Origin of the sequence: Nonomuraea coxensis DSM 45129, from assembly GCF_019397265.1 — a bacterium.
Lineage (GTDB): Bacteria > Actinomycetota > Actinomycetes > Streptosporangiales > Streptosporangiaceae > Nonomuraea > Nonomuraea coxensis.
In genome coordinates this window covers 1,791,478-1,900,000 of the sequence record NZ_CP068985.1, presented here as the reverse complement: position 1 = coordinate 1,900,000, position 108,523 = coordinate 1,791,478, and the positions used below count along the sequence as shown (strand labels likewise).

Annotated in this window: 101 protein-coding genes and 1 pseudogene (1 of these 102 cut by a window edge); 39 read left to right on the top strand and 63 right to left on the bottom strand. The window is 71.2% G+C overall.

All coding sequences use genetic code 11. The features are described from left to right. The first annotated feature begins 110 nt into the window (after window positions 1-110). Entirely contained in the window at window positions 111-1,154 is a 1,044-nt protein-coding gene (locus tag Nocox_RS09230; protein WP_026214811.1) for an AI-2E family transporter, read from the top strand. A 94-nt stretch (window positions 1,155-1,248) separates the two neighbouring features. Here the strand turns inward: Nocox_RS09230 and Nocox_RS43930 are convergent. Continuing rightward, window positions 1,249-1,899, bottom strand: a pseudogene (locus Nocox_RS43930) (DUF6597 domain-containing transcriptional factor); the annotation flags it as partial. Window positions 1,900-1,935: 36 nt separating this feature from the next. Further along, window positions 1,936-2,793, bottom strand: a complete 858-nt coding sequence (locus Nocox_RS09225; protein ID WP_020545413.1) for a hypothetical protein — start codon at window positions 2,791-2,793, stop codon at window positions 1,936-1,938. Window positions 2,794-3,213: 420 nt separating this feature from the next. Between Nocox_RS09225 and erm the strand changes: the two genes are divergently transcribed. Beyond that, on the top strand, window positions 3,214-3,924 hold the full coding sequence (erm, locus tag Nocox_RS09220) for a 23S ribosomal RNA methyltransferase Erm (protein ID WP_063711675.1): 711 nt from the start codon (window positions 3,214-3,216) through the stop codon (window positions 3,922-3,924). On the opposite strand, the gene Nocox_RS09215 is transcribed toward erm, so the two are convergent. Beyond that, window positions 3,913-5,295, bottom strand: coding sequence for a hypothetical protein (locus Nocox_RS09215; protein WP_020545411.1), 1,383 nt, complete (start codon window positions 5,293-5,295; stop codon window positions 3,913-3,915). The genes erm and Nocox_RS09215 overlap by 12 nt on opposite strands. Window positions 5,296-5,412: 117 nt before the next feature. On the opposite strand from Nocox_RS09215, the gene Nocox_RS09210 reads away from it, so the two are divergent. Further along, window positions 5,413-6,996, top strand: coding sequence for a molybdopterin-dependent oxidoreductase (locus Nocox_RS09210; RefSeq protein ID WP_020545410.1), 1,584 nt, complete (start codon window positions 5,413-5,415; stop codon window positions 6,994-6,996). Here the strand turns inward: Nocox_RS09210 and Nocox_RS09205 are convergent. From Nocox_RS09205 to Nocox_RS09195, 3 genes are all read right to left on the bottom strand, one after another. After that, window positions 6,980-8,407 (bottom strand): carbohydrate-binding protein, encoded by a 1,428-nt coding sequence (locus tag Nocox_RS09205; RefSeq protein ID WP_020545409.1) that lies wholly within the window; start codon window positions 8,405-8,407, stop codon window positions 6,980-6,982. The genes Nocox_RS09210 and Nocox_RS09205 overlap by 17 nt on opposite strands. Further along, entirely contained in the window at window positions 8,404-9,981 is a 1,578-nt protein-coding gene (locus tag Nocox_RS09200; RefSeq protein WP_020545408.1) for a chitinase, read from the bottom strand. Before Nocox_RS09200 ends, Nocox_RS09205 begins: the two co-directional genes overlap by 4 nt. A gap of 249 nt (window positions 9,982-10,230) precedes the next feature. Further along, complete coding sequence (locus Nocox_RS09195) at window positions 10,231-12,060, bottom strand: M14 family metallopeptidase (RefSeq protein ID WP_020545407.1); 1,830 nt, start codon at window positions 12,058-12,060, stop codon at window positions 10,231-10,233. A 248-nt stretch (window positions 12,061-12,308) separates the two neighbouring features. On the opposite strand from Nocox_RS09195, the gene leuE reads away from it, so the two are divergent. Both leuE and Nocox_RS09185 read left to right on the top strand, forming a co-directional pair. Further along, window positions 12,309-12,971: a leucine efflux protein LeuE gene (gene leuE / locus Nocox_RS09190; RefSeq protein WP_020545406.1), complete on the top strand. Its 663-nt coding sequence runs from the start codon at window positions 12,309-12,311 to the stop codon at window positions 12,969-12,971. A gap of 233 nt (window positions 12,972-13,204) precedes the next feature. Then, on the top strand, window positions 13,205-13,831 hold the full coding sequence (locus tag Nocox_RS09185; RefSeq protein ID WP_020545405.1) for a VC0807 family protein: 627 nt from the start codon (window positions 13,205-13,207) through the stop codon (window positions 13,829-13,831). Window positions 13,832-13,841: 10 nt separating this feature from the next. Here the strand turns inward: Nocox_RS09185 and Nocox_RS09180 are convergent, their stop codons facing one another. Beyond that, window positions 13,842-14,978, bottom strand: coding sequence for a sensor histidine kinase (locus Nocox_RS09180; protein WP_157383279.1), 1,137 nt, complete (start codon window positions 14,976-14,978; stop codon window positions 13,842-13,844). A 392-nt stretch (window positions 14,979-15,370) separates the two neighbouring features. Between Nocox_RS09180 and Nocox_RS09175 the strand changes: the two genes are divergently transcribed. The 8 genes from Nocox_RS09175 (at window position 15,371) to Nocox_RS09140 (ending at window position 24,840) form a co-directional block, all read left to right on the top strand. Next, complete coding sequence (locus Nocox_RS09175) at window positions 15,371-15,988, top strand: DedA family protein (protein ID WP_020545403.1); 618 nt, start codon at window positions 15,371-15,373, stop codon at window positions 15,986-15,988. Between the two features lie 37 nt (window positions 15,989-16,025). After that, complete coding sequence (locus Nocox_RS09170; RefSeq protein ID WP_033410252.1) at window positions 16,026-16,838, top strand: DMT family transporter; 813 nt, start codon at window positions 16,026-16,028, stop codon at window positions 16,836-16,838. Between the two features lie 88 nt (window positions 16,839-16,926). Continuing rightward, entirely contained in the window at window positions 16,927-18,138 is a 1,212-nt protein-coding gene (locus tag Nocox_RS09165; RefSeq protein WP_020545401.1) for a glycosyltransferase, read from the top strand. Further along, entirely contained in the window at window positions 18,135-18,911 is a 777-nt protein-coding gene (locus tag Nocox_RS09160) for a DUF998 domain-containing protein (RefSeq protein ID WP_020545400.1), read from the top strand. Before Nocox_RS09165 ends, Nocox_RS09160 begins: the two co-directional genes overlap by 4 nt. Window positions 18,912-18,964: 53 nt before the next feature. Further along, entirely contained in the window at window positions 18,965-19,720 is a 756-nt protein-coding gene (locus Nocox_RS09155; protein ID WP_157383278.1) for a cytochrome P450 family protein, read from the top strand. Further along, a complete protein-coding gene (locus Nocox_RS09150) occupies window positions 19,717-20,463 on the top strand; it encodes an isocitrate lyase/PEP mutase family protein (RefSeq protein WP_020545398.1) in 747 nt (248 codons plus the stop codon). Before Nocox_RS09155 ends, Nocox_RS09150 begins: the two co-directional genes overlap by 4 nt. A gap of 7 nt (window positions 20,464-20,470) precedes the next feature. Beyond that, window positions 20,471-23,296: an AfsR/SARP family transcriptional regulator gene (locus Nocox_RS09145; protein ID WP_020545397.1), complete on the top strand. Its 2,826-nt coding sequence runs from the start codon at window positions 20,471-20,473 to the stop codon at window positions 23,294-23,296. Between the two features lie 35 nt (window positions 23,297-23,331). Then, complete coding sequence (locus Nocox_RS09140; protein ID WP_020545396.1) at window positions 23,332-24,840, top strand: MFS transporter; 1,509 nt, start codon at window positions 23,332-23,334, stop codon at window positions 24,838-24,840. A gap of 84 nt (window positions 24,841-24,924) precedes the next feature. On the opposite strand, the gene Nocox_RS09135 is transcribed toward Nocox_RS09140, so the two are convergent. The 7 genes from Nocox_RS09135 to Nocox_RS09105 are packed head-to-tail and all read right to left on the bottom strand — an operon-like array spanning window position 24,925 to window position 32,681. Next, the gene (locus Nocox_RS09135; protein ID WP_157383277.1) at window positions 24,925-25,839 is read right to left on the bottom strand and encodes a serine hydrolase; all 915 of its coding nucleotides are present in this window, start codon (window positions 25,837-25,839) and stop codon (window positions 24,925-24,927) included. A gap of 55 nt (window positions 25,840-25,894) precedes the next feature. Continuing rightward, complete coding sequence (locus tag Nocox_RS09130; RefSeq protein ID WP_020545394.1) at window positions 25,895-27,289, bottom strand: NAD(P)/FAD-dependent oxidoreductase; 1,395 nt, start codon at window positions 27,287-27,289, stop codon at window positions 25,895-25,897. Window positions 27,290-27,319: 30 nt separating this feature from the next. After that, window positions 27,320-28,105, bottom strand: coding sequence for an ABC transporter permease (locus tag Nocox_RS09125; RefSeq protein ID WP_157383276.1), 786 nt, complete (start codon window positions 28,103-28,105; stop codon window positions 27,320-27,322). Then, window positions 28,102-28,953, bottom strand: coding sequence for an ABC transporter permease (locus Nocox_RS09120; RefSeq protein ID WP_020545392.1), 852 nt, complete (start codon window positions 28,951-28,953; stop codon window positions 28,102-28,104). The genes Nocox_RS09125 and Nocox_RS09120 overlap by 4 nt, the downstream gene beginning before the upstream one ends. A gap of 3 nt (window positions 28,954-28,956) precedes the next feature. Next, the gene (locus Nocox_RS09115) at window positions 28,957-30,171 is read right to left on the bottom strand and encodes an ABC transporter substrate-binding protein (protein ID WP_020545391.1); all 1,215 of its coding nucleotides are present in this window, start codon (window positions 30,169-30,171) and stop codon (window positions 28,957-28,959) included. A 9-nt stretch (window positions 30,172-30,180) separates the two neighbouring features. Continuing rightward, on the bottom strand, window positions 30,181-31,242 hold the full coding sequence (locus Nocox_RS09110) for an ABC transporter ATP-binding protein (protein ID WP_020545390.1): 1,062 nt from the start codon (window positions 31,240-31,242) through the stop codon (window positions 30,181-30,183). A gap of 5 nt (window positions 31,243-31,247) precedes the next feature. Then, on the bottom strand, window positions 31,248-32,681 hold the full coding sequence (locus Nocox_RS09105; protein WP_020545389.1) for a gamma-aminobutyraldehyde dehydrogenase: 1,434 nt from the start codon (window positions 32,679-32,681) through the stop codon (window positions 31,248-31,250). Window positions 32,682-32,880: 199 nt separating this feature from the next. Between Nocox_RS09105 and Nocox_RS09100 the strand changes: the two genes are divergently transcribed. Beyond that, a complete protein-coding gene (locus Nocox_RS09100; RefSeq protein WP_020545388.1) occupies window positions 32,881-33,372 on the top strand; it encodes an Lrp/AsnC family transcriptional regulator in 492 nt (163 codons plus the stop codon). On the opposite strand, the gene Nocox_RS09095 is transcribed toward Nocox_RS09100, so the two are convergent. Genes Nocox_RS09095 through speB form a run of 3 tightly spaced genes read right to left on the bottom strand, consistent with a single transcriptional unit; the run spans window position 33,351 to window position 36,471 of the window. Beyond that, window positions 33,351-34,013 carry a cyclase family protein gene (locus tag Nocox_RS09095; protein ID WP_020545387.1) on the bottom strand — a complete coding sequence of 221 codons (663 nt, stop codon included), beginning with the start codon at window positions 34,011-34,013 and terminating at the stop codon, window positions 33,351-33,353. The genes Nocox_RS09100 and Nocox_RS09095 overlap by 22 nt on opposite strands. Beyond that, on the bottom strand, window positions 34,010-35,536 hold the full coding sequence (locus Nocox_RS09090; protein ID WP_020545386.1) for a purine-cytosine permease family protein: 1,527 nt from the start codon (window positions 35,534-35,536) through the stop codon (window positions 34,010-34,012). Before Nocox_RS09090 ends, Nocox_RS09095 begins: the two co-directional genes overlap by 4 nt. Next, window positions 35,533-36,471 (bottom strand): agmatinase, encoded by a 939-nt coding sequence (gene speB, locus Nocox_RS09085; protein WP_020545385.1) that lies wholly within the window; start codon window positions 36,469-36,471, stop codon window positions 35,533-35,535. The genes Nocox_RS09090 and speB overlap by 4 nt, the downstream gene beginning before the upstream one ends. A gap of 69 nt (window positions 36,472-36,540) precedes the next feature. On the opposite strand from speB, the gene Nocox_RS09080 reads away from it, so the two are divergent. Continuing rightward, window positions 36,541-38,025 carry a PucR family transcriptional regulator gene (locus tag Nocox_RS09080; protein ID WP_020545384.1) on the top strand — a complete coding sequence of 495 codons (1,485 nt, stop codon included), beginning with the start codon at window positions 36,541-36,543 and terminating at the stop codon, window positions 38,023-38,025. Here the strand turns inward: Nocox_RS09080 and Nocox_RS09075 are convergent. Genes Nocox_RS09075 through Nocox_RS09030 form a run of 10 tightly spaced genes read right to left on the bottom strand, consistent with a single transcriptional unit; the run spans window position 37,957 to window position 49,240 of the window. Continuing rightward, window positions 37,957-38,301: a hypothetical protein gene (locus tag Nocox_RS09075; RefSeq protein ID WP_020545383.1), complete on the bottom strand. Its 345-nt coding sequence runs from the start codon at window positions 38,299-38,301 to the stop codon at window positions 37,957-37,959. The genes Nocox_RS09080 and Nocox_RS09075 overlap by 69 nt on opposite strands. After that, window positions 38,294-39,148 (bottom strand): hypothetical protein, encoded by an 855-nt coding sequence (locus Nocox_RS09070; protein WP_157383275.1) that lies wholly within the window; start codon window positions 39,146-39,148, stop codon window positions 38,294-38,296. The genes Nocox_RS09075 and Nocox_RS09070 overlap by 8 nt, the downstream gene beginning before the upstream one ends. A gap of 35 nt (window positions 39,149-39,183) precedes the next feature. After that, window positions 39,184-41,934, bottom strand: a complete 2,751-nt coding sequence (locus tag Nocox_RS09065; protein ID WP_020545381.1) for a glycoside hydrolase family 38 N-terminal domain-containing protein — start codon at window positions 41,932-41,934, stop codon at window positions 39,184-39,186. After that, window positions 41,931-43,004: a Gfo/Idh/MocA family protein gene (locus Nocox_RS09060; protein WP_020545380.1), complete on the bottom strand. Its 1,074-nt coding sequence runs from the start codon at window positions 43,002-43,004 to the stop codon at window positions 41,931-41,933. Before Nocox_RS09060 ends, Nocox_RS09065 begins: the two co-directional genes overlap by 4 nt. Next, the gene (locus Nocox_RS09055) at window positions 43,001-43,891 is read right to left on the bottom strand and encodes a TIM barrel protein (protein WP_020545379.1); all 891 of its coding nucleotides are present in this window, start codon (window positions 43,889-43,891) and stop codon (window positions 43,001-43,003) included. The genes Nocox_RS09060 and Nocox_RS09055 overlap by 4 nt, the downstream gene beginning before the upstream one ends. Next, on the bottom strand, window positions 43,891-45,069 hold the full coding sequence (locus tag Nocox_RS09050) for a CehA/McbA family metallohydrolase (RefSeq protein ID WP_020545378.1): 1,179 nt from the start codon (window positions 45,067-45,069) through the stop codon (window positions 43,891-43,893). Before Nocox_RS09050 ends, Nocox_RS09055 begins: the two co-directional genes overlap by 1 nt. Further along, window positions 45,066-46,133, bottom strand: coding sequence for an ABC transporter ATP-binding protein (locus Nocox_RS09045; RefSeq protein WP_020545377.1), 1,068 nt, complete (start codon window positions 46,131-46,133; stop codon window positions 45,066-45,068). Before Nocox_RS09045 ends, Nocox_RS09050 begins: the two co-directional genes overlap by 4 nt. After that, window positions 46,133-46,954 carry a carbohydrate ABC transporter permease gene (locus tag Nocox_RS09040; RefSeq protein WP_020545376.1) on the bottom strand — a complete coding sequence of 274 codons (822 nt, stop codon included), beginning with the start codon at window positions 46,952-46,954 and terminating at the stop codon, window positions 46,133-46,135. Before Nocox_RS09040 ends, Nocox_RS09045 begins: the two co-directional genes overlap by 1 nt. Continuing rightward, on the bottom strand, window positions 46,951-47,886 hold the full coding sequence (locus Nocox_RS09035; protein ID WP_020545375.1) for a carbohydrate ABC transporter permease: 936 nt from the start codon (window positions 47,884-47,886) through the stop codon (window positions 46,951-46,953). Before Nocox_RS09035 ends, Nocox_RS09040 begins: the two co-directional genes overlap by 4 nt. Then, entirely contained in the window at window positions 47,861-49,240 is a 1,380-nt protein-coding gene (locus Nocox_RS09030; RefSeq protein ID WP_026214808.1) for an extracellular solute-binding protein, read from the bottom strand. The genes Nocox_RS09035 and Nocox_RS09030 overlap by 26 nt, the downstream gene beginning before the upstream one ends. Before the next feature lie 209 nt (window positions 49,241-49,449). Here Nocox_RS09030 and iolC point away from each other — a divergent pair, with 209 nt between their 5' ends. The 5 genes from iolC (at window position 49,450) to Nocox_RS09005 (ending at window position 55,147) form a co-directional block, all read left to right on the top strand. Next, the gene (gene iolC, locus Nocox_RS09025) at window positions 49,450-50,400 is read left to right on the top strand and encodes a 5-dehydro-2-deoxygluconokinase (protein WP_020545373.1); all 951 of its coding nucleotides are present in this window, start codon (window positions 49,450-49,452) and stop codon (window positions 50,398-50,400) included. Window positions 50,401-50,477: 77 nt separating this feature from the next. After that, the gene (locus tag Nocox_RS09020) at window positions 50,478-51,332 is read left to right on the top strand and encodes a Cgl0159 family (beta/alpha)8-fold protein (protein WP_157383282.1); all 855 of its coding nucleotides are present in this window, start codon (window positions 50,478-50,480) and stop codon (window positions 51,330-51,332) included. Then, window positions 51,329-52,168: a 5-deoxy-glucuronate isomerase gene (iolB, locus tag Nocox_RS09015; protein ID WP_020545371.1), complete on the top strand. Its 840-nt coding sequence runs from the start codon at window positions 51,329-51,331 to the stop codon at window positions 52,166-52,168. Before Nocox_RS09020 ends, iolB begins: the two co-directional genes overlap by 4 nt. Next, window positions 52,165-53,997 carry a 3D-(3,5/4)-trihydroxycyclohexane-1,2-dione acylhydrolase (decyclizing) gene (gene iolD, locus Nocox_RS09010; protein ID WP_033410248.1) on the top strand — a complete coding sequence of 611 codons (1,833 nt, stop codon included), beginning with the start codon at window positions 52,165-52,167 and terminating at the stop codon, window positions 53,995-53,997. Before iolB ends, iolD begins: the two co-directional genes overlap by 4 nt. Before the next feature lie 79 nt (window positions 53,998-54,076). After that, the gene (locus Nocox_RS09005; RefSeq protein ID WP_157383274.1) at window positions 54,077-55,147 is read left to right on the top strand and encodes an AI-2E family transporter; all 1,071 of its coding nucleotides are present in this window, start codon (window positions 54,077-54,079) and stop codon (window positions 55,145-55,147) included. Here Nocox_RS09005 and Nocox_RS09000 read toward each other — a convergent pair. Then, window positions 55,144-55,497, bottom strand: a complete 354-nt coding sequence (locus Nocox_RS09000; RefSeq protein ID WP_157383273.1) for a GNAT family N-acetyltransferase — start codon at window positions 55,495-55,497, stop codon at window positions 55,144-55,146. The genes Nocox_RS09005 and Nocox_RS09000 overlap by 4 nt on opposite strands. Before the next feature lie 19 nt (window positions 55,498-55,516). On the opposite strand from Nocox_RS09000, the gene Nocox_RS08995 reads away from it, so the two are divergent. Further along, entirely contained in the window at window positions 55,517-56,164 is a 648-nt protein-coding gene (locus Nocox_RS08995) for an HAD family hydrolase (protein WP_211212754.1), read from the top strand. Between the two features lie 3 nt (window positions 56,165-56,167). On the opposite strand, the gene Nocox_RS08990 is transcribed toward Nocox_RS08995, so the two are convergent. Further along, on the bottom strand, window positions 56,168-56,719 hold the full coding sequence (locus Nocox_RS08990; protein ID WP_157383272.1) for a DivIVA domain-containing protein: 552 nt from the start codon (window positions 56,717-56,719) through the stop codon (window positions 56,168-56,170). 90 nt (window positions 56,720-56,809) lie between these two features. On the opposite strand from Nocox_RS08990, the gene Nocox_RS08985 reads away from it, so the two are divergent. Both Nocox_RS08985 and Nocox_RS08980 read left to right on the top strand, forming a co-directional pair. Beyond that, window positions 56,810-57,547 carry an ABC transporter ATP-binding protein gene (locus Nocox_RS08985; protein WP_033410246.1) on the top strand — a complete coding sequence of 246 codons (738 nt, stop codon included), beginning with the start codon at window positions 56,810-56,812 and terminating at the stop codon, window positions 57,545-57,547. After that, a complete protein-coding gene (locus Nocox_RS08980; protein WP_020545364.1) occupies window positions 57,544-58,221 on the top strand; it encodes a hypothetical protein in 678 nt (225 codons plus the stop codon). Before Nocox_RS08985 ends, Nocox_RS08980 begins: the two co-directional genes overlap by 4 nt. A gap of 12 nt (window positions 58,222-58,233) precedes the next feature. On the opposite strand, the gene rlmN is transcribed toward Nocox_RS08980, so the two are convergent. Next, complete coding sequence (rlmN, locus tag Nocox_RS08975) at window positions 58,234-59,334, bottom strand: dual-specificity RNA methyltransferase RlmN (RefSeq protein ID WP_020545363.1); 1,101 nt, start codon at window positions 59,332-59,334, stop codon at window positions 58,234-58,236. Window positions 59,335-59,452: 118 nt separating this feature from the next. Here rlmN and Nocox_RS08970 point away from each other — a divergent pair, with 118 nt between their 5' ends. Further along, window positions 59,453-60,472, top strand: a complete 1,020-nt coding sequence (locus Nocox_RS08970) for a suppressor of fused domain protein (protein ID WP_051112679.1) — start codon at window positions 59,453-59,455, stop codon at window positions 60,470-60,472. A 52-nt stretch (window positions 60,473-60,524) separates the two neighbouring features. Here the strand turns inward: Nocox_RS08970 and Nocox_RS08965 are convergent, their stop codons facing one another. From Nocox_RS08965 to Nocox_RS08940, 6 genes are all read right to left on the bottom strand, one after another. Beyond that, window positions 60,525-61,364, bottom strand: a complete 840-nt coding sequence (locus Nocox_RS08965; RefSeq protein ID WP_026214804.1) for a phosphatidate cytidylyltransferase — start codon at window positions 61,362-61,364, stop codon at window positions 60,525-60,527. Window positions 61,365-61,497: 133 nt separating this feature from the next. Next, complete coding sequence (frr, locus tag Nocox_RS08960; protein ID WP_020545360.1) at window positions 61,498-62,055, bottom strand: ribosome recycling factor; 558 nt, start codon at window positions 62,053-62,055, stop codon at window positions 61,498-61,500. Between the two features lie 46 nt (window positions 62,056-62,101). Then, window positions 62,102-62,800, bottom strand: coding sequence for a UMP kinase (gene pyrH, locus Nocox_RS08955; protein WP_020545359.1), 699 nt, complete (start codon window positions 62,798-62,800; stop codon window positions 62,102-62,104). Window positions 62,801-62,966: 166 nt separating this feature from the next. Further along, complete coding sequence (gene tsf, locus Nocox_RS08950) at window positions 62,967-63,800, bottom strand: translation elongation factor Ts (RefSeq protein WP_020545358.1); 834 nt, start codon at window positions 63,798-63,800, stop codon at window positions 62,967-62,969. A gap of 608 nt (window positions 63,801-64,408) precedes the next feature. Continuing rightward, window positions 64,409-65,356 carry a 30S ribosomal protein S2 gene (rpsB, locus tag Nocox_RS08945; RefSeq protein ID WP_020545357.1) on the bottom strand — a complete coding sequence of 316 codons (948 nt, stop codon included), beginning with the start codon at window positions 65,354-65,356 and terminating at the stop codon, window positions 64,409-64,411. 377 nt (window positions 65,357-65,733) lie between these two features. Next, entirely contained in the window at window positions 65,734-66,414 is a 681-nt protein-coding gene (locus Nocox_RS08940) for an ArsR/SmtB family transcription factor (RefSeq protein WP_020545356.1), read from the bottom strand. A 69-nt stretch (window positions 66,415-66,483) separates the two neighbouring features. Between Nocox_RS08940 and Nocox_RS08935 the strand changes: the two genes are divergently transcribed. From Nocox_RS08935 to Nocox_RS08920, 4 genes are all read left to right on the top strand, one after another. Next, the gene (locus tag Nocox_RS08935; RefSeq protein WP_020545355.1) at window positions 66,484-67,839 is read left to right on the top strand and encodes an MFS transporter; all 1,356 of its coding nucleotides are present in this window, start codon (window positions 66,484-66,486) and stop codon (window positions 67,837-67,839) included. Window positions 67,840-68,113: 274 nt separating this feature from the next. Next, window positions 68,114-69,136, top strand: a complete 1,023-nt coding sequence (locus Nocox_RS08930; RefSeq protein ID WP_085996046.1) for a M23 family metallopeptidase — start codon at window positions 68,114-68,116, stop codon at window positions 69,134-69,136. 63 nt (window positions 69,137-69,199) lie between these two features. Beyond that, window positions 69,200-69,493 carry a transposase gene (locus Nocox_RS08925; protein WP_020545351.1) on the top strand — a complete coding sequence of 98 codons (294 nt, stop codon included), beginning with the start codon at window positions 69,200-69,202 and terminating at the stop codon, window positions 69,491-69,493. Between the two features lie 50 nt (window positions 69,494-69,543). Next, a complete protein-coding gene (locus Nocox_RS08920; RefSeq protein WP_020545350.1) occupies window positions 69,544-69,936 on the top strand; it encodes an IS3 family transposase in 393 nt (130 codons plus the stop codon). Here Nocox_RS08920 and Nocox_RS08915 read toward each other — a convergent pair. Then, complete coding sequence (locus Nocox_RS08915) at window positions 69,873-71,207, bottom strand: ISL3 family transposase (RefSeq protein ID WP_063711730.1); 1,335 nt, start codon at window positions 71,205-71,207, stop codon at window positions 69,873-69,875. The two genes, Nocox_RS08920 and Nocox_RS08915, sit on opposite strands and share 64 nt — an antisense overlap. Before the next feature lie 187 nt (window positions 71,208-71,394). On the opposite strand from Nocox_RS08915, the gene Nocox_RS08910 reads away from it, so the two are divergent. Next, window positions 71,395-71,883 carry an IS3 family transposase gene (locus Nocox_RS08910; RefSeq protein WP_246649754.1) on the top strand — a complete coding sequence of 163 codons (489 nt, stop codon included), beginning with the start codon at window positions 71,395-71,397 and terminating at the stop codon, window positions 71,881-71,883. A 388-nt stretch (window positions 71,884-72,271) separates the two neighbouring features. On the opposite strand, the gene Nocox_RS08905 is transcribed toward Nocox_RS08910, so the two are convergent. From Nocox_RS08905 to Nocox_RS08820, 18 genes are all read right to left on the bottom strand, one after another. Next, window positions 72,272-73,081: a tyrosine recombinase XerC gene (locus tag Nocox_RS08905; protein ID WP_281426318.1), complete on the bottom strand. Its 810-nt coding sequence runs from the start codon at window positions 73,079-73,081 to the stop codon at window positions 72,272-72,274. Window positions 73,082-73,998: 917 nt separating this feature from the next. Further along, complete coding sequence (gene dprA, locus Nocox_RS08900; RefSeq protein WP_020546526.1) at window positions 73,999-75,222, bottom strand: DNA-processing protein DprA; 1,224 nt, start codon at window positions 75,220-75,222, stop codon at window positions 73,999-74,001. A gap of 740 nt (window positions 75,223-75,962) precedes the next feature. Then, the gene (locus tag Nocox_RS08895) at window positions 75,963-77,501 is read right to left on the bottom strand and encodes a YifB family Mg chelatase-like AAA ATPase (RefSeq protein ID WP_020546528.1); all 1,539 of its coding nucleotides are present in this window, start codon (window positions 77,499-77,501) and stop codon (window positions 75,963-75,965) included. Then, window positions 77,501-77,854 carry a YraN family protein gene (locus Nocox_RS08890; protein ID WP_020546529.1) on the bottom strand — a complete coding sequence of 118 codons (354 nt, stop codon included), beginning with the start codon at window positions 77,852-77,854 and terminating at the stop codon, window positions 77,501-77,503. The genes Nocox_RS08895 and Nocox_RS08890 overlap by 1 nt, the downstream gene beginning before the upstream one ends. Window positions 77,855-78,939: 1,085 nt before the next feature. Continuing rightward, complete coding sequence (locus tag Nocox_RS08885) at window positions 78,940-79,263, bottom strand: DUF2469 domain-containing protein (protein ID WP_026215037.1); 324 nt, start codon at window positions 79,261-79,263, stop codon at window positions 78,940-78,942. A gap of 39 nt (window positions 79,264-79,302) precedes the next feature. Then, on the bottom strand, window positions 79,303-79,971 hold the full coding sequence (locus Nocox_RS08880) for a ribonuclease HII (RefSeq protein WP_020546531.1): 669 nt from the start codon (window positions 79,969-79,971) through the stop codon (window positions 79,303-79,305). Between the two features lie 51 nt (window positions 79,972-80,022). Continuing rightward, the gene (gene lepB, locus Nocox_RS08875) at window positions 80,023-80,616 is read right to left on the bottom strand and encodes a signal peptidase I (RefSeq protein WP_020546532.1); all 594 of its coding nucleotides are present in this window, start codon (window positions 80,614-80,616) and stop codon (window positions 80,023-80,025) included. After that, window positions 80,616-81,476, bottom strand: coding sequence for a signal peptidase I (lepB, locus tag Nocox_RS08870; protein ID WP_026215038.1), 861 nt, complete (start codon window positions 81,474-81,476; stop codon window positions 80,616-80,618). The genes lepB (Nocox_RS08875) and lepB (Nocox_RS08870) overlap by 1 nt, the downstream gene beginning before the upstream one ends. A 149-nt stretch (window positions 81,477-81,625) precedes the next feature. Next, window positions 81,626-81,988, bottom strand: coding sequence for a 50S ribosomal protein L19 (gene rplS / locus Nocox_RS08865; protein ID WP_020546534.1), 363 nt, complete (start codon window positions 81,986-81,988; stop codon window positions 81,626-81,628). Between the two features lie 152 nt (window positions 81,989-82,140). Further along, window positions 82,141-82,920 carry a tRNA (guanosine(37)-N1)-methyltransferase TrmD gene (gene trmD, locus Nocox_RS08860; protein ID WP_020546535.1) on the bottom strand — a complete coding sequence of 260 codons (780 nt, stop codon included), beginning with the start codon at window positions 82,918-82,920 and terminating at the stop codon, window positions 82,141-82,143. Further along, entirely contained in the window at window positions 82,920-83,420 is a 501-nt protein-coding gene (rimM, locus tag Nocox_RS08855; protein WP_020546536.1) for a ribosome maturation factor RimM, read from the bottom strand. The genes trmD and rimM overlap by 1 nt, the downstream gene beginning before the upstream one ends. A 68-nt stretch (window positions 83,421-83,488) precedes the next feature. Beyond that, window positions 83,489-83,734, bottom strand: coding sequence for an RNA-binding protein (locus tag Nocox_RS08850; RefSeq protein WP_020546537.1), 246 nt, complete (start codon window positions 83,732-83,734; stop codon window positions 83,489-83,491). A gap of 1 nt (window position 83,735) precedes the next feature. Continuing rightward, window positions 83,736-84,176, bottom strand: a complete 441-nt coding sequence (rpsP, locus tag Nocox_RS08845) for a 30S ribosomal protein S16 (protein WP_020546538.1) — start codon at window positions 84,174-84,176, stop codon at window positions 83,736-83,738. Between the two features lie 219 nt (window positions 84,177-84,395). Beyond that, window positions 84,396-85,949: a signal recognition particle protein gene (gene ffh / locus Nocox_RS08840; RefSeq protein ID WP_020546539.1), complete on the bottom strand. Its 1,554-nt coding sequence runs from the start codon at window positions 85,947-85,949 to the stop codon at window positions 84,396-84,398. A gap of 57 nt (window positions 85,950-86,006) precedes the next feature. Beyond that, window positions 86,007-86,567, bottom strand: coding sequence for a GTP-binding protein (locus tag Nocox_RS08835; RefSeq protein ID WP_219495644.1), 561 nt, complete (start codon window positions 86,565-86,567; stop codon window positions 86,007-86,009). A 7-nt stretch (window positions 86,568-86,574) separates the two neighbouring features. Beyond that, entirely contained in the window at window positions 86,575-86,994 is a 420-nt protein-coding gene (locus tag Nocox_RS08830) for a DUF742 domain-containing protein (RefSeq protein ID WP_246649753.1), read from the bottom strand. A gap of 4 nt (window positions 86,995-86,998) precedes the next feature. Continuing rightward, window positions 86,999-87,421, bottom strand: a complete 423-nt coding sequence (locus Nocox_RS08825) for a roadblock/LC7 domain-containing protein (RefSeq protein ID WP_020546542.1) — start codon at window positions 87,419-87,421, stop codon at window positions 86,999-87,001. After that, the gene (locus tag Nocox_RS08820; RefSeq protein WP_219495591.1) at window positions 87,418-90,315 is read right to left on the bottom strand and encodes a sensor histidine kinase; all 2,898 of its coding nucleotides are present in this window, start codon (window positions 90,313-90,315) and stop codon (window positions 87,418-87,420) included. Before Nocox_RS08820 ends, Nocox_RS08825 begins: the two co-directional genes overlap by 4 nt. Window positions 90,316-90,778: 463 nt before the next feature. Between Nocox_RS08820 and Nocox_RS08815 the strand changes: the two genes are divergently transcribed. From Nocox_RS08815 to Nocox_RS08800, 4 genes are read left to right on the top strand one after another with little or no spacing between them, the layout of a single operon-like run. Further along, entirely contained in the window at window positions 90,779-91,768 is a 990-nt protein-coding gene (locus Nocox_RS08815) for an ABC transporter substrate-binding protein (RefSeq protein ID WP_026215275.1), read from the top strand. Then, entirely contained in the window at window positions 91,765-92,538 is a 774-nt protein-coding gene (locus tag Nocox_RS08810) for an ABC transporter permease (RefSeq protein WP_020547728.1), read from the top strand. Before Nocox_RS08815 ends, Nocox_RS08810 begins: the two co-directional genes overlap by 4 nt. After that, window positions 92,535-93,317 (top strand): ABC transporter permease, encoded by a 783-nt coding sequence (locus Nocox_RS08805; protein ID WP_020547727.1) that lies wholly within the window; start codon window positions 92,535-92,537, stop codon window positions 93,315-93,317. Before Nocox_RS08810 ends, Nocox_RS08805 begins: the two co-directional genes overlap by 4 nt. Window positions 93,318-93,330: 13 nt before the next feature. Continuing rightward, on the top strand, window positions 93,331-94,335 hold the full coding sequence (locus Nocox_RS08800; RefSeq protein WP_020547726.1) for a methyltransferase: 1,005 nt from the start codon (window positions 93,331-93,333) through the stop codon (window positions 94,333-94,335). A gap of 87 nt (window positions 94,336-94,422) precedes the next feature. On the opposite strand, the gene Nocox_RS08795 is transcribed toward Nocox_RS08800, so the two are convergent. Genes Nocox_RS08795 through Nocox_RS08780 form a run of 4 tightly spaced genes read right to left on the bottom strand, consistent with a single transcriptional unit; the run spans window position 94,423 to window position 98,773 of the window. Continuing rightward, the gene (locus Nocox_RS08795; protein WP_219495589.1) at window positions 94,423-95,010 is read right to left on the bottom strand and encodes a GTP-binding protein; all 588 of its coding nucleotides are present in this window, start codon (window positions 95,008-95,010) and stop codon (window positions 94,423-94,425) included. After that, on the bottom strand, window positions 94,991-95,386 hold the full coding sequence (locus Nocox_RS08790; protein ID WP_020546541.1) for a DUF742 domain-containing protein: 396 nt from the start codon (window positions 95,384-95,386) through the stop codon (window positions 94,991-94,993). Before Nocox_RS08790 ends, Nocox_RS08795 begins: the two co-directional genes overlap by 20 nt. A gap of 37 nt (window positions 95,387-95,423) precedes the next feature. Then, window positions 95,424-95,846, bottom strand: coding sequence for a roadblock/LC7 domain-containing protein (locus tag Nocox_RS08785; RefSeq protein WP_188190775.1), 423 nt, complete (start codon window positions 95,844-95,846; stop codon window positions 95,424-95,426). Continuing rightward, the gene (locus Nocox_RS08780) at window positions 95,843-98,773 is read right to left on the bottom strand and encodes a nitrate- and nitrite sensing domain-containing protein (RefSeq protein WP_219495588.1); all 2,931 of its coding nucleotides are present in this window, start codon (window positions 98,771-98,773) and stop codon (window positions 95,843-95,845) included. Before Nocox_RS08780 ends, Nocox_RS08785 begins: the two co-directional genes overlap by 4 nt. A gap of 517 nt (window positions 98,774-99,290) precedes the next feature. On the opposite strand from Nocox_RS08780, the gene Nocox_RS08775 reads away from it, so the two are divergent. From Nocox_RS08775 to Nocox_RS08750, 6 genes are all read left to right on the top strand, one after another. Then, a complete protein-coding gene (locus tag Nocox_RS08775) occupies window positions 99,291-100,286 on the top strand; it encodes an ABC transporter substrate-binding protein (protein WP_026215039.1) in 996 nt (331 codons plus the stop codon). Next, window positions 100,283-101,104: an ABC transporter permease gene (locus Nocox_RS08770; protein WP_020546545.1), complete on the top strand. Its 822-nt coding sequence runs from the start codon at window positions 100,283-100,285 to the stop codon at window positions 101,102-101,104. The genes Nocox_RS08775 and Nocox_RS08770 overlap by 4 nt, the downstream gene beginning before the upstream one ends. After that, a complete protein-coding gene (locus Nocox_RS08765) occupies window positions 101,101-101,979 on the top strand; it encodes an ABC transporter permease (protein WP_020546546.1) in 879 nt (292 codons plus the stop codon). Before Nocox_RS08770 ends, Nocox_RS08765 begins: the two co-directional genes overlap by 4 nt. 19 nt (window positions 101,980-101,998) lie before the next feature. Then, on the top strand, window positions 101,999-103,234 hold the full coding sequence (locus Nocox_RS08760; RefSeq protein WP_020546547.1) for an FAD-dependent monooxygenase: 1,236 nt from the start codon (window positions 101,999-102,001) through the stop codon (window positions 103,232-103,234). A gap of 145 nt (window positions 103,235-103,379) precedes the next feature. After that, the gene (locus tag Nocox_RS08755; protein WP_026215042.1) at window positions 103,380-104,153 is read left to right on the top strand and encodes an ABC transporter ATP-binding protein; all 774 of its coding nucleotides are present in this window, start codon (window positions 103,380-103,382) and stop codon (window positions 104,151-104,153) included. Continuing rightward, a complete protein-coding gene (locus Nocox_RS08750; RefSeq protein WP_026215043.1) occupies window positions 104,153-104,530 on the top strand; it encodes a hypothetical protein in 378 nt (125 codons plus the stop codon). The genes Nocox_RS08755 and Nocox_RS08750 overlap by 1 nt, the downstream gene beginning before the upstream one ends. A 228-nt stretch (window positions 104,531-104,758) precedes the next feature. Here the strand turns inward: Nocox_RS08750 and Nocox_RS08745 are convergent, their stop codons facing one another. The 4 genes in view from Nocox_RS08745 to Nocox_RS08730 are tightly spaced (at most 23 nt apart) and all read right to left on the bottom strand, a layout consistent with a single transcriptional unit that may run on beyond the window. After that, window positions 104,759-105,337, bottom strand: coding sequence for a GTP-binding protein (locus Nocox_RS08745; protein WP_051112735.1), 579 nt, complete (start codon window positions 105,335-105,337; stop codon window positions 104,759-104,761). Beyond that, window positions 105,318-105,719, bottom strand: coding sequence for a DUF742 domain-containing protein (locus Nocox_RS08740; RefSeq protein ID WP_084685891.1), 402 nt, complete (start codon window positions 105,717-105,719; stop codon window positions 105,318-105,320). The genes Nocox_RS08745 and Nocox_RS08740 overlap by 20 nt, the downstream gene beginning before the upstream one ends. Before the next feature lie 23 nt (window positions 105,720-105,742). Continuing rightward, entirely contained in the window at window positions 105,743-106,165 is a 423-nt protein-coding gene (locus Nocox_RS08735) for a roadblock/LC7 domain-containing protein (RefSeq protein WP_020546551.1), read from the bottom strand. Next, a protein-coding gene (locus Nocox_RS08730; RefSeq protein WP_020546552.1) for a sensor histidine kinase crosses the window boundary here: on the bottom strand, window positions 106,162-108,523 show its 3' portion. It continues 920 nt past the right edge of the window; only the last 2,362 of its 3,282 coding nucleotides appear in the window; the start codon falls outside the window, past its right edge; the stop codon is at window positions 106,162-106,164. The genes Nocox_RS08735 and Nocox_RS08730 overlap by 4 nt, the downstream gene beginning before the upstream one ends.

Sequence of the window (108,523 nt, the reverse complement as noted above, 5' to 3'; positions counted from 1 at the left end):
AGGGAGTCCGGCGATCACCGCCGTCCTCTCGGGACTGGTGAACTCTATGTACGCTCCTCGCAACCGTCAAATCGGCGGCTCCTTCCGCCCGCGCGGGGTAGGAACCGGGAGTGCTAGATCAACCCCTGCCCAGGGCACTCGTCATCCTCGTGGGCATCGCCGGTGCGGTGGTCACCCTGTTCGGCCTGCGCGAGGTCAGCTCGATCGTGGGGCCCGTCGTGCTGGCCCTGGTCCTCGTCATCGCGGTCGCGCCCGTGCGCGGGTGGCTGGCCGCGAGGCGGGCGCCCGCCTGGCTGCAGGTCGCCGTGCCCTTCCTGATCGTGGTGATGGTGCTGCTGGGCATGGTGGGCATCCTGACCATCTCGGTCATGCAGCTCACCTCGCTGCTCCCCGGCTACACCAACCAGTTCCAGGAGCTGCTCGCGGACGCGCAGAAGCAGGCGAGCTCGTACGGGCTCAGCAACGAGGTGCTCAGCCGGGCGCTGCAGGCGTTCGATCCCAGCGCTCTGCTGGGAGTGGCGCAGACCCTGCTGGGGAGCCTGCTCGGCGTTCTGACAGCGTTGTTCCTCATCGTGGTGCTGTTGCTGGCGATGTGCCTGGACGCGCCGATGACGGCGAAGATCCTCACCGCCGGCAAACGCAACCGGGGGCAGCTGGTGACGGCGTTGGGGACGTTCGCGCACAAGACGCGGCGCTATCTGATCGTCTCCACGGTCTTCGGATTGCTGAACGCGGTGCTCGACGTCATCGCCCTGTCGATTCTGCAGGTGCCGCTTCCGCTGCTGTGGGGGGTGCTGGCGCTCATCACCAACTACATCCCGAACGTGGGGTTCGTGATCGGGCTGGTGCCGCCCGCGATGCTGGCGCTGCTGGACGGCGGGGTGAAGACGATGGTGCTGGTCATCGTCGCCTACATCGTCATCAACGTGGTCACGCAGTCGTTCATCCTGCCCAAGTTCCTGGGGGACGCGGTGGGGCTCTCGACGACCATGACGTTCATGTCGTTGTTGTTGTGGACGTTCGTGCTCGGGCCGCTGGGCGCGATTCTGGCCATTCCGTTGAGTCTGCTGGCGCGGGCGTTGCTGATCGACAGCGATCCGAGTGCCAAGTGGGCGGCGGCGCTCGTGTCAGGCAAGGTGCCGCGGGACGAGTGACGGCGGCGACGGCGGGGGCGGGACCAAAGTGCGCAGGGGGACGCCGCTCAGCCGTTTGACCTCGCGGGGAGAGGTGGGCCTGGTCGGCGTAGCCGGCTTCGGCGGCGACGGTGGCGAGCGGGACGCCGGCGCGGGCCAGGCGCAGGGCGCGCTGGAAGCGGACGACGCGCTGCAGGGTCTTCGGGGCGTAGCCGAAGGCGGTCAGGCTGCGGCGGTGGAGCTGGCGTTCGCTGAGGCCGAGGTCGCGGGCCACCGCTGACACCGGCCGGCCGACGCGCAGGGCGCGGGCGATGAACGGGGCGGCGGGGTCGGCCGGGCAGGAGGGGTCCCTTGGGCCCGCGGGAGTGGTCAGGCGGGTCAGCCAGGCGCGGGTCATGGTGGTCAGGGCGGTGTGCTTGGCGGCGAGGTCGGGGGCGGTGCTCGTGGCGGGGAAGGCGGGGTCGGTGGCGGCGGGGAGGTCGGACAGGGGGACGCGCTGGTCGCGGAGGGTGTGGAGGGGGACGCCGAAGAGATCGGACGCCGCGCCGGGGCGGAACCGGACGCCGACGAAGACGTCTCCTGCCGCCATCTCCTTCGGCATGGGGCCGGTGTCGGGACCGGCGACGAACAGGCCGCCGGGGCCCCAGATGAGGTCCACGCAGGCGTCGGGCACCACGAGCTGGGTGCTGTCCGTCTCGCTCACGTTGTGCCAGTGGCAGGCGACGCGGGCGGCGAGGCCGGGTGCCGGCGGCCGTTCCTCGTACATGCCTTCAACGTACGGGACGGCACCGACATCCAGCCGTCAGGAGGACGGGAGCCGGCCGTACGCGCGCAGGGTCCTGAGGGTGTGGACCGTGACATGACCGCCCCACTCGTGCTCGACCAGCGGTGTCCACATCGGCCAGTTGCCGTTCCAGCCGCCCTCGGCGGACTGGCGGGCGAGGAGGGCGTCGAGGTGGTGGTCCAGGACGTCCTGGTCGAAGAGCGGCAGCCGGAGCGGGGCGGGGGCGAAGTCCAGCGGGAAGTGGGCGTCGCCGGGCGTGTCGGGGTCGAGGGCGACCGTGGCGAGGATGGTCTCGCGCAGCCGCGCGAACTCGCGTTCCGCGCGGTCCCGTTCGGGGGTCAGGTCGAGGAAGGTCACGACGGCGCGGGCCTCGTACGGGTTCGGCTCCGTCATGGCGGCGATCGCGGACCAGCAGAACGCGGTCGCGGGGCCGAGCCACGGATGGCTGACGCCGTGCTTGTGGAGCAGCCCGGCGAGGGACGCCGTCGGCACGAGGCTGCCGGGCGGGTCGTCCGCGGTCTGCCACCAGGGGGCGCGCGGGTCGTTCCGCACGGAGGGCAGGACGAACGGCACCCCGCCGTCGGGCGTGGTCACGGCGGCGAGGTAGTCGCAGGCGGCGGGCACCATGGGCGAGTCGAAGGCGTCCAGCTCGTCGAGGATCCAGAAGGCCACCTCGACCGGTTCCGGCTGGCTGCCGGGGCCGCGCAGGTCGGGTTCGAGCGCGTGCCCGAAGCCGCCGTCGGGGTTCTGGTAGCAGCGCAGCGTCTCCAGCACCCGCCGGGGGTCGCCGCCGCGGAAGAGCGCGGCGAAGCGCAGGCGGTCGAGGAGCCTGGCGTTCAGGTGGAGGTAGGTCTCGGCGCGATCGAGCGCGTCCATGGTCGGCTGTCCCTTCGTGTGGGTCGGTCAGTGGGGACGCTACCCACGGACTCGCGCCGCGTTCTTGTCGGAATCGGACGCGGGCCGGGCCGACCGGCGGGAAATCGCGTTGCGGGGTCGTGCGGGGCGCTCCTAGGGTGGCGCCATGACCTCGATGTTCTCCTGCCAGGTTTTCATCCGCATCCGCCGCGGCCGGGCTCTGGCCCGCTAGCGGACGCGTCGAACACGAGCTGAGGCAGCGCGTCCGCACGCGTGCCCAGGGCCCTTCGAGACCTTTCACTCTCGAGGACCCGGAAGGGCAGTGCTGTGGCGCAGAATTTCGCACACGGAAACTATTCACACACTCAGAAGAAGGCCAGGAACAGCGGCGGCGGCCGTACGCCCCGGGATCGGGCGCGGCGCACGCTCTCGCAGAACTTCCTGGTGGACCGGCATGCCGTCGAGCTGGTCGTGAAGGCCGCCGCGCCGGAAAGGCTCGTGCTGGAGCCGGGGCCTGGCGAGGGGGCGCTCACCTTCGCGCTGGCGGAGGCGGGGGCCCGCGTCGTCGGCTACGAGCTCGATCCGCTGCTGGCGGGCCGGCTGGCCGCGCGCACCCGCTCCGATCCGCGGATCGACGTGGTCAGGGGCGACTTCACGGCGGCGCGGGCGCCGCGCGAGCCGTTCGCGGTCGTGGGCAACATCCCGTACGCGGCGACGTCGCGGATCGTGGACTGGTGCCTGCGGGCGCCGGGCCTGACGGGGGCGACGCTGCTCACGCAGCGTGAGTACGCCCGCAAGCGGACCGGCGACTACGGCCGCTGGAGCCTGGTCACGGTGGAGTCGTGGCCGTGGTTCGACTGGCGGCTCGGCGACCTGATCGGCAGGGAGAGCTTCCGTCCCGTGCCGTCGGTGGACTCGGCGATCCTGCTGATCCGGCGGCGGCCTGAGCCGCTGGTCCAGGGCCGCCGCTCCTGGCAGGAGCTGGTGGAGCTGGGCTTCGGCGGCGCGGGCGGGTCGGTGCGTGCCTCGCTGCGCGCCCGCTACGAGGGCGTGGACGCCGCGTTGCGGGCGGCGGGGGTGGACCGCGACGCCGTCGTGGGCCACGTCCACCCCGCCCAGTGGGTGACGTTGTGGGAGCGGCTATGCCGCTGAGATGACCTTGGCCTGCTCGGGTGAGCCGGCCGGGGAGGGGGCCGTCGCGTCGCGGCGGCCCCACGGCATGGCCAGCAGCAGGATCGGCAGCAGCACGATCGAGGCGCGCGACCACAGCGAGTGCAGGTGCCACCAGGTGTCGGTGTCGAACTGGGTCATGTAGAGGTAGCCGTAGCCGGCCCAGAAGGAGACGGCGATGATGGCCGGCCAGGCGAACCTGGTGGGCCTGGCGACCAGGAACGGCATGAACCACAGGAGATATTGGGCGCCGAGGCGCGGCGTGACCACCATGAAGATCAGCAGGATGGCGGTGGTCATGTCGATCGGGTCGGCCCGCCGCCAGACGAGGATGGCCGCGATCACGCAGACGTAGATGAGGTTGGTGCCGAACGAGGCCAGGTCGTCGCGGAGCGCCCAGTCGCCGCCGGTGAACCACGGCGTCCAGCCGTATTCGCCGACGATCGGCCGGATGGACCTGATGGTGTCGATGACCTTGGGGAGCTCGTCGATCGCGGTGCCGGCGAAGACCGGCAGAGTGACGAAGAAGAACAGCGGCACGGCGCCGGTGGTGAACAGGGCGGCGATGCGCGAGCGCAGGTTGGGCAGGAGCAGCAGCATGCCGGGGACCAGCCAGACGGGCCAGCTCTTGGCGCACAGCGCGAGGCCCATGAGCACGCCGGCCAGCGCCCCGCGCTTGAGGTGGGCGCGGTCGCCGGGGCCGGGCGTCAGGGCGCGGTGCAGCATGCCGCCGCGGCCGAGGACGCGCACGGCCGAGGTCTTGACGCCGTAGGCGGCCACGCCGGCCCGCACCCTGCCGACGACGTCGGTGGTGATGCCGGGCCGCTCGGGCTCGCCGGGGCCGCGGGCCACGACGAACGCGGCCACGCCGAACACCAGCGCCACCGGCTCGACCTGGCCGTGCACGCAGGCGACGAGCAGGGCGAGCGGGTTGAGCGCGTACTGGAGGGCGCGCAGGTTGGCCTTGGGGCCGCCGGCCAGCTTGGCGACCAGCGGGATGAGCGCGATGTCGGCGACGACGGTGACCAGGCGGCCGGCGTACTCCCAGGGGATGCCGAGCCAGAGCAGGATGCCGTAGACGTAGGGGATGGTCGGCAGGAAGTGCCAGCCGCCCTCGCTGGCCAGCACGGGGTCCTCGCCGCGGAGCACCGCCTCGCCCGCGGGCTTGAAGCTCTCGACGAAGTCGACGGGTTGCCAGGAGTCGATCGCCGACGTGTACATGATGAGCAGCCGCACGGCGATGCCGACCGCGAGGGCGACGGCGAGCGGTGGGCGCCAGTCGCGCCATTGCGCGACGAGAGCGAACAGGACACCGGCGACGAGGACGATCCCCGTGAGGACTGCGTAATCCATGGCGGGGTCTAGCCTGCCGCATCAATCCGGGTGCTGCCACCTGGCCTTCCGATTCTTATCCCCGACATGCCGACACGTATCGCGATACGACCTCACCCGATGTGTTCAACTTTTTGCATGGGGGGATCGCAGGTCAACCAGGCACTGGTCAGGCTCTACTTCGAGGTGAGGGATGGGCTGCACGACCCCGTCGCGGCGTGGGCGAAACTCACAGGCAACTCTCAGCAATACGTCGGGACGCGCGGCGAGCGGCGGGTTCCGCTCGACGACGGCACCGCCGCCGAGATCGTCGCGGCGGCCATCGTGCACACGGCGGCCGAGCACGGGCCCGAGCGGGTGGCGGCGCTGGCGGCCTCGCCGCTGGCGGCGCTGGTGGCCGGGCTGGGCGGGACCGTGCTGACCGAGCACCCGTGCGCGCCGGAGCAGGTGCTCGGGGGGCGGTTCGGGGGCGCGCCGCGGGCGGAGGAGTGGGCGCGGGCGGCGTACGTGCTGCTGTGGGGCGAGAACAACCGGCTGGCGCGGACGGCGGACACGCCCTGGGTGATCGCCGGGCGGTACAAGGGGCAGAAGGTGGTCGCGATCGGCACGCATCCGACCCGGCTGTCGGACGAGACGCTGGTGGTGCGGCCGGGCACGGACGGCGCGCTGGCGATGGCCATGGGGCACGTGCTGCTGAAGGAGTTCTTCCTGGACCGCGCGCCGTTCGGGGCGCACGCGGCGGACTCCACGGACCTGCCGTTCCTGGTGCGGCTGCGGGAGCGGGAGGGCGCGTACGTGCCGGGCGAGGCGACGGGGCAGGTGTGCGACCGGCTCAGCGTGTACGACGGCGAGGCGGTGGAGGTGCTGCTGCCGCGCTTCGACGACGGGCCGGGCGTGCTGCGGCGCGGGGTGCCGGTGCTGCGGGACGGGGACGAGCTGCTGACCACGGTGTTCGACCTGCTGCTCGCCGGTTACGGGGTGGCGAGGCCAGGTCTGCCGGGCCGGTGGCCGGACGGGTACGGCGACCGCGCGGAGCCGTACACGCCGGCCTGGCAGGAGGCGTGCACGGGCGTGCCCGCCTCGCGGGCGGTGAAGATCGCCCGTGAGCTGGGGGTGACGGCGGAGAAGACGGGAGGCCGGTGCGTGATCGTGCCGGGCCGGCTGGACACGCCGCACGCCGACACCGCCTACCGGGCGATGCTGGCGTTGCTGGTGCTGACGGGGTGCGGCGGCGGGTGGGCGCAGGCGGGCACGGCGGGGATCCCGCTGGTGCCGTACCTGTGCCTGCACGCCTGCGGGGAGGACCGCTCGGACGTGGGGGCGCTGAGCTGGGCGCTCGCCGAGGGGCTGTTCGCGCGCCGCACGTCGCGGTCGGTGCTGCTGGAGGCGGTGCGCGACGGCTGGCCGATGGCTCCGCCGCCGCGCGTGCTGGCGCTGCCCCGGCCGATCTATCCGCTGCCGCCTGAGGTGGACCTGCTGATCGGGCCGGACGACCACTGCGACCTGGCGCCGCCGAGCCCTGAGCTGGTGGGCGCGGCGGTCGCCAGGCTGGGCGGGCGCCCGCCGGCGGCCGGGCCCGCCGGCCGGGCCGCGGACGGGCGCCTGCGGTTGCTGGTGGACCACGCCTGGATGCGCGAGTACGGCGAGGCCCTGCCGGTCTACCGGCCGCCGGGTCTCGGCGTGCCGCTCAAGCCGACGCAGCTGGTCAGAAACCGGCGGTGATCCTGGTGAAGTCCCAGTCGGACTGGGCGATGCCGCTGCAGTTGGACGTCACGCCGCCGCCGGGGCAGCCGCGGTCGCGGTTGACGGACCAGTACGCGAGCCGCGTCAGGCCCTTGGACTTCGCCCAGTCGCGGATCTGCGTCCAGGCGGCGGTGGTGGTCAGCTCCTGCTGGTCGGACAGGCCGTTCATGCCGGAGATGCCCATGTGCGCGTACGCCTGGGCGTCGGTCCAGCCGTAGGCGTTCTTGAGCGCGTTCTTCAGGCCCTCGGAGGCGTTGACGGTGTCCTGGTAGATGTTGGAGCTGCCGAAGTCGAACGGCATGATGGTGAAGTTGTCGATCGGCACGCCGAGCGCCCTGGCCTGGTTGATCAGGCGGACGCCGTGCGCGTTGGGGCCGGTCGTGGTGGTGCCGAAGGTCACGACGGCCTTGACGTTCGGATTGTTCGCCTTGATGATCTTGATGCCGTTCAGGATGCGGTCCTGGACGGTGTAGTTCTCGAACTCGTCGAAGTTCTCGATGTCGAAGTCGACGACGGCCGGGCCGACGGCGTTGATCACCTGCTGGACGGCGCCGGCGAACGCCTCGGGACTGGCGCAGTTGGGGCCGAGCTTGTTCCCCTGCCAGCCGCCGAAGGAGATCTGGACGTTGCCGCCCTTCGACTTGATCGTGTTGATCGCCTGCTGGTCGGCGCCGCCGGTCAGCGGGCGGTTGCCGTCCCAGGCGGGGGTGCAGCCGCCGCTGGAGAGGATGAACGCCATCGTGAACGACTTCACGCCGGTCGCGTCCATGACGGTGGCCGGGTTGGGCGGGTTGCCCCAGCCCATGTAGAGGTAGGGGGCGCCGGCCATCTTCGCCGGGTTGCCGGTGCAGCCGCTGGTGGTGGCGGTGGCGTCACGGCCGGCCGACTCGCCCGCCGAGTTGTACGCCTTCACGGTGAAGGTGTGGGTCGTGCACGCGCCGAGGCCGGAGATCGTCGCGGACGTGCCGGTGACCTGCGCCTTCTGCGCCGAACCCTCGTAGACGCGGTAGCCGGTGACCGTGCCGGAGGAGGCGCCCCAGCTCAGCGAGACGCTGGAGCTGGTGACCGAGGCGCTGACCGTGCCGGGCTGGCCGGGCGCGCCGGTGTTGCCGCCTGTGGAGACCTTCCACAGGGCGGGGACGTTCGGCGGCTCCCAGCCGGGCTGGGAGGTGTGGCCCTGGAGACAGACGTAGTCGACGCCGTTGTAGGTGACGACCGCGCCGGTGGCGTAGGCGGTCCACGGGGCCCAGGCGGCGGCGAGCAGCCGGACGGTGCTCTGGGCGCTCCGGGTGCTCTGGCTGTCGGCCTGGGCGGCGGCCGGGAGGCCGGCGCCGGTCAGGGCGAGGACCGTGCAGGCGAACGATGCGGCGAGTCTGCTGCGAAATCTCATGGCATTCCCTGAAGGTGCGGCTTGACGGTCTTGCTGAAGGACCAGTTGGTGCTGGCGTCCCAGTTGATGGACCAGGTCATCGCGCCCCGGATGTCCGGGTACGCGCGAGGCGGCACGAAGGATCCGCAGTTGGTACGCCGGGCCAGGCAGTCGAGCGCCTGGTTGACGAGCGAGGGCGCGACCACGCCGCCGTTCGCCGCGCCCGGCCCGGCGGGCAGGCCCAGCGCCACCTGGTCGGGGCGCAGGCCGTTCTCCAGCTGGATGCAGGCCAGCGCGGTCATGAAGTTGACGGTCCCCTGCGCGTACGCCTGCGCCTGGTCGCAGCCCAGCATGGAACCGGAGTTGTAGAACTGCGTGTGGACGACCGTGAGGATGTCCTTGATCGACAGGGCGAGCTTGAAGTACTCCATCCCGGTCGACTGCATGTCGATGGTCTGCGGGGCCATCGTGATGATCAGGTCGGCGCCGGCCTTGGCGCGCAGCGACCGGAGCGCCTGGGCCATGTACGTGGCGTTGAGCCCGTTCTCCAGGTCGATGTCCACGCCGTCGAAGCCGTAGCTCTGCATGATCGCGTACACCGAGTCGGCGAAGCGGGTCGCGGCGGCGGAGTCGGCGACCTGCACGCGCCCGGCCTCGCCGCCGACGGACAGGATGACCTTCTTGCCCCGCTGGTGCAGGGCCTGGACGTCGGCCCTGAACTGGGCGTCGGTGTAGCCGCCGAGCGCGGTGGACAGACCGGCGTCCACGGCGAAGGCGACCTGGCCGGGGGTGGCCGTGGCCTCGCCGAACGCGACGGCGACGAGGTCGTACTCGGCGGGGACGGCCGAGAGCCTGAGCTCGGTCGCGGGGTTGACGAAGTTGTGCCAGTAGCCGGTGAGGAAGTGCTTGGGCAGGGTGCCGCCGCCGCCCGTGCAGCCGGCGGTGGTGGCGGTCACGGGGTCGCCGGCCGCCGACTCGCCCTCGCCGTTGTACGCCTTGACCGTGTAGGTGTGGCTCTCGCAGGCGCCGAGGCCGCCGATCGTGGCGGTCGTGCCGGTGACCGTGGCCTTGACCGTGGCGCCCTCGTGGACGCGGTAGCCGGTGACCGTGCCCGAGGAGGCTCCCCAGGTGAGGGTGATCGAGCCGGTCGTGCTGGTGGCGGAGGCGGCTCCCGGCCGGCCGGGCACCCCGGTTGACGGTCCGCCGCCGTCGCAGGGTGATCCGTTGAGCGTGCAGCCGGTGATGCCGGGGAAGCCGCCGGGGCTGCCGTTGAAGCCGAAGCTCGCGCTGCCGCCGGCGGGGAGCGTGGGGGCCCAGGTCGGGTTGGTGAAGGTGTAGTGCTGCCCGCTGCTCGTCATGACCGCGTCCCACGCGGACGGGATCGAGTAGCCGGCGGGGACGTCGAACTGGACGTTCCAGCCGTTCATGGCCGTGGTGGTGGCGTTGGTGACGGTGACCTTGCCCTCGAAGCCGGAGCCCCAGTCGGAGACCTTCGTGAAGGTCGCCGTCGCCGTGGCGGCGTGGGCGGGGGCCGGGGCGGCGAGGAGGGACAGGACGAGGGTCGCGAACGCCAGGAGGGTCGCGCGGTGTCTCACGGGCTCTTCCTTACGGGGGGTGACGTGCCGTACGGCTCGCGCCGGGGGGGGAGAGCGCTGGGCCGTACGGCACGAGCCACGCGGTTTTGCGGGGGCTGTAAGGTTTTGTCCGGTCGGGCATTTACTGTTAGTAAAGTTTCCTAAGAGTTGGGCCGATCGTAGCTTTGACACCTCCTCCTTACAAGGCCCAAAAAAGAAACTCCGCCGTACGGACCGCGGAGGTCCGTACGGCGGAGTGCGGGCCGGGGGTCAGGGCTGCTGGGTGATCCTCACGTCGTCGATGCCCGCCTCGACCAGGGAGGCGGTGCCCGCGTCCGCCGCGTCCACGACGATGCGGACGGTCTGGCCGGCGAAGGCGTTCAGGTTCGCGGTGGCCGTGGCCCACGCGCCGTTGCGGTTGGTGGCCGCGCCCGCCTGGTTGAGCACGGTCGCGGTCGAGCCTCCCACCACGCGGACCCGCAGGTAGTCGGCGCTGGTGGCGTTCGAGCCGTGCGCCAGGTACCACGACAGCGACAGGCTGAGCGTGCCCGAGGAAGGAAGCGTGATCGGCGGGGACTGGATCGTGGTGACGCCGCCGTCCACGTCGTACGCGCCCGCGGAGCTGCCCGCGAGCCGGCCGGTCACCAGGTCGTTCGTGCCGCTGACCGTCGTGCCGAGCTGCTTGGCGCCCGAGGACGTGGTGGCCTCGGGGTCGCCCCGCTCCCACTGGCCGGACGTGGCGGTGTCGGTGCCCGCCGGGTTGGCGGTCCAGCCGGTGGCGGTCTCGAACGTGTCGGAGTAGACGGTCACCGGCGGCGTGCCGGTGCCGCAGTACTGGCTCTCCTTGCCGATGATCCGGTAGACGCAGTCGGAGTACTCGAGGAAGCGGAGCACGGCCTCCCTGTTGCGCGTGGTCTGCGGCCCGATCTGCTCGTCGGGCGGGTAGAAGCCCGGGTTGGAGCCCGTCGGGTACATCTCGAACGTGAAGCTGAAGATCTTGTAGACGCCCCACAGCCAGTCGTCGATGGTGCCGTCGGTGATGTAGAGATCGCTGGCCTGCTGCGGGGTGTAGTTGTTGGTGGAGGCCATGTTCTGGCCGAGCGTGGCGTGCGCGTCGCGGTCGTCCTGGGTCAGGCCGGGCGCGGTGTTGTTCAGGGTGTAGCCGTACGGCCACAGCACCAGCTCGCTGTAGGTGTGCCAGTCGATGTGCGACTTGATCTGCTGGACGCCGCCGATGACCCGGCTGCGCACCCAGTCGGCCGTCGCCCGCACCTCGGGGGCGGACTCGGCGCTCGCGCCGCGGTAGGTCTCGCTGGAGGTCGTGCCCGACGAGCCGCCGCAGCAGCCCCAGTTGTAGGCCCAGTTGCGGTTGAGGTCGGTGCCGACGGCCGAGGAGCCCGAGTTGGGCTGGCGGTTCTTACGCCAGGAGCGGTAGCTGCCTGAGGCGATGTCGTACTCGCCGCCGTCGGGGTTGAGGTCCGGCATGATCCAGATCTCGCGGGTGTCGACCAGGTTCGTGATGCGGGCGTCGGTGCCGTAGTTGTCGGCGAGCAGGTGCATGATGTACAGCGCCATCTCCACCGTCAGGTGCTCACGGGCGTGCTGGTGCGCCGTGAACAGCACCTCGGGCTCGGCCTCGTCCGTGCCGACGTTGTCGCTGATCTTCACCAGGCGCAGGGCGCGGCCCTCGTACGAGGTGCCGTACGTCGACTGGCTGACGATGTTCGGGTGCGCCGCGACGAGGGCGTTGATCTCGGCGTTCATCTCGGCGTAGTTGTGGTACGCCGAGTCGGCCGGCGGGAAGTCGAACGCCTCGACGCCGGACGGCGGCGCCGGCCGTGGCGCCTCCACGACCCGGTAGCCGAGCCGCCGGATGGCGGCCGCCTCCGCCGCGGTGGCCGTGACCAGCACGGAGCCGGTGGCCACCTCCTCGATGGCCGCGCCGGTGGCGGCGACGGCGCTGCGCTGCTGCGCGGTGGACGGTCCCTGCACGCGGTACTGCTTGTTGGGCGGGGGCTCGGCGGCCGCCCCCGCGCCCGTCATGCCGGTGAGGCCGACGAGGCTGAGGGCGGCGAGCAGGATGACGAAACGGCGTATCACCTGGTCCTCCTAGGGCGCCCGGGATGGGATGGTGCCGGCGCCTGAACCGAGAGTGAGGATCTCCCGATCGTCCGCAAAGGCCCAAAGTTGCGGACGTCCGGATCCCTGACAGGCGGCTGTCAGGACGGCGCCAGGGGCGTCCGGAAGCGTGGCCGGCAGCACGACCGAGGGGATCTGCGGTGATCGAGACCCCCGAGACCCTGACCACCCGCGACGGGGTCGCGCTCGTCGGCGGTACCGTGTGAGGCGTGTTCCTCGGCATCACCGATTTCTGGGCCTACGTGATCGGCGCCTTCCTGATCATCCTGCTCCCCGGCCCCAACTCGCTCTACGTTCTCAGCTTCGCCGCGCAGCACGGCGTCCGGCGCGGCTACCGCGCCGCGGCCGGCGTCTTCGTCGGCGACACGGTGCTGATGTTCCTGGCCGCCGCCGGCGCGGCCTCCCTGCTGCGCTCCAACGCCGTCCTGTTCACGGTCGTCAAGTACGCCGGAGCCGGCTACCTCGCCTGGATCGGCTTCCAGATGATCAGGGACGCCTGGCGGTCCTGGCGGGCGAGGAGCGCCGGGGCCGCCCCCGCGGAAACGGCGGTGAAGGCCGCGGAGAGCCAGCCGCGCCCGTTCCGCAAGGCGCTGACGATCAGCGTGCTCAACCCGAAGGCGATCCTGTTCTTCGTCTCGTTCTTCGTGGCGTTCGTGGATCCGGCCTACGAGGCGCCCGCGCTGTCGTTCCTGATCCTCGGCGCGGTGATCCAGGTGTTCAGCTTCCTCTACCTGACGTCGCTGATCTTCGGCGGCACCTTCCTCGCCGCCCACTTCCGCCGCCACAAGCGGCTCAGCGCCGGGCTGACCTCGTGCGTCGGCGCCGTCTTCCTGGGCTTCGGCGCGAAGCTCGCCACCGCGTCACTCAGCTGAAAGCCGGGTTCAAGGACATGCTGGTTCGGTAGAGCACGGATCGAGCGTGGCGAAAGAGGCGTTCGCACCGCCCGCCCTCGGGTACGGTAAGCCACCGGCGTGCTTCCCGGGACGCCGGCGCGGTGCGCGCCTCGGTAAGTGCGAGCGGTCCGTCAGGGTAGCCCTGGTCCCTCGAAGCCCGGGTAGTCGCTGATCGTCGGCCTATCTGCGGAGCAGCCTTGAACCATCCGCCCGTGACCCTCCCCCGCCTCGGCGCCCTCGCCCGCGAGGCGGCGCCCAAGCTGCTCGAAGCCGTGGTCGCCCCGCTGGCCGTCTTCTACCTGGCCATGGTGGTCCTCGGGTTCAAGTGGGCGCTGATCGCCACCGTCGCCTGGGTCTACTTCGGTGTGGCCTGGCGGCTCGTCCGGCGGGTGAAGGTGCCCGCCACCATGTTCCTCGCCGCGTTCGCGATCACCGTGCGCGCCCTGGTGTCGTTCTGGACCGGCACCTGGATGTGGTTCTTCATCCAGCCGGAGCTGGGCACGATCTGCATCAGCATGGCGTTCCTCGCCTCCGTGCGGCTCAACAGGCCGCTGGTGCAGAAGCTCACGCTCGACTACATCCACCTGCCGTCGGCGGTGCTGAAGCACGAGCGCATCCGCCGCTTCTTCGCCAGGATCACGCTGCTGTGGGCGTTCGTGCTGCTCATGAACTCCACTCTCAGCATCGCGCTGGCCGTCTACGAGAGCCTCGGCGGCTCGCTCGGCGCGTTCATGATCCTGCGCACCTCGGCGGTGGCCGTGATCAGCGGGCTGGCGATCGCGTTCTCGATCTGGGCGTTCAAGCGGGTGCTGCGCCGGCTGCACGTCGCGCACGCCTGAGCGCCGCCGTTCAGGGGAGCTCCACGACGAGCTCGTAGCCGCCGTCCACCGCTCCCGCCGTGAGCGTGCCGCCCGCGAGCCTGGCCCGTTCCGCGAGACCCGTGAGCCCCGTGCCGCCCCGCCTGGCGCGCGGCCGCCCGCGCGCCGGGCCGTTGCGCACGCTCACCCTGCGGGGCCCGACCGAGACCCGCACGGCGGCCCCCGGCGCGTGCTTGGCCGCGTTGGTGAGCCCTTCCTGGACGACGGCCCTCGCCAGGCCGGGCACCGGCCCCGCGGCCATGTCGAGGTCGATGGCCATGCCGGAGTCCCTGGCCCGGCGGACCAGCTCCGTCACGTCCTCGTCCACGGGCGCGAGCGGCGCGGCGGCGGCGTCCTCGCCCAGCAGCCCGATGATCTGCCGCAGCCGGTCGGTGGCGTCGGCCGCCGCCTCCCGCAGCTCCCCCGCCGCCCGCGCCTGCGCCGGGTCCAGGCCGGGCGCCAGCTCCAGCCCGGCGGCCCGGACCGCGATCAGGGCCAGATCGTGGCCGAGCGAGTCGTGCATGTCCCGCGCGATCCTCGCCCGCTCGCGCAGCCTGGCCTGGGCCTCGGCCGAGAGCCTGGCCTGCCCCCGCTGCCTGATCACCAGCCGCCGCACCAGCCCCAGCAGGTACGGCACCAGATAGGTGCCCACCAGCCCGGTCACCATCGACACCCACAGGGCCAGGTCGCCGCCCGCCGCCAGCACGACCGCCACGCCCACCACCGCGATGAGACCGAACGCGGCGAGCGGCGGCCACGTCCCGGCCTCCCGCCGTCCGGTCAGGTAGGCGTACCACATGATGAACGGCGAGGTCGGCGCAACCGGGAGGATCTTGACGCCGGTCCTGGGCAGCAGCCAGCTCAGGTCCACGGTGGCGAACCCCTCGCTGAAGCGCCACGGGCCGAGCGGCAGCAGCAGCACCAGGGCGGCGAGCGGCCGGCTGCGGCCCACCAGCACCGCCGCCGACGCCAGGGCGAGCCGCGGCGCGGTCACCGTCCCGAACGCGGCCGGGTCCTGGACGGGATCGGGGCCCATGGCGGCCACGAAGGCGCACAGCAGCAGCCACAGCAGCAGGTCGGTGACCACCTCGCGGCGGCTCTGCCTGCGGATCGCCGGCGGAACTCTCACGTCCCCGACCCTAGAGGAGCCGGGCGGAGGCCCGCCCTCGTCCTCAGGCAGGAGGCGACCCTGACGAAAGTCAGGGTGGGGCGCGGGGCACCGTCCCGGTGGGGCTAGCCCCACCTCCGATTCGCCTACCTCCACTCCTGTGCCGGCCTGCGCGAACGGGTTGGATCGAAGGTGTCGGCCGGGGAAGACGGCGCCGGCCCCGACGAAAGTCGGGGGCACCGGGTGCCGATCGGCCGATGTGCCGTGACCAGCGGAGTTTCTAGCTTCATGGGGTACCGGCCCTGACCCGCTTAGGGGACGGGTCCGCGTTCGACCGGGGGCATCCCCGATGCCCCGGGACCGCGTGTACCGAGACGCTGTCCGTGTGCCATGAAGATCGGAGTCGTACCCCCATGTCGCATGCCGTCCTCGACCTCGTCCAGCAGGTCATGTCGTCCCCCTGGCTGTACGTGGCGCTGTTCGCCCTGGCCGTGCTCGACGGGTTCTTCCCCGTCGTCCCTGCCGAGACGTCGGTGATCACGGCGGGGGTGTTCGCCGCCTCCGGGGAGACGAACCTCGCCCTGGTGATGGCGGTGGCGGCGCTCGGCGCGTTCGCCGGCGACCACGTGTCGTACCTGATCGGGCACCTCTCCGGCGGGCGGCTGCGGCGCAGGAAGGCGTTCGTGTGGGCGCGCGGCGCGCTGGCGGAGCGGGGCGGGCTGGTGCTGGTCGTGGCCAGGTACATCCCCGGCGGCCGGACGGCGACCACGCTCACCATGGGCGCGGTAAGCCACCCGCTGCGCTCGTTCACCTTCTTCGACGCGATCGCGGCGAGCTCGTGGGCGGTCTACTCCGGGCTGATCGGGTTCTTCGGCGGGATGGCGTTCGAGAACGACCCGATCAAGGGCCTGCTGCTCGGCCTCGGCATCGCGGTGTCCGTCACGGCGGTGGTCGAGCTCGTGCGGTGGGCGCGGAAGCGCCGCGCCATCCAGCCTTCCCCGGAAGGTCTTCCCGCGGACACGTCCGTTTGACCCTGCCGGGCAACCATCCGTTTCGAGAGGAGTGCGCATGACTGTGCTGGCCGCGGCGATCGCCCTGGTCGGGTCGCTGTTCTTCGCGCTCGGGGCCGCCCTCCAGCAGTTCGAGGCCGTCGGCTCGGCGAAGCCGGGGCTGCTCGCCCTGCTGCGCCGGCCGCGCTGGCTGATCGGCGGCGCGTCCATCCTGGCGGGTGGCGGCCTGCACATCGTCGCGCTCGGGCTCGGCCCGCTCACCGTGGTGCAGCCGATGGGCGTGGCGAGCCTGCTGTTCGCCCTGCCTCTCGCCGCCGCGCTGCACGGCCGCCGGCCCTCCCGCAAGGAGCTGGGCGCGGCGGCGGTCGTGGCGGCCGGGCTGGTCGGGCTCGTGCTGATGGTCCCGGAGTCGTCCGGGCCGACCCGGCTCGGCCCGGACGGTGTCCTCCTCCTGCTCGGCGTGGCCGGGATCGCGGCGGTGCTGCTGTGGGCCGGCGCGACGGCCGCCGCGCCGGCCTGGCGGGCGGCGCTGCTGGCCACCAGCTCCGGCGTCCTCTACGGCGCCACCGCCACCCTCGTGCGGGTGCTCGTGGACGGCGGCTGGAACTGGTGGTACCTGCCGGCGCTGCCGGTGCCCGCGCTGCTCGCGCTGATGATGCTGCAGCGGGCCTACGCCGTCGGGCACTTCGGCGTGTCGTTCGCCTCGCTGCAGGTCGCCGATCCGCTGACGGCGGTGGCGTTCGGCGCGCTGCTGCTCGGCGAGCCGCTGCCGACCGGGGCGGCTCCGGTCGTCGCCGCCCTGCTGACCGCCGCCGGCACCGTCGCGCTGGCCCGTACGAGTCCGCTGGAGGCGCGCAACGACCTCGCCTGACCCCGTCCTCCGTCTCCGGCTCGTCGTCCCCCGTTCCCCCTCCGGCCCTCCCCGGGCCGGGTTCCCTTGCGATTGTGGAGTCACCGTCATGGCCATGCCCCTGCACAGCGTCACCGACCGCGCCCTGCTCGCCCCCGCCCCGGAGCGCCCGCGCCGGGTGCTGATCTCGACCGACACCTACCCACCCGACGTGAACGGCGCCGCCTACTTCACCCACCGCCTGGCCACCGGCCTCGCCGCGCGCGGCAACGAGGTGCACGTGGTCTGCCAGTCGGAGCACGGCCCGGCCAGCGCCGACGTCGTGGACGGCGTCATCGTGCACCGGCTGCGCTCCGCGCCGCTGCTGGTGCACCCGACCATGCGCGTCACCGTCCCGGCCCGGCTGGACCGGCTGGTCGCCGACATCGGCCCGGACGTGCTGCACACGCAGGGCCACTTCGTCGTCGGCCGGGCCGCCATCGCGGCCGCCCGGCGCGCGGGCGTTCCCGTCGTGGCCACCAACCACTTCATGCCCGACAACCTCTTCCAGTTCGCCCACATCCCCGCCAGGCTCCGGGCGAAGGCGGGCCGGCTGGCCTGGCGCGACTTCGCCCGCGTCTTCAACCGGGCCGACCACGTCACCACGCCCACCCCGCTGGCCGCCAGGCTCCTCGCCGACCAGGGGTTCGCGCGGGAGGTGGAGCCCGTGTCCTGCGGCATCGACCTGAGCAGGTTCCACCCGCACGCCGAGCCCAAGGCATGGGCGCGCAAGCTGTTCGGGCTGCCCGACCGGCCGACCGTGCTGTTCGTCGGCCGCCTCGACGAGGAGAAGCGGATCGACGAGCTGGTCAGGGCGCTGCCGCTCGTGCTCAACGAGACCGACGCCCAGGTGGCGCTGGTCGGCAAGGGCAACCAGCGGGCCGAGCTGGAGCGGCTGGCCGCCAGGATCGGGGTCGGCGACCGGGTGTTCTTCCTCGGCTTCGTCCCCGACGAGAACATGCCGCAGGCGTACGCCGCCGCCGACGTCTTCGCCATGCCGGGCGTCGCCGAGCTGCAGAGCATCGCGACGCTGGAGGCCATGGCGACCGGCCTGCCCGTGGTGGCCGCCGACGCGATGGCGCTGCCGCACCTGGTCGTCTGCAACGGCCACCTGTTCCAGCCGGGCGACGTGGTCGAGCTGGCCCGCCACCTGACCCGCGTCCTCGGCGACGACGAGCTGCGCGCCAGGTACGGCAGGGCCAGCAGGGAGCTCGCCCTCACCCACGACGACCAGGCGTCGCTCGCCCGGTTCGAGGCGATCTACGATGAGGTGGCGCGATGATCCCACGGTGGAGCCTGTGGGCGACGGCCGGCGGCACCGCCGTCTCGGCGGCGGCGCTCACCTGGACCGAGCTCACCCTGCCCGGCCAGCCGCTGCTCAGCGACTACGCGCTGGTCGCCGGCGGGCTGGTGCCGGTGCTCGTCGGGATGCTGGCGCTCGCGGGGGCGTGCCTGAGCCTGGCGTACGGGCTGGCCGTGGCCGACCCGGCGCGCACCGCGGCCACCCGGGTGCTGCTGCTGGCCGGGGCCGCCGGGCTGATGCTGAGCGCGGTCTTCCCCACCGATCCCGGCACCTCGCAGGTCGGCACGCTCGCCGGGGAGATCCACCGCTGGTCGGCCGCGGTGGTGTTCACCGCGCTGCCGGTCGCCGGGTGGACGTTCGCCAGGGGGCGGGCGGCCGCCGCCCGCTGGAACGCGGTGCGGGCCATGAGCGTGACCGCGGCGGTGACGCTGGCGGCGTACCTGGCCGCGCACCCGGCCACCGTCACCTCGCCGCTGATCAACGGGGCGGCCTACTACGGGCCGCTGGAGCGGGCCGTGGTGCTGGCCGAGATGGTGCTCCTCGTGACGATGGCGCTGGCCGCGGTCACCCGCCGGGCCACGGCGCGCGCCACGGCGACGCCGGCCGTGAGCGCGCACGCCCAGCCCGCGCCCACCCGATCCGCGCCCGCCCGGTCCGCGCCGGCCCGATCCGCGCACGCCCAGCCCGCGCCCGCCGGGGACGCGCCGTGCGAGGACGCGGCCGCTGAGGGCGCGCCGGGGCTGGCCGCCTGAGTGCGGGCATGCTTCGGCCGTCGCCGAACAGTCCCGCTCCTAGCGTGGACCTCATGCACCTCACCCGACACGCCGAAGCCCTGGCGGTGCTCGCCGACCCCCGGTACGTGCCGCCGCCCGTGCGCCAGGACGCCCCCGAGGGGACGCTCGCCTGGCTGCGCGCCCATGTCTCGCGGTTCAGCTCCGGCGCCGAGCACGCCGCGCGCCGCCGCAGCGTCGTCGAGCGGCTGGCCGCCCTGGACCCCGTACGGCTGCGCGCCGACGCCCGCCGCGCGACCCTGGAGCGGGCCGGCGACTGGCGGGGCGTGCCCACGCGGGTGCTCGGGGCCGCGCTCGGCGTCGCGGACACCGCCCCGGTCGCCGCCGCGGCGGCCGGATACCTGTCGGGCGAGGAGAGCCCGCAGCGCGACGCCGCCGTCGCCGCCCTCCTGGACCGGGCCGACCTGCCGGCCGTCACCCTGCTGCTCCAGGCGCACGACGCCACCGAGACCCTGATCGCCAACGCCCTGCCACGGCTCGCCGGCCACGACGACGTGGAGGCGGTGCTGCGCGAGACGCTCCGGCACGATCCGCCGGTCAAGGTCCTCCGCAGGCTGGACCTCCGCGACGAGGAGGAGGTCACCCTCGACGTGGTGGCCGCCAACCGGGACCCGGACGTCTTCCCCGATCCCGGCCGGTTCGACCCGGCGCGCGGCGACGGGCCGCATCTGACCTTCGGCGCCGGGCTGCGTCCCTGCCCGGCGCCCGCGTACGCGCTCGCGCTGGCCGCCGGCGTGCTGGAGGGGCTGCGGGCGGGTGAGCGGCCGTGAGCTTCCATGACCTGCACCGCCCCGGCGAGCCGTTCCTGCTGCCGAACGCCTGGGACTACGGCTCCGCCGCCGCCCTGGCCGCGCTGGGCTTCCCGGCGATCGGCACCACGAGTCTCGGCGTGGCCGCCGTGCACGGCCGGCCGGACGCGGCCGGCGTCACCCGCGCCGAGACCGTCGAACTGGCCGAGGCGATCAAGGATCTCGGCGTGCTCGTCACCGTGGACGTCGAGGGCGGCTTCAGCGACGACCCCGCCGAGGTGTCGGACCTGGTGGCGGGCCTGGCCGCGCTGGGCGTGGCCGGCGTGAACCTCGAGGACGGCCGGCCGGACGGCACCCTGCGCCCGATCGGGCTGCACCAGGAGATCATCGAGGCGGCGAAGGGGCACGGCGTGTTCGTCAACGCGCGGACCGACACCTGCTGGCTGCGGACGGGCGACACGCTGGAGCGGGTGCGGGCGTACGCGCACGCCGACGGCGTCTTCGTGCCAGGACTGACCGGCCTGGACGCGATCGCCGAGGTGGCGGCGGCCACGCCGCTGCCGCTCAACGTGCTCTTCCAGCCGGACGGCCCCACGATGGCCGAGCTGGCCGCCGCCGGGGTGGCGCGGGTGAGCACGGGCTCGCTGCTCTACCGGGCCGCGCTCCAGGGGGCGCTGGCGGCGGCGCTCGCCGTCCAGGGCAGGCCGGCTCCGGGGATGCCGACCTACGCGGAGACGGCCGCGCTGCTTCCGAGATCGCGATAATCGAGGCATGCGCTTCCAGATCCTGGGGCCCACCACGGTGCTGGGCGACGACGGCGAGCCCGTCGCGCTCGGCGGCCCCCGGGTGCGGGCGCTGCTCACGCTGCTGGCCCTGCACGCCGGCCGCGTCGTCGCCGCCGACCGGCTCGCCGCCGGCCTGTACGGCCCCGAGCCGCCCGAGGGCGTGGCCAACGCGCTGCAGTCCCAGGTGTCCCGCCTGCGCCGGGCGCTCGGCAGGGACCTGGTCGAGTTCCATCCTGCGGGCTACCGGCTGGCCGCCGAGCCAGCCGACGTGGACGCTCATCGCTTCGAGCGGCTGGCGGCGGCCGGCCGTCAGGCGCTCGCGGCCGGCGATCCCGGCCGTGCCGCCGGGCTGCTGCGCGAGGCGCTGGAGCTGTGGCGGGGCGCGCCGCTGGCCGACGCCCCGTACGCGGAGGGCGAGGCGAGCGCGCTGGAGGAGCTGCGCCTCGCCGCGACGGAGGACCGGGTGCAGGCCGACCTGGACCTCGGCCGTCATCGGGAGCTCGCCGCCGAACTGCGCGGCCTCGTCGCCGCCCATCCGCTGCGCGAACGGCCGCGCGCCCAGCTCATGCGGGCGCTCTACGGCAGCGGCCGCCAGGCGGAGGCGCTGACCGTCTACGACGAAGCCAGGAGGATCCTGGACGAGGAGCTGGGCGTCGCGCCCGGGCCCGAACTGGCCGCCGCGCACCTGGCCGTGCTGCGGGCCGATCCCGCACTCGGCGCGCCCGCCCCGTCGGCCCCCCAGCGGCAGGGGTTGCCCGCGCAGCTCACCAGCTTCGTCGGCCGGGACAGGGAGCTGGCCCAGGTGAGCGCACGGCTGCGGGCCGACCGCCTGGTCACGCTGATCGGCCCGGGCGGCGCCGGCAAGACGCGGCTCGCGGTCGAGGCGGCCGGGCGGGAACCGCAGGACGTCTGCTTCGTCCCGCTCGCCCCGGTCTCCGAAGGCGCGGACGTGCCCGCCGCGGTGCTGGGCGCGCTCGGCGTCCGCGACGCCCTGCGCCCCGCCCCCGACCGGCCCGTGGACCCGCTCACCCGCCTCGCGACCGCGCTCGCCGGGCGCGAGCTGCTGCTCGTGCTGGACAACTGCGAGCACCTGGTCGAGGCGACCGCCGAGCTGACCGATCTGCTGCTGGCCTCCTGCCCGGCCCTGCGGGTGCTGGTCACCGGGCGGGAGGCGCTGGGCATCACCGGCGAGTCGATCCTGCCGGTCGCGCCGCTGCGGCTGCCGCCGCCCGAGGCCGTCGACCCGCTGGACTATCCGGCGGTACGGTTGTTCGCCGACCGGGCGGAGGCGGTGTGGCCCGGTTTCGCGGTGGACGCGGTCAACGCCGCGCACGTCGTACGCATCTGCCGGGCGCTCGACGGGCTGCCGCTGGCGATCGAGCTGGCCGCGGCGCGGCTGCGGACGATGTCGGTGGCCGACGTGGCGGCGCGGCTGGACGACCGGTTCCGGCTGCTGGCCCGCGGCAGCCGTACGGCGCTGCCCCGCCACCAGACGCTGCGCGCGGTCGTGGCCTGGAGCTGGGACCTGCTGGACGCCGACGAGCAGCGCATGGCCAGGCGCTTCAGCGTGTTCGTGGGCGGGGCGCGCCCCGAGACGGCCGAGCGGGTGTGCGGGCTGCCGGAGGAGGTGCTGTTCTCGCTCGCGGAGAAGTCGCTGGTGGAGCGGGTCGGCGGGCGCTACCGGATGCTGGCGACGATCCAGGCGTTCTGCGCGGAGCGGCTGGCCGAGTCGGGCGAGGTGGAGGCCACCCGCGGCACCCACGCCGCCTGGTGCCTGGACCTCGTGCTCGCCGCCGACGACCGGCTGCGTACCCGCGAGCAGCTGGAGTGGCTGGCCCGCCTCGACGAGGAGAGCGACGACGTCAACGCCGCCGTACGCTGGGCCACCGAGACCGGCCAGGTGGAGACGGCGCTGCGGCTGCTCGCGCACTGCGCCTGCTACTGGTGGATGCGCGGCCACCGCGTCACCAGCGCCGACCTCGCGGCCACGCTGCTGGTCAGGCTCGGCGCGGCCGTCCCCGAGGGGCTGGAGGAGGAGTACGTGACCTGCGCCGTCGTCACCGCCTGGCGGGGCGAGGTCGGCGACGAGGTGCGCGACCTGCTCACCCGCTCGCGCACGCTGCTGCCGTGGGACCACATGCCGCGCCGCGTGGAGTTCCTGCTCATGCTGCTGTCGATGTACAACGGGCCGCCCGGCGACTTCGACGAGGCCTATCTCGACATCCAGCGCACCCTGGTGGGGCTCGCGCCCTGGCCGCGGGCGCTGGCGTACGCGGGGGCGGCGTTCGTGCTGCAGGCGCTCGGCCGGGTGGAGGAGGCGGCGGACCACTTCCACGAGAGCCTGGCCAGGTTCAAGGCGATCGGCGAGCGCTGGGGCACGGCGCTGGTGCTGTCCGGGCTCGGCACGCTCCACCAGGAGCGGGGGGAGTACGCGGCGGCGTACGCGCTGGCGGACGAGTCGCTGGCGACCGCCCGCGAGCTGGGGGCCACGACGGAGATCGCCGAGTCGCTGTGCCGGCGCGGCGACGCGCTGCAGGGCCTCGGCCGGCCGGAGGAGGCGCGGGCCGACTACCTGCCGGCCGCCGAGCTGGCCGGCCGCAACGGCTCCGTCGAGATGCTGGCCTGGGCGCTTCTCGGGCTCGCCGAGGTGGCGCTGCGCGGCGGCGCTCTTGAGGAGGCGCGCGGCCTGCTGCTGCGGGCCCGCGCGGAGTGCCCCGACGACTGGTACAGCACGGCCGAGACCCGCGCCCGCATCGCGGCGGCGCTGACCGAGGTCGGCGGGCAGGTCAGCGGGGCGGTCAGCGACCGGTAGGCCCGCGGTCAGGGGGTCCCGTCACGCTGACCGGCATGACGAACAAATGGTGGTGCCTGGCCATCGCCTGCCTGGCCACCCTGCTGCTCTCGCTCGACCTCACGGTCCTGCACCTGGCGCTCCCCCGGCTGACCGCCGACCTCGGCGCGAGCTCCACCCAGCTCCTCTGGATCGGCGACGTGTACGGCTTCGCCCTGGCCGGCCTCCTGGTCACCATGGGCAATCTGGGTGACCGCATCGGCCGCAAGCGCCTGCTGCTGATCGGCGCGGCGGCGTTCGGGACGGCCTCCGCGCTCACCGCGTACGCGCCCACTCCGGAGCTGCTGATCGCGGCCCGCGTGCTGCTCGGCGTGGCCGGCGCGACGATCATGCCGTCGACGTTGTCGATCGTCAGGAACGTCTTCACCGAGCCGGGAGAGCGCACCGCGGCCGTCGGCATCTGGAGCGGGATGAGCGCGGCGGGCTTCGCCGTCGGCCCGGTCGTCGGCGGGCTGCTGCTGGACCACTTCTGGTGGGGCTCGGTGTTCCTGATCAACGTGCCGATCATGCTGCTCGTGCTGGTGGGCGGCGTGATCGTGCTGCCCGAGTCGAGCAACCCTGACGCGGGCAGGCTCGATCTGCCCAGCGCGGCTCTGTCGATGGCCGGGGTGATCGCGGTCGTCTGGGCGATCAAGGAGGCCGCGCACGAGGGCCTCGGGCACGCGAACGTGCTGGTCGCGGGGGCGGGCGGCGTGGCGCTGCTGGGCCTGTTCGCCTGGCGGCAGACGCGGCTGCCCGAGCCGCTGATCGACGTTCGGCTCTTCGCCCGGCGGGCGTTCACCGCGTCCATCGTGACGAACCTGCTGGCGATCTTCGCCATGTCGGCCATGCTGCTGATGTTCGCCTGGTATCTCCAGCTCGTGCTGGGCTGGACGCCGCTGCAGGCGGGGCTGGCGCAGCTTCCCGGCGGGCTGAGCGGCGCGGTCGGCGGCGTGCTCGCGGCCGGGCTGATCCGGCGGATCGGCCGGGGCGGCGTGGTGGCGCTGGGCCTGGCCATGAACGCGGGCGCGTTCCTCTACTACAGCACGCTCGACCTGGAGCTGACCTATATGGCGCTGCTGCCCGCCATGGTGATCGGCGGCGTGGGCATCGGCTTCGCCTTCACCGTGAACAACGACAACGTGCTGGCCACCGCGCCCAAGGAGCGCGCCGGGGCGGCGGCCGCGGTGTCGGAGACCGCGTTCGAGCTGGGGGCGGCGCTCGGCATCGCGATCCTCGGCACCGTCCTCACCAGCACCTACCGGTCCCATCTTGAGCTGCCCGCCGGGGTGGCGGGAGAGGCGGCCAGGGAGTCGATCGCGGGGGCCGTCCACGCGGCCGCCGCGCTCCCCGCCGAGCAGGCCGGGGCGCTCATGCGGGCGGCGAGGGAGGCGTTCCTCGCCGGTCTGCACGTGACGGCGCTGGTCACCAGCGTGCTGCTGGCCGCGGTCGCGGTGCTGGCGCTGGTGGGCCTGCGCGGCGTGCCGAAGGAGATCCCGGAGGACGCGCCGGCCGCCCACGCCTGAGCCCGGCGCTCACGGGAGGGGCCCCTACGGGAGGGGGCCTCACGGGAGGGGGCCTCACGGGAGGGGGCCTCACGGGAGGGGGCCTCACGGGAGGGGGTTCGTGGGGCAGGGGCGGCGGGTGGTCGGGGTGAGGCCGTCCCAGCGGGTGCCGATCATGCGGGCCACGCCCTCGACGGTCTCGATGCCCGCGCCCTCCCCCGGCTGCAGGTCGGTCTGCACCGACAGCAGCAGGTCCCGTCCCGTCCCGGCGATCCGGCCGTAGCTGCCGACGGCCCAGGTGTCGTGGACGGACGGGCGCGGCGTCGCGCCGTTCACGAGCGCCACCCGGTCGCCGCGCCGGGCCGCCGCGCTGACGCCCCACCCTTGACCCTCCGGCGGCCGGCCCATCAGCCCGAGCACCAGGTCCCGGTCGGCGGCGCTCAGCCCGCCGCCGCCCTTGACCAGCGCCTTCAGCAGCCGGACGCGGTCGGACGGGCTGCTGGTGGTACCGCCCCAGTCGCCGCCCCGCCCCGGCGTGGTGTGGCCGAGCCCCATCCGCCGGTAGAAGGCGCTCATCGCGCCGCTCCCGCCGACCCGCGCCCACACGGCACCGGCGACGCCGGCGTCGCTCTCCGCGAACATGCGGGCGGCCAGGTCGCGCTCGCCCTCGCCCTCGCCGAGCTTGCCCGCGCGGCGGGACAGCAGCGCCATGAGCAGGTCCACCCTGGCGCCGCCGGCCATGACCAGTTCGTCCCGCCGCCGGCCGGGTCCCAGCGAGATCCCGCTGACCAGGTCGTGGGCCGCGTAGACGACCCGGCCGGGACGGCGGGCGAGATAGCGGGCGATGTCGCCGGCCAGCCGGGCGCGGGCCAGGCGCCCGGCCCGTACGTCGGGAAAGCTCATGACGCAGCGGGCGACCTTGGCGGCGGGCAGCCCGGCGGGCAGGACCTCGGCCTGCCGGTTACCGCACCCGACCGCCAGCAGCATCAGCCCGGCACAGGCGACCAGCCTCGCACGCACCTCGCGACCCCCACATGTGGTGGAATCGGGGGTCGCCAGGCATCATGCCCGCGGGTCAGGAGTCGAACCCCAGCCCCATCCGGTCGAGCGTGCGCAGCCACAGGTTGCGCCGGCCCTGGTGCTGGTCGGCCTGGGCGATCGACCAGCGGGTGACCTGGATGACGCCCGAGCGCACCGGCTCCGGCGGGAACGGGATCGGCTTCTCCTTCACCATGCGCAGCTCGGTCCGCTCGGTCGGCTCGCCGGACAGCAGGTCGAGCATGACGTTCGCGCCGAAGCGGGTGGCGCCGACGCCCATGCCCGTGTAGCCGACGCCGTAGGCCAGCCGCCCGCCGTGGGCCTGGCCGTAGAAGGCGCTGAAGCGGCTGCAGGTGTCGATCACCCCGCCCCACCGGTGGGTGAAGCGCACCTCGTCGAGCTGCGGGAAGGTGTCGTAGAAGTGCCGGGCGAGGGTCACGAACGTCTCGTCGCGCTGGTCGTACTCGGGCTTGACCAGGCCGCCGTTGTAGTAGACGGCGTCGTAGCCGCCCCACAGGATCCGGTTGTCGTCGGTCAGCCGGTAGTAGTGGAAGCGGTTGCCGGAGTCGCCCACGCCCTGCCGGTTGCGCCAGCCGATCTCGGCGAGCTGCCCGTCGGTCAGCGGCTCGGTCATCAGCGCGTAGTCGTAGACGGGGACCACGAAGTGCCTGAGCCGGCGCAGCAGCGGCGGGAAGACGCCGGTGCCGAGCGCCACCTTGGCCGCCGAGACCCCGCCGTACGGGGTGCGCAGCTCGATGCGTACGCCGTCGTCGCGCAGCGACCGCACCGGCGAGCGCTCGTGCACCCGCACGCCGACGCGCAGGCACGCCTCGCGCAGCCCCCACGCCAGCCGCGCCGGGTCGAGCATGGCGCAGCCGCTGCGCTCCCAGAGCCCGCCGAGGTAGGTGGGCGAGTTCACCTCGGCCCGCACCTGCTCCTGGTCGAGGGGCACGTAGTCGAGCCCCAGGTCGGAGATCAGGTCCAGGTGCTCGCCGAGCGTGTCGAGCTGCCAGGGCTCGGTGGCGACGTGCAGTTCGCCGGTGCGTTCGAAGGAGCAGTCGACGCCGTAGCGCTCCAGCGTGGCCTCGATCTCGTCGAGGTTGGCCACGCCCATGCGCTCCAGGCGCCCGATGTCGTCCGGCCACCGCTCCAGGCCGTTGGCCAGGCCGTGGGTGAGGGTCGCCATGCAGAACCCGCCGTTGCGGCCGGTGGCCGCCCAGCCGATCCTGCGGCCTTCCAGCAGGACGACGTCCAGCGAGGGGTCGCGTTCCTTGGCCATCAGCGCGGTCCACAGACCGGAGAAACCGCCGCCGACGACGGCCAGGTCGGCGGTGGTGTGATCGGTGAGCCGCGGTCGCGGCTCGGGTCTGGCCGGGCTGTCCAGCCAGTACGGCTTGCGCTCCGCGTCAGCAAGCGCCTTCAGCGGATCCACAAATCCCACTTCCCTACGAAGGTCAGGTTTTCAGGTGCGGCGCCGCGCCGCGATCGCGTTCCCGATCGCGATCAGCACCCCAATGCCGAAGATCAGCGTACCCATGACGTTCACCTGGGGCGGGATCCCGGTCTTGACGGCGCCCACGATCCACAGCGGGAACGTCACGGTCGAGCCGTTGACGAAGCTGGTGACCACGTAGTCGTCGATCGACAGCGCGAACGACAGCATCGCGCCCGCCGCCACGCCCGGCATGATCGACGGCAGCGTGACCTGCCGGAACGTGCCCCAGGCGGTCGCCCCCAGGTCTCTCGCGGCCTCCTCCAGCGACGGGTCGAGCCCGACGACCCGCGCCCGTACGGTGACGACCACGAACGACAGCGAGAACAGCACGTGCGCGACGATGATCGTGACGGAGTCGCGCGGGACGTTGCCCGAGACGAACAGCGACAGCAGCGAGGCGCCCATGACCAGCTCGGGCGTGGAGATCGCGGCGAAGATCAGGAAGTTCGTCGCGCCGAGGCCGCGGAAGCGGTGCCGGCCGAGCGCCAGGCCCAGCATGGTGCCGATCACGACCGTGACGGCCGTGCTGACCAGCGCGATGACGAGGGTGTTGGTCAGCGCCGTGGTCAGGTCGGAGATCTCGAACAGCTCGCCGTACCAGCGGAGGGTGAACCCCTGCCATGTGGTGTTGGACTTGCTCTGCTTGTCGTTGAAGCCGAACAGGATCATCACCGCGATCGGCGACGACAGCCACAGGATGACGAGCCAGGTCCAGAGGTGCAGGAGCCGGTCGCCCATGCGGGTGCCCCTCATCGGGCCGCCGCCTCGAGGACGTTCTCCGTGCCGAGCGCGCGGGCGTAGACGAAGATGCCCACGAGCAGCACCCCCATCAACGTGAACGACAGCGCCGAGGCCGTCGGGTAGTCGAGGTTGGTGAGGTATTCCGTCTGGATGATGTTGCCGATCATGGTGTTGGCGGTGCCGCCGAGGATGGCGGCGTTGACCGGGTCCGCCGTGGCGGGCACGAACGTCATCAGCACCCCGGCGAACACGCCGGGCAGCGACAGCGGCAGCACCACCCGGCGGAAGGCCGCGGTCCGGGTCGCGTAGAGGTCCTGGGCCGCCTCCACCACCCGCGGGTCCACGCGCTCCAGCGCCACGTAGATCGGCAGGATCATGAACGGCAGCCAGTTGTAGGTCAGGCCGCCCACCACGGCGAACGTGGTGGCCAGCACGTGGAAGTCGGCGGGCAGCAGCCCCCAGCCCTTCAGCGTGCCGAACAGGATGCCGTTGTCCGCCAGCAGGAAGTTCCACGAGATCGTCCGCAGCACGAACGACACGAAGAACGGCAGCAGGAGCAGGAACAGGTAGACCGACTTGCGCCGGCCGCCCTTGAAGGCGATCCAGTACGCCACCGGGTACCCGATGGCCAGCATCGCCACCGTCGCCATCCCGCCGTACAGCAGGGACCGGACGAGCTGGGTGCTGTAGCGGCCGAGGGCGTCGCTGTAGTTGGACACGGAGAACGTCATCGCGAAGCCGTCGATGGCGTTGCCGCTCTGCAGCGACACCGACGCCATGGCCGCCATGGGCACGATCAGGAAGATCGCCAGCCACATCCAGCCCGGCAGCGCCAGCAGGTAGGGGGTGAGCCGCCGCATGGTCTAGGCCTGGGTGACGGACTGGAAGATCGGGTTGAAGACCTGCTGCTGCTGGTTGTCGAGCGGCGTGTAGCCGCGCAGCCGGGCGTAGTCGGCCTCGGTCGGGAACATGAGCGGGCTGTCGACCATCTGCTCCAGCGCCTTCTTGTCCTCGCCCTTGGCGGTCTTCGCCTTCTCCCGAAGCAGGTCCTGCACCGCCGGGACCGGGGTGACGAACTGGATGAACTCATCCAGTTCGGCGGCCACGGCCGGCTGGTAGAGGTAGTCCATCAGCATCAGCGCGTCCAGCGGGTTGGCCGCGCCCTTGGGGATGAGCATGTTGTCGGTCCAGATCGTGCCGCCCTCCTCGGGCACCACGAACTTGACCGGCTCGCCCGCGAGCTGGCGCTGGAAGACGTCGCCCGACCAGGCCATGCTCAGCCAGATGTCGCCCTTGGCGACGGCGTCGATGTAGCTCTGGTCGTAGTACTTGCGCACCAGGCCGTTGTCGCGCTGCTCCTTGAGCTTGTCGCCGGCCTTCTTCCAGTCGGCCTCGGTCGACTTCTCCGGGTCGATGCCGAGGGCGAACATCCCGAAGTTGCCGATCTCCTGCGCGTCGGCCATCATGCCGATCCGGCCCTTGTACTTCGGGTCGAACAGCGCCTGGATGCTGGTGATGTCGTCCTTGACGTACTTCGTGTTGTACGCGATCCCGGTCACGCCCGAGGTGTAGGGAACGGTGTACTTGTTGCCGGGGTCGTAGGCGCGTTCCTTGTACTTCTGGCCGGCGTTGGCCGCGAAGTTCGGCAGCTTGGAGTGGTCGAGCGCGACGCAGTAGCCCAGTTCGATCATGTGCTGGAGCTGGATGCCGTTGGTCATGACGACGATGTCGTAGCCCAGCGGCTGGCCGGCGCGGAGCACGGGGTCGACCTTGCCGAAGAAGTCGGCGTTCTCCTGGATGACCTCTTTGTACTCGTAGGAGATGCCGGTGTCCTTGGCGAACTTCTCCAGCGGGCCCTTGTCCTCGGGCATGTACTCCGGCCAGTTGGCGAAGACCACCTTGCCGTTCTTGGTCTGCTTGGACCAGAAGTCCTGGACCTCGTCGGCCTTGGGCGGCGCGGCCTTCTGGCCTTGCACGCCGCAGGCGGCGAGCGCGAGACCGGCGGCCGACAGGCCCGCGAGCCGGAACGCCTCACGGCGCGGAAGTCCGTGGCGGGGGAGGGGAAGACGGGGGTTCATGGCCTGCTATCAACTTCCAATCACGTACGAGTGCTGCGCCTGCCAGGACAGCCACACGGAGTCGCCCCGCTCCGCCGTGGCCGTCGCGTCGTGCGCGTTCTGCTGGAACACCGTCATCTCGGCCCCGTCGACGAGACGTACGGCGTAGCTGTTGTAGGTGCCGAGGTAGACCACCTCGGAGACGGTTCCGGCCAGCGCGCTGAGGCCCGCCTCCGGCTCGTCCGTGCCGATGGTGATCTTCTCCGGGCGTACGGTGACCGTCACCTCGCCGTCCTGGCCGGGGACCAGCACGCGGCCGTCACCGATCTTCAGCTCGCCTGCCCTGGCGGTGCCGGTGAGCAGGTTGGAGGTCCCGATGAAGCCGGCCACGAAGGGCGTGGCCGGCCGCTCGTAGATCTCCCGCGGCCCGCCGAGCTGCTCGACCAGGCCGTCGTTCATGACCGCGATGCGGTCGCTCATGGTCAGCGCCTCGCTCTGGTCGTGCGTGACGTACACGAACGTGATGCCGACCTCGCGCTGGATGCGCTTGAGCTCGATCTGCATGGCCTGGCGCAGCTTGAGGTCGAGCGCGCCGAGCGGCTCGTCCAGCAGCAGCGCCCGCGGCCGGTTGACCAGCGCCCTGGCCAGAGCCACCCGCTGCTGCTGGCCGCCGGACATCTCGCGCGGCCGGCGCTTCTCCCTGCCGACCAGGTCGACGATCTCCAGGATGTCGCCGACGCGCCGCCGGATCTCCTCCTGCGGGGTCTTGCGCTGCTTCAGCCCGAAGGCCACGTTGTCCCAGACGCTCATGTGCGGGAAGAGCGCGTAGGACTGGAAGACCATGTTGACGTCGCGCTTGTTGGGCGGAACGTTGGTGACGTCCTGGCCGTGCAGCTTGACCAGGCCCTTCGAGGGCGCCTCGAAGCCGGCGATCATCCGCATGGTGGTGGTCTTGCCGCATCCGGACGGGCCGAGGAGGGAGAAGAACTCCCCCTCCTCGATGTCCAGCGAGACGCCCTTGACAGCACGGACGAGCTCGCCGTGCGCGTGATATTCCTTGACGACGTCCTCAAGCTCGATGGCGCTGGTCATCAGCGCTATTCACCGATGTAGTGCATGACGTGCTTGACCCTCGTGTAGTCGTGCAGGCCGAAGACCGACAGGTCCTTGCCGTAGCCGGAGTGCTTGAAGCCGCCGTGCGGCATCTCGGAGACGAACGGGATGTGCGTGTTGACCCAGACGACGCCGAAGTCGAGGCGGTTCGACATCCGCATCGCCCGGCCGTGGTCGGAGGTCCAGACCGAGCCGCTGAGGCCGTACCTCACGTCGTTGGCCTTGGCCAGCGCGTCGGCCTCGTCGGTGAAGGTCTGGACGGTGATGACGGGGCCGAAGACCTCGTTCTGCACCATCTCGTCGTCCTGCCTGAGGCCGTCCACGACGGTGGGGGCGAAGAAGTAGCCCCGGTCGCCGACGCGGTGGCCGCCGGTGAGGACCTTGGCGTGCGCCGGGGCCCGGTCGATGAAGCCCTGGACGCGGGTGAGCTGGTTCTCGTTGTTGAGCGGGCCGTAGAGCGCGTCCTCGTTGGACAGGTCGCCGGTGACGGTGGCGGCCGCGGCCTCGGTCAGCGCGGCCACGAACTCGTCGTGCACGCTCTCCTGCACGAGCACCCGGCAGGCGGCCGTGCAGTCCTGGCCGGCGTTGTAGAGTCCGGCGGTGGCGATGTCGGCGGCGGCCTTGGCGAGGTCCTTGACGTCCTCGAAGACCACGACCGGGGCCTTGCCGCCGAGCTCCAGGTGCACCCGCTTGAGGTCGTCGGCGGCGCTCTTGGCGACCGACATGCCCGCGCCCACCGAGCCGGTGATCGCGACCATGGCGGCCGTCGGGTGGCCGACGACGAGCGCGCCGGTCTCGCGGTCGCCGGTGACGACGTTGAAGACGCCGGCGGGCAGCACCTCGCCGAGGATCTCGGCGAGCTTGAGCGTGGAGACCGGGGTGGTGTCGGACGGCTTGAGCACGATCGTGTTGCCGGCCGCGAGCGCCGGGGCGATCTTCCAGACCGCCATCATCATCGGGTAGTTCCAGGGCGTGACCTGGCCGATGACGCCGATCGGCTCGTGCCGGATGACGCTGGTGTGCTCGGCGAGGAACTCACCGGCCGTCGGGCCCTCCAGCGTGCGGGCCGCGCCGGCGAAGAAGCGGAAGTGGTCGGCGGCGACGGGGGTCTCGTCCTCCGCCATGCGGGCGCGCGGCTTGCCGGTGTTGCGGCACTCCGCCTCGTTGATCTCGTCGGCCCGCGCCTCGATGGCGTCGGCGACCTTGAGCAGCAGGTTGGCCCGCTCGCCCGGCGTGGTCCTGCCCCACGAGTCGAACGCGGCGGCCGCGGCGGCGTAGGCGGCGTCGACGTCCTCGATGCCCGAGACCGGGGCCTGGACGTACGCCTCGCCCGTGCAGGGGTCGATGATGTCGGAGAATCGGCCGCTCTTGGCGTCCACGAACTCCCCGTTGACGAAGTTCTGCAGACGGGTGGTCAAGGTGACCTCCTCGTGAGGTGGCTGAGATGCCGCGACTCTTACAGAGTGGAAGCATCCGGACAAGGGATTTCGTGGTGAAGATACCAAATTGCTACGAATTCGCTTGACAGACTGCCCAGAACTGACAACATGTCGCACCAGGACGGCAATCATGCGGGAACGCCCCCGTAACGCCGGACCGCTAGGAGGATTCCTCTCGATGACGTCGCCGCCCCGCGTCCGCCGCAGCAATCCGGCCCAGGGTCCCGTCGTGCTCGACGAGCTGTCAAAGCAGATCATCGAGCAGCTCCAGGCGGACGGGCGGATGCCGTACGCGGCGATCGGCAAGGCAGTCGGGCTCTCCGAGGCCGCCGTGCGCCAGCGCGTCCAGCGGCTGCAGGAGGCCGGGGTCATGCAGATCGTCGCGGTGACCGACCCCCTCACCCTGGGCTTCCCCCGGCAGGCCATGATCGGGGTCAACTGCGAGGGCGACCTGGAGTCGGTCGCCGACGAGCTGGCCGCGATCTCGGAGATCGACTACGTCGTGCTCACCGCGGGCTCGTTCGACGTCATCGTCGAGGTGGTGTGCGAGGGCGACGGTCACCTGCTGGAGATCCTCAGCAAGATCCGCGCCATCCCCGCCGTGCGGGCCACGGAGTCGTTCGTGTACCTGAAGCTGCGCAAGCAGTCCTACTCCTGGGGCACGCGCTGACCCAGGCGGGCCACCGCGCGGACGGGAGCGCCGTCCGCGCCGGCCAGCCGGATCGGGAACAGTGACACCTCGATCGGCCGGCCGCTCTCCTGCGCCAGGAGCAGGCGGTCGAGACCGGTCAGGTTCTCGGCGATGACCGCGTGCGCGCCGCACAGCACCCGGTGGGCGGGGAAGTCGGTGGCCGGCGTGGGGTCCACGCTCAGCGCGTCGATCCCGACCGTCCGCACCCCCCGCTCCACCAGCAGCTCCGCCGCCTCCTCCGACAGGTAGGGGTGCTCCAGGTAGGCGCCGGTGCCCCAGTGCGCCGACCAGCCGGTGGCGACCAGCACGATCGTGCCCGCGCGCACCCCGCCGAAGGCCGCCGCGGCGATGCCCGACCGGGGCGCGAGGCCCCTGGCGTCCACCACCGTCGCGGGGCCGGCGAAGCGGTCGAGCGGCAGGTCGTCCAGCGTGGGCAGCGCGTCGCCGAAGTGGAACGGCGCGTCCACGTGGGTGCCCGACTGGGAACCCATGTGGACGGCCAGCACGTTGACGCCGTCGCGGGCCACCGTGAGCGCCGGGCCGATCGAGACCTCGGGGTCGCCCGGGTAGACGGGCATCCCGGTCTCGACCGGCACCGACAGGTCGACGAGCTCCGTCACGGCGCGATCGGCTCCGTGGCCGCCGGCCGCACGTCGATGATCGGCGGCACCGGGGTGTCGGCGGCGCGGACCAGGCGCGGGCCGCGCGGCCCATAGACCTCGCGCGGCTCGGGGAAGGCCGTCAGCAGCGCCAGGTAGAGCAGCGCGGCCACGGCCAGGCCGACCGGGAGCGAGATGTCCACGCCGCCCGCCAGCTCGCCGAGCGGGCCGACGAACTGCCCCGGCAGGTTGACGAACGACAGCGCCAGCAGCGCCGAGGCCAGCCAGGCGGACATGCCGCGCCAGTTCCAGCCATGGGTGAACCAGTAGCGGCCGCCGCGCTGACGGCGGTTGAACACCTGGAGGGCGTCCGCGTCGTACCAGCCGCGCCGCGTGACGTAGCCGATCATCATGATCACCATCCACGGGGCCGTGCACGTGATGATGAGCGTGGCGAACGTCGAGATGCTCTGCGTCAGGTTCGCGGCGAAGCGGCCGACGAAGATGAACACGATCGACAGCGTACCGATGAAGACCGTGGCCCGCACGCGACTGAACCGCGGGAAGACGCTGGAGAAGTCCAGGCCGGTGCCGTAGAGGGAGGTGCTGCCCGTGGACATGCCGCCGATGAGCGCGATCAGGCAGACCGGCACGAAGTACCAGCCCGGCGAGATCGCCAGCAGGCCGCCGACGTAGTTGGGCGCGGCCGGGTCCACGTACTCCGCCGCCTTGGACGCGATGATCGAGGCCGTGGACAGGCCGAAGAAGAACGGCAGGATCGTGGCGATCTGCGACATGAACGCCGCCGTCATCACCCGCCGCCGCGGCGTGTCCGCCGGGATGTAACGCGACCAGTCGCCGAGGAACGCGCCGAAGGAGACCGGGTTCGACAGCACGATGAGCGCCGCGCCGATGAACGACGGCCAGAACAGCGGGTCGCCGGCCGCGAGCGTGCCCGGGTAGGACGGGTCGAAGTCGCCGGCGAAGGCGAAGATCCCCAGCACGAACAGCAGCGACGCCGCCGCCACCGCGATCTTGTTGACGAACAGCATGAAGCGGAAGCCGTACACGCAGACGACCAGCACGAGGGCGGCGAAGATCCCGTACGCGACCGCGTACGACATGTCGGTGTCCGGCAGCCCGACCAGCCGGTGCGCGCCGCCCACGAGCGCGTCACCCGACGACCACACCGAGATCGAGAAGAACGCGATCGCGGTCAGCAGCGACAGGAACGAGCCCACGACCCGCCCGTGCACGCCCAGGTGCGCCGAGGAGGACACGGCGTTGTTGGTGCCGTTGAGCGGCCCGAACAGCGACAGCGGCGCCAGGATCAGCGACCCCACCACCAGCCCGAGCACGGTAGCGGCCAGGCCCTGCCAGAACGACAGGCCGAACAGGATGGGAAAGGCCCCGAGCACGCAGGTCGCGAACGTGTTCGCGCCGCCGAAGGCCACCCGGAACAGGTCGAGCGGGCGCGCCGTGCGATCGGCGTCGGGGATGCGCTCGACCCCGTAGATCTCGATCTCGGTGAGGGTGTTGCTCATGTCTGCTTCTCCTGCCGCAACGCCAGCAAGCTGACGAGGTCGTAGGCCACGTGGGAGGCGGCGACCGAGGTGATCTCCGCGTGGTCGTAGGCCGGGGCCACTTCGACGACGTCGGCCCCGATCAGGTCGCAACCGGCGAGCCCGCGCAGGATCTCCAGCAGCTCGCGGCTGGTGAGCCCGCCGGCCTCCGGGGTGCCGGTGCCGGGGGCGTGGGCGGGGTCGAGCACGTCGATGTCGACCGAGACGTACAGAGGACGCTCGCCGATGCGCTGCCGCAGCACGTCGACGACCTCGTCCAGGCCGCGCCGCAGCACGTCGGCGGCGGTCAGGATGCCGAACCCGAGCCGCCGGTCGTCCTCCAGGTCCTTCTTGCCGTACAGAGGGCCGCGGATGCCGACGTGGCTCAGCGCCGCGGTGTCGACCAGGCCCTCCTCCACGGCCCGGCGGAACGGGGTGCCGTGCGTGTACTCCGCCCCGAAGTAGGTGTCCCAGGTGTCGAGATGCGCGTCGAAGTGCAGCAACGCGACCGGGCCGTGCTTCCTCGCGGCGGCACGCAGCAGCGGCAGCGCGATCGTGTGGTCGCCGCCGATCGTGACGAGCCGGGCGTCGATCGAGCCCGCCGCCTCCTCGATCGCCTCGATGGCCGCGCCGATGTCGAACGGGTTCGCCGCGACGTCACCGGCGTCGGCCACCTGCGCCCGCTCGAACGGCGACACGTCGAGCCCCGGGTGGTACGGCCGCAGCAGCCGGGACGCCTCCCGGACGGCGGCTGGACCGAACCGGGCGCCCGGCCGGTAGGACACACCGGTGTCGAACGGCACGCCCACGACCGCGACGTCGGCCTTCTCCACCTGGTCGAGGCGGGGCAGGCGGGCGAAGGTGGCGGGCCCGGCGAAACGCGGGACCCGGGAGGAGTCGACGGGACCGATAGTCATGCGGACAGTGTTCGTCATGCCTCTGACCTGCGGCAATTGTAGTGTCCACGAAGTATTACGGTGTGTGTTGTGCCGGAACACACACCCCCGGTTCCCGACCGCCGGGACCACAAGATCACCGTCGAGGACCTCCTCCGCTCACCCGCCCTGCAGCTCCGGCTCCTGGCCGGCGAGGCGGGCCTGTCCCGGTCGGTGTCCTGGGCGCACGTCAGCGAGCTCGACGACCCCACGCCCTGGCTGCTCGGCGCCGAGGTCATCCTGACGACCGGGCTCGGCCTGCCCCGCTCGGCCGCCCGGCAGCGCGCCTACCTGCGCCGCCTCGACGACGCCGGCGTCTCGGCCCTCGCCCTGTCCGCCGGGCTCCACGTGCCGCCCCTCCATCCGGCCTTCTTCGAGACGGCCGAGGAGCGGGGCATCCCGGTGCTGGAGGTGCCGCTCGCGGTGCCGTTCATCGCGATCTCGCAGGAGGTGGCGGCGGCGCTGCAGGAGGACGCCAGCCACCGGCTGGGCGCGCAGCTCCAGGTGTTCGGCGCGCTGCGCTGGCTCGCCGCCGAGGACCTCGACACCGCGACCCTCTTCAAACGCCTCGAACGGCTGTCCGGCTACGACGTCCACCTGTGCACGCCGCAGGGCCGGCCGCTGCTCAAGGGGGTGCCCGTGCCGCCCAGCCTGGACGTCCTGCCCACCGAGCCTGACGCCGCCCCCACCATCCCGGGCGGCTTCGCCCTGCCGGTCTCCGCCCCCGGCGGGCCCGCCGGCTTCCTCGTCGCCTTCGAACGCGAAGGCGCCCGGCCCGCCGGGCTCGCCGTCGTCCAGCACATCGCCACGGTGGCGGCGCTCCAGGTCGCGATGGCCCGCAACGAACGCGAGACGCTGCGCCGCGAAGGCGCCGAGACGCTGGCCGAACTGCTCCAGGACGTGCTGGACCCGCCCGCCGCCCGCCGCCGCCTGGCCCGGCTCGGCCTCGACGCCGACCTGATCCTGCTGGTCGTCCGCGACGCCCCGGACGACGCGCTGCGCCGCGCCCTGGACGAACTGCCCCACCTGATGCTGCGCCGCGGCGACGACCACTATGTGCTGGGTCCTCCCGAGGCCGGCCCCACCGTCGCCGCCGTCGCCGACGCCCGCGCCGGCGCGAGCCGCCCCTTCCCGGCCGGCGCGTCCCTGCGCCTGCCGCACCGCGAGGCCGTCTGGGCCGCCTCGCACGCCGCCGAATCCGGCAAACCACTGGTCCACTACGGCGAGGACACCACGGGACGCTGGCTCCCCGACGACCCGGCGACCCTGCGCGCCCTGGTGGACCACGTGCTCGGCGAGGTCGTGGCCTACGACGCCGCCCACGACTCGCGGCTGCTGGCGACCGTACGGGTGTGGATGGAGCACAACCGCCACACGGACGACGCCGCCGCGGCCCTGCACATCCACCCCAACACGCTGTCCTACCGGCTGCGCCGCTTCGCCGCCCTCACCGGCCGCGACCTGTCGTCAAGCGGCGCTTTCGCCGAGGTCTGGCTCGCCCTCCGCGCCGCCCGCCAACTCGGCCTCTTCGGCTAGGCCGTCGAAGAGGGCCTCCGCCGTCTCGGCGGAGATCGCCCGCAGCACCCAGGCGTTGAGCATGTCGTGGTCATAGCAGGAAAGGATCCGATCCCGCGCCTCGTCGGACACCGGAATCCCGCGCCCTGCGAGCATCACGAAGAGCGCTCTCGTCTTCCACTCGGCCCTTCCCACGGCCCTTCCCTTGGCGATCAGGCTCTCGGCGTACCCGCCCATGTACGGATCCGTCGTCCTCTGATCCCGCTCGTGCCCTCCGGGTATGGCGAGGTCAGTCAAAGAGGGCCTCCGCCGTCTCAATGGTGAGCGCCCGCAGCAGCCAGGCTTCGAGGGTGTCCTTGTCGCTACAGGCGAGGACCTGCCCCCGTACCTCGTCGGACACCGGAATTCCGCGCCCCTCGAGAATCAGGAAGATGGCATTCGCCTCGCCCTTGACTTCGCCCTTGGCGATCAGGCTCTCGGCGTACTCGCCCATGTACGGATACGTCATCGCCTTCATCCTTTTTTCCCACTCTTTCTGTGCGTCACCTTCCAGTGACACAGTGATGTGGCGAGCGTACCGCTCGGCGATTTTCGGATCGAGGTAGTCCAGCGCCTTCTCCACTGCGGAGATGACGGCGTTGAAGCGGGGATCCTCGCTCTGGATGACGGCGGACATGACCGCCAGCCCGATGTTCTCCCTGGCGCGCGCGACGTCCGTGATGACGGGCGTGTTGCCCGCGTGGATGACCAGGGGCGTCAGTTCGAGGCCGGGGTGCCCGGTCTCGATGACCCGCAGGGCCCATCGCGCGACGTTGCGCTTGGGGCAGATGACGATTAAGCACACCGGGCATTTCTCGCGGGAGCGGAAGTTCGCGATGTACTCCAGCCAGGAGTAGGGCTTCTCCTTGTCGACTCCGCGCTGCGTCTCGACGATGATGCCGAACTTGTCGTCCCCGTCCCCATAGAGCAGGGCGCCGTCGGCCCGGCACACGGCCGGGTCCGCCTCCGAGAGGTCGGGCGAGGCGACGCGGCCCTCGCCCGACTTCGGAATGGGCAGGTCGAACAGTGCGAGCAGCATATGTCGGGTGTGATCCGGTTCAAAGGTCGCGACCTTGGTCAGACCTTCGTGTTGCGACGTGACCATGCCGCGAACATTACTATTCGCGTTCGATTAATTACTCAGAGTTTGCGGAACTGGATGGTGGCGATCTCCCAGGGCTTCAGGGGGAGCCGGAGCGTGCCGTCGGCCACCGGGAGCGCGTCTCCGGGACGGCCGCGGAGGTCGGCGTGGCGGGCCTCGGTGAGGCCGCCCTCGACGAGCGCCTCCGTGGCGTCCGGGGTGAGGGCGACGACGCGCAGCTCGTGCCAGTCGTCGCGCAGCCGCAGCGAGGTCATGGTCACGCCCTCGCCCGTCACCGACAGCCCGTACGCCGGCGCCGGCAGCGGCAGTGACGGCTCGCCGGTGCCCGCGACGGTCACCAGGTCGTGGCGGAAGACCTCGGCGGCGGGCGGCGCCTGCCGCCAGGACGCGCACGGCATCAGCGCGAGGCTGAGCGAGCGCAGCCCGCGTGACTGCGCGGCCGGGGTCGGGAGCTGGGGGCCGGCGGGCTCGGGGCGCAGGGCGTTGCGGTTGCGGGAGAGGTAGCCGGCCGAGCGGAGCAGGGTGAGGGCGAGCTCGCCGTCGCCGGTCAGCTCGTACTCGGTGACGTGCTCCAGCAGCACGGCGGCGCCGCCCGCGGCCACCCAGGAGGAGGCCGGGAAGGTGGGCAGCGGGGTCTCGCCGCAGCCGGCCTCGGCGCTCAGCCCGCGGGTGACGACCGCGAACTGGCCTTCGGCGTGGGACTCCGTGGCCGGCTCCGGCAGGGGCACGTGGAAGCGGACGCGGTGGTCGTCGCAGCGGTTGTCGAAGTCGAGCCGCAGCCGGACGAAGGGCTCGCCGGCGCGCAGCTCGACCCGGGTGGTGACGACGGTCCGCTCGCTCCGGGAGGTCCGCGACCGGGCCGGGAGCTCGGGGGTGTCGGCGAGGCCGTCGCCCGCGGCGGGCCACTCGTACGTCCTCCGCACCTCGCTCACGGCGACCAGCGGCCCCGCGTGGATGAGCTCGGTCTCGACCGCGACCGGCTCGGAGACGAGCAGGTCGTGGGCGGGCGGCGCGTAGTTGTAGGTGTCGCCGACGTCGCCGCCGTCCACGATGCGGCCCGCGCCGGTGACGGTGGTGCCGTCCGCGCCGGTGAGCGTCAACGTACCGTCGGCGGCGACCGTGACGCGGAGCAGCCCGTTGTCGAGGGTCTCGCCGTCGCCGTACGCCGGGAGCGGGGTGACGTCGGAGGAGAGCCAGCACGCCGGGTCGTGGGTGGCGTCCTCGTCCTCGCGGGGGGCGGGCGCGGTGAACACCTCCTGGTGCGGCGCCGGCCGCAGGCTGGTGTGGCCGAGCGGCGGGGCCTTGACCAGGGCGGCGACCGTGCGGCGCGGCTCGGCGACGATGCGGACGCGGGTGACGCCGTCGAGGGCGTCACGCAGGTCGGCGACGTCGAAGGCGAGCGTGGTGGTGCGGGCCACGGTGAAGGTGAGCACGCCGTCCTCGGCGGACCAGCCGGTGATGTGCTGGCCGTACAGCTCGGTGCCGTGGATGAAGGTGAGCGCCGTGGCGGGGTCCATCTCCTCGTCGAGCAGGAGCGTGGGGGCGTACTCCAGGGGCTGGAGCGGTACGGCGGCGCCGGAGGGGTCCACCAGCGGGTCGATCCCGGCGACGTCCACGAGGACGATGCCGGTGCGGTCGGCGGGGGTGGGGTTGACCACGAGGACGCCCTCCGCCGGCACGGCGGCGGCGAGGCGGGCGGTGACCATGTCGCGTACGGCTTGTCCGAGGTGTTCGGCCTCGGCGATGCGGGCGGCCACCTGCTGGGCGGTCTCGTCCACGCCACAGCCGGTCACCGAGTCGTGGCCGCTGGCGTCCACGAGCCGCCACCAGGCCATGTCGAGGAAGCGGCCGGGCCATTCGCCGCCCCAGAGCGCGGAGAGCGGCTCGGCGTAGCGCTCGACCATGCGCTCGGCGCGGCCCATGGCCTGCTTGAGGTGGGGGCGGATGGAGATGACGCCGGGCAGGATGTTGGCGCGGGCGTGGGAGCGGAGCTCGCCGGGCACGGCGGGCAGGCCCTCGACCTCGCCCGGGTACGCGGCGAGGTAGCCGGACAGGGTGTCCATGCGGGCCCCGATCGCGCTCACCATCTCGGGCAGGCCGCGGACCGGCGCGGAGTGGTCGGTGCCGTACATCGCCAGCAGCGACCCGTCGGGCCCGTGCCAGCGGCGCATGGTGGTGACGAACGCCGCCGCCCGCTCGGCCAGCCCGTCGGGGTCGTGGAACAGGTGGGCGCCGTTGCCGTAGCCGCCGGCCGGGAGGTACTGGGTGCGGATGGCGGTGCCGTCGGGGGCGACCCAGGCGAAGGCGTCGGTGGTGACGGCGGACGGCACGCCGCGGTAGACGCACGCGTGCAGCAGCCCGGCCTTGCGCAGGATCTGCGGCATCTGGGCGGTGTGCCCGAACATGTCGGGCAGGTAGCCGACCGGCATCGCGCCGCCCAGCTTGTCGGCGCGGTCCATGCCGAGTTCGAGGTTGCGGACGATGTTCTCGCCCGAGCACAGGAACTCGTCCAGCAGGATCTGCCACGGCCCGATCGCCAGCCGCCCCGACTCGACGAGGGCGGCGATCCGGTCGCGGTTCTCCGGCCGCACCTCCAGGTAGTCGTCCACGCAGGCGAGCTGGCCGTCGAGGGTGAAGTGGTAGCCGGGCTCGCGCTCCATCGTGTCGAGCACCTCGTCCAGCAGCGCCACCAGGCGCAGCCGGAAGCGCTGGAACGGCTCGTACCACTCGCGGTCCCAGTGGGTGTGCGGGACGACGACGATCTCCGTAGGCACGATCTCCGTGCTCACGCGGCCTCTCCTCCGATCGGCAGACCATGCTGCACGGCGTAACGCGCGGCGATGCGCTGCGCGGTGACGATGTCCTCAAGCGCGCCGCCGACGTCGGTGAGTGGCGGCTTGCCGTCGCGTACGAAGGCGTGGAAGGCGGCGAGCTGCACCTCGAACGCCTCCGTGACGTCGCGGTACTCGGTGCGGCTCTCGGCCCCCGACACGACGGTGAGCGTGGTGGGGGCGTTCATCAGGTAGGGAGCAGGGAAGACCAGCTCCAGCGTACCGGTGTCGTGGTGGATGGCCACGGTCTCCCGGTAGGCCGGGTAGTCCTCCAGGTAGTGCCAGCGGATGGAGAAGCGGCCCTGCGCGGGCAGCGGGCCGGAGATCTCCACCGAGCCGGGCGCGGGTCCCCACGTCTCGACGTGCGAGATCTCGGCCGGCGAGCCGGTGAAGCGGCGCAGCAGCGACAGGTCGTGGCAGATCGAGCCGAGGGAGATGCCGTACAGGCTCCGCACCGGCTCGGACTCGCCCACCGCGCGGGTCGTCAGCTCGCGCTCGGCGGCCCGAAGGGAGTCGAGGACGCCCGCGTCCACGTCGCGGGCCTGGGTGAGGTTGGCGAAGGCGAGCTGCGACTCCCCGCTGGGGTGCAGCACGGTCACCTCGACGGCGCGGATCACGCCGGCGCCGCCCAGCTCGGCCAGCAGTTCCTCGGCCCGGCGCACGGCGGGGTCGTACTGCTTCATGTAGCCGACCATGAGCCGCCCCTCGGGCAGCGCCGCCACCTCGGCGCGGGTGAGCGCGAGCGGCTTCTCGCACAGCACGGCGTGGCCGACGGCGAGCGCGCGGCGCACGGTCTCGCCGTGGGAGCCCGAGGCGAGCACGAGCACGGCCTCGAAGCCGCCCGCGTCGAGCATGTCCTCCAGCGCGGTGTAGCGCCCGGGGGCGCCGAGCCGGTCGGCGACGGCGTCGGCCAGCGTGCGCGACAGGTCGCAGACGGCGGTCACCTCGAACAGGTCGCGGCGCCTGGACAGCAGCGGCACGTACACCGCCTGCGTGACGGCGCCGCATCCGATGAGCGCGATTCTCACAGTCCCAGTTCCTTCAGCTTGCGGCGGTTGGCGGCCTGGTCGGCGATGTTCTGCTCGACGGTGCGCCGGCCCGGCAGGGTGTCCTGCTCGATGACGACCCAGCCCGTGTAGCCGATCTCGTCCAGGGTGCGCACGACGCCGGGCAGGTCGAGCTCGCCCTCGCCGAGCTGCGCGAAGCCGCCACGGCCCATGAGCTCGCGCAGGTCGACGCCGTCGGCCAGGGCGGCGGCGAGGATCTTGGTGTCGCCGTCCTTGACGTGCACGTGGCCGACCCGCCCGGCCCAGGCGCGCAGCGCGCTCACGGGGTCGCCGCCGGCCAGCAGCAGGTGGCCGGTGTCCAGGCAGAGCTGGACGTCGGTCAGCTCCAGCAGCCGCTCGACGTCGTCGGGCGTCTCGACGTAGGTGCCGAGGTGGTGGTGGAAGACCGGTTCGAGACCGCGCTCGCGGCAACGGTCGGTGGCCTCCTGGACGCGGGCGGCGTAGGCCGGCCACTCCCCCGCCGCGAGCCCTGGAACGCTCCCGCCCGGCCGCGCGAAGCGCTCCGCCGAGCCCGAGCAGGCCAGCGTGGGCCGGGGCCCGAAGCCGGCGGGCGCGGGGGGCGCGGCGGCGAAGACGTCCAGCGCGGCCTCCAGCGCGGGCAGCCCCCGCGCGTACGCCTCGGCGTCGCCGTACCGCAGGTCGACCCAGCCGCCCGCGAGCAGCAGCCCGTTGCCGGCGAGCCGGTCGGCCAGCTCGGAGCCGGTGCCGAGGTAGCCGATCGGGCCGGAGTCGATGCCTTCGTACCCGGCCTCGGCCAGCGCCTCGACCATGGTGTCGGGCCCGAGCGGCGGCGGGGCGTCACTCAGCTCGAACACCCCGAAGCTCACCGGCGCGTTCGCGACCTTCATCACTGGCACAGCCCCATCACCTCGTTCTCGTACGTCTCCAGCCGGTGCGGCCCGTCCATGCCGCGCACCAGCACCCGGTCACCGCGGATCACCTGGCGCTCGCCGGACGGGCGGACCAGGACCAGCCCGTCGGCGTCCAGCGCCAGCAGTTCGTCGCCCAGCCGCAGCAGCAGCGGCGCGTCCGGCCCCGCGGAGACCGCCACGCGCCCGGCGCGCACGCCGTCGAGCACCGTGTCAGGGTCCTCGGCCAGCACCCAGGTCGTGGGCTCGCCGGGCAGCCCGTCGGAGCCCGGCCGGTGGAAGTCGCTGCCGCCGATCGCGATCACGTCGTCGCGCCAGGACTGCGACCAGGCGAGCGGGGCGCCCCAGCGGCGGTCCCACCAGCCCGAGTGCCACACCTCGGCGTGCCGGGTGCGCCGGTCGAGCGGCAGCAGCCAGGCGCAGTCGCCGCCGAGCGGATGGTTGACCGACATGATGCCGCCCGCCCGCTCGGCGTGCTCGGCCCAGGAGTCGGCGGGCTCGCGGAAGTCGACCCAGCCGACGTCGCCGAAGACGTTGGCGTGGCCGCGGTCGGTGGTGACCTCCTGGCCGGGGATCAGCGTGATGCCGCGGCCGGCCTTGGCCAGCCAGGGGTGGTGGCTCACGGTGTTGTGGTCGGTGACGGCCAGGAAGTCGAGCCCGCGCCCGTGGGCCAGCTCGGCGAGCTCGGCGATGCTCAGCGCGCCGTCGCTGTGCACGGTGTGGGCGTGGAAGTCGCCGGCGTGCCAGCGCAGGCCGTCGACGCCGGGGATGTCGCGCCTCGACGGGCGCTCGCCGTGCGGCGGCTCCTCGGCGGCCGGGTCGGGCAGGACCGTTCCCGAGGTCTCGATCTCCAGGATGAAGTCGAGGCCCTGCGGCGGGATCCGGTGCAGCCGCAGCCACACGTGCCAGGTGCCCGGCTCGGGCTCGCCCGGCAGGTAGCCGGGGGTGGCCCACGACGGGGTGATGGTGTAGGTGTCGCGCGCGCCGCCCGACCAGCCGCGGAAGCCGCCGGGCGCGCCGCAGCCCAGGTCGAGCACGCCCTGCTCGCGGTCGTACGACAGCCGGACGGTGACGGCCGCGGTGCCGGGCGGGACCTCGAAGGGCACCTCGCGCAGGATCCGCTCCAGCCGGTCGTCCAGGCTCCAGTGGCCTCTCATGACACCAGCTCCCCGTCCCGGTAGACCAGCGCGCGGTCGCGCCGGGGCACGGCGTAGCCGTCGTCGCCGACGGCGGGCTCGCTGCCCTCGGGCACGACGGTCTGCACGATGACGTCGTTGACGTCGAGTGTCACCAGGTGGGAGGCGCCGAGGTTCTCCACGATGGCCACCTTCCCGCCCATTCCGCCCTCCGCGGGCTCGCCCGAGTAGGTCATGTACTCGGGGCGGACGCCGTACACGATCTTCTCTCCGTCGCTCAGCCGGCCCTCCGCCACGGCGGGGACGGCCACCTTGCAGCCTGCAACCTCCAGCGTGTCACCTCGGACGACCCCGTCGAGCAGATTCATCGGAGTGGAGCCGATGAACCCGGCCACGAACGTGTTGGCGGGCCGCCGGAACACCTCGGCCGGCGTACCGATCTGCCGGATGTGCCCCGCTTCCATGACGGCCATCCGGTCGGCCATGGCGAGGGCCTCGGCCTGGTCGTGCGTGACGAAGACGGTGGTGACGCCGAGCTCGCGCTGCAGCTTCTTGAGGAACGTGCGCGCCTCCAGCCGCAGCCGGGCGTCCAGGTTGGACAGCGGCTCGTCGAACAGGAACGCCTGCGCCTGGGTGGCCATGACCCGCGCCAGCGCGACCCGCTGCTGCTGGCCGCCGGAGAGCTGGCCGGGCCGCCGGTCCATCAGGTGCTCCAGCCCGAGCCGCGCCGCGACCTCGGCGGCCTTGTCGCGGCGCGTGGCCTTGTCGACCTTCTTGATCCGCAGCGGGTAGGCGATGTTGTCGGTGACGTCCATGTGCGGGAACAGCGCGTAGTCCTGGAAGACCATCGCCACGTCGCGCCCGCCCGGCTGGGTGCCGGTGACGTCGCGCTCGCCGATGAGCACGGACCCGCCGGAGGCCGCCTCCAGCCCGGCGATCGTGCGCAGCAGCGTGGTCTTGCCGCAGCCGGAGGGGCCGAGCAGCGCGAAGAACTCGCCGTCGGGGATGACCAGGTCGAGCGCGTCGAGCGCTTTCACTCCGCCCGGGTAGACCTTGGTCAGCCCGCGTAGTTCGATGGCGGCCATTAGCGCTTGATCCCTCCGTGGAAGCGGAAGCCGTATTTCTTGCTGACGAACAGGTACATGAGGACCACGGGGACCGAGTAGAGCAGCCCGAACGTGGACAGCATGCGCAGGTTGGCCTGCCCGCCCTCGGTGTACAGCGTGTACGTGATCACCGCCGCCGGCTGCTTCTCCACGTCGCTCAGCAGCAGGTACGGCATGAGGAAGTTCCCCCACACGTTGGCGATCGACCACACCGCGATGGTCGCCAGCCCCGGCCGCACCAGGGGGACGACCACGTGCCGCACGATCTGCAGCGGCGAGGCCCCGAAGACCCGCGCGGACTCCTCGTACGACTTGGGCGTGGAGTCCATGAAGTCCTTGAGCATGAAGATCGCCGCCGGCAGCAGCCCGCCGGTCAGGATGAGGATCAGCCCGAGCTGCGAGTCGATGAGGTTGAGCTCCACGGCGAGCTGGAACAGCGGCACCATGGCCGCCGTCCCCGTGATGATCGACGACAGGAGCAGCAGCGCGTACAGCAGCGCGTCGCGCCCCGGCAGCCGCACCCGGCTCAGCGCGTACGCCGCCAGCGCCGCCATCAGCACGACCAGCAGCGCCGTCCCCACCGACAGCACCAGCGAGTTCCACAGCGACGGCAGCGCGTACGGGTGCTCCAGGACCGCCCGGAAGTTCTCCCAGGTGAAGTCCGGCATCCGCACCTCGTAGGTGGGGTCGGAGGTGAACGGCGCGGTCACCAGCCACAGCAGCGGGATCGTGAAGAACGCCAGCAGCACCGCGATCAGCGTGTAGAAGCCGATCCGGCCCAGGACGAAGCGGGGCGTCATTTCTTGCTCCTGAGCAGCCGCAGGTAGAACACCGCCACGACCAGGTTGATGAGCAGGATGATCGTGGAGACCGCGGCCCCGTAGCCCAGCTCGCCGCTCTGCAGCGCGACCTTGTAGACGTGCACGGCCAGCACCTCGGACCGGCCGTCGGGACCGCCCGCCGTGAGCAGGAACGGGCTGAAGTCGTTGAACGTCCACAGGCTGATCAGCAGCAGGTTCGTCAGGATGTGGCCGCGGATGTGCGGGAAGACCACGTCACGGAGCTGCTGCCAGCCGGAGGCCCCGGCGAGCCGGGCGCTCTCCAGGTGCGAGGGCGGGACGTTGCCGAGGGCGGCCCCGTACAGCATCATCGAGAACGCCGTGCCGCGCCAGGTGTTGAAGATGATGATCGACAACATCGGGTGGTCGAGCAGCCACGCGAAGCCCGGGATGCCGAGCAGCGCGTTGAGCGTGCCGCCGTCGCGGTCGAGCAGCGCCACCCACAGGAACGACACCACGGCGCTGGGCAGGATCCAGGCCAGGATGACCAGGCCCTCGACCAGCCGCTTGAGCGGCCCGCGCCGGTCGCGCAGCGCCCAGGCGATGGTGAAGCCGAGCACGACCTGCCCGATGACGGCCGAGCCGAGCACGAACTGCACGGTGAGCCAGGTGGAGTTCCAGAACGTCGGGTTGGCGACCGCGTCCAGGAAGTTGTCCAGCCCCACGAACTGCGGCTCGGCCGCCGCGGCGCCGGTCAGGCGGTAGTTGGTCAGCCCCAGGTAGAGCACCCAGAGCGCGGGGAAGACGAGGAAGGCCGCGATCAGCAGGAGTGCGGGGGCCACGAAGGCCCCCGCACGGAGCCTGCCGAGGCCCGCCGCGTCGGAGCTGTATCCGCCGCGGCGGCCTGACGGGTCGCCGTCGATGACCTCAGGAGGCGATATTGCCTGCGCCACCGACGATTCCTTCGAGCTTCTTCTGGTAGTCGGCCGCCGCCTGGTCGGGCGCGGTGCCGCCGACGACCGCCGCGGTGGCCTCCTGGAGCGCCACCGACACCTGCGGGTAGACCGCGACCGGCGGCCGGTAGGCCGTCAGCGGCAGCACCTTCTCCGAGATGAACGTCAGCAGCGGCTGCCCGGCCAGGATCTCCTTGTTGACGTCGGTGCGCGGGGTGATGCGCACGTTGCCGTCCTTGGTCTCCTCCTTCAGCGCCTCCGGGGAGAGCGTGAAGGCCAGCAGCTCGAAGGCTTCCTTCGGATGCTTGCTGTTGGGGTTGACCGTGCGCAGCGCGCCGCCGGACATGCTGACGAAGTCCTGGCCGCGGATGCCCTTGCCGGGCTCGATGGCGGGGATCAGCGCGTAGCCGACGTTCTGGTCGCGGTCCTTCATGGGAGCGACGCCGGTGGCGGGGTTCACCACCCCGCGCCAGAAGTAGTCGCCCTCCATGAGGATGCCGATCTTGCCCTCGGCGAACTGCTGGAACGACTTGTCGCGGCCCTTGGCCTCCTGCTGGAGCTTGGGGTCGCCGAGGCCGCCGCCGTAGATCTTCTGGTAGAGGCCGAGCGCGTCCTTGAGCGGCTGGGAGGCGCCGGACCACTTGCCGTCCTGCTCGACCTGGCCGCCCGCGCCGGCGAGCAGCGGCAGCACGCCCTGCATCGAGGTGGCCTCGCCCATCGCGGTGCCGGCGTTGATCTGGATCGGCACCGGCACGCCGGAGGACTTGAGCTTGGTGCCGGCGTCGAGGATCTCCTGCCAGCTCTTCGGCTGCCAGTCGGCGGGCAGGCCCGCCTTCTGGAACAGGGTCTTGTTGAAGTAGAGGACGCGGCCGTCGGTGCCGACCGGCAGGGCGTACTTCTTGCCCTCGTACGTGGCCAGCCCCTGCACCGACTCGGGGATCTGCGACCAGCCGTCCCAGCTCTCGGCCTCGGGGCCCACCACGTCGGCCAGCGGCTTGATGTAGCCGGCCTGGGCGAACTCGCCGGCCCAGATGCCGTCGATGTCGATCACGTCCGCGCCCTTGCCCGACTTGAGGTCGAGGGAGAGCTTGGTCTTGTACTGCTCGTCGTCGACGCCGCTGGGGACGAACTTGACCTTGACGTCCTTCCCCTTGGCCTTCTGGGCGGCCTCGAACTTGGGGATCACCCAGGCGGCCACGAAGCCGGCCGCCGCCGCGTTCTTGCCGCCGGCGATGGCGTTCTGGGCGATCGTCAACTCTATGGTGTCGCCGCTGCCGCCACCTGACGACTGGCCGCAGGCGGCGAGCCCGAGGCCGGCCGCGGCTATGACCACAGCGAACTTCCGGATTGCCATGCAAACCCTCCGACACGTTCCTTGAGGGGAGGTGGGCCGAAAGCCAATATGTCATGACATGCAGATGACGTAAAGCTCTTGCCATGTTTCAGAGATATGTCGGCCTTCCTACCCTTGCATCCCGAAGTAGGCCGGGTAACGTGGCGGACATCTATATGTCCTGACAATATGCCATAGTGTCGAAGGTAAGCTCCCCCTCAGGAGGTGCGTTGTACGACCTGATCACGATCGGCCGCTGCGGCGTCGACGTCTACCCGCTGCAGACCGGCGTCGGGCTGGCCGACGTCGAGACCTTCGGCAAGTTCCTCGGCGGCAGCCCGACCAACGTGGCCGTCGCGGCCGCCCGCCACGGGCTGAGCTCCGCCGTGATCACCGGGGTGGGCGCCGACCCCTTCGGTGAGTACGTGCGGCGGGCGATCCGCGGGTTCGGCGTCGACGACAGGTATGTGGCCACCTACCCGGAGGCGCCGACGCCGGTCACATTCTGCGAGATCTTCCCTCCCGACCACTTCCCCATCTACTTCTACCGCGGCGAGCATCCACCCGACCTGCGTCTCACCGCCGGCTCCCTCGACCTGGAGGCGATCGCCGCGGCCCGGATGTTCTGGTTCTCGCTGACCGGGCTCAGCAAGGAGCCGAGCGCCGAGGCCCACGCCGCCGCGCTGGCCGCCCGCGCTGACACCCGCGGTGCCGGCTGGACCGTGTTCGACCTGGACTACCGGGCCTCGCTGTGGCCCTCGCGGGAGGCCGCGCGCGCGATGGCGGCCCGCATGCTGCCGTACGCGGACGTCGCGGTCGGCAACCTGGAGGAGGTCGAGACCGCGGTCGGCGTGCGCGAGCCCGAGGCCGCGGCCGAGGCGCTGCTGGCCGCCGGGGCGCGGGTGGCGATCGTGAAGCTCGGCCCCGAAGGCGTCCACGCCCGCACCGCCGACGAGAGCTGCCTGGTCAAGCCGGTGCCGGTGAACGTGGTCAACGGCATCGGCGCCGGCGACGCCTTCGGCGGCGCGCTCTGCCTGGGCCTGCTGAACGGCTGGCCGCTGGAGCGCGTCATCCGCTTCGCCAACGCCGCCGGCGCCTTCGTGGCCGCCCGGCTGGCCTGCGCCGACGCCATGCCCACGACCGCCGAGGTGGAGGAGCTGCTGAACGGAGTGACCTCGTGAGCGACGTCACCCTGCCCGCCGTCAATGGGCCCGCCGTCAACGGGCCCGCCGTCAGCGGGTACGAGCAGCTCACCCGCATCCGCGCCACCCGGCCGGAGGAGATCGCCGAGGCGGCCGCCCGCCGGCAGCGGCGCGGGCTGCCCGGCGACGACGAGCGCCTGCTCATCATCGCCGCCGACCATCCGGCCCGCGGCGCCCTGGCCGTACGCGACCGGCCGCTCGCCATGGCGAGCCGCGCCGACCTGCTCGACCGGCTGCGCACCGCGCTGTCGCGGCCCGGCGTGGACGGCATCCTGGCCGCCCCCGACGTGCTGGAGGACCTGCTGCTGCTCGGCGCGCTCGAAGGCAAGCTGGCCTTCGGCTCGATGAACCGGGGCGGCCTCCAGGGCTCGGTGTTCGAGCTGGACGACCGCTTCACCGGCTTCGACGCCGGAGCCATCGACGCCATGCGGCTGGACGGCGGCAAGATGCTGTGCCGCATCGACCCGGCCGACCACGGCACCGTCAACACCCTGGAGTCCTGCGCCCGCGCCGTGAGCGAGCTGGCCCGGCGCCGGCTGGTGGCCATGGTGGAGCCGTTCTGGTCGCTGCGCACCGAGTCGGGAGCCCTGCGCAACGACCTGTCCCCCGAGGCGGTGATCAAGGCGATCAGCGTCGCCCAGGCCCTCGGCACGACCTCGGCCTACACCTGGCTGAAGATCCCCGCCATCGCCGAGATGGAGCGGGTGATGGCCGCCACCACGCTGCCCGCGCTGCTGCTCGGCGGCGATCCCCCGGACATCGACGCCGCGCTCGCCGACTGGGACCGCGCGCTGCGCCTGCCCGGCGTGCGCGGGCTCGTGGTCGGCCGGGCCCTGCTCTACCCTCCGGACGACGACGTGGCCGCCGCGGTGGACGGCGCCGCGGCCCTGGTGCGAGAGGTGCGCGCATGACCTATCTTCCGTACGGCAAGACCGCGAGCGGCCCCTGGTCGGTCGAGGTCACCCCGTCCCAGGCCGGCTGGACCTACTCCGGCCTGCGGATCCTCGACCTGACCGGCGAGCCGGTGACGTTCTCCACCGGCGAGGAGGAGCTGCTGGTCCTCCCGCTGGCGGGCTCGTGCTCGGTGCGTCTGCCCGGGGACAGGTTCGAGCTGGCGGGGCGGCCGTCGGTCTTCGACGGGCCCTCCGACTTCGCGTACGTCCCGATCGGCACGGAGGTCACCATCGAGGGGGCGGGGCGGATCGCGCTGCCCTCGGCCCGTGCCACCGAGGCCCTTCCCGCCCGGTACGTCGCGGCGGCCGAGGTGCCGGTCGAGCTGCGCGGCGCCGGCCAGGCCAGCCGCCAGGTCAACAACTTCTGCGCGCCCGGCGTCTTCGACTGCCACAAGCTCATGGCGGTGGAGGTGCTGACGCCGTCGGGCAACTGGTCGTCGTACCCGCCGCACAAGCACGACACCCCCAACCCGGGCGAGGCCGTGCTGGAGGAGATCTACTACTTCGAGGTCGCCGACCAGGGGCTCGGCTACCAGCGCGTCTACTCCTCGGAAGGGGGGCGGATCGACACCCTCGCCGAGGTGTCCTCCGGCGACGTCGTGCTGGTCCCCTACGGCTACCACGGCCCGTCGATGGCCGCGCCCGGCTACGACCTCTACTACCTCAACGTGCTGGCCGGTCCGGCCGAGGAGCGTTCGATGGCGTTCTGCGACGATCCGCGCCACGCCTGGATCCGCTCCTCGTGGGAGGGGCAGCGCATCGACCCCAGACTGCCGTTCGGGAGGACGTCATGACCCGGTTGACCGTCGCGCAGGCCGTCGTGCGTTTCCTGGCGCGGCAGTGGAGCGAGCGTGACGGCGTGGAGCGCCGCTTCTTCGCCGGCTGCGTCGGCATCTTCGGCCACGGCAACGTGGCGGGGATGGGCCAGGCCCTCGCGGACGACGACGAGCTGCCCTACCTGCTGAGCCGCAACGAGCAGGCCATGGTGCACACGGCGGCCGGCTACGCCCGCGCGAGCAACCGGCTGGCCACGCTGGCCTGCACCACCTCGATCGGGCCCGGCGCGACCAACATGGTCACCGGCGCGGCGGGCGCCACCATCAACCGGCTGCCGGTGCTGCTGCTGCCCGGCGACATCTTCTCGACGCGGGTGGCGAGCCCTCTGTTGCAGGAGCTGGAGGACCAGCGCTCCTACGACGTGTCGGTCAACGACTGCCTGAAGCCGGTCTCCCGCTACTGGGACCGGATCAACCGGCCCGAGCAGCTTCCGTCCGCGCTGCTCGCGGCCATGCGGGTGCTCACCGACCCGGCCGAGACCGGCGCGGTGACGCTCGCGCTGCCGCAGGACGTGCAGGCCGAGGCGTACGACTGGCCCGACGAGCTGTTCGCCCGCCGGGTCTGGCACGTGCCGCGGCCCCGCCCCGAGCGGGCCGCCCTGGCGCGGGCCGCCGAACGTCTGCGCGCCGCCGAGCGGCCGCTGATCGTGGCGGGCGGCGGCGTGCTCCACAGCGAGGCCACGGACGAGCTGCGGGCCTTCGCCGAGCGGGTCGGCATTCCGGTGGCCGAGACGCAGGCCGGCAAGGGGGCGCTGCCGCACGGGCATCCGCTCGCCCTCGGCGCGGTCGGCGCGACCGGCACCACGGCGGCCAACGAGCTGGCCCGCGAGGCGGACGTGATCATCGGCGTCGGCACCCGCTACAGCGACTTCACCACCGCCTCGCGCACCCTGTTCGCCCCGGACGCGGCGTTCGTCAACGTCAACGTCACCGGCTTCGACGCGGCCAAGCTGTCGGGTCTCCAGCTCGTCGCCGACGCCCGCGAGGGCCTGGCGGACCTGGCCGGCGCGCTGGAGGGCTGGCGCGCCCCGGCCGCGCTGGGCGAGCGGGCGGGCGAGCTGATCCGCGCGTGGGACGCTGCGGTGGACGCGGCGTACGGGCTGGAGGGCACGCCGCCCTCGCAGGCCGCGGTGATCGGCGCGGTCAACGCCGCCGCGGGCGAGGACGGCGTCGTGGTGTGCGCGGCCGGTTCGATGCCCGGCGACCTGCACAAGCTCTGGCGGCCGAGCGGTCCTGGCAGCTACCACGTCGAGTACGGCTACTCGTGCATGGGCTACGAGATCGCCGGCGGGCTCGGCGTGAAGCTGGCGGCGCCGGAGCGCGAGGTGTTCGTGCTGGTCGGCGACGGGTCGTACCTGATGATGGCGCAGGAGCTGGTCACCGCCGTGGCCGAGGGCGTCAAGCTGACCGTGGTGCTCGTGGACAACTCCGGCTTCGCCTCGATCGGGCGGCTGTCGGAGAGCGTCGGCGCGCGGCGGCTCGGCACCGCCTACACCGCCCGCGACGGCGGGCCGCTCCCGGTGGACCTGGCCGCCAACGCCGCCAGCCTGGGCGCGTCCGTGGTCCGCGCCGAGACGGTCGCCGACCTGCGCAAGGCGCTCGACGCGGCGCGGGCGGGCGAGGCGACGACGGTGATCTACGTACGCACCGACCGGATGGCCGACGACGTGCCCTCCTCGCAGGCGTGGTGGGACGTGCCCGTGGCGCAGGTCGGCCCGCCGGAGGAGATCCGCGACGGGTACGCCGCCGCCAAGCGCGCGCAGCACCTCCACCTCGGTCCTTCCTGATCACCTGAGGATTGCCCGCCACTGTGCCGGGTAGGCCCCCTCACCGGGCTGTTGAGGGGGCACGATCAGGGAGCAGTGGATGAGGCCGTGGCGCTTGCTGGGATGGATCGGCGTGATCGCCGTGGCCGGCTTCTGCCTCACCAAGGTGGCCACGGTCGCGATCTCGGTCGTCATCGGCGTGTTCCTGACGGCGCTGCTCGCGCCGGCCGCCCGCCGGCTCTGGCGGCACGGCTTCAACCGGGCCCTCGCCACCACGGTCGTCTTCGTCACCGCGCTGGTGATGGCGGCGGCGTTCATCGCGCTGCTCGTGCCGCCCACGGTGGAGAGCGTGACGGAGATGCGGGCCAGCGTCGGCAAGGTGCTCAACGACCTGCACATCTTCCTCGCCGGGTTCGGCATCAACGACCGGCAGCTCCTCTCCCAGGCCACCGACTGGCTGTCCGGCCAGGGCCGGACGATCACCACCGGCGCGCTGGCCGGGGTCAGGACGGCCGGCGAGATCGTGGTCGGCGCGGTGCTCGCGGTGATCCTGTCGGTGTACTTCGTGCACAGCGGCGACCACCTGTTCCGGTGGCTGGTGAGCCTCGCGCCCGCCAAGGCCAGGGGCCGGCTGATGTGGGGCGGCGAGCTGATCTTCTCCGTGATCGGCCGCTACGTCCGCGGCATCGCGATCGTCGGCGCGGTGGACGGGTTCTTCATCGGCCTCGCACTGTGGATCCTCGGCGTGCCGATGGCGCTGCCGCTCGCGGTGCTGACGTTCGTCGGGGCGTTCCTGCCGGTGGTGGGGGCGTTCCTCGCCGGGCTGCTCGCGGCCGTGGTGGCGCTGGTGGCCAAGGGCTGGCTGGTGGCGCTCATCGTGGTCGCGGTGACCATCGCGGTGCAGCAGCTCGAAGGGCACGTGCTGGCGCCGCAGATCTACGGCAAGGCGCTCGAACTGCCGGGGGCGGTCATCCTGGTGGCGATCGCGCTGGGCAGCGTGGTCGCCGGGATCGTCGGGGCGTTCCTCGCCGCGCCGGTCACGTCGGTGGTGGTGGCGCTGATGCACCGGCACGCGGAGCACACCGACGAGCCGCCCGCCCCGGCTCCTGCGGAGCGACCGCCGCCGTCTCCTCCCGGCCCTTCTCCCCAGGCTCCCCCGCAGGGCGCCTAGAGCAGGAGCTCCAGCTCCAGCTCGTGCCTGATGGGAATCCCGTCGGCCTCGCGCGGGATGGAGGGCTTCAGCCGCCTCGCCCGGACCGCGTCGAGCAGCGCCCGGCCCACCCCCTTGCCGGGGAGCACGGCGTCGATCGTGAGGATCTCCACCGCGCCGTCCCGCTCCCTCCAGGTGACGACGCCGGCGAGCTCGCCGTCGAGCTCGGCGACGAAGCCGGGCTGGGCGGCGGCGTCCACCAGCTCGCCCCGGCCCAGGGCGACGAGCGTGGTGCCGCCCCAGCTCTCCCGCAGCACCGCCGACACGCTCTCCAGGTCGGCCGGCCCGATGGCTCGTACGGACATGGTCATGTCGCCCATTATGTGTCCTATGAGATGGGTGACGTTCGACTGCTTCGGAACGCTCGTCGACTGGCGGCACGGCCTGCGCACCAGCGCCGAGCTGATCGCTCCAGGACGGGGAGAGCGGCTGCTGGAGGCGTACAACCGGCACGAGCACGCGGTGCAGGCCGAGTCGCCGGCGCTCCGCTACCGCCACGTGCTGGCCGAGACGCTGCGCCGGGCCTGCGCCGAGGAGCGGATCGAGCTGGGCGGCGACGACGCCACGGTGCTCGCCGCCACGATCCCGTACTGGCCGGTCTTCCCCGAGGTCGGCGCCGAGCTGTTGGCCGTGCGCGCGGCCGGCTGGAACCTCGCGCTGCTCACCAACTGCGACCGCGACCTGATCGCGGAGACGCTGCGGCGGCTGCCCGTGCCGTTCGACGCGGTGGTGACCGCCGAGGACGTGCGGGACTACAAGCCGTCCCTGGCGCACTTCACCACGTTCCGGCGCGCGCACGAGCCGGCCGCGTGGGTGCACGTGGCGCAGAGCTACTTCCACGACCTGGTGCCCGCCCACCGGCTCGGCCTCCGCCGGATCTGGATCAACCGGCTCGGCGAGCGCGCCCCCGACGGCGGCGTCGTCCAGCGTGAGCTCCCCGACCTGCGCGGGCTGCTCACCGCCGTGGAGAGCGCCTGACGCTCAGGCGTTCCGCTGCTCCAGCACGTCGGCGATGCCCGCGAGGAAGGAGTCGACGTCCGCCATGAGGTAGCCCGAGCGCACCAGCACGGCCGAGAACCGCGCCTCCCGCACCTCCTTCGCCGTCACCGGGAAGTCGGTGGTGCCGCGCAGGGTGGCCACGATGCGGTCGAGGAAGGCGTCCACCTCGTCCTCGTTGTAGCCGGTGCCCATGCGGCCCGAGCGGAAGGCGACGCGCTCGACCCTGGCCGCCTGGGTCTCGAACCACTCCTCGCGCAGCAGCTCGCCGGTCGGCTCGGCGAGGGCCAGCCGTACCGGCCACTTGGCCTGCGTCTCCAGCGCCACCACGAACGCCTCCAGGGCGAAGTCGACCGCGGTCTCCTGGTAGCCGCCGCGTTTGGCGCGGAACGTGGCCGCCCGCACCTCGTCGGCGGTGATCGGCTCGTGCGTACGGGGGCCACGGCCCAAGGTGGCCTCGATGCGGCCGATCAGGGCGTCGACCTCCGCCGGATCATAGCCAGAACGCATGCCCATGACGCGCGGAAAGCGGTTCAAGCTCACGCTCCTCTTGAATCGTGCTGGGGTGCCTCCATTGTGCTGCTCTTTATCCCGGCCAGGCACCCCGACATATACCGTTACACCACCATGCGACTGTCCAAGGTCTCTTTCCGCTACCGGCGGCGTGATCCCTTCGTCATCCAAGGGGCCGACGCCGAGCTCGCGCCCGGCGACGTCGTCGAGCTCACCGGGGTCAACGGCGCGGGCAAGTCCACCCTGCTGCGGCTGCTGGCCGGCCTGTCGAGGCCCACGAAGGGGACGATCGGCGGGCGGCCGGCGGTGGTCGGGTTCGCCCCGGACCGGTTCCCGGCGGGGCAGCCGTTCACGGTGGCGGCGTACCTGCGGCACGTCTCGCGGATGCGCGGCGGGGCCCGCTGGGAGCCGTGGGCCGAACGACTGCACATGGAGCACCTGCTGGACACCCCGCTGGGCGAGTTGTCGAAGGGCGGCGGGCACAAGGTGGGGCTGACGCAGGCGCTGATGGCCGAACCGGGGCTGCTGATCATGGACGAGCCGTTCGCCGGGCTGGACGCCGCCACCCGCGCCGTGCTGCCCGGCCTGGCCACGGAGGTGGCCGGCCGGGGCGGCATCGTCGTCGTCAGCGACCACCAGGGCGGCCTGCGCGGGTTACCGGCGCTGCGGCACTGGACGGTCGCCGACGGCCGCCTCCACGAGCCCTCGTCACCCGCTCCCCCGCCGGTGAGCCCCCCGGACGAGCTCGTCACCGTCGCCGTACGGGTGCCCGCCGGCGAGCTGCCCCGCTTCCTCGCCCGGATGCGCGGCGAGGGTTACCCGGCCCGCGAGATCGAGGAGTCCGCCCGATGACCGCGACGGCCGCGCTGGCGGTGTTCCGGCTGTCCGCCTACGTCCGCTCGCACCGCGTCTACCAGAGCCTGCTGCTGGTCCTCGCCCTGCTGGCGGTCCTGCACAGCAGCCGGGCGCCGCGCGGCGAGGAGGCGGGCGTGCTGGCCGGCGCCGCCGTCCTGATCGTCCCCGTGCTGGCCTGGTCCGCCAGGAGCCTGCTGGACACCGAGCCGGACCGGCAGCGCGAGCTGTCGGCGGTGACGGTGGGCGGCCGGGGCAGGGAGCTGGTGGCGGGCCTCGCCGCGGCGCTGGCGACCTGCGTCGCGCTCGCCGCCACCGGCCTGGCCGCGGCGCTGCTGCTCGGCACGAGCGCGCGGCCCTCTTCCGGCGTGCTCGCCGCCGGCGTGGCGATGCACGGCCTCGCGGCGCTGACCGGCACCGCGCTGGGCGCGCTCACCAGCCGGGCCGTCGTCCGCTCGCCCGCCCTGTCGATCATGGGGCTGGTCTTCGGGTTCCTGCTGATGTTGCTGGTCAGCGCCTCGCCGGCGTACTGGCTGACGGTGCCGCTGGTGGTGTGGATGCGCGCGGCCAACGACGGCGACCTGGTCGCCCGCTTCCCCGAGCTGGCCGCCGTCTCGCTCGCGTGGTGCCTGCTCGCCCTGACGTGGTACGCCTGGCGCCGCCTGAGGCGCTGACGGGGTGTGAGGCTATTCGGCCGCGGCGAGCTGCCCGCAGGCGCCGTCGATCTCCCGCCCGCGCGTGTCACGCACGGTCACCGGCACGCCGTGGAACTGCAGCCGCCGCACGAACGCCCGCTCGTCCTCCGGCCGTGACGCGGTCCATTTGGAGCCCGGCGTCGGGTTGAGCGGGATCAGGTTGACGTGCACCAGTTTGTTCTTGACCAGCTTGCCGAGCAGGTCGGCCCGCCATTCCTGGTCGTTGATGTCCTTGATCAGCGCGTACTCGATGGACACGCGCCGCTTGGTCCGCGCCGCGTACGCCCATGCCGCGTCCAGCACCTCGGCCACCTTCCACCGGGTGTTGATCGGCACCAGCGTGTCACGCAGCTCGTCGTCGGGCGCGTGCAGCGACAGCGCCAGCGTGACCGGCAGCCCTTCGTCGGCGAGCTTGCCGATGGCCGGCACCAGGCCGACGGTGGAGACCGTCACGCCCCGCGCCGAGATGCCGAGCCCGTGCGGAGCCGGCTCGACCAGCCGCCGGACCGCGCCGATCACCTGCTTGTAGTTGGCCAGCGGCTCGCCCATGCCCATGAACACGACGTTGCTGACCCTACCGGGACCTCCCGGCACCTCGCCCGCCGCCAGCGCCCGCGCGCCCGCCACGACCTGCTCGACGATCTCGGCCGTGGACATGTTGCGGGTCAGGCCCGCCTGCCCGGTGGCGCAGAACGGGCAGTTCATGCCGCAGCCGGCCTGCGACGACACGCACATCGTGACCCGGTCGGGATAGCGCATGAGCACCGACTCGACCAGCGCCCCGTCGAACAGCCGCCACAGCGTCTTGCGGGTGGTGCCGCCGTCGGTGGCCAGCTCGCGCACCGGGGTGAGCAGGGTCGGCAGCAGCGCGGACAGCTTCTCGCGGGCGGCGGCGGGCAGGTCGGTCATCGCGGAGACGTCCGCCGTGAGCCGCTCGAAGTAGTGACGCGAGAGCTGGTCGGCGCGGAAGGCCTTCTCACCCAGCTCGGTCACCGCGGCCCGCCGCTCGGGCATCGGCAGGTCGGCCAGGTGCCGGGCGGGCTTGGCCCGTCGCGGCGCGACGAAGGTGAGCTGACCTGGGGGCTGGGACACGATGCTGCCTTTGCTTCGGGTATGAGGACCAGGGTAGTCAACGTCGGGGGCGGAGGTGGCATTCCTGGTCAGCGTACGGCTCGCATCATGGTCTCCACCGGATCTACAGTGCACACGTATGGCGATTTTTCGGTCGGCGTCCGGGGAGGGTGGCGCCGAGGTGGTTCTCGCCGTCGGCAACCCGTACGGAAGCCGCACGCTCGTCGTCGAACGGGACGAGGACGCCTCGGTAGCTTACCTGTGCTCGCCAGACGGCACCGTCCACGGCGCCGTCTGGCTGGCCAACCACCGGCCCGCCCCGGCGGTCGTGGACCTCGCGCGGATCAACTCGGGCCTGCCGCCGCTCATGCCCCGCCCCAACACGCTGCGCCCGGAGGGCCGCCGCCCGCTGGGGCAGCTCAGCGCGCTGTGGTTCGAGGAGGGCGACGGCGTCGCGCTGTACGAGGACGACGACCTGCTCGCGGTCATCCCCGGCTGGGCCGACATGAGCCGCGGCATGCCCGGCTACGCGCGGGACGCGGTGGGCGAGTCGCCGTTCGCGTGGGCGCTGTCGGAGGCGCTGGAGGGGCTCGAACCCCGGATCGCCAACGCCCGCTCCTACTGGCGCTGGCGGCACGGCGAGGGGTCGTGGCCGTCGTTCCAGCAGTTCGTGATGGGGCACCTGGACCGGGTGCTCGGCCCCGCCGGACGCTACTGGGACGCGAGCGGCGAGCGGCTGCCCACGGTCGGCATCACCGAACGGCCGCCCCAGGGCAAGCGCGACTACACCGTGCTGTCCACGGTCGGGATGAGCTGCCAGCGCATGCCGACGGTCGAGCAGTGGATCGACAAGCCCGGCGCGTACGCCAGGATCGAGCTGGCCGTGGCCACCCGCGACGACCCGAGGGACGCGGCGCTGCTGCTGGTGTGGCTGGCGCAGTATCCGTGGCACTCGGTCACCTGGCTGGGGCACGCGCACACGGCCCGGTGGTATCACGAGCCGGAGACGTTCCCGCTGGGGCCGCAGTACTCGGGGGTGCTGATGCTGGCCGACGCCCCCCACATGCCTGACATGTCGGGATTCGCGTTCGGGGGTGAGGCGGTCCGGTGGCTCTGGCTGACGCCCGTCACCGCCGAAGCCCTCGACACCCACCACTGACGGCCACGGGAGGCCCCGCTAAGAAGACGCTCAGAAGACGCTAAGAAGGCGCTCAGAAGAACAGCGTCAGCAGCAGCCAGACCGGCACCAGCGTGGTGACCAGGGAGTCCAGCCGGTCCATCAGCCCGCCGTGCCCCGGCAGGATCGTGCCGAGGTCCTTGATGCCGAGATCCCGCTTGATCATCGACTCGATCAGGTCGCCCATCGTCGCCAGCAGCGCCCCCAGGGCCCCGATCAGCGCGCCCTGCCAGAGCGCCCCGCCGAGCAGCCACGTCACCAGCCACGCCCCGACCGCCGTACACGCCACGAGCGACCCGGCGAAGCCCTCCCAGGTCTTCTTCGGGCTGATGACCGTCATCTTGTGCCGGCCGAACAGCACGCCCGCGACGTAGCCGCCGATGTCGCTGGCCACGGTCACCGCGATGAAGATCAGCACCCGGTGGGCGCCGTCCTCCTCCCGCAGCAGCAGCGGGACGAACGCGGCCAGCATCGCGGGGTAGAAGAGCGTGAAAACCGACGCCGTCGCGTCACGTACGTAGCCGTCGGTGCCGTCGCTGAACATCCGCCAGGTGAGCAGCACGAACGCGAACACCGCGAAGCCCGCCAGCAGCCACACCGGCCCGCCCCAGTAGGCGCCCGCCTGCATCGCCACGAGCCCCGCCAGCACCGGCACGGCCGGGACCCTGATCTCGCGGAGCGCGAAGGCCTTGACCAGCTCCAGCACGCCGACGCCGACCGCGCCGGCGACCACCAGGAGGAACAGCTCCTTGATGGTGTAGATCGTCCCGAGGACGAGCGCCCCCAGGACCACGCCCACGGCGATCGCGGCAGGCAGATTCCTCCCGGTACGGCTGCCGCCGCTCGGGCTGGTGCCGGCCGTACGTTCTTCCACTGCAACTCTCCATTGGGCCACGGCCCTCGCCGGGGGGCGAGGGCCGTAGGGCAAGACCCGATGACCGGCGGACCACCCGGAGGCGGCCCGCCGTACGGGCCGCCGGGGGGCGATCCGTGCCGGGGCGCGCCGCTCAGACTTCGAGCAGCTCGGCTTCCTTGTGCTTGAGCAGCTCGTCGATCTTGGCGACGTGCTTCTGCGTCATGTCGTCCAGCTCCTTCTCGGCGCGCCGGACCTCGTCCTCGCCCGCCTCGCCGTCCTTGACCAGCTTGTCGAGGACGTCCTTGGCGGAGCGGCGGATGTTGCGGATGGAGACCTTCGCGTGCTCGCCCTTGTTCCTGGCGACCTTGATGTACTCCTTGCGGCGCTCCTCCGACAGCTCGGGGAACGTCACGCGGATGACCTGGCCGTCGTCGGTGGGGTTGACCCCGAGGTCGGAGTCGCGGATGGCCTTCTCGATCGCGCCCATCGAGCTCTTGTCAAAGGGCTGGATGAGTACCATGCGCGCCTCGGGCACGTGGAACGACGCCAGCTGCTGGATCGGCGTCGGCGTGCCGTAGTACTCGGCGCTGATCTTGTTGAACATCGCAGGCGTGACCCGGCCCGTGCGGATGGTCGCGAAGTCCTCCTTCGCGACCGAGACGGCCTTGTCCATCTTTTCCTCGGCTTCGAGGAGGGTTTCGTCGATCACAGCGGCTCCCTGTCGTCTTCTGGCTGGCGGTGTCGGGCTCGCTCCGTCATTTCCCCGCGGGACTCACCAGCGTGCCGATTTTCTCACCGCGTACCGCACGCAGGATGTTGCCCTCGCCCATCAGGTCGAAGACCACGATCGGCAGGTCGTTGTCCTTGCACAGGCTGATCGCGGTGGCGTCCATGACCGCGAGGTCACGCAGCAGCACCTCGCCGTAGTCGAGGTGGTCGAACCGGACGGCGTCCGGGTTCTTCCGCGGATCGGAGTCGTAGATGCCGTCCACCTGCGTGCCCTTCAGCAGCGCCTCGGCGCCGATCTCCAGGGCGCGCTGTGACGCGGCGGTGTCGGTGGAGAAGTAGGGCGAGCCGAGCCCGGCGCCGAAGATCACGACGCGGCCCTTCTCCAGGTGCCGGATCGCGCGGCGCGGCAGGAACGGCTCGGCCACCTGCTGCATCGTGATGGCGGTCTGCACGCGGGTCTCGACGCCCCGGCGCTCCAGGAAGTCCTGCAGGGCCAGGCAGTTGATGACCGTGCCCAGCATGCCCATGTAGTCGGCGCGGGCGCGGTCGATGCCGCCCTGCGACAGGGTGGCGCCGCGGAACATGTTGCCGCCGCCGACCACGACGGCGACCTGCACGCCCTCCTTGACCGCCTCGGCGATCGAGTCGGCGAGATGGTCGACGATCGTCGGGTCGATGCCCAGCGGCTCGCTGCCGGCGAACGCCTCGCCCGACAGCTTCAGCATCACCCGCTTCCACCTCAGATGGTTGCTGGGCGGATGTGGGGATGAGTCGGCCGCCGTCCGTGTGGATTCGTGGGCTGACTCCCGGTGGTCCTGCACGGCGGCGGCCTCCTTCACTCGGTGGATCGATCCTGGCTTCGTGGCGTGCCTGATGGTGGCTCGCCTAAGCCTAAGCCTGACCGACCTTGAAACGGACAAAGGCGAGGACCTCGACGCCGTTCTCCTCGGCGTACTTGCCTACGCTCTTCTTGTTGTCCTTCACGAACGCCTGCTGGAGCAGCGTGAAGTCGCGGTACCAGCCGTTGAGGCGGCCCTCGACGATCTTGCCGATGGCGGCCTCGGGCTTGCCCTCCTCGCGGGTCATCTCCTCGAAGAGCTTGCGCTCCTTCTCGACGACCTCGGCCGGCACGGAGTCGGCCTTGAGGTACTGCGGGGCCATCGCGGCGGCGTGCTGCGCGATGTCCTTGGCGACCTCGGCGTTCGGCTTGTCGAGCTGCACCAGCACGCCGACGGCCGGCGGCAGCGCCGGGTCGGTCTTGTGCATGTAGGCGCCGATGTAGCCGCCCTCGAGAACCTGGAAACGGCGGATCTCGATCTTCTCGCCCAGCGCGGCGTTGGCCTCGTCCAGGTGCTGCTGGACGGGCTTGCCACCGAAGGAGGACTCCAGCAGCGTGGCCACGTCGGCCGGCTTGGTCTCCAGGATGTGCGCCACGACCTGGGACGCCAGGTCCTGGAAGCGCTCGCCCTTGGCCACGAAGTCGGTCTCGCAGTTGAGCTCCAGCAGCGCGGCGACCGAGTCGCCGTCCTGCTTGAGCGCGACCAGGCCGTTGGAGGCGGTGCGCGCCTCGCGCTTGCCCACGTCCTTGGCGCCCTTGAGGCGCAGCAGCTCGACGGCGCGGTCGAAGTCGCCCTCAGCCTCCTCCAGCGCCTTCTTGCAGTCCATCATGCCGGCAGCGGTGATCTCGCGAAGCCGCTTGACGTCGGCCATGTTCACGGAAGCCATTGCTCTTTTTCCTCGTGGGATTTCGTCGTCGTCATCGTGGTCGGATGGACGGCCCGGATCGGTCCGTCCGCCCTTTGTCGTCGGTACGGCAGGCGCGTGCCGTACGGGTCTGGCCGTACATGAGCCTTCGTACTGCTCCGGCGTCCCTGCCCGGAACACCGGCCCTGCGTACCGGCCCGATGTCCTGGCCTGGTGTCCCGGCCCGGCGTGCCCTGCGGTTCGCCGGTCCGGGCCTCGGGCCTCAGGTCTCAGGGCCGGTGGGCGCCGGGTCGTTCGGCACCGGGCCTGGGCTGCTCGCGGCGGCTTCGCTGCCATACTGCCCAGCCTCGCCGCTCCGTACCACCCTGGCCCGCGTCCGGAACCCCCACCCGGACTTCCCGTCCGGCCCAAGCCATCGAGCCCGTACGCCGGCCCGAACCCGGACCCCGAGCCCCAGCTCAAACCCTGAGCCGCTGACCCAGGCCCCAGCCACTGACCCGAGCCCCGGCCCGCAGCCTTTGCCCGAGCGGGCGGCGACGGCCGCGCTCACCCCCGAAGCGGCGGCGACGACCGTCACCCTCTCTACAACCCGGCCAAGCCCGCGCCTGCGCCCGTGCGTTACGTGCGGATCAGGCCTGCTGCTCGGCGTCGCCCTCGGCAGCCGGAGCGGCCGGAGCGCTCTCCTCGGCACCGGCCTCAGCAGCCGGAGCCTCGGCAGCCGCAGCCGCAGCCTCAGCGGCGGGCGCCTCGGCAGCCGCAGCCTCAGCGGCCGGAGCTTCCGCAGCCGGAGCCTCGGCGGCGCCGGTGCCCTGCTCGATGAGCTCACGCTCCCACTCGGCCAGCGGCTCGGCGGCAGCGGGCTTCTCGTCGCCGCGAGCGGCGCCGGAGCGGGCCATGAGACCGGCGGCGACACCGTCGGCGACGACCCTGGTCAGCAGGCCGACGGCGCGGATGGCGTCGTCGTTGCCCGGGATCGGGTAGTCGACCTCGTCGGGGTCGCAGTTGGTGTCGAGGATCGCGACGACAGGGATGCCGAGCTTCTTGGCCTCGCTGATCGCGATGTGCTCCTTCTTGGTGTCGACGACCCACACCGCACTGGGCACGCGGCCCATGTCACGGATGCCGCCGAGCGTCCGCTCGAGCTTGTCCTTCTCGCGACGGCGCATGAGGAGCTCCTTCTTGGTGAGCCCCGAGGCGGCGACGTTGTCGAAGTCGAGCTCCTCGAGCTCCTTCAGACGCTGAAGCCGCTTGTGCACGGTGGAGAAGTTGGTGAGCATGCCGCCCAGCCAGCGCTGGTTGACATACGGCATGCCGACGCGGGCGGCCTGCTCGGAGATGGCCTCCTGAGCCTGCTTCTTCGTGCCGATGAACAGGATCGTGCCGCCGTGGGCGACCGTCTCCTTGACGAAGTCGTAGGCGCGGTCGATGTAGGACAGCGACTTCTGCAGGTCGATGATGTAGATGCCGTTGCGCTCGGTGAAGATGAAGCGCTTCATCTTCGGGTTCCAGCGCCGGGTCTGGTGACCGAAGTGAACGCCGCTCTCGAGCAGCTGTCGCATGGTGACGACGGGGGCCATCTGCTGGTCCTCCAGGTCTGGGCGCCCTGCGGATGGGCGCGGTTCTCGGTTGTGCCGCGGCAGCGCGTTGTCTGCCGCCCTGATGCCCCGAACCCGCTCCAGCCGGGCACTGGGCCCGGACCGATGGGGCGGTCCGCAATGGGGCATGCGAAGTCGGCCTGTGGCTACAGGCCACCGAAAAGTCTACCTTGCACACCGCCCCGGCCTGACCGCCGGAGGTCAAACGCCTGCCACCACTCCCACCCCAAGCTCCCGACCCGCCCTCCCCCAGCCCAGGCTCACCCAGCCCGACCCTCCCAGCCCGGCCTCCCTCGTCCGACCCCTGCCCGTCCGGCCTCTCCTAGCCCGGCCTCTCCGGGCCTCCTCACGGACTCGCCTTACTCCCGAGACGGCGAGCGCTCGCCCCCCGTCACCTGTTCCGCCTCCGCCGCCCCGGCCCCGTGCTGCGCAAGCCCGTGGTCCTCGGTCGGCAGCCCAGGAACCGGCCTCGTAACCACAGGGAACAGGTTGACCTGCACCTCAGCGACCCTGGCCCCGTCCGGCACGCCGGTCTTCTCCCGGTTCCGTATGGCATAAGGCTCGACCAGCTCCTGGATCGCCTCGTGGAGCCGTATCAGCTCATGGGCGGTGGCCTTCACCCGTGTCCGGTTGAACACCGTCGCGTCCCGCCACTCCTCCGACTCCCTCTCGACCTCGGCCAGCGCCCGGTCGGCCTCCCGGTTCGCCTCCCGCCGGAACGCCGCCATCAGCGCCACCTTGGCGTCCCGCACCTCCGGCTGGTCCTCGGGCAGCAGCCCCACGCTCAGCGGCTTGCCGACGGCCCGCCACAGCCGTTCCCGCCCGTCGCCCCTGGGCGGCGCGTCCTCCACGAACCCGTACTTGGCCAGCATCCGCAGGTGATAACTCGCGGCGCTGGGCGTGATGCCCGCGATCTCCGCCACCTCTGTGGCGGTCGCGCTCTCCTCCACTCCGAGCCGGTTGAGGATCTGCAGCCGCGCGGGATGGGCCAGTGCCCTCATCGCTTTGGGGTCGCTGAGCCCGTCGAAGTCCGCAGTCATGCGCCCAAGGTATCCCTTCAGAGTTGTGAAACGTTGCTTTCAGAAGTCTGAAGGGATACCTTCATAACTGTGAAGCGAACCCTTCAGGCCTCGTCCGCCTCCTCCCTGCCGGCGCCTCCGCCCCTGCGCAGGCAGCGCGACTACCGTCTCCTCTGGACCTCGCGCACGACCTCGATCACGGGCTCGGAGGTCTCCAAGCTGGCCATCCCCCTGACGGCCGTCACGCTGCTCACCGCCAGCCCGACCGAGATGGGTCTGCTGACCGCCGCCGGTCCCCTCCCGGCGCTCCTGTTCGGGCTGCAGGCGGGCGCCATCGTCGACCGCCTCGTCCGCCACCGTCCGCTGATGATCGCTTGTGAGCTCGTGGCCTGCGCCGCCGCCGCGTCCGTCCCTCTGGCCTGGCTCCTCGGCCTGCTGAGCGTCCCGTGGCTCCTCGTGGTGGCCCTGGTCATCGGCACGTCGGCGGTGCTGTTCAAGTCAGCGAACTTCTCGTACGTCGCCGGAACCGTCCCGCCGGCTCAGCGCGTCGAGGCGATGGCCGGTCTCCAGGCGTGCCACTCGGTGGCCTCTGTCGGCGGCCCGAGCCTCGCCGGTCTCCTCGTCCAGTTCTTCACGGCGCCGCTGGCCGTCCTCGCGGAGGCGATGTCGTTCCTGGCCTCCGCCCTGCTCCTCCGCTCCATCCGCACTCAGGAACGGAACGAGCCCGCCCCCTCCCGAGGCATGTGGCGCGACGTCACCGAGGGCCTTCGCACCGTCCTCACCCACCCCACCCTGCGCGCCCTCCTCGGCGCCGGCGTGACGATCAACTTCTTCGCGATGGCGTACGTGGCCGTCTACATCCTCTACATGGTCAACACCCTGAGCATCCCCAAGAGCCTGATCGGCGTGCTCATCGCGATGAGCGGCGCGGGCGGCCTGGCGGGCGCCTGGCTCACGACCCGCCTGACGAAACGCTACGGCGAGAACCGCATCCTGCTCGCGACCGTCCTCTTCTTCCCCGTCGAGGTCCTGACTGCCGGCCTCCTGAACGGCCCCCTCTGGTGGAACATCACCGCCATGACCGTCGTGGGCCTCATGACGGGCGGCGTCGTGGTCGCCTTCTCCACCTGCCTCGGCGTCATCACCCTCCGCGAGACTCCTCAGGAACTGCGCGGCCGCGTGAACGCCACCATGACCTTCGCCGTCCAGGGCGTCCTCGCACTGGGCGGCCTTACGGGCGGCATCGTCGCCGACCACATCGGCCTGCGCCCGATGATCCTGCTGTGCGCCGCGGGCATGGCCCTGACCACGTTCTGGATCTGGCTCTCCCCCCTACGCCCCCGCACGTCTGGACACCCTCACCCCGCGCGAGCCCTCACCCCCACCCCGGACCCCCGAACCCTGACCCGCCACCTCGTCTCCACAAAACGCCACCTCTGGCCCTGACCCCCACATACACAGGTGCCCCCGCCACTCCCTCGCCGCAAAACGGAGATCCGCCGACCGCCACCAGAAATCCAAGCACCACCCTCCGACAATTCAGCAGATCCAAGCTTTGAGATCACCCAAGCAGCAAACACGAACCCCGCGATCATCATCACAGCAGACACAAGCCCGCATCCAGGACTTCATCCACACTTTCAGCAGACCGCAAGCACCTTCATCCACAGAACACCATTCGGCGCCACGCCCCCGCTGAATCCCGGCGGAAACTTCCGCCATGCAATCTCCATCTCCGTCCCCATCTCACTCTCACTCTTACTCTCACTCCACCAGCGACCAGGCGTCCCCCGCCCACCTTCGCCCCACGCCGACCGAAGCCCGCCCTTCGCGCTCCCACCACATCGCCGCTTTCCTCCCCTTACTCCTCACGACCACGCTCATCGCCCCAGTCGCAACGACCACGCTCGTCGCCCCGCTTCTGGCAACCACGTTCCTCGCCCTGACCGCCACTCCAGCCAGAGCCTCACCTCCAGCTTGGCGCTGGCCTCTGGACGGCCACCCCCGCATCCTCCGCCGTTTCACCCCACCTCCAGAACGCTGGCTCGCCGGTCATCGCGGCGTCGACCTGGCGGCACCGCCCTCCACCCCGGTCCTGGCGGCAGGCGCCGGCACAGTCCGCTTCGCCGGCCCGGTGGGAGGAAAGGGCGTGGTGACGATCGACCACGAGGGCGGCCTGCGCACGACGTACTTGCCGGTCACCCCTGCCGTGAAACGAGGCCAGCCCGTCACCCCCGGCACCGAATTGGGCCTCCTCCAAGCGACCAACCCCCATTGCCCGGAGTCCTGCCTCCACTGGGGCCTCCTACGCGACGCCCGCTATCTGAACCCCCTCCTTCTCCTCGGCCAAGCCCCCATTCGCCTCCTCCCTTTCTGGCCCGAATCACCCCAAGCCATCGATCCCCCTGAGAAACCCCTCGACTCCACCCCACAGCGACCCCCCACACCACTCCGAATAGGGAGCAGAGCCGAAAACTCCCATCCCCAACCGCCCGAAACCACGCGCTCGAACCACTACCTCCTAAGCAATTCCACCTCCCCCACCGCCACCACCATCCACACCCCCACCCCCGCCGCGATCACGCTGCCCATCGCCATACTCACCGCACTTCTCCTGATCACCGGACTGCACCACCGCCGCCATCGCCATAACCCAGACAGCCAACAGCGCCGCACAAACAGCGGCCGACATCGCAAAAGACGATCAAGCACCCGCGAAACGAGAAACAACAGCAAGCACTGAGGTGCCCCGAACCTTCCGGACTCGGACCCAAGTAGGGTCAGAGACAGTCCAGGAAGGAAGCACGTGGCGAAGAAGCCGAGAATATATCCGCCCGAGTTGCGGGCCGAAGTCGTGCGTGCCGTCATCGACAACGGGAAGACCCCTGCACAGGTTGCCCGCGATTTCGGCCTGGTCGCAGAGACCGTTCGCAATTGGGTGAAGGCAGAGAAGTCGAAGAACTCTGGCACTACCGATGAGGCCCGCGCCGCCATCGACCGCGCCAAGCTCCAGGAGATGGAACGACGCGTCCAAGAACTTGAGCAGGAGAACGCGTTCCTGAAAAAAGCCGCGGCCTTCTTTGCGAAAGAACTCCCGTAAGCGAGAAGTACGAACTCATTCTCGCCGAGAAGGCTAATTTCGAGATCATCATGATGTGCCGTCTGCTCGGCGTGTCGAAATCCGGATACTACGATTGGGAGAAGCGCCCGATGTCGGCGACCGAACAACGGCGCGAAGACCTCAAGCCCTTGATTGACTTCGTGTTCGCCGAATCCGGCCGGACCTACGGGTACCGCCGTATCCACGCGGAGCTCAGGCGTGCCGGCATCGAGGTGGACGATGAACTCGTTCGCAAGCTCATGCGCCAGATGCGCCTGGTCCCGGTGCAGGTCAAGCGACGCCGTGGCCTGACAATCGCGGACAAGAACGCGGCCCCGATCCCTGACCTGGTGCGGCGCGACTTCAGGGGTCATCGAACTTACGCGGGGATAGCTCGGTTTCGGCTTGAGCGGGTGGTTGCGCAGCGTGATCGGAGGCGTTGATTGCTCGTGTTGCGGAAGCCGTACGCGCAGCGCGCTTCGAGCTTGATCACGCGATTGGTCCCTTCGCTCTTGGCATTGGTGATGCCCGTGCGGATGAACGCCTCGATCTCGGCCCACCAGGCGGCGATGCTCTGGGCCAAGGTGACCAGTTCGGGCAGGTAGGCGTGGTCGGCGCACCAGGCGAAAAAGGCGTGCAGGCGGTGGGCGATCCGCGAGCGGGCCGGGTTGGTCCGGGCCAGCGCGAGCAGGTGACGCAGTTTCTCCTTGGCGTGCCAGCCTGCCAGCAGATGCCTGCCGGCGGTGCCGATCCTGCCCACGTCGCGTTCCAGGACGGCACGCTGCTCGGCGGTCAACTCCTCGGCATTGGCGCGCAGCAGGCGGCGGTGGTCGTATTCGGGGTCGCCCTTGCGTCCACGGCGTCCGCGCATCTTCCAGGTCAGCCGCCGCCGCAGCTCAGCGAGCTTGGCGTTGGCCAGTTGCACCAGGTGGAAATGGTCCACCACGATGATCGCGTGTGGCAGCGCGGCGCGGATCGCCGAGCGAAACACCGCGCACATGTCGATCGCCACGTAGGAGACGGCGTTGCGCCATGCGGCGGGCCGGGCGTTCAACCAGGCCGTGACCGACGTCGCCACGCGGCCTTCGACCTGGCCGAGCAGCCCTTGCTCCCCGCACAGATCGGTGAAGCCGACATGCCATCGGTCGGCGATCAGCCGGTACTTGCCGGTGGCCGCATCCTGTTCCCAGCGGGGAGCGCCCCGCCGGATCTCATCGATCCCGATTGCCGAGGTCGGCAGCGGCTCGGCGGGCAGCACCTCGGTGGCATAGGCGCGCATCTCGCGCATCGCCACCGGCCAGGACAGCCGATGGTCACGCCCGGCCTGGGAGATGGTGCGCCCGCCGTCCACCACGCTGCGCCCGCAGGCCCGCCGCAACCTGGCGGTGGTCCGCATCCTCGCGCCGACCTGCGGAACCTGCTCGGTGAACGATCCGCGCCGACAGCGTTCCTCCCGGCACACCCAGCGGCGTTTGTGCCACAGCAGGCTGATCGTCTCACCGCCGGCGCACAGGTCGCGGGGCGAGGTGAGCACACGTTCCTTGACCCGGGTGGCGAACACCCCGCACGCCGGGCAGGCCCGTGCCGTCTCATCATCAGTGATCATGTGGACCACCCGATGGCCGTCATCGTCGCGTTCCACCCGCACCACCGCCACGCCTTCCAGGCCCAGCAGCAGTGTCGCATCCGAAGAAATCTCTATAGTGTTCTGCACGCCCGTGGTTTCTTGAAGATCGACTGCCTAGACAACAGTCATGATCCACAAGAGCCGCGGGCATCTTGCATCCGGGGTGATCTTCAGCCTTAGCCGTCACTCAACGTGACCAGAGAGCGGACTCCTGCCGCCCCTCCCCGATCAAACTCGAAGACCCGACTTCAGCGCGGAGGTGCCCGGCCAGAAGATGATCGGTGATATCACGCAGATCGATACGGGTGAGGGTGCACTTTTCCTGGCAACGGTTATCGACTGTTTCAGCAAGAGCGTGATCGGCTGGGCGCTGGACGTACGATATCCGGCGAGATTGGTGTGCGCGGCCATCGATATGGCCGCGGCCCGCATCGAGATGCCCGACGGGGCGATCTTTCACTCCGATCGTGGGAGCCAATACACGTCGATCGAGTTCGGCGAGACACTCGGCAAGTACAGCATCCGGCAATCCGTCGGACGCACCGGGAGTTGTTTCGATAACGCGATGGCGGAATCGTTCTTCGGTAAGCTGAAGACGGAGATGGTGCATCACTGGACGTTCGCCACGCGTGCCGAGGCGCGACGCGAAGTGATCAAATTTATCGAGGGATTCTATAACCGGCGAAGACTTCACTCTGGGTTGGGATATCGCCCGCCATCGGAAGTGCTAGAGGAATGGTTCGATAACCGGGTCGCGGGGTGATATAGTTTCATTTGGGTCGAGTCCGGAAAAATCGGAGCCCCTCACACCCCCAGGCCCCCACCGCTCCTCCCCAGGGTCCAGGCAAAATCGGGCAGCTCTTGAGTGGGATGCGGCCAGGAGCGGCAAGTCCTCAGCTGCTGAATCGACTCACACCTGCCCGGCGGCGACGTAGGCGGCGCGGACAGCGGCGCTGACTCGCTCGAACGCGCCCGAGCCATCGTGCCGCTTCGGCCGGGCTCCAAGGTGGCGAGCACAAAGCTCATCCAGAGCACGACAGCCGCCTACATGCGCCAACGCGAACAAACCCTGGAGCCCTGGAGCCCTGGAGCCCTGGAACCCTGGAACTTTGGAACGCGAAGGCACCCGCCAAAATCGACGACGCCGCCAATCACGCCCTGGGATGAGCCTGCTTGTACGCCGCCCGCAACCGCTCAATCGAGACATGCGTATAGATCTGTGTGCTGTTCAACGACGCGTGCCCAAGGAGCTCCTGCACACTCCGCAGATCCGCCCCGCCCTCCAGCAGGTGAGTAGCCGCACTGTGCCGCAACCCGTGCGGCCCCATATCAGGAGCACCTTCGACCTGTGCCAACGCCGCGTGCACCACCCGCCGAACCGTCCCCGCGTCGATGCGCCCTCCCCGTACCCCGAGAAAGAGCGCCGGCCCCGAACCCGCCCGCGCCCAGAGCGGCCGTCCGTGAATGCACCACCGATCGAGCGCCCGGAGCGCAGGCAAGCCGAACGGCACTGAACGCTCCTTGCGCCCTTTCCCCATGACACGAACGACGTGCCGATCCCGATCCACGTCATCCACGTCGAGCCCGCACAACTCGCTCACCCGGACACCAGTGGCGTACAACAGTTCAAGAATCGCCCGATCGCGGAGTTCCTTGGGTTCCACGCCAGAGGCCGAATCCATGACCTCCTGCGCCTGCTCCTGATCGAGCACCGCCGGCAAGTCCCGCGGCGCCTTGGCGCTCCCCAGCAACAACCCGGGATCCTCGGCCAACCACCCCTGCCGGTGACAGTAGGCGGTGAACGTCCGAGCGCAGGCCGCCCGCCGCGCCAAGGTCGCACGCGCTTTCCCGGCATCATGCTGTCCGGCCAGCCACTCCCTCAGCACCGCGACATCAAGGTCCTCAACAGGACGATTCAGGTGATCGAGCAAGCTGCTGACATCGGTCAGGTAGGCACGCACTGTATGCGGCGAAAGATCCCGCTCAAACCGCAGGTACCGCCCGAACGCCCCAAGAACCTCGTCCCTCCCCAAACCCGCCCCTCCCCACTGCAGCAACCACAAACGATCGTGCCACCCCAACCTGCCCCCGAACCGCACCAGCCACGCCCTACAACATCACGATGCCCCCTCGCCACCTCACGCCACGAATATCCCGCCGTCACAACGCCCGAAGCCCAGCACCCCGCCAACGCACACCTGACGCCACCACCGCAGAAGACGCCGAAGGAAGATCCATGCCATCTTCAACCCGCCGCCGTCGAAACCCACCGCGCCGACCTCAGAGGTATGCCGGGCTAGCAGGAGGACGTGGGGCGTTCCGGAGGAGGAACGGTGCTGTCTTCACCTCCGCCGCCGTCGCAAACCCCTGGACAACCCCGGTATGCCGGGCAACTCGTGGGGTGGGCGCTCGTTGGGTGGTAGCTGGAGGACCTCCCCTGATGAGCAGGGTGAGAACGCCCAGGACGCCGAGGACTCAGCAAGGCTGCGGATCGCGGACTCGGCGCCCTACTCCCCCCATCACGTCTGCCGCCGACACCACCCTTGAACGCCTGCCACATCGCCTTCGAAGGCCGTCTCACTCCTGCCAACCACTGACCACCTCACCAACCAAGATCAGCCGTTAAGTTCACACTCCCGGAGCCGCTCCGTACCAGCGCACCGGGCCTTCCTGGCGGGCATCAGGTGAATGGTGGCGGCGTGGCCTATACCGTTGTCTTTCGCCTCGGGCCCCTCCTGCTGTGCTCCCAAAATCCTGAGTTGTGGTCGCCGGTTCTCCGGAGGTTGCCGGGCAAGGTGGATGGCGGGGAGCTCGCTCTCCTGCCCGGTCAACCCCCTCGAACTTCCCCTTTGCGGCTTCGTGTCGAGTGCTCGATTCCTCAGGTTGTGGGGGACCCTGACGAGCCCTCGTCTGGGATGGGGAGGTTGTGTTCGCGGTGTACGAGGTCGTCCTCGTCCGGGAAGGGCGGGTCCTGGAGTGGATCTGCGTCGGCGTCAATGAGCGGGGGTTCGAGGGCCGCGCTGTCGGGGGCTTTGCGGTAGGAGGTCGTTTGCTTGCGGAGGCGCCAGCCGTCCGCGGAACGTTCGATGTAGCCGGCAGCGGCGAGACCGCCCAGGGCGCTGAGGGCGGTGCTGAGGTTCACGCCGGCCGCGACCGCTATCGAGGCCGGCCCTGCGCCCTTTCGAGTGGGTACGGCATCCAAAACCCTCTTCGTGACCTCGTTGAGCTTGTCCCGGGCGACCGCCGGGGTACGGGACTGCGAGACCAGGTCATCGCCCATCACGCCGACGAGGTCGACGACCTCCTCAGGGGAGGTGACACACACCGCCTTACGTTCGCGGAGGAGGCGATGGCATCCGTCCGACATGCGGGAGGTGACGGGGCCGGGTACGGCACCGAGGTGCCGATTGAGCGCCAGCGCGTGGGTGGCGGTGTTCAGGGCTCCGCTGCGCAGGGCGGCTTCCACCACCACGGTGCCCCTCGACAGAGCCGCGATCAGACGGTTTCTGATGAGGAAGCGCGCCCGGGTGGGGTGCACTCCTGGCGGACATTCACTCACGATCACCCCCTGGCCTCTGATCTTGGCGAACAAGGTGTCATGGCTGCTCGGGTAGCAGACGTCGACACCGCAGGCCAGCACCACGACGGTCGGGGAGCCGGCGGCCAGTGCTCCTCTGTGCGCGGCGCTGTCCACGCCGAAGGCGCCGCCCGACACGACCGTCCAGCCGGACTCGCCCAGGCCGACGCCGAACTCCGCGGCTATGTGGGTGCCGTACGCGGTCGCTGAGCGGGCGCCGACCAGCGCCACGGATTTGAGGCAGGAGAAGCGGAGGTCTGCCGAGCCGTGCAGCCACAGGCCGAGAGGACGGCTCTGACCGAGTTGGTCGAGCTGGGTGGGCCATTCCGCGTCACCGGGGATGATGAGGCGGGCGCCGGATCTTTCGCCGTTCTCGAGGTCGGCAGCCGGGTTGGAGGCGGCCAGGCGGGCATGCCAGGCGTTGAGACGGGCTGTCACCTGGCCGCGGGAGCGGTCGCGTTGCGTCGTCTCCTGCTCGATGAACTCGGGCGGGAGGGACCGGGCGCGGATCGCGTCCACCGCCATGGCTGCTCCGTATCGCGACACCAGGCGGCCCATGACCGGGTCACCTACGTCTGCGGCGCGCATCAGCCCGGCGCGAGCTTCGTGCTCGGATCGGGCGGCAGGTTGAGTGGATATGGCTGATCGCGCGGATCGGGCGGGTGCGGCTGACGGGGCCGACGCGGCTGACGGGGCCGATACGGCCGCTGCATCTGGCGAGGCTTGTGTGGTTGGCCGGGAGGGAGCAGGGGGTCCCTCAGGCGCAGGAGACCACACGGACGCAGCGGGTCGAACGGGCGTGGCAGGGCGGTTTGCGGATGCAGGTGCTCCTCCGGCGGATGCGGCTTCGGAGATCGGTGCCGGTCGTGGATCGCGGGTCGGCTCTGGAAGCGGGGTCTGGCCTCCGAGCCTGACTAGCCGTCTTGGGTCACCTGTCTGCGGTGGCGCTGGTGCAGGTGCCCGCTGCTGGGGGCGAGGGTGGGGCAGGGTCCGGTTTGCGGTGAGGGCGCTGGGAGCTGGTTGGTATGGCTGTGCCGGCTCCGATGCGCTTGCGGGCGGGATGGCCGGCTCAGGCGGTCGGGCGGCGTCGTCAGGTGATGCTGATCCGATGCGCGGCGGGCGTCGGGCAGTGGGTGGCTCGATGGAGAGGGACGGTCCGGCCGGCAGCGGCTCTTGAGGCGAGACGACCGGCTGGTTGGGGTTGGCTGCGAGGAAGGGCCGTTGAGGGTGGAGCAGGCGGATGGGGGTGCAGGGGGTGTTGTGCATCAGGATGTCACTCCGAGCCAGAAGTGGAGGGCTGTGGTCGTTTCGTCTTCGTCCGGGCGGTCCTTGTCGGCCAGGTCGGCCAGGGTCCAGGAGACGCGGACCGCGCGGTCGAGGCCGCGGGCGGTCAGGGTGCCTGAGTCCAGGCAGGCGGTCATGGGCTTCATGGCCTTTGGGGGCGGCCGGTAGTCGCTGTGGAGGACGGACGAAGGGACTTCGGCGTTGGTACGCCAAGGGGTGCCGCTGAGTCGTTTGGCGGCGCGCTCGCGGGCCGCGAGTACGCGCTCGGCCACCGCTGCGCTGGATTCGGTGAACTGGCGGTCGGCCAGCAGCTCGCGTCTGGATGCGCGGGCGACGGTGACCTTCATGTCGACGCGGTCGAGGAGCGGACCCGAGAGCCTGCCGAGGTAGCGGCGTCTCGCGGTCGGGGAGCACTTGCAGGTCTCGCCTTGGTCGTCGCTCTGCGCGCAGGGGCACGGGTTCGCCGCCAGTACGAGCATGAACCGGGCCGGGAACGTGACCGAACCCGCCGACCGGGACACCGTGACGCGACCGGATTCCAGAGGCTGGCGCAGCGCGTCGAGGACATGGCGGGGGTACTCGGGAGCCTCATCCATGAAGAGGACGCCTCTGTGGGCCAGGGAGACAGCTCCGGGCCGTACGATCGCGCTGCCGCCCCCGATGATCGCCGCCGAGGTGGCCGTGTGGTGCGGAGCCACGAACGGCGGACGGCTCAGCATGGGCGCGCTGGGCGGCAGGATGCCCGCGACCGAGTGGATGGCGGTCACCTCCAGAGCGTGATCGAGCTCCAGATCGGGCAGCAGGGTGGGCAGGCGTTCGGCCAGCATGGTCTTGCCGGTGCCGGGCGGACCGAGCATCCAGAGATTGTGGCCGCCGGCGGCGCACACTTCGAGGGCGCGGCGGGCGACCGGCTGGCCGACGACATCTGCCAGGTCCAGGACCGGGCTCGTGATCGGCGGCGTGGGCTCGATGAACTCCTCCGGTTCGGGCTCGGGCGCCTCCTCACGTCCCTTGCGCAGCCACTCGACCAGTTGGCGGAGGCTCGCCATCGGGATCACCTTGACGTCGGGGACGAGGGACGCCTCCGCCGAGTTCGCTGAGGGAACGACGACCGTGGCGTCTCCGTCGTTCGCGGCTCCGAGGACGGAGGGCAGGACGCCGCGTACCGGTCTGATGCGGCCGTCGAGGCCCAGCTCGCCCAAGAAGAACGGGTCCGCGATGCGCTCGGCTGGGACGACGCCCGCGGCACCCAGGATCGCCATCGCTATGGCGAGGTCGAATTGCGAGCCCCGCTTGGGGAGGGTGGCCGGGAACAGGCTGACGATGATGCGGGCGTCGGGCCACGGGTATCTGCTGTTGACCACTGCGGATCTCACCCGGTCGCGGGCCTCGCTCAGCGCCGTGTCGGGCAGGCCGATCAGGTGGATGCCGGCCAGGCCGTTGCCCACGTCGGCCTCGATCTCCACCGTACGGCCCGTCACGCCGACCAGAGCCACGCTGCGGGTGCGCGCCACGGCCATCAGATCACTCCCCGGATGTGGCGCAGGGCGAAGTCGCCGGCGAAGCGTTCTATGGCGATGACGTCGACGCGTACGGAGTCGAAGGTGTGAGCCTGGGTGGACAGCCACTTGGCGGCGAGCGTGCGGAGTTTGGAGAGCTTTCTGTGGTCCACCGACTCCAGGGCCGTGCCGTGGGATCGGCTGGAGCGGGTCTTGACCTCGACGACGATGAGCGTGCTGCCCTCTTCGGCGATGATGTCCAGTTCGCCGTGGCGGCAGCGCCAATTGCGGTCGATGATTCTCATGCCCTTGGCTTCCAGATAGATCGCGGCCAATTGCTCGCCCTTTTTGCCGAGTTCGTCCTTCTTGGCCATGTGGTGCCTCCGTCCGGGGGTGCTGCTTTTGGATGCGTCGGGCTCGACCTTGGCGGAGGCGGGGTCGGTGTCGGGCGGCCGAACGGGGTTCTGGGGATAGGGAGTGCGGGATTCTGCTGGCTGTGGATAACCGGGCGCCCAGGGCGTGCGAGGGGCTGCTGCGACGGCGATTGCGTGGAGGGTGGCGGCGAGGGCGGCAAGCATGCCGAAACGGGACAGAGGCCACGCCTGGGTGGGGATGCGCGCGACGCAAGACAGGCGGTGGGGCTGACTCGGGGTGCTGGGCTTATTGCATGGGCCGACGTTGGGCGGGGGCAGTGGGGGGCGTAAGGCGCCGGGGTTGGGGATCGAGGACTCGCCAGGGTGCGCCAGGGGCAGGGTGCACGTCCCCAAGAGATGCGAGCGGGGTAGCTCGGGGCGCGGGTGGAGGCAGCACACAAGGAGGCTGCGCAGGCGGAGAGACCGCGTATCGATCTGAACAGCGGGACCACGGCGGCGAGGCGGCGCAGCTTCAACAGGCGAGGGCGATGGCCGACCGCTCGATGCGGGGCCTCTGGATGAGGCTAGGTGAAGGGCTTTCGCGACAGAGGTGGCAATGCACCTGCATGAGGGGCGCTATCGGCGGGCCGAGTTGCAGCGGCGCTGAGTTGTGTCGGGGCAGGGCGCTGTCTGCGGGCGGTTGGCGCGGAGGTCGCGATCGTGCTGACGATCGGGGATGCAGTCGCGGTCGTGCTCGATCGGGGACGCAGTCGCACTCTGTGGTCGTGCTCGCGGTTGGAGAAGGCGCGGTCGCCGGGATGCTCACGGGTCGAGGCAGAGCCACGACGGGAGACGAGCCGCGATCCAAGGCCAAGACGCGGTCGAAGCCAAGGACGCGGCAGAAGGCGAGGACGCGGCGTACGTCGGGATGAAAGCGACGCCGGGGTCAAGCCGCTGCACGACGGCAGCGCCCCCTCCTCAGGACCCCACCGACTGGGGCGACCGTGGCGAGCCAGCGGCACCGGGCCCGGCAGCCCCGCCACACGAGCGCGAAGGCGGACGCCCCCAGCTCAGGCGTCCCCCAGCCGCCCAGCCACCCGCCCCCTCTACCCGGAGAACCCCTCCTTGGGCATCTCGAGGTCGGCCTTGGCCAGCTCTTCCACGTTCACGTCCTTGAACGTGACCACCCGCACGTTCTTGACGAACCGCGCCGGCCGATACATGTCCCACACCCAGGCGTCCTGCATCTTCACGTCGAAGAAGACGTCGCCGTTCTCGGCGGTGCGGACGTCGAGGTCGACCGAGTTGGTCAGATAGAACCGCCGCTCGGTCTCCACAACATATGTGAACAACCCGACGACATCGCGGTATTCGCGGTAAAGCTGCAGCTCCATCTCGGTTTCATACTTTTCGAGATCCTCTGCGCTCATCGCGGTCCTCCTGTCGTACCGGTCCCCCGGTTTGCCTGCTCAGGCAACCCCGGCCCCCATTTCATTCTCACCCATCTCCCTGGCCACCGTGACGAAGGAGTAACGGTGGTCCGGGCACGGGCCGTGTGCCGACAGCGCCAGCCGGTGTCCCGGGGTCACATACCCCTTGTGCTCGGCGAAACCGTACTGCGGGTAACGCTCGTCCAGCGCCACCATCAGCCGGTCCCTCGTCACCTTGGCCACGATGGACGCGGCCGCCACGCACGCGGCCACCTGATCCCCCTTCCAGACGGCCAGTGACGGCGCCGGCAGCCCCGGCACCGGGAAACCGTCCGTCAGGATGTACTCCGGGTCACAGGGCAACCGGGCGACGGCCCGCCGCATTCCTGAGACGTTGCATTTGTGAAGACCTTTGGCATCGATCTCCCCCGGCGGGATGATCACTACGCCTACGTGGGAGGCGCGCATGATGCGCTCGTAGAGGTGTTCGCGCACGGCCGGGGTCAGGAGCTTGGAGTCGCCGAGGCCGTCGATCTGCCTGCGCAGGACGACGGCCGCCACCACGAGCGGGCCGGCGCAGGCGCCGCGGCCGGCCTCGTCGACGCCCGCGATCGGGGTGAGGCCGCGGCGGGCCAGCGCCCGCTCGTAGGCGTAGAGTCCGGAATCGCGCCGGACGACGCTCGGTCGAGGGCGGAACGCAACTGTCATGACAGAGGCAGCGTACGCCCCATTCGCCGCAACCCGCGACCGAAAGTCCGTCTACTTGACTTTGTCGAAAATGTCGGGACGCGCGAACAGGTAGCCCCGCGACAGCGGCCAGTAGCGCACCACGGCCTTGCCGATCACGTCGTTCTCCGAGATGAAGCCCTGGCCGGGCTCCTCCATGTGGGCCCGCGAGTCGGCCGAGGCGCTGCGGTGGTCGCCCATCAGCCACAGCTTTCCGGCCGGAACCGTGACGTCGAACTTCTCGCCAGAGGCGAAATCACCGGGATAGAGGTAGGAGGTCTCGTCCAGCGCCGTGCCGTTGACCGTGATCCGCTTCTTGGCGTCGCAGCACTTGACGTGGTCGCCGCCGACGCCGATGACGCGCTTGATGGTGTCCTCGCCGTTCCAGCCCTTGAAGACCACGATGTCGCCGCGCTCCGGCTTGCCCGAGAGCTTGTTGACGAACACGCGGTCGTTGATCAGCAGCGTGTTCTCCATGGACTGCGAGGGGATGTAGAACGAGCCGACCACGAACGCCTGGAGCAGCAGCGCGATCCCCACGCCGAGGATCAGCAGGAGCAGCGTCTCCCGGAAGCCGCCCTTCTTCTTCTCTTTGCCCACACCCTCCGCCTTCTTGGTGACGGCCATCAGCGCCTCCTCATGCGCCGGCGCCGACGAGCCACGACCAAGGGTACGGCCAGCCCGAACCCGGCGACCAACGGGACCGCCCCGCCCAGGGCCTTGAGCCCCTGCTGCGCGAAGGTGTCGGGGATCTCCAGCACACCGGCCCGGTCGAAGGGCCAGACGATGACGAAGGCCCGTCCGATGACCTGGCTCTCGGGGATGGAGCCGCCGCCGGGGTCGCCGGTGTGGGAGCGGGAGTCGAGCGACACCGACCGGTGGTCACCCATGACCCACAGCCGCCCTGGAGGCACGGTGACGTCGAAGAACCGGTCGGAGGGCACGTTGCCCGGGTAGAGGTAGCTCTCCTCGTCGATGGGCGTGCCGTTGACCGTGATGCGGCCCTTGGAGTCGCAGCACTTGACGTGGTCGCCGCCGACCCCGATGACGCGCTTGATGTAGTCCTTCTCGCCGGGCACGATGCCGAAGGCCGTGCCGACCCATCGGAAGAACCCCTCGACCGGGTTGGACGGCTCCTCCATCTGGAACTCGCCGTCCCATGAGTCGACGCCGGAGAAGACCACGACGTCGCCCCGCTCGATGTCGCGCGTGTGGTAGACGAGCTTGTTGACCAGCACCCGGTCGTTCTTGAGCAGGGTGTTCTCCATCGACTCCGACGGGATGTAGAACGCCTGCACCACGAACGTCTTGATGATCAGGGCGAGCACCAAGGCCACTACTACCAGAACGGGGAGTTCTTTCCAGAACGACCCCTTCTTCTCCTTCTTGCCGCCCTTGGCCGGTTTCTGAGTCTCTTCCGCGACCACGTCCACCTCGTCCTCGACAGGGCGGCGCGGCGCGCCGTGCTCCTGGCTCTCGCTAGTCATCGCTGACGAGCCTAGATGATGTGCGGGCTCGACAAGCCTCGACCGACGTTACACCCACGCACGGGTCGCTCCACATAAAAGAAACGCCGCCGTAAAAACCGAAAGCCCGCGCCACAGGGGCACGGGCTTTCCGAAGAGACGAAGGGCGCTTACTTGGCGGCCGGGGTCTCGCGCTTCTCGCGGATGCGGGCGGCCTTGCCGCGCAGGTCGCGCATGTAGTAGAGCTTGGCGCGGCGCACGTCGCCGCGGGTGGCGAGCACGATCTTCTCGATCACCGGGCTGTGCACGGGGAAGGTGCGCTCGACACCGACGCCGTAGCTGACCTTGCGGACGGTGAAGGTCTCGCGGGCGCCGCTGCCCTGCCGGCGCAGCACGAAGCCCTTGAAGAGCTGGACGCGGGAGCGGTTGCCCTCGACGACGCGGACGTGGACCTCGAGCGTGTCACCGGGACGGAAGTTCGGCACGTCGGCGCGCAGGCCGGCCTTTTCGAGCTCCTGGATCTTCGTGTGCATGAGAGTCATTCCTCAAAGTTCGGGGGCACGCGGAGGTCCACTCGGCCGAGCTCTGACGAGCGCGGCAGCGAAGTGGACACGCCTGCTGTCTTCGGTGGGCCCGGATCGGTTTCCGGGCATGCGCTAGCGGCCAACATGAGGTTGGCAGCGATTCAGTTTGCCACATCTTCCCGTTCGACGCGAAACGACAGCTCCTCCAGAAGCTTCCTGTCGTGCTTGTCGAGCGTCTCCGGGTCGAGCGCCGCCGCGAGGTCGGGCCGGTTGCGCACGGTGCGCCGCAGCGCCTCGTCCCGCCGCCACCGGGCGACCTTGCCGTGGTGCCCGGACAGCAGCACGGCCGGCACCTCGTGGCCGCGCCAGACGGGCGGCTTGGTGTAGACGGGGCCCTCGACGAGGTTGCGCATGGAGCCGGGGGCGAAGGAGTCGTCGACGGCCGACTGGGCGTTGCCCAGCACGCCGGGCAGCAGCCGGCCGACGGCCTCCACCATGACCAGCACCGCGACCTCGCCGCCGGCGAGGACGTAGTCGCCGATGCTGACCTCGTCGACGCGCAGCCGCCCGCCGTATTCAGCCATGACACGGGAGTCGATGCCCTCGTAGCGGCCGCAGGCGAACAGCAGCCACGGCTCCCCCGCCAGCTCCTGCGCCAGCTCCTGGGTGAACGGCCGCCCGCTCGGCGTCGGCACGACGAGCCGCGGCGAGCCGTCACCGATCACCGCGTCGATCGCCTCGCCCCACACCTCGGGCTTCATGACCATGCCCGGGCCGCCGCCGTAGGGGGTGTCGTCCACGGTCTTGTGCACGTCGTGGGTCCAGTCGCGCAGCTGGTGGACCCGTACGTCGAGGGTGCCGCGCTCGCGCGCCTTGCCGATGAGCGAGACGTCGAGCGGCGCGAAGTACTCGGGGAAGATCGAGATGATGTCGAGCCGCATCAGAGCAGCCCCTCCGGCGGATCGACCACCAGCCGGCCGCCCGCCAGGTCGACCTCGGGCACCAGGGCCTTGACGAACGGGATGAGCGCCTCCTCCTGCCCCTCACGGCGCACCACGAGGAGGTCCTGACCGTGGTGCAGGACGTCCTCCACCTCACCCACGGGCTCGCCGGCGACGGTCTCGACGGCCAGGCCGATGAGCTGGTGGTCGTGGAACTCGTCGGGGTCGCCGGTGGGCTCGATGTCGGCCGAGTCGATGACGAGCATGGTGCCCCGGAGGTCCTCGGCGGCGTCGCGGCCGATGACGCCCTCGAACGTCATCAGCAGGACGCCCTTGTGCCAGCGGCGCCCGGCCACGACCAGGGGCCCGGAGCCGGGCGGGTCGGTGGCGATCGACGCGCCGACGGCGAAGCGCCGCTCGGGCTCGTCGGTGCGCACCTCGACGGTGACCTCGCCGCGTACCCCGTGCGGACGGCCTATCCGGCCGACGACCAACTGCACGTACGTGCCCTTTCTAACGCGGAGCGCCCCCACCGGCACGAACCGGTGAGGGCGCGGAAAACCTGACGCTAACGGACTGCCTCGTCCAGGTCGAGCAGATCGACCCGCACGTACTTCCCGTCGGCCAGGGCGTTGACGACGGTGCGCAGCGCCTTGGCGGTGCGCCCGCCGCGTCCGATGACCTTGCCCAGGTCCTCGGGGTGCACCCGGACCTCCAGGACGCGCCCGCTGCGAATGCGGCGTGCGCGGACCCGGACATCGTCGGGATGTTCGACGATGCCCTTCACGAGGTGCTCGAGGGCCTCCTCGAGCACGTCAGCCCTCGCCCTCGGTCGGGGTCTCGGCGGGGGCCTCGGACTCGTCCTTCTTCTTGGACTTGCGCGGCGTGGTGGCGGCCGTGCCGGTGTCGCCACCGGACAGGGCCTCCTTGGCCGCGGCCTCGTAGATGGCGTGCCGGTCGGGCTTGGGCTCGGCGACCTTGAGGGGCGCCGGGGCGGGCTCGCCCTTGTACTTCTGCCAGTCGCCGGTGAGCTTGAGCAGCTTGAGCACCGGCTCGGTCGGCTGGGCGCCGACCCCCAGCCAGTAGGCCGCACGCTCGGCGTTGATCTCGATCCGCGAAGGGTCGTCCTTCGGGTGGTAGAGGCCGATCTCCTCGATCGCCCGGCCGTCACGCTTGGTGCGGCTGTCGGCGACGACGATGCGGTATTGAGCGTTGCGGATCATGCCGAGCCGCTTGAGCTTGATCTTGACTGCCACGGGTGTGGTCTCTCCTGCATTTGAGCGTGGGTGAGCGGCGCCGCGCCGAGTGGGGCACGACAGGACGACGCTCCAGGGACAGGCGTGATCAGCGGGTCGGTGAGAGGGCGCCCACCTGAACACGATGTTCCAACATGCCATTGTGCCAGATCGCCGTCACTGTCCACGACCACTCGCGGGACGATGCCCGCAAAGCCTCGGCAACGAGGCGACCCGGCGTCAGTTCTGGCCGGGCAGCTTGAGCTTGGACGGGTCGAAGCCGGGCGGCAGCTCCATGCCCGGAGGGAGCTTGCCGTGCAGGTTGCCCAGCATGCCGCCCTGCTTGGGCTGCGCCTGGCCGTCGCCCGCGCCGGACGACGACTTCTCCAGCGCCGCCTTGCGCGGGTCGCCGCTGACGCGCCGGCCCTTCTTGTTCTTCTTCTGCGCCTTGGCCGCCTTGCCCCGGCCGCCCGGCATGCCGGGCAGGCCCATGCCGCCCGCGACCCGCTTCATCATCTTCTGGGCCTCGAAGAAGCGGGTGACGAGGCTGCTGACCGCGCTGACCGTGACGCCGGAGCCGGCCGCGATGCGGGCGCGGCGGGAGCCGTTGATGATCTTGGGATCCTGGCGCTCGGCCGGGGTCATCGAACGGATGATCGCGGCGATGCGGTCGAGGTCGCGGTCGTCGATGGCGTTGAGCTGGTCGCGCATCTGGCCCATGCCGGGCATCATGCCGAGCAGGTTCTTGATGGGGCCCATCTTCTGGACCATCATCATCTGCTCGAGGAAGTCCTCCAGCGTGAAGTTCTCGCCCGAGGTGAGCTTGCCCGCCATCTTGGCGGCCTGCTCCTCGTCGAACGTCTTCTGGGCCTGCTCGATCAGGGTGAGGATGTCACCCATGTCGAGGATGCGGGAGGCCATCCGGTCGGGGTGGAAGGCGTCGAAGTCTTCCAGCTTCTCGCCGGTGGAGGCGAACATGATCGGCCGGCCGGTGATGTGCCGCACCGACAGCGCGGCGCCGCCGCGGGCGTCGCCGTCGAGCTTGGTGAGCACGACGCCGTCGAAGCCGACGCCCTCCATGAACGCCTGCGCCGTGGTGACGGCGTCCTGGCCGATCATGGCGTCGACGACGAACAGGACCTCGTCGGGCCGCACCGCGTCGCGGATGTCGGCGGCCTGCTTCATCATCTCCTGGTCGATGCCGAGGCGACCGGCGGTGTCGATGATGACGATGTCGTGCTGCAGCCGCCTGGCCTCGTCGATCGAGTCGCGGGCCACGCCCACCGGGTCGCCGACGCCATTGCCGGGCTCGGGCGCGTAGACGGCGACCCCGGCCCGCTCGCCGACGACCTGGAGCTGCTGGACGGCGTTGGGACGCTGCAGGTCTGCGGCGACCAGCATGGGCGCGTGGCCCTGCTCGCGCAGCCACCTGGCCAGCTTGCCCGCCAGGGTCGTCTTGCCCGCGCCCTGGAGACCCGCCAGCATGATGACGGTGGGCGGCGTCTTGGCGAGGCGGAGCCGGCGGGTCTCGCCGCCGAGGATCTCGATCAGCTCGTCATTGACGATCTTGACGACCTGCTGCGCCGGGTTGAGCGCCTGGGACACCTCGGCCCCGCGGGCGCGCTCCTTGACCTGGGCGACGAACGCCTTGACCACCGGGAGCGCGACATCGGCCTCCAGCAGCGCGATGCGGATCTCCCGGGTGGTGGCGTCGATGTCGGCATCGGACAGCCGGCCCTTGGATCGAAGGGAGGAGAAAACCGATGTGAGGCGGTCGGAAAGCGTCTCGAACACGTGGTTGGCCAGTCCTCGAAGCGAATGAACGTCTAAGACTCCAGCCTATCCGCTTCCTCAGCCGCTCCAGCCTGGCACGGCCATCCGAACGGTGAGAGCATGCTCGACCAGGTTGATGAGAGCGCCCTTGACGGAGTCCTTCGAGCGCGCGTCGAGCCGCACCATGGGGATGTGGGGGGCCAGGGTGAGGGCGTCGCGGACCTCGCCGTCGCTGTGGGGGTATTGGCCGTCCCAGCCGTTGATGCCCACGATGAAGGGGAGCTGCGCCTCTTCGAAGTAGTCGATGGCGGGGAAGCTGTCGGCCAGCCGGCGGGTGTCGACCAGCACGACCGCGCCGATGGCGCCGCGTACGAGGTCGTCCCACATGAACCAGAACCGGTGCTGTCCGGGCGTGCCGAACAGATACAGGATCAGGTCGCGATCGAGGGACACCCGGCCGAAGTCCATGGCCACGGTCGTGGTCGACTTCAGGGGGGTCATGCCGAGGTCGTCGATCCCCGCCGAGGCGTCGGTCATGACGGCCTCGGTCGTCAGCGGCATGATCTCCGACACCGCGCCGACGAACGTCGTCTTACCCACCCCGAAGCCCCCGGCCACGACGATCTTCGTCGAGGTCAGGCCGGGGCTAGAGCCTGCGAAGTCCACTGAGCACCCTTTCCAGCAGGTTGACGTCCGGCCTACCCGCATCGAGCTGCGGCTGGTGCACGCGCACGAGGCCCTCGGCCGCCATGTCAGCGATCAGGACACGCACCACGCCGAGCGGGATCCGCAACAGCGCGGAGACCTCCGCCACCGACCTCACCTGCAGGCAGAGCTGGCTGATCGCCTTGTACTCGGGCGTGATGTGCGAGAACTCCCGGTGCTCGGCGGTCGCCGAGGACACCAGGGCCTCCATCGCCAGCTTGACCTTCGGGGCGGTCCGCCCGCCGGTGACGGCGTACGGGCGCACCGGTGAGGCCGGATCGGCGGCAGTGGGCTGAGGCGGCGGCGGGGGCTCCCAGCCGCCGCTGTTCCACCCGCCGCTGTTCCACGTGGGGTTCGTCATTCCATCACCTGGTCTGGCTGGCACGCAGCTCCGCGCGCACAGCCGGGGTCAGCACCTGCCCGGCGCGGTCGACCATCAGCGTCATCTGGTACGCGACCAGACCCATGTCGCAGTCGGGCGCCGCGAGGACCGCCAGGCACGAGCCGTCGCTGATCGACATGATCAGCATCAGCCCGCGCTGCATCTCCACGATCGTCTGGTTGACCGCCCCGCCCTCGAACACCCTGGCAGCGCCCTGCGTCAGGCTCACCAGACCCGACGCGATGGCCGCCAACTGATCGGCGCGATCCGCCGGGAAGCCCGACGAGGCGGCCAGCGGCAACCCGTCCGACGAGACGACCACCGCGTGCGCGACACCCGGGACCGTGCTGACGAAGTCGGTGATCAACCAATCCACCCCGCGTGCCGCGTGGCTCAGGTCGTTCACGCGCCCTCCTCCCTGCTGTCACTCCTGGGGCCGGACCCGTACGTCCTGCCCTCGCTGATGTCATCGCGTGCGGCCCGGAAGCCCTGCTGGAAGCTCGACAGGCGGCTGCGCACCCGTTCCGGCGAGACGGCGGGCATGGGCGCGACGCCCTTCGGGGCCGAGACGGTGTCGGCCGAGCCGGGCACCAGGTTGGCCTTCGGCACCCGCTTGGGCAGGCCGGAGGCCGTCGCCCCGTCCCGTACGGGCTCGACCACGGCCTTGGCCGCGCTCCAGCCCTCGTCGGCCTTGCTGGAGCCCCAGGTGGCCGCATTGCCCTCGCCGCCGTGCTCGAACCAGGCGGACTCGACGGAGGCGAAGATCGGCAGGTACTCGTCCCCGGACGCCGCCGGCTTGACCACGGGGATGGGACCCGTGGCGGCGGACTCGGTCTCGGGGAAGTCGAAGGACGGCCCGCCACCGCCGGACGGGCGTCCGGCGGGGCGCGTCCACGGGCTCGGCTCCTCGGCGGGAGCGCGGGTCCAGGGCGAGGGCTCCTCCGGCGGGGCGGCGCCCCGGCGCGGCAGCGCCGTGGTCTCGCCGGTCACCGGGCCGCGCGAGGAGACCCACACGTCCGAGGAGGGCGCGGAGTTGTTCGCCATCCAGTTGCTCGCGCCGGCCCCTGCCCCATGGCCCGCGCCGCCGCCCCCGCCGTTGTCGGAGGGCCACTGCGGCGCCGACGCCCACGGGGAGCCGGCCGCGGCGGGCTCCGTCGACGGGTACGACGGGTACGACGGATGCCCGGGACCGAGCTGGTAGGTCGAGGCCGGCCAGCCGGCGCCCGCGGGCTGCGGCGACGGGAACGCCTCCTCGCGGGACGGCTGCCCTGCGCCCGCGGTGGCGGGCGTGGCGGAGCCGGCGTACGAGGGGGCCTGCGCGCCGAGCAGCGACTCGGGGATGAGGACCATGGCGGTCAGGCCGCCGGAGCCGTGCGGCCGGAGCTGCACGCGGATGCCGTGCCGGTGGGCCAGGCGGGCGACCACGAACAGGCCCATGCGGCGGGACACCGACACGTCCACGGAGGGGGCGTTGGTGAGCCGGTCGTTGGCCTGGGCCAGTTCCTCGGCCGTCATGCCGATGCCGGAGTCGGTGATCGACAGCATGATGCCGCCGCCGTCGATCCTGCTGCCGGAGACGGGTACGCGGGTCTCGCGCGGGGAGAACGACAGGGCGTTCTCGATCAGCTCGGCGAGCAGGTGGATGACGTCGTTGACGGCCTGGCCGGCGATGGAGACGCCCTCGGGCACCTCCAGGACGACCCGCTCGTAGTTCTCGACCTCGGAGAGGGAGGCGCGGGCGACGTCGACCAGCTTGACCGGCTGGCTCCAGCGGCGGGGCGGCTCCTGCCCGGCGAGCACCAGCAGGTTCTCGCTGTTGCGCCGCATGCGGGTCGCGAGGTGGTCCAGCTTGAACAGGTTGCCGAGCCGCTGCTCGTCCTGCTCGCCCTGCTCCAGGCCGTCGATCAGGGTGATCTGCCGCTCCACCAGCGTCTGGCTGCGGCGCGACAGGTTCACGAACATCGCGTTGACGTTCGCCCGCAGCTTGGACTCCTCGCCCGCCAGGCGGACCGCCTCGCGGTGGACCTCGTCGAAGGCCCGCGCCACTTCACCGATCTCGTCCTTGGAGTTGATCTCGATGGGCGGCACGCGGAGCTTGTCGGGGCTGACGTCCGTCTCGCGGAGCTGGCGGACCAGGTTGGGCAGGGTCTGGCCGGCGATCTTGAGCGCGTCGCCGCGGAGCCGGCGCAGCGGCCGGACCAGCGAGCCCGCCATGATGGCGGTGATCACGAGGACCAGGATCAGCAGGCCGACCACGATCGCGATGTTGATCGCGGCGAGCTGCCTGTCGGCGCTGGCGACGTCGGTGGAGCGGGTGGCGACCTGCACGCCCAGGTTCTTCTGCACCTGGTGGAGGCGGTCGACGGTGTCGCTGATGGAGTCGAACCAGCGGCCGGCGTCGTCGTTGCTGCCGGTGTCGAGCCGGCGCAGGTAGCGGGTGCCGGTGACGTTGTTGCTGCTGGCGACGCCGACGGCGTTGTTGTGCAGCAGGACGGCGCGGTCGATGTAGAACTCGGCGCGGCCGATCTTGAGGTTCGCGACGGTGTCGTCGAACATCTGCCGCTGCTGCAGGGTGGCGGCGGAGCGGAAGGCCGCCCGCTCGCTGTTGCGCTTGGACCCCGCGTCGAGGAAGGCGTTGAACTCGGTCTCCTCGAACGACCCGCGCTCCAGCGCGATCGCCAGCAGGCCGCGCTGCTTGGACGCCTCCTCCTCCGCGCGCGCGACGGCGCGCAGGGCGGCGCTGGTGGAGATCAGCTGCTCGTCCGCGGCGCCCTGAGCCAGCTCGTCGTAGAGCTGCAGCAGCTCGGCGATGGTCTCGGAGTACTTCTCCATCGTCGGGAGCGGCGGGAGCTGCGTCTTGGTCGCGGTGTCACGCAGCGAGCGGAGCTGGGAGAGCCGGGTCCTGATGCGGTCGAGCGAGCGGCGGCCGATCTCGGACAGGGACCCCTCGGTGTTCTTGGCGCTGGACAGCACGCGGCCGACGCTGACGTCGACGATGCGCTGCTGGCCGGCGAGCCGGTCCAGCTCGCCGCCGGAGCGGCCGGAGGCGACGTAGCGGCTGGCCAGGTCGCGTTCGAGGCCGAGGTCGCGGACGAGCTCGCCGACCTGCGTGATGAGCGTGTTGACCTCGCCGACGACCTGGTACTGCTGGGCGCTGCCGATCGAGCTGGTGACGCGGAGCGCGCCCAGCACGACGGCCACGATCGTGGGGATGGCGATGAGGGCGATCAGGCGGGTTCGTACACGCCAGTTGCGCAGCGCGAGCGGGCTGCCCGACTTGGGCAGCTGAACCTCTGGCACCTCGCCGCCCACTGACTTTTCGGGCACGTCCGGGGCCCTACCACGACCGGTGTCGGTCGTTGTTGTCCTCACTGGTGGCAACCTCTCGCCATGGCCTGCTTTGTGGGGGTCTCAGCGGCTTCGTCTCTCGCACGAGTGATCGCAGGCAAGTTCGAGGCCCAATTTGAGCACAAACCTCATAGTTAGGCCAACGTATCGCCAGTTTTCAACCGTTCCAACTCACACATTGTTCACATGGCAAGCCCTTGGACACGGAGCGCAACCGGCGCATCAATCCGGACATTCAGTCCATAAACGGTCTTTATCCCCATATTTACATCTATAGCCGTTTACAGTCATATTTGACAGATAAACAGCATATACGCGGCATTGCGCCGACCTTCCGGCGTCCCCTTCCGCTACGCTTCACGCCCGGTATCCTGTGCCGATCTCCAGAAGCTTCCCCCTGGTAGGAGAACCCCCCATGACACGCAAACTGCGCTGTTACGCCGTCGCACTCGGCGTCACAGTCGCTCTGACGCTTGCCGGCTGCGGCGGATCCGACGACGGTGGCACCACGTCAGCCAACAGCAAGGGCTTGGAGAAAACCACCATTAAGATCGGTGCTCTTCCGATCCCTGACCCTGTATCGCTCTACATCGCGCAGGCCAAGGGCTTCTTCAAGGAAGAGGGCCTCACGGTCGAGCCCACGCCGATCACCGGTGGCGCCGTGGCCGTCCCGATGATCGAGAGCGGCCAGCTCGACATCTCGCAGACGAACTACGTCTCGACCTTCGCGGCCGTCGCCGGCGGCAAGAAGATCAAGCTCGTCGCCGACATGTACCAGGCCGGCGCCAACTGCTTCGTCATCATGGTGCCGAGCAACTCGCCCATCAAGACGGTGGCCGACCTCAAGGGCAAGACGATTTTCGTCAACAACCTGAACAACATCGCCACCCTCGCCGTCGAGACGCAGCTCAAGGTCGCCGGTCTCTCCAAGGACGACGTGAAGTTCGCGGAGAAGCCGTTCCCCGAGATGGGCAACGCGATCAAGGCCGGCCAGGCCGACGCGGGCTGGATCACCGAGCCGTTCATCACCGCCAACCAGAGCGCCAACGGCTTCCGCAAGCTGGCCGACACCATGACCGGCCAGACCGAGGACCTGCCGATCGCCGGCTGGATGGCCACCGAGGAGTGGGTGCAGAAGTACCCGAAGACGCTCGCCGCCTTCCAGCGCGCGATCGCCAAGGCCCAGCAGCTCGCCTCCAGCGACCGCAAGGAGATCGAGGCCATGCTGCCGAAGTACACCAAGATCGACGCCAAGACGGCGTCCGTGATCACGCTCGGCACCTATCCGAGTGAGCTCAACACCAACCGCCTGCAGAAGGTGGCCGACCTCATGCTCGAGTACGGGTACCTCAAGAGCCCGATCGACGTGAAGTCCGTGATCGCGGCGCCCGCCTCAAGCGGATGACCGGTGCTCGCCTGCTCCGCGGCGCCGTCGGCGCCGCGGGGTTCTTCGTCGTCGGGGAGCTGGTGATCCGCTACGGCATCAGCGACGACATGGACTTCCCTCCCCCGTCGACCATCCTGCTCGAAACCGGGCGCCTCCTGGCGGACCCCGACTTCCTCGCCGGAGTCGGCGCGACCCTCGCCAACTGGGCGCTCGGCCTGCTGATCGCGATCTGCGTCGCGGTGCCGCTCGGCGTGCTGCTGGGCTCGCTGCCGCCTGTGGAGCGCGCCATCCGGCCCATCCTGGAGTTCCTGCGCCCGATCCCCTCGGTCGCCATCATCCCGCTCGCCATCCTGCTCATCCCGGTGGACGAGATGATGAAGGTCTCGGTGATCGTGTACGCCTCCCTGTGGCCGATCCTCATCAACACCCTCTACGGCATGCACGACGTGGACCCGGTGGCCAAGGAGTCCCTGCGCAGCTTCGGCTTCGGCCCGCTCGCGGTGCTCGCGCGCGTGAGCGTGCCGAGCGCGGCCCCGTTCATGGCCACGGGCGTGCGGATCGCGGCCGGCATCGCGCTGGTCCTGGCCGTGAGCGCCGAGCTGGTCGCCGGCGGCGTCGCCGGCATCGGCGTGTACGTGATCCAGGCCGGCAGCGGCAACCGGATGGACCTCATGATGGCCGCGACCGTCTGGGCCGGGCTGTTCGGCGTGGCCGCCAACCTGGTGCTGATGGCCGGCGAGCGGCGCCTGTTCCACTGGCACCGCATGCGGACGGGAGCGCAGTCGTGAAGGCACTCGCCCGGCTCTGGGTCATCCCGGTCGTGCTCGTCGTGTGGGAGTTCGTCGCCCGCGCGGTGGAGGACACCGACTTCCCTCCGCCCACGACGATCGTCGTCCGGATGTACGAGCTGTGGTTCTCCGGCCCGGTCTCCCGCCTCTTCCTGACGGACGACGCGCTGGAGAACCTGCTGCCGAGCCTCGCCCGGATGTTCAGCGGCTGGGTCCTCGCCGCCGTGGTCGGCATCGTCGCGGGCGTGCTGCTCGGGCGCTCGCGCACGGCGACCGACTACGTGGACCCGCTGATCGAGTTCGGCCGGGCGATCCCGCCGCCGCTGCTGCTGCCGGTCTTCATCGTGCTGTTCCAGGCGAGCCTGCCGATGATGCTGGCGGCGATCGTGTTCGGCGTGATCTGGCCGGTGCTGCTCAACACGATCGACGGCGTACGGGCGGTGGACCGCACCTACACCGAGACGGCCGTGGTCTTCAACCTGTCCAAGCAGCAGTACCTGCGGCTGGTGGTGCTGCCCGCGGCCTCGCCGAAGATCTTCGCCGGGCTGCGGCTGAGCCTGTCGCTGGCGCTGATCCTCATGGTCATCTCGGAGCTGTTCGGCAGCACCGACGGCATCGGCTACCAGTTGCTGCAGGCCCAGCGCAGCTTCGACGGCGCCGGCGTGTGGGCCACGATCGCCCTGCTCGGCGTGCTCGGCTATCTCGTGAACTCCCTGTTCGTGCTGGTCGAGCGGCGTCTGCTCGTCTGGCACCGGCAGGCCACCCGCAACGCGACCTGACCTGGAAGGACGTATGCCGCATTCGGACGAGCTTCTCTGGGGAGCCCTGGGCGACATCTCCCGGCTGGCCGCCCTGCTCACCATGGCGGAGCTGGGCGTGGCCGACCACCTGGCGGACGGCCCGCTCGGCACCGCCGAGCTGGCCCGGCGCTGTGCGGCCGACGCCGGCGCGCTGCGCCGGGTCCTGCGCGAGCTGGCCGCCATGGACCTGGTCCGCCCGGCCGGCACGGACGCCTACGACCTCGCCCCGAGAGGCACCGCGCTGCGCTCGGACGTGCCCGACTCGGTCCGCTCGTCGATCAGGATGCTCGGCGAGGAGAGCTTCTGGTACGCCATGGGCCTGCTCCCCGCCACCGTGCGCGAGGGCAGCTCGGCCTTCGTGAAACGGTACGGCCACCTGTACGACCGCCTGGGCGCCGACCCGGCGCTCAGCCGCATGTTCGACGACTACATGAAGCGCCGGTCCCTGCCCTTCACCGAGGGGCTGGCCAAGGCGTACGTCTTCCCGCCCGAGGCGACGCTCGTGGACGTGGCCGGCGGCAAGGGACACATCCTGGCCTCGATCCTGCACACCAACCCGCAGATGCGCGGCGTGCTGCTCGACCTCGGGCACGTGACCGCGCACGCGGAGCGGACGTTCGCCGAGGAGGGGCTGGCCGACCGGACGGAGGTCGTCGCGGGCGACTTCTTCACCGGGGTGCCCGCCGGCGCCGACGTCTACCTGCTGGCGAGCGTCCTGCACAACTGGGACGACGACGACGCCGTCACCATCCTGGGCAACATCCGGCGCGCCATGAGCCCGGACGGGCGGGTGCTGGTGCTGGAGGTGGTGCTGCCCGACGACGCCGCGCCGCACCTGGGCAAGGACATCGATCTGCGGATGCTGGCGATCTTCAACGGGGGCGCGGAGCGTACCCGTGAGGAGTACGCCGCGCTGCTCGGCCGGGCGGGCCTGGCTCTGTCCGAGGTCGTCGACCTGGGCTCCGGCGCGAGCCTCATCGAGGCCCTGCCCGCCTGAGCCCGTCACGGGTCAGCCACGACGCGCCGCCGCTCTCCGTGGCGGCGGCAGGACGCGACGGAGAGCGGGGCGGCGGATCCGGCGAGGTCAACCGCCCCAGCCCGGCACGGCCATCCGCACCGAGAGGGCGTGCTCGACCAGCTCGATCAGCGCGTTCTTGACGGAGTCCTTCTTGCGCGCGTCGAGCCGCACCATGGGGATGTGGGGGGCGAGGGTGAGGGCGTCGCGGACCTCGCCGTCGCTGTGGGGGTATTGGCCGTCCCAGCCGTTGATGCCCACGATGAAGGGGAGCTGCGCCTCTTCGAAGTAGTCGATGGCGGGGAAGCTGTCGGCCAGCCGGCGGGTGTCGACCAGCACGACCGCGCCGATGGCGCCGCGTACGAGGTCGTCCCACATGAACCAGAACCGGTGCTGTCCGGGCGTGCCGAACAGGTAGAGGATCAGGTCACGGTCCAGCGAGACGCGGCCGAAGTCCATGGCCACGGTCGTGGTCGACTTCAGGGGGGTCATGCCGAGGTCGTCGATGCCGGCGGAGGCGTCGGTCATGACGGCTTCCGTGGTCAGCGGCATGATCTCCGACACCGCGCCGACGAACGTCGTCTTGCCCACCCCGAAACCGCCGGCCACGACGATCTTCGTCGAGGTGAGTCCGGGGCTAGAGCCTGCGAAGTCCACTGAGCACCCTTTCGAGCAAGTTCACATCGGGCCGGCCGGCGTCCTCCAGCTGTGGCTGGTGCACGCGGACCAGACCCTCGGCCGCCATGTCAGCGATCAGCACGCGGACCACGCCGAGGGGGATCCGGAGAAGGGCGGACACCTCAGCGACGGACCGGACCTGCCGGCACAGTTGGCTGATCGCCTGGTACTCCGGCGTGATATGCGAGAACTCCCGGTGCTCGGCGGTCGCCGAGGACACCAGGGCCTCCATCGCCAGTTTGACCCGCGGCGCCGTCCGCCCGCCTGTCACGGCGTAGGGACGGACGGGCGATGCGGGGTCCGGGTTCAGCTGCGACTGGGGCTGGGACTGGGACTGGGGCTGCGACCCCGGCACCCAACCGCCGCTGTTCCATCTGGGGTCCGTCATTCCATCACCTGGTCTGGCTGGCACGCAGCTCCGCGCGCACAGCCGGGGTCAGCACCTGGCCCGCGCGATCGACCATCAGCGTCATCTGGTACGCCACCAGACCCATGTCGCAGTCCGGAGCGGCCAGCACCGCCAGGCACGAGCCGTCGCTGATCGACATGATCAGCATCAGCCCGCGCTGCATCTCCACGATCGTCTGGTTGACCGCCCCGCCCTCGAACACCCTGGCAGCGCCCTGCGTCAGGCTCACCAGACCCGACGCGATGGCCGCCAACTGATCGGCGCGATCCGCCGGGAAGCCCGACGAGGCGGCCAGCGGCAACCCGTCCGACGAGACGACCACCGCGTGCGCGACACCCGGGACCGTGCTGACGAAGTCGGTGATCAACCAATCCACCCCGCGTGCCGCGTGGCTCAGCTCGTTCATGCGCCCTCCTCCCTTTCGTCGTTCCGCGAGCCGGCGGAGAACGCCTTGCCCTCGCTGATGTCGTCCCGCGCCGCCCGGAAGCCCTGCTGGAAGCTGGACAGGCGGTTGCGGACCCGGTCGGGCGAGACCGACGGCATCGGCGTCACGCCCTTGGGCGCGGCCGTGGTGCCCGCCGAGCCGGGCACCAGGTTGGCCTTCGGCACCCGCTTGGGCAGGCCGGAGGCCGTCGATCCGTCACGTACCGGTTCCACCACGGCCTCCGCAGCGTTCCATCCCTCGTCCGCCTTGCTGCTGGTCCACGTCTTGTCGCGGCCGAACCAGGCGGACTCGACCGCGGCGAAGATCGGTAAGTAGTCGTCGCCGCCGGCCGCCGGCGGGACCGCCGGGATGGGTCCGGTGTCCCCGGAGTCGTCGGTGAACTCGAACCCGGGGCGCTGCGGCGGCATCGTGTCGCCGCTCCAGCCGCCGGGCGGCGGCTGTGGTGGCGTGGGGCGTCTGGGCAGGCTGCCGCCGTTCCAGGCGGAGGTGCGGGGCGGCGACCAGACGTCGGAGGCGTCAAAGCCGCGCGGCTCGGGCGCCGACCAGGAGGCCGCGTCGGGCTGCCAGCCCGGCGGGTTCGGCCAGCCGTTGCCCTCCGGGCCGGAGGGGAAGGACGGGTGGCCGGGGCCGAGCTGGGCGGGCGGCTGCGGCCAGTCGATGGCGGGCGGGGCCGGATGCGGGCCCGAGTAGGGCTCGTCCCCTCCCCCGCCGCCGGAGAAGGCTGCCATCGGCGGGTCGCCCGCGAAGGAGGGCGGCTGCGCGTACGGCTGGCCGAAGGACGGGTGTCCCGAGGGCGGCTGGTTGAAGGACGGCTGGTCGAAGGCCGGCGGCGGGTTGTACGACGGCGGCTGGTTGCCGGAGAACGACGGCATCCCGGCCGCGTGCGCCGGGGCCTGGGAGCCCAGCATGTTCTCGGGGATGAGCACCATCGCGGTCAGGCCGCCGGAGGCGTGCGGGCGGAGCTGCACGCGGATGCCGTGCCGGTGGGCCAGGCGGGCGACCACGAACAGGCCCATCCGCCGCGAGACCGACACGTCCACGGAGGGCGCGTCGGTCAGCCGGTCGTTGGCCTGGACGAGCTCGTCCTGGGTCATGCCGATGCCGGAGTCGGTGATCGACAGCATCACGCCGCCGCCGTCGATCCGGCTGCCGGAGACCGTCACCCGGGTCTCGCGCGGCGAGAACGACAGCGCGTTCTCCACCAGCTCGGCGAGCAGGTGGATGACGTCGTTGACGGCCTGGCCGGCCACCGAGACGCCGTCGGGCACCTGGAGGACGACCCGTTCGTAGTTCTCGACCTCCGACAGGGAGGCGCGGGCGACGTCGACCAGCTTGACCGGCTGGCTCCAGCGGCGGGGCGGCTCCTGCCCGGCGAGCACCAGCAGGTTCTCGCTGTTGCGCCGCATGCGCGTGGCCAGGTGGTCCAGCTTGAACAGGTTGCCGAGCCGCTGCTCGTCCTGCTCGCCCTGCTCCAGGCCGTCGATCAAAGTGATCTGCCGCTCCACCAGCGTCTGGCTGCGGCGCGACAGGTTCACGAACATCGCGTTGACGTTGCTGCGCAGCCGGGCCTCCTCGCCGGCCAGCCGGACCGCCTCGCGGTGGACCTCGTCGAAGGCCCGCGCCACCTCACCGATCTCGTCGTGCGTGTCGACGCTGATCGGGGCGACCGGGCCCGGGCTGCCGTCGGTGCTCTCGCGCAGGGCCTTGACCGTCTCCGGCAGGCGCTGCCCGGCGATGTCGAGCGCCTCGCGGCGCAGCCGGCGCAGCGGCCGGATGAGCGAGCGGGCGATGAGCGAGATGATCGCCACCACGACGAGCAGCAGGAGCAGGATGAGGCCGCCGGAGATCATCGCCGCGCGGTTGGCGCCCTCCTCCAGGCCGCGGGCGCGCAGGATCACCGAGGAGGCGAGGTCCTTCTCCACGCTCCGCAGGGCGTCGATCTTGCCGGTGCTGACGTCGAACCACGTGGTGACGTCCCTGCTGGGCGAGGCGCCGATGCTCAGCGGCTTGCCCTCCGACGCCTGCGCCATGGCGCGCAGCCGGAACAGGTCGGTCTGGTCCACGTCGCGGCCGACCACCATGTTGCGGTAGAGCTCGAGCTGGTCGAGGTTGGCCAGCGTGGCGAAGAGGGTCTCCTCGCTCTCCTCGCGCGCCTTGGCGTCGGTCAGCGCGTCCAGCTCGCCGCTGTCGAAGGACTTCTTGTCCAGGGCGCTGGCGAGGATGCCGCGCTGCTTGGACGCCTGTTCCTTGGCCCGCGCGATGGCGGCCATGGAGCTCGCGCTGTGGTTGACCTGGTCGTCCACCGCGACCTGGCCGACCTGGTCGTGGAACTGCAGCAGCGCGGAGATGATCTGGGAGTACTTGTCGATCATCGGCAGCGGCTGGATCTTGCCCTTGACGGCGGTGGCGCGCAGCGTCGGGATCTCCTCCAGCCGGCGCAGCACCGGCCGCACGGAGTCGCCGTGCGTGTCGTTGATCGCCTGTCCCCGCTCCTTGACCTCGTCGATGAGCGCGTCCACGCCGCTGAAGGTGGTCTGGAGCTGCGCCTCGCGGCTGCCCGGCCGGCCCTGGGCGATGAACAGCGCGGTCTCGTCGCGTTCGAAGGCGAGCTCGTGGGTGACGGCCCCGAGCTGCTCGCTGAACTCGGCGACCTGCCGGAGGGTCTGGTAGGTGTCGGCGTCGTTGAGCGAGGTGATCACGCTGAGCCCGCCGAGCCCCACGGCCACGGCCGTGGGTACGACGATCAGCGCGATGAGGCGCGACCGCACGTGCCAGTTGCCCAGTCCGAACCTGCGCGAGGTGGGTTTGGCCGGCCGTTGCTTCTGGTGCTGCTTCTGCTGCGCGTGCGGCTCGCGGTCGGCGGAAGCTTCAGCGCTCTGCGTTCTCACTTGCCTTCGCAACCTCTCGCCCCGGGAGGGGAATTCTCGGTGACCCTGCAGGTAAATCCACGTTGGGGCATTTTGTACGTCGAGATAAGCGTCATTTGAGCACATGGCCCGAAGGTGGCCAACCACCGATCGTGCTCGATCGAGAAGTTTGTCCCAGAGTGTCCGAAAAATACGCCAGAATCGGTAAACCGCCGCCCATCTGCGGAAACAAGGTGCAGGAGATCGCCCCGCGGGCCTCTTCCTCACCCGCGGAAGGTTTCACCAGAACCGCCCCGCCAGTAACCTAGGTCTCGTTCACACCTCCATTCCCAAACTGGACAAACCTCCAGTTACTTACCGGTCGTCAAAATTTCACGATATAGCGGCAAGCAGACATTGCAACCACAAGTGTTATCTTCTCGATAATGACCACTAATTTGGTGCTACGGTCGAGCCCTGTTGCGCGTCAGGCGCAAGAGCCGCCGGCAGCAGAAAGCCGCCCGGTCCCCCCTGGCTCCATCTGAAGGGAGTCCCTGACATGAGGCTTGGCCGTCCCGCCAGGGCCGCCATCATCGGATTCGCTTTGACCCTCGCCGCCGCCTGCAGCTCAGGCGGCGGCACGACCGCCAGCGCACCACCGGCCGCCGCCTCCGGCGGCCTGGAGAAGACCAAGATCAAGGTCGCCACCCTGCCGGCCATCGACAGCGCCGCCCTCTACGTCGCCATCGACCAGGGGCTCTTCGAGAAGGAAGGGCTTGAGGTCACCCCGCAGGTGGTCCAGGCCGCGCCCGAGGCCATCCCCATGATGCTCAACGGCGAGATCGACGCGATGTTCGGCAACTACGTGTCGATGTTCCAGGCCCAGGACAAGGGCACGCTCAAGCTGCGCATCCTGGCCGAGGGCTCGCGCGCGGCCCCCGACTCGCTCAGCATCATGGTGCTGCCCACCTCGCCCATCAAGACGCCCAAGGACCTCGAAGGCAAGACGATCAACGTCAACGTCCTGCACAACTTCCAGGAGCTGGCCCTCACGCAGGTGCTGAAGGCCAACAACGTGGACCCGGCCTCCATCAAGTACGTCCAGGTGACGTTCCAGAACATCATGCCCTCCTGGAAGGGCGGCCAGATCGACGCCGCCTACCTCGGCGAGCCGATGGTCACCGCGGCCACCTCCACCATGGGCGCCCGCAAGATCCTCGACCCGGCCTCCGGCCCCGCGGCCGAGTTCCCCATCTCGGGCTACGTCAGCACCCAGGAGTGGTACGACAAGAACCCGCGCGTCGCGGCGGCCTTCCAACGGGCCATCCACAACGCGGCCAAGCTCATGGAGAACAACCGCGAGGTCGTCTCCAAGGTGCTGCCGACCTTCACCCAGATCGACGCGGCCACCGCGGCCACCGTCACCTTCCCCTACTTCTCCAGCAGCGACAACCCGGTGCGCCTGCAACGGGTGGCCGACTGGATGCTGGAGGCCCGCTGGCTGACCAAGGCGATCGAGGTCAAGTCGCTCATGTCGCCGACCACGTCCGGGTGAGCGTGACCGCCACCGCCCTGGCCCCCGGCCGCCCGACCGGCGCCACCGTCAGGTGGTCCCGGCGGGCGGCCGGGGCCCTCGCCTTCGCCGCCCTGATCGAGCTGGTCAGCCGCACCGGCCTGGCCGACCGCGAGTTCCTGCCGCCCGCGACGGAGATCGCCGCGCGGATGGGGGCGCTCGCGCTCGATCCCGCCTTCCGCGCGCACGCCCTGACCAGCCTGCTCGCCTGGGCCGTCGGGCTCGGGCTCGCGGCGGTCGCCGCGGTGCCGCTCGGGCTGCTGCTCGGCAGCGTCCCCGTCGTGGACGCCGCCACCCGCTCGGTCGTGGAGTTCCTGCGGCCGATCCCGTCCGTCGCGCTGATCCCGCTGGTGGCCCTGGTCATCGGCACCGGACTGCAACTGCGGATCTCGCTGGTGGTCTACGCCTCGCTGTGGCCGATCCTCTACAACACGATGTACGGCCTCCGGGGCGTGGACCCGCTGGCCAAGGAGTCGCTCCGGTCGTACGGCTTCGGCCCGCTGTCGGTGCTGCTGCGCGTCTCGCTGCCCTCCTCGGCGCCGTTCATCACGACCGGCGTCCGGCTGGCCACGGGGATCGCGCTCATCCTGACCGTCAGCACCGAGATCGTGGCCGGCCGGGGCGAGGGCATGGGCGTGTTCATCTACTTCGCCGGCATCGCGGTGCCCGCCCGCATGACCGACATCCTGGCCGGGGTGTGCTGGGTCGGGCTGTTCGGCGTGGCGGTGAACGCCCTGCTGGTCGCCTTCGAGCGGCGTGCGTTCCGCTGGCACCACGCCCGGTTGGGAGAGCAGCCGTGAAAGCCGCAGCCGAGGTCACCGCGAAGGTCGCCGCTCCCGCCGGGGACGCTCCGCGGCCCAGGACCGCCGCCCGGCGGCGGCGGGGCGTGCGGACGGCCGTGTTCCGCTGGCTCGTGCTCGCCGTCCTGGTGCTGCTGTGGGAGGTGGCGACCAGGGCGGCGGGCAGCGCGTTCTTCCCCACGCCCGGCACGATCGTGGCGCGGATGCAGGCGATGTGGTTCTCGGGGCCGCCGGAGCGGTTGTTCCTGAGCGACGTCGCCGTCCAGAACATCCTGCCCAGCCTGGGCAGGATGGCCGCCGGGTTCGCCGGCGGCGCGCTGGCCGGGGTCGTGCTCGGGCTGGCGGTGGGGCTGTCGGCCCGCGTCTACGACTACCTCGACGGGGTGCTGCAGTTCCTGCGGGCCGTGCCGCCGCCGGCGCTGGTCACGGTGTTCCTGGTGGTGTTCGGGTTCGGGCTGCGCATGCAGCTCGCGTTCATCATGTTCAGCATCGTGTGGCCGGTGCTGCTCAACACCGCCGACGGCGCCCGCGCGGTGGAGCCGCTGCACCTGCAGACCTGCCAGGTGTTCCGGCTGTCGCGGGCCGAGCGGCTGTGGCGGGTGGTTCTGCCGTCGGCGCTGCCCAAGATGTTCGCCGGGCTGCGGCTGGCGCTGTCGCTCTCGCTCATCGTCATGGTCTTCAGCGAGCTGCTGCCGGGGACCACCAACGGGATCGGGTTCCAGCTCACGGAGGCGTACTCGATGTTCGACCTGCCCGCCATGTGGGCCGCGATCGTGCTGCTCGGGGTGCTCGGCTACCTGCTGAACGAACTGTTCCTGGTCGTGGAGCGGCGCGTGCTCGGCCGGCACCGCGCGGCGCAGGATCCCGTCGGTTAGGGTACGCGCGGTGAGGACCATGGTCGTAGGAGGCGGCATCGGCGGACTCGCCGCCGCCTTGAGCCTGGCCGCCGCCGGGCTGGAGTGCGTGGTCGTCGAGGCCGCGCGGACGATCCGGCCGCTCGGCGTCGGCATCAACCTGCAGCCGCACGCCGTGCGCGAGCTGACCGAGCTGGGGCTGGCCGCCCGCCTGGCGGCCCTCGGCGTGGAGACGAGCTCCATGACCTTCGCCGACCGGCACGGCAACGTCATCCTGGCGCTGCCGCGCGGCCGGTCGGCCGGCTACCGGTGGCCCCAGTACAGCATCCACCGCGGCGAGCTGCAGCTCGCGCTGCTCGCCGCCGTCGAGGAGCGCGGCGTCCCGGTGCGCACGGGGGTGCGTTTCGAGGGCTTCGCGCAGGACGGCGACGGCGTGCTCGTCACGCTGCGCGGCGCGGACGGGCAGCCGCTGCGCGAGCGGGCGGACGTGCTCGTCGGCGCCGACGGCGTGCAGTCGGCGGTGCGGGCCCGGCTGCACCCGGCCGGCGATCCGCTGCTGTGGGCGGGCATCCGGATGTGGCGCGGCGTCGCCGAGGCCGACCGGATCCTCGACGGCGCGACGGTGCTGGTCGGCGGCTCCAACACGGCCGGCAAGTTCGTCACCTACCACATCTCGGCGGCCAACCCGCGGCTGGTCAACTGGGTGGCCGAGGTGAAGGTGGCCGAGCCCGGTCCGGTCGCCGCCGCCGACTGGAGCAGGGAGGGCCGGCTCGCCGACGTGGCGCCGCACTTCGCGCACTGGGCCTACGCCCCCGCCGACATCGGGGCCCTGCTCGCCGGCACCGCCCGCATCCTCGAGTACCCGATGGTCGACAGGGAGCCGCTGCCGCGCTGGGGCGAGGGACGGGTGACGCTGCTCGGCGACGCCGCCCACCCGATGTACCCGATCGGCTCGAACGGCGGCTCCCAGGCCGTGCTCGACGCCCGGGTGCTGGCCCGGTGCCTGGCCTCCTACGACGATCCGGGCGAGGCGCTGCGGGCGTACGAGGACGAGCGCCTCCCGCCCACCTCGGCCCTGGTGCGCGCGCACCGGGCGCTGCCCGTCGAGGAGACGATCGCCCTGGTGACCGCGCGGGCGCCGGACGGCTTCCGTGACGTCGCCGACGTGCTGACGGAGGCGGAGCTCGCCGCGATGGCGGCGGCGCAGCGGGCGATCTCGGACGCCGACGTGCGGGCGCTCAACGAGCGGGAGTCGTGGAGCGTACGCGCGCCATGACAGCCCCGGTCGCCCTGAGTAAGATCATGCCCAGAAGAGGATTACCTGACTGACTCCTCCTGCTTTGCCCGCTCCGCTAGAGTCGAGTTCCGACCCTTCCGGAGTCGTGGTCCTCCGCCGCGGTCTCGCCCCCCTAGGAAGCGCATTGCTCGAGATAGACGATCTCTCCCATGTGTACGGCGCCGGCACCCCCAACGAGCACCGCGCCATCGAAGGTCTCAACCTGAGCGTCGCCGCGGGCGAGCTGCTGTGCATCGTGGGGCCGTCGGGCTGCGGGAAGTCCACGCTGCTGCGCTCGATCGCCGGCCTCATCAGCCCGACCGGCGGCCAGGTCAAGGTCGAGGGCAACCTCGTGCGCCAGACCCCCGACAACCTCGCCGTGGTGTTCCAGGACTACAGCCGCTCGCTGTTCCCCTGGATGTCGGTCGCCGACAACGTCGCGCTGCCGCTGCGCCGCAGGGGCATGGACAAGAAGGGCCGCCGCGAGGCCGCCATGGAGGCGCTGGAGTCGGTCGGCCTGTCCGGGGCGGAGCGCAAATACCCCTTCCAGCTCTCCGGCGGCATGCAGCAGCGGGTCGCGATCGCGCGGGCGCTCGCCTACCGGCCGACGCTGATGCTCATGGACGAGCCGTTCGGCTCGGTGGACGCGCAGACCAGGGAGGACCTGGAGGACCTGGTGCTCAAGGTGCGCGGCCACCACCAGATGACGATCGTGCTCATCACGCACGACATCGACGAGAGCGTCTACGTCGGCGACCGCGTGGTGGTGCTGTCCAAGGCGCCCGCGCACGTGGTGGGCGACCTCAAGGTCGACCTGCCCGCGCCGCGCGACCAGATCACCACCCGCGAGCACCCCGACTTCGTGCACCTGCGGGCCGAGGTGGGCCGCCTGGTCCGGGGACACGCCGCGGCCGTCTGATGGATCGGCAGCTCATCAGCGCCATCGCGCGCCACCGGGCGCGATGGCCGAGGCCCGCGGCCTCGCCGGCCGGTTCACGGCGCGGCTCGCCGTCGCCGGAGCTGGTCGCGGAGATCGGCGCCTTCCCCGACCTCGCGGGCACGCTCGCGGCGGCCGAGTCCGGCGGCTGGCTCACCGTCCACGCCCACGTCAGCGACCGGGCCGAATGGGACGACTACGAGTTCTCCTGGACCGGCAGCCTCGCCCGCTGGGCCGCCGAGCACCCCGGTCCCGACGGCGACGAGGCGCTGCGGGCCGCGCGGGAGCACCGCGACACCTGGCTCAACGGCTACCGCGACCTGCTCGGGTTCGTCACCCTCCTGTTGCGCCGCTCCTGACCTGCCCGCGTTCCTCCTCCTCGCGCAGCCGCGCGGAGGCCGTGCGGATGATGGCCGACGAGGGCCGGCGCGGCCTCGCCCCTCTCGCGGGTCTGGGCGGGACCGGGTTCGAGCGGGTGTGAGGTCTGCGGCATGCCGGCGTCCTGTCACCGGCGGCCCGATGGGCGGCAGACACCACGACGGCCGCCGCCCGGGGATCCACACCCGGACGGCGGCCGCGGCGCCTGGTTATACCGGCGTGTGCATGTGGCGGGTCAGGGCGTGCTCCACGAGGGTGATCAGCGTCGCCTTGACCGACTCGCGCTGCCGGGCGTCCAGCCGCACGATCGGGGTGTGGCCGCCGATGGACAGCGCCTCGCGGATCTCCTCCTCCTGGTGGGCGAAGTGCCCGTCCCAGCCGTTGATGCCGATGACGAACGGCAGCTTCGCCTCTTCGAAGTAGTCGATGGCGGGGAAGCTGTCGGCCAGCCGGCGGGTGTCCACCAGCACCACCGCGCCGATCGCGCCGCGCACCAGGTCGTCCCACATGAACCAGAACCGGTGCTGACCCGGCGTGCCGAACAGGTAGAGGATCAGGTCACGGTCCAGCGAGACGCGGCCGAAGTCCATCGCCACGGTCGTGGTCGTCTTGTTCGGCGTGAGCGAGACGTCGTCCACGTGGGCGGAGGCGTCCGTCATCACGGCTTCCGTGGTGAGGGGGAGGATCTCCGAGACCGCACCCACGAACGTCGTCTTGCCAACGCCGAAGCCCCCTGCCACGACGATCTTCGTCGAGGTGAGGCCGGGGCTAGAGCCTGCGAAGTCCACTGAGCACCCTTTCGAGCAAGTTGAGGTCCGGCTTTCCCGCCTCCAGCGCAGGCTGGTGCACGCGGATCAGGCCCTCCGACGCCATGTCGGCGATCAGCACCCGGACCACTCCAAGGGGCTGGCGTAAAAGGGCGGAGATCTCAGCAACCGACCGAACGTTACGAGTCAGTTGGATGATCGCCTGATACTCCGGACTTAGTAGGGAAATGTCTTGGTATTCCGACGTCACGGAGGACACCAACGCCTCCATGGCGAACTTCATCCGTGGCGCAGTGCGCCCGCCGGTAACGGCGTACGGCCGCACCAACGAGCTCTTGCGCGACTGTGGCGCCGCCGGATGCGGCGGAGTGCTATCACCAGCCCAACCCTGACCTGTCACCATGATCTCCTGTCGACGCCCCCAGGCTAGCGGGGACGGGCCGCCTGCAGTTCAGCGCGTACGGCCGGCGTCAGCACCTGCCCGGCCCGCTCGACCAGCAGGGTCATCTGGTAGGCCACCAGACCCATGTCACAGTCGGGAGCGGCCAGGACCGCCAAGCAGGACCCATCACTGATGGACATGATCATCAAGAGCCCGCGCTGCATCTCGATGACGGTCTGGGTCACCATACCGCCCTCGAAGACCCGGGCGGCGCCCTGAGTCAGGCTGATCACACCGGAGGCGACGGCCGCGAGCTGGTCGGCCCGGTCCTTCGGGAAACCCTCCGAGTACGCGAGCGGCAGACCGTCCGACGAGACCACGACCGTGTGCGCCACTCCGGGCACGTTGTTCACGAAGTCAGTGATCAGCCAGCTGATGCCGCGCGCTCCCTGGCTCATCTCTCTCATTTGTCCTCCTCATTCTCTTCTCCGCGGGTGAACGCTCGGCCCTGCCGGACACCCTGCTGGAAGCTGGAGAGCCGGCTGCGCAACCGCTCGGGCGAGATCTGTGGCGGCGGAGACGTCGGCTGGGGCTCGGCGAGACTGGCCGTGCCCGGCACCAGGTTCGCCTTGGGCACGCGGCGCGGCAGACCGGAGCTCGTGGTGCCCGCCTGCTGCGGCTGGGCGGCGGCCTGCGCGGCCTGGAAGCCGGCGTCCGCGGGCGAGGACCAGGACGCGCCCGCGCCCGACGCGCCGGGCCGGCGCTGCGGCAGGCCCGACCTGGACGAGCTCGCGGCCGGCGGGGTCGCGGCCGGCGGCGCGGCGGCCGGGGCGGGCGGCGCCACCGGAGGCGGCGCGGTGGCGTCGGCGGGGATGGCGGGGTGCACGGCGGTCACCTCGGGCTCGTCCTCCATGGGTTCGAGGCGCTGCCTGGGCTGCTCGGGCTCCGGCCGGCGGAACCAGTCGGAGCCGACCGACGAGAAGATCGGCAGGAACTCCTCGCTCTGCTCCTCCAGCGGCGAGTTGCGCACGACCGGCAGCGGGCCGGTCATGTCCTGGGAGGTGTAGTTGCCGGCGCTGAAGGCCCCGAAGCCGGAGTGCCCGTTCTGCTCGTAGCTGTCGGCGGGCTTGGCGTCCTCGGCGAAGGGCGAGACGTAGTCGGGGCCGAAGGCCGGCCGCGGCCGGTCGACCGACTCGAACAGGCCCCTGCGCGGCAGCGGGTCGGCGAAGGACGACCAGCGGGACGCCTCGTCCGGCTGCTCCTTGGGCGGCTCGGTCGCGAAGGACGGCCAGCGCGGCTCGTCGCCCTGCGCGGGCGGCGGCTGCTCGGCGAAGGACGGCCAGCGGTTCTCGGCGAACGGCTGCTGCGGCTGCGGCGCGGGAGCGGGCGGCTCCTCGGCGAACGACGGCCAGCGGGCGGTGTCGTCGGAGTACCAGCGCTGCTCCTCCTGCCGCGCGGCGGCGGGAGGCTCCTCGGCGAACGACGGCCAGCGCTGCTCGTCCACTCCGGGGCCGCCGTGCGTCGCCGCCGGAGGCTGGTCGAAGCCGGCGCGGTCGAACGGGCCTGGCCGGTCGCCGCCGAAGGCGGCCGGCTGCTGCTCGCCGAAGCGGGGCTGGTCGAACGGCGGCTGGTCGAACGAGGGCTGGTCGGCGGAGTGCTGCTCGCCGAACGACGGCTGCTCGCCGAAGGACGGCCAGCTCGTGCCGGTGCTGCCGGGCGCGGGCAGCGAGCCCGGCCACTCGGTGTCGAGCACCTGGCTGGCGGCGGACTGCGCGCCGTTGGCCGCGGGCTGGTTGAACATGCTCGGGTCGAACGAGGTGAACGCCTCGTACTGGCCGCCCTGCTGGGGCACGCCGACGCCGCCGCTGATGAGCATGTCGGGCATCATCACCAGCGCGCTCAGGCCGCCGGTCTCGCGCTGGCTGAGCTGGACCCGGATGCCGTGGCGCAGGGCCAGGCGGCCGACCACGAACAGGCCCATGCGCCGCGACACCGACACGTCCACGACCGGCGGGTTGGCCAGGCGCCAGTTGGCCTCGCCCAGCTCCTCCTGGCTCATGCCGATGCCCTGGTCGTTGATGGTGACCAGGACGCCGCCCTCGGCGGGCGTGCTGGTCACGGTGACCTTGCTCTCGCGCGGGGAGAACGAGATGGCGTTCTCGATCAGCTCGGCGAGCAGGTGGACGGCGTCGGTGACGGCCGGGCCGACGATCAGCGTGCTGGACGCGATCGAGATCTGGACCCGCTCGTAGCTCTCGACCTCCGACAGCGAGGCGCGGGCGATGTCGACCAGCGGCACCGGCTCGCTCCACTTGCGGGCGGCCTCCTGGCCGGCGAGGACCAGGAGGTTCTCGCTGTTGCGCCGCATGCGGGTGGCCAGGTGGTCGAGGCGGAACAGGTTGGCGAGCCGCTGCTCGTCCTCCTCGCCCTGCTCCAGACCTTCGATGAGCTGGAGCTGCCGTTCGACCAGCGTCTGGCTGCGGCGGGAGAGGTTGACGAACATGGAGTTGACGTTGGCGCGCAGCTTGGCCTCGTCGCCGGCCAGCCGGATCGCCTCGCGGTGGACCTCGTCGAAGGCCCGCGCCACTTCCCCGATCTCGTCGCGGGTGTTGATGCCGATGGACGGGACCTCGGGCACCTGCGCGCCCTCGCCGGACTCGCGCAGCACACGGACGGTCTCGGGCAGCCGGGTGGTGGCCACCTGCAGCGCCTCGGCGCGGAGCCGGCGCAGCGGGCGGACCAGCGAGCCGGCCACGCGGGTGGTGATGACCAGGACCAGGAGCAGCAGCACGAGGATCATCGCGCCGGAGATGATGGCGTTGCGC

Bases quoted from the DNA above. Each gene is read 5' to 3' on its own strand.
- speB (WP_020545385.1), bottom strand. From the start codon at position 36,471: ATGACTATCGGTCCCGTCGACTCCTCCCGGGTCCCGCGTTTCGCCGGG.
- Nocox_RS09050 (WP_020545378.1), bottom strand. From the start codon at position 45,069: ATGAGAGGCCACTGGAGCCTGGACGACCGGCTGGAGCGGATCCTGCGC.
- rplS (WP_020546534.1), bottom strand. From the start codon at position 81,988: ATGCACACGAAGATCCAGGAGCTCGAAAAGGCCGGCCTGCGCGCCGAC.
- Nocox_RS08800 (WP_020547726.1), top strand. From the start codon at position 93,331: ATGCCGCATTCGGACGAGCTTCTCTGGGGAGCCCTGGGCGACATCTCC.
- Nocox_RS09045 (WP_020545377.1), bottom strand. From the start codon at position 46,133: ATGGCCGCCATCGAACTACGCGGGCTGACCAAGGTCTACCCGGGCGGA.
- Nocox_RS08940 (WP_020545356.1), bottom strand. From the start codon at position 66,414: ATGACTGCGGACTTCGACGGGCTCAGCGACCCCAAAGCGATGAGGGCA.
- Nocox_RS09120 (WP_020545392.1), bottom strand. From the start codon at position 28,953: ATGCGGCGGCTCACCCCCTACCTGCTGGCGCTGCCGGGCTGGATGTGG.
- Nocox_RS08785 (WP_188190775.1), bottom strand. From the start codon at position 95,846: ATGAACGAGCTGAGCCACGCGGCACGCGGGGTGGATTGGTTGATCACC.
- iolB (WP_020545371.1), top strand. From the start codon at position 51,329: ATGACCTATCTTCCGTACGGCAAGACCGCGAGCGGCCCCTGGTCGGTC.
- Nocox_RS09140 (WP_020545396.1), top strand. From the start codon at position 23,332: ATGACGAACAAATGGTGGTGCCTGGCCATCGCCTGCCTGGCCACCCTG.
- Nocox_RS09160 (WP_020545400.1), top strand. From the start codon at position 18,135: ATGATCCCACGGTGGAGCCTGTGGGCGACGGCCGGCGGCACCGCCGTC.
- Nocox_RS09205 (WP_020545409.1), bottom strand. From the start codon at position 8,407: ATGAGATTTCGCAGCAGACTCGCCGCATCGTTCGCCTGCACGGTCCTC.
- Nocox_RS09145 (WP_020545397.1), top strand. From the start codon at position 20,471: ATGCGCTTCCAGATCCTGGGGCCCACCACGGTGCTGGGCGACGACGGC.
- Nocox_RS09030 (WP_026214808.1), bottom strand. From the start codon at position 49,240: ATGGCAATCCGGAAGTTCGCTGTGGTCATAGCCGCGGCCGGCCTCGGG.
- Nocox_RS08970 (WP_051112679.1), top strand. From the start codon at position 59,453: ATGGCGATTTTTCGGTCGGCGTCCGGGGAGGGTGGCGCCGAGGTGGTT.
- Nocox_RS09215 (WP_020545411.1), bottom strand. From the start codon at position 5,295: ATGGATTACGCAGTCCTCACGGGGATCGTCCTCGTCGCCGGTGTCCTG.
- iolD (WP_033410248.1), top strand. From the start codon at position 52,165: ATGACCCGGTTGACCGTCGCGCAGGCCGTCGTGCGTTTCCTGGCGCGG.
- Nocox_RS08920 (WP_020545350.1), top strand. From the start codon at position 69,544: ATGATGTGCCGTCTGCTCGGCGTGTCGAAATCCGGATACTACGATTGG.
- Nocox_RS08740 (WP_084685891.1), bottom strand. From the start codon at position 105,719: ATGGTGACAGGTCAGGGTTGGGCTGGTGATAGCACTCCGCCGCATCCG.
- Nocox_RS08735 (WP_020546551.1), bottom strand. From the start codon at position 106,165: ATGAGAGAGATGAGCCAGGGAGCGCGCGGCATCAGCTGGCTGATCACT.
- Nocox_RS09110 (WP_020545390.1), bottom strand. From the start codon at position 31,242: ATGACCAGCGCCATCGAGCTTGAGGACGTCGTCAAGGAATATCACGCG.
- lepB (WP_026215038.1), bottom strand. From the start codon at position 81,476: ATGACTAGCGAGAGCCAGGAGCACGGCGCGCCGCGCCGCCCTGTCGAG.
- tsf (WP_020545358.1), bottom strand. From the start codon at position 63,800: ATGGCTTCCGTGAACATGGCCGACGTCAAGCGGCTTCGCGAGATCACC.
- Nocox_RS09100 (WP_020545388.1), top strand. From the start codon at position 32,881: ATGACGTCGCCGCCCCGCGTCCGCCGCAGCAATCCGGCCCAGGGTCCC.
- Nocox_RS08985 (WP_033410246.1), top strand. From the start codon at position 56,810: ATGCGACTGTCCAAGGTCTCTTTCCGCTACCGGCGGCGTGATCCCTTC.
- Nocox_RS08910 (WP_246649754.1), top strand. From the start codon at position 71,395: ATGATCGGTGATATCACGCAGATCGATACGGGTGAGGGTGCACTTTTC.
- dprA (WP_020546526.1), bottom strand. From the start codon at position 75,222: ATGGCGGTGGACGCGATCCGCGCCCGGTCCCTCCCGCCCGAGTTCATC.
- Nocox_RS08895 (WP_020546528.1), bottom strand. From the start codon at position 77,501: ATGGCCGTGGCGCGCACCCGCAGCGTGGCTCTGGTCGGCGTGACGGGC.
- Nocox_RS09090 (WP_020545386.1), bottom strand. From the start codon at position 35,536: ATGAGCAACACCCTCACCGAGATCGAGATCTACGGGGTCGAGCGCATC.
- Nocox_RS08830 (WP_246649753.1), bottom strand. From the start codon at position 86,994: ATGACGAACCCCACGTGGAACAGCGGCGGGTGGAACAGCGGCGGCTGG.
- Nocox_RS09225 (WP_020545413.1), bottom strand. From the start codon at position 2,793: ATGGACGCGCTCGATCGCGCCGAGACCTACCTCCACCTGAACGCCAGG.
- Nocox_RS08750 (WP_026215043.1), top strand. From the start codon at position 104,153: ATGGATCGGCAGCTCATCAGCGCCATCGCGCGCCACCGGGCGCGATGG.
- Nocox_RS08760 (WP_020546547.1), top strand. From the start codon at position 101,999: ATGGTCGTAGGAGGCGGCATCGGCGGACTCGCCGCCGCCTTGAGCCTG.
- Nocox_RS08775 (WP_026215039.1), top strand. From the start codon at position 99,291: ATGAGGCTTGGCCGTCCCGCCAGGGCCGCCATCATCGGATTCGCTTTG.
- Nocox_RS08995 (WP_211212754.1), top strand. From the start codon at position 55,517: ATGAGATGGGTGACGTTCGACTGCTTCGGAACGCTCGTCGACTGGCGG.
- Nocox_RS09070 (WP_157383275.1), bottom strand. From the start codon at position 39,148: ATGGTCACGTCGCAACACGAAGGTCTGACCAAGGTCGCGACCTTTGAA.
- Nocox_RS08880 (WP_020546531.1), bottom strand. From the start codon at position 79,971: ATGACAGTTGCGTTCCGCCCTCGACCGAGCGTCGTCCGGCGCGATTCC.
- Nocox_RS09040 (WP_020545376.1), bottom strand. From the start codon at position 46,954: ATGACGCCCCGCTTCGTCCTGGGCCGGATCGGCTTCTACACGCTGATC.
- Nocox_RS08980 (WP_020545364.1), top strand. From the start codon at position 57,544: ATGACCGCGACGGCCGCGCTGGCGGTGTTCCGGCTGTCCGCCTACGTC.
- Nocox_RS08885 (WP_026215037.1), bottom strand. From the start codon at position 79,263: ATGAGCGCAGAGGATCTCGAAAAGTATGAAACCGAGATGGAGCTGCAG.
- Nocox_RS09000 (WP_157383273.1), bottom strand. From the start codon at position 55,497: ATGACCATGTCCGTACGAGCCATCGGGCCGGCCGACCTGGAGAGCGTG.
- lepB (WP_020546532.1), bottom strand. From the start codon at position 80,616: ATGGCCGTCACCAAGAAGGCGGAGGGTGTGGGCAAAGAGAAGAAGAAG.
- Nocox_RS08890 (WP_020546529.1), bottom strand. From the start codon at position 77,854: ATGGCCAAGAAGGACGAACTCGGCAAAAAGGGCGAGCAATTGGCCGCG.
- Nocox_RS08930 (WP_085996046.1), top strand. From the start codon at position 68,114: ATGCAATCTCCATCTCCGTCCCCATCTCACTCTCACTCTTACTCTCAC.
- trmD (WP_020546535.1), bottom strand. From the start codon at position 82,920: ATGCGGCTCGACATCATCTCGATCTTCCCCGAGTACTTCGCGCCGCTC.
- Nocox_RS09155 (WP_157383278.1), top strand. From the start codon at position 18,965: ATGCACCTCACCCGACACGCCGAAGCCCTGGCGGTGCTCGCCGACCCC.
- Nocox_RS09115 (WP_020545391.1), bottom strand. From the start codon at position 30,171: ATGAACCCCCGTCTTCCCCTCCCCCGCCACGGACTTCCGCGCCGTGAG.
- Nocox_RS08810 (WP_020547728.1), top strand. From the start codon at position 91,765: ATGACCGGTGCTCGCCTGCTCCGCGGCGCCGTCGGCGCCGCGGGGTTC.
- Nocox_RS09005 (WP_157383274.1), top strand. From the start codon at position 54,077: ATGAGGCCGTGGCGCTTGCTGGGATGGATCGGCGTGATCGCCGTGGCC.
- Nocox_RS09165 (WP_020545401.1), top strand. From the start codon at position 16,927: ATGGCCATGCCCCTGCACAGCGTCACCGACCGCGCCCTGCTCGCCCCC.
- Nocox_RS09210 (WP_020545410.1), top strand. From the start codon at position 5,413: ATGGGGGGATCGCAGGTCAACCAGGCACTGGTCAGGCTCTACTTCGAG.
- Nocox_RS09170 (WP_033410252.1), top strand. From the start codon at position 16,026: ATGACTGTGCTGGCCGCGGCGATCGCCCTGGTCGGGTCGCTGTTCTTC.
- Nocox_RS09055 (WP_020545379.1), bottom strand. From the start codon at position 43,891: ATGAAGGTCGCGAACGCGCCGGTGAGCTTCGGGGTGTTCGAGCTGAGT.
- Nocox_RS09125 (WP_157383276.1), bottom strand. From the start codon at position 28,105: ATGAGGGGCACCCGCATGGGCGACCGGCTCCTGCACCTCTGGACCTGG.
- Nocox_RS08815 (WP_026215275.1), top strand. From the start codon at position 90,779: ATGACACGCAAACTGCGCTGTTACGCCGTCGCACTCGGCGTCACAGTC.
- Nocox_RS09175 (WP_020545403.1), top strand. From the start codon at position 15,371: ATGTCGCATGCCGTCCTCGACCTCGTCCAGCAGGTCATGTCGTCCCCC.
- pyrH (WP_020545359.1), bottom strand. From the start codon at position 62,800: ATGCTGAAGCTGTCGGGCGAGGCGTTCGCCGGCAGCGAGCCGCTGGGC.
- rpsB (WP_020545357.1), bottom strand. From the start codon at position 65,356: ATGGCCCCCGTCGTCACCATGCGACAGCTGCTCGAGAGCGGCGTTCAC.